Raw genomic sequence first — 115,343 nt, 5'->3', positions numbered from 1 at the left:
TGCTCCGTATCAATCGCATATTTGTATGTTGTAGCAATTCTTGACGAACTAGAATATTCCTCAAATTGTCCTGAAATATTTTTAAAATGATCAATGGAATCTAGCATCTTTTCATGAATCTTTTCTTTATCTGGATAATTTACATTCAATTTTATTTCTTCTTCATTTTCATAATCAGAAAACGCCTTTTTCTTTACATATTCAAATACTCCACCATTTTGAGCAAAAATTTGATCAGAAAACTCCGACATAGACACAATTGAAAGTGTTAGAACCGCAGCGCTTATAGCCATCATATAAACTCTATAACCTTTCTTTTTTACCGGAAGATTATGAAGTGTACTATTAATCTTTTCATTTAACTCTGGCGGTACTATAACATTCTCGTCTTTTATTCTCTTTTTTAATTTCTCATCAAATAATTTTTCATCATCCACCTTATACACCCCCTATTCCATCTTTAATCGTTTTTGCAGTTGTTCCCTCGCACGTGACAATCTCGATTTCACTGTTCCTTTTGGTATTTCTAAAAGCTTGGCAATACTCTCTTGATTCATATCTTCATAATAATAAAGCACCGTAACAGCTCTTAACTCTTCATGTAATGATTGAATCGCATTACATAAATCTATATCTTCATACTGATCATAAGCACTCATATTGTAATCATTTTCTTCTATTACCATTATCTTTTTGTATGATCTAATAATATTGTTACACTCATTTATCAAAATTCGAATTAACCAAGTTTGAAAAAACTCTTCTTTCTTTAATTTTTTTATATTTTCATATGCTTTTAAAATTGTTGCCTGTATCGCATCCTCTATATTTGTCTCATCACGTAACATTGCCTTTGCAATGCGATACATCTTCACTTTTTCTGTATGTATAAGCGCCATAAATGCTTCATGATCACCTTTTTTCGCTAAAGAAACATCAGTTTCTTCTTTTATAATCATTTTATATAAAGGGATTACTTTCACAATTGCTCCTCCTGTTTCATCCTCACTTCAAATTTAACTTTACATGTATTAGACGGATGAGCCTAGAAAAAGGTTCATTTTTTTGAATATTTCCATAAAAAAAGGTAAACATTTTTCATGTTTACCTTTACTCAGATGTAATTCTAAGGAAATATCCATCTGGATCCACAACTTTAAATCCCCTCATCTCCCATGGATAAGTTTGAATTTCTTCTTGTATTGTGCATCTCTTCTCTTTACAAAGTTCATATACTTCTTCAATTCGATTGACAACAATAATTAGTTCAAAGCCATTCCCCTTTATTTCTTTTCGATTGTAAAAATAGTGATTTTCATTCAATGTTAAATTACTAGCTAGTAATAGAGAAAACTGGTCGTGATTAAAACGTGCTGCATGCATACTTCTTTTATACAACTTTAAACCAATTACTTCTTCATAGAACAATAATGACTTTTCGATATCATTTACATATGGCTTCACCCGGAACAAATGATTCATTCGTTTCCTCCTCATCAAAAAAAAGCCCACTTTCTCAGTGGACTTCCTACTTTACAACGGTAAATCCCTCTTTCTAAACACTACAATTGCTACTATGAAAATACAAAGTGCTCCAGTAGTTAAACCTATACTCACTGGCCATATATTATACGTTCCCTCAGCAATTTCTTTCGGACGAAATAGCGTAAATAATGATATATTTCTCATCCACTCTAACTTATCGCTTAATTTACCTACCATGTCCGTTACGAAAAATAAAATAGTTAAACTTGCTGAGTAGCTAAGTGCCTTTCTTTCGTCATTACATATACAAGAAAAGAAAAATGAATACGCACTAACGACTAAAAATATTAACCCACCGACTATATTTATCTTCAGGAATAATTCTTTATTTAAGTTATTATCTTGTAGAAACCACTCTGCACCTACTATACCCGCTACATACGTAACAGTTACTATGATTAGTAGCCCTAATACGAGAATAGCCGCTTGCGTGATTGCAATTTGCACTCTAGATACAGGTGTTGCTAGCAAGTATGCCATCGCTCCTTTATCTACATGACGAGCAATTAAATGCGTTGCAACTGTTACACAAAAAATTGTTAATATGATAATAAACAATAGACTATAATATTCGCCAGCTAAAAAATCCATTACGTTTTGAATCGGACTTTCCATTCCAACAATTTTTTTCAAACTATCAGGCATAGCACTTATTAATTCATTTAACCCTTTCGCTGATACCATTGAAGGGAAGATCCAAATTAATAACCATAAATATAGAGCTGCACCAGTTGCATAACTCAAAATACTTTTTTGTGTTTCTTTCAAACTAGCTAAAAACAATTGCTTATTCATGCTTTACCCCTTCTTTCTTATCGTAATAATGCATAAATAAATGTTCTAAATCCATTGCTCTCGTTTGAAGCGCCGTTACATTATAGTTTGAAAGTGTTTGTAAAACAGTTTGATAGTTTCCTTGCACAATAATCGATGCTTCTCTACCTTTCACCGCTTCAAATTGCAAATTACATTGTGTAAGAGATTCAATCTCTTCTTGCGATGATACGGTTACATCTATTACCTGTCGTCTCAAGCTTTGTAAATCATGAATATTTTCAACCGTTACAAGGCGACCATCTTTAATTATAGCCACTCTGTCACAAGTTCTCTCAATCTCAGTAAAAATGTGCGATGACATAAGGATTGTTTTCCCTCTTTGCTTTTCTTCTAATATTAAATCGATAAACACTTGCTGCATAAGTGGATCAAGTCCTGATGTCGGTTCATCTAAAATTAACACTTCCGGATCATGCATAAAAGCAGCAACAATTCCTACTTTTTGCTTCATTCCTTTAGACATTTTTCGAATCGGTGTTTTCACATCAAATTGTAGACGTTCTATTAATTCATCTCGTCTTTTCGTATCCTTTAACCCACGCATTCCTTGCATTAACTTTAAAAACTCTAATCCGTTCATTCCTTCAATAAAAGAAATTTCTCCTGGTAAATAACCAACTTCTCTTTGAATTTTCGCTGCTTCATCCCAGCAATCTAATCCAAAAATTGTCGCTTTACCAGCTGTCGGTTTTATAAATCCCATTAAATTACGAATTGTTGTGGATTTCCCAGCACCATTTGGTCCTAAGTAACCAAATACTTCCCCTTCTTTTACATCAAATGTAATATGAAACAAACCTTTTCCATTTGAAAACTGTTTTGTGACATTTTGAACTGAAATCATAATTCCACCTCATTTTTTGAAATATTTAATATGTGATATTTCAAAATTATTGTACTCCTCATCTTTCATATTCGCAACAACTTTTTGAAATATTTATATGTCCATATTTCAAAAATATTGTTTTCCATTATTTTTTCTTGTATATTTTAATTGAGGTGATTGCATTGAACGGCTTTGAAAAAGTGAAAGAAAAGAAAAAACGTGCTATTAAAGAAGCTGCTTTCGTATTATTTTCAGAACGTGGATTTAATGAAGTGAAAATAGAGCACATTGCAAAAGAAGCAAACGTTTCTCAAGTTACCATTTATAATCATTTCGGAAGTAAAGAAGCATTATTTAGAGAGCTTATACAAGAATATATCATATCTGAATTTCAATATTATAAAGATCTTGCAGCGGAAAAATTACCTTTTCATGATATGATGCAAAAAATGATTGTAAGAAAAATGAATACTGGTGGGTTATTTCAGCCAGATATGTTACTACAAATGATGCAAAGAGATGAAGAGCTTCGCAAGTTTATTTATAGTTATCAAAACGAAAAAATCCTGCCTTGGTATTTAGAAATATTAGAACAAGCACAGCAAAAAAATGAAATTAACCCTCACCTTACTAAAGAAATGATGTTGCTATACATTCAAATGTTCACTAAATTAGGTGATGATTTCGGAGCACAGCTTCTTGAAGGAAATCGCGAAAAACATATACAAGATATCGTTACGATGTTCTTTTATGGACTGTCCGTCCCAAAAAAATAATGTTTCTAAAGAACAACTAACATCACAAAAAAAAGCCCTTTGGATATTTAAATCTCAAGGGCTTCTTGGTGTTAAAAAAATTATTAATACTAACTTTATCTTAAAGAAGTTAAATGCTGCTTTATAGATAATACCTTATTATAAATTAACTCTTTTAGCATAACTGGCTGAATTGAGATAATCGTTTCTCCGAAATTCAGAAAATAGTTCGAGATAAAATCAACTTCTTGTTTGTTAAAATAGCCTGTTATACTATAATTTTCATTTTCTTTTTGTATCCTCATGGAAGGATAATTCTCTTTATCGAAAATGTCTTTTCCTTTTTGATTAACAATGACAATAAAATCAGTTGCATCAGGATTTCTGTGAAAAGTAGTAAGATAACTTAATAATTCTTCAAGACTTTTTGGATTCATATTGCTTGTTTCCTCAATAGAAAGAATTTTATCGCATCTAATTATTTGAACATGATTTGCCTCAAAGTTAAAGATTTTAGCATACCACTGGCCAAATTTAGATTCGATTCGAATAAATTGGGCGACCAATACTTTCTCCGCGTCTTTTTTTAAATATGTTAACTGGTAAACTCGCTCAGCAAAAATCCCCTGTAAAATTTCTTTTAAGAGCGGACTAAAATTACTATGATTTGTTACTTCAAAAGAAAGGGTTCGTTCCATAATTGAAATATTTTTACTCACATTATCAGGTAATACATGTTTAAATTTATTTTCAAGCGCAATACTTTCTATATTAAATGGTTTTGTCTTGTATCCATTTAATGTAAGAATCGAAAAATATAACGCATACATTTCATCCACACTAAAATAAATTGGCGATAACACACTATTTTCTATAATTTTATAGCTTCCATTTCTACCTAGCTCAGAATATATTGGCACACCTATTTCTTCCAATGATTGAATATCTCGCAACGCGGTACTTTTAGAAATATCATATCTAGCCATTAAATCTTTTAAATTAAAATATCTTTTATTATTTAAGAAAATAAGCATATCATTTATTCGTTCCGTTTTTTTCATATTTCCCTCCCAAAAAGGTGTCATGTATTGAAACCTTTTTAGTCTATATTATAATTATTAACTAATAAAGGAGTTATACATTTATGACATTAGAAATAGCTATTTTTCTTTCAATGAATGGGCAAGCAAAGGAGGCAATTAATTTTTACACACGTAATTTTGAAGCCAAGAATTTAATGATTGTGACGTATGAAGAACTGGCCAAAAGAGATAGTTCTTTTAAAATTACAAGTGAAAATAAAGATCATATTGCTCACTCCGTTTTACAAATTGGGAATACAAAGCTAATGATAGCAGAAGATACAATGAAGCCTAATGAACGTTATAACGTTGGAAATAACATGTCACTTTGCATTCAAAGCGCTAATTTAGAAGAAATACAAAGGTTTTATAATAATTTAATTTCTGATAAGCATGTGAAGATAATCTCTCCGCTAGAAAAAAATATATTTAGTGAAGCATATGGTATTATTGAAGATCCTTACGGCATACAAATCCAGTTAATGTATGACAAACGATTAAACTAAATAATTATCCATATTCACATATTCCTAATAAAAAAGACACGAAATTCGTGTCTTTTTTACTTTACAGTGATGACTCTACCGGTTTCACTACTTTCAATCGCTAATTGAATAAGTTGAATAACTTCTAAGCCTGCTTGTGCTGTTACAGGTGGTTTCTCACCATTTACTATACTATCTCTTACACCTTTATAATACATGTCATAACAGCCAACTTCTGTTGAAATACGCTCTAGATTTTCTTCCGTATGTAAAGTAGCAAAATTCTCTTCAGCATCTACTCCATAACCGTTATCGCCTGGCTTCATTCCATTTTTTAATTGTTCTTCCTGTGAATCCATACCGTATTTCACGATAGAACCTTTATCTCCATGTAATGTAAAGTGTGGACCTGCTTGCTTTACGTAACTGCTACTATGTAAAGTGACACGTTTAACACCGTAGTGAAGTATAACATGGAAGTAATCATCAATCTCTGCGCCTGGTCGTTGTTTGATTACATCTGCACTTATCGCATCTGGTTTCCCAAATAATGATAATGCTTGGTCAATTAAATGCGATCCTAAATCATATAGTATACCTGATCCTGGTAAATTCTTTTCTCTCCAGCGATCACGTACATTCGGGCGAAAACGATCGAAATGCGCTTCATATGCGTATAGATTCCCTATTCTGTTTTCTTCTAACAATTTCTTTATCGTTAAGAAATCATTATCAAAACGGCGATTATGATATACGCTTAACACCACATTATGCTGTTTTGCTAATGAAATTAGTTCTTCGCCTTCTTCAATTGAAACAACGAATGGCTTCTCCACAACTACATGCTTACCATGTAAAATTGCTTCTTTTACATATGGAAAATGAGTTGTATTCGGTGAAGTAATGACCACTAAGTCAATATCAGCACGATTTACTAATTCCTCAATTGTGCCAACAACTTCAGCATTTGGTAATGCTTGTTTCACGAGTTCTTCGTTTGATGATAAAATAGCACGAATATCATATTCTTCTATCGTTTGTAATAATGGAATGTGAAATGTTGTACTAGAAAATCCAAATCCTACAATCCCTACACCTATTTTTTTCATGTTGCCCCTCCATTTATCACGCTTTAACGGACAGTAAGACCTCTACCTCAAAATTCAGCGAAAGTAAAGAAGTTAGTTGAGGAATCAACTGCTCGTAAAAGTCCGATTGATTAAAGTTTCACTTTATGAGAACGATTTCATTCAGTTATTATAACAAGATTATTATTATTTACATAATAATTTGCCTAGAAAAAAGCATCTTACCATTATTCATAGCAAGATGCTTTTCTTTACTCCGGTCGTTTTTTCGTCCACGTTTCAATAACTTCACCTGTATCATTAACATCTAGCACTAAACTACCGTTACTATACCGGTCTTTATTTCGATACGCTTTCGGATCAATTTCTTCTACGATGTGTTTCTCTGTCTTCATGTAAACTAGTTCATCGTCTCTAACAATTTCAATACCGACAATACGGTATGGATTACGTTTTAACTCTTTGAAAATAACAAGACCTCGCTTCGCCCTCGTTGATTTCTCAATTTCTGATGCTTTTAGACGTTTTACAGCACCTCGCTGCGTTACGAGAATAAGTTGATCTTTGTCACCATTTAACGGTTTACCAGAAGCGACATAATCATCTTCTTTTAAGTTAATTGCTTTCACACCAGCGGCCCTTACACCGACTGGACTTACTTCATCTTCATGGAAAATAAGTGCATATGCACCATAGGTTGCAAGAACAATATCACTCGTTCCATCTGTTGCAAATATATCTACAACATAATCATCTTTTTTCAAATTCACAGCGACGAACGCTCTTGAATAACGCTGAACTTTATATTGGTTTAATTCTGTTTTCTTAATCATACCATTTCGTGTAACAAATACGATAAATCGTTTTTCTTCTTCAAAATTCGGTACGACGGTCGCCCAAATAATCATTTCATCCCGCTCGAGTGAAACGAGATTCGCAACGTGTTGACCCAAATCTTTCCAACGAATTTCTGGCATTTCATATACTGGCAGATATATATAGTTTCCTTTACTCGTAAATAAGAGGACTGTCTCTGTCGTATTCGTATCGAATCGCTCCAGTAAGATGTCACCCTCTTTCATACCGAAGTCTTTCCCGTTCGATGCATTATGTGAACGCCAACCTGTTCGTTTCACATATCCTTCTTTCGTTACAGTAACGATGACATCTTCCTGCGGAATCATAACTTCCACATCGATTTTAATTTCCTCAATTTGTTCTTCAATAATAGCACGGCGATCATCACTATATGTTTTCTTTACTCTCTTCAAATCTGTTTTAATAACTTGAAGAAGTCTTTTTTCACTTTGTAAAATTGACTGTAACTCTATAATCTTCTTATTAAGCTCGTCTGCTTCTTGTTCTAGCGCCGTAATATCTGTATTCGTTAAACGATATAGTTGCAGCGAAACAATTGCTTCCGATTGCGCTTCTGTAAATCCAAATTTCGTACTTAAATTATCTTTTGCATTACGTTTATCTTTAGAAGCACGGATTGTTTCAATCACTTCATCTAAAATCGATAATGCTTTCTTTAAACCTTCTACAATATGTTGACGATTTTCCGCTTTTCGTAATTCATATTGCGAGCGTCTCGTAACAACTTCTTTCTGATGCCCAATATATGCATCCAAAATCTTAGGTAATGTCATAAGTGTCGGACGACGATTATTTATCGCTACCATATTAAAGTTATATGGAATTTGTAAATCTGTATTCTTATATAAATAATTTAAAATACCTTCAGCATTTACTTCCTTTTTTAACTCTACAACGATGCGAAGACCTGTACGATCTGTCTCATCACGTACTTCAGCAATTCCATCTAGTTTTTTATCTAGACGTAATTCATCCATTTTTTTAACAAGGTTCGCTTTATTTACTTCATACGGAATTTCTGTAATAACGATTTGTTGCTTACCACCGCGGATCGTTTCAACTTCTGCTTTTCCGCGAATAATAATTTTACCTTTTCCTGTTTCATACGCTTTTTTGATACCATCAATCCCTTGAATAATACCACCTGTCGGGAAATCTGGTCCTTTCATAACTGTTAATAAATCATCAACAGTACTATTCGGCTTATCAATACGCATCATCGTTGCATCAATTACTTCCCCAAGGTGATGCGGAGGAATTTCTGTTGCATAACCAGCTGAAATTCCTGTCGATCCATTCACTAGTAAGTTCGGGAACATCGCTGGAAGTACAACAGGTTCTTCACTCGTATCATCGAAGTTTGACACGAATTCTACTGTTTCTTTATCGAGATCACGCAATAACTCAGATGCGATTGGTGATAATCGTGCTTCCGTATAACGCATTGCTGCTGCTGGATCGCCATCAACACTACCATTATTACCATGCATTTCAACTAAAACATTACGTACTTTCCAAGTTTGACTTAAACGTACCATCGCCTCATATACAGAGGAATCACCATGTGGATGGTAGTTACCGATAACATTACCGACTGTCTTAGCTGATTTACGAAACGCTTTATCATGTACATTTCCTTCTACATACATAGAATATAAAATACGTCTCTGTACAGGTTTTAAACCGTCACGCGCATCTGGAAGCGCGCGATCTTGAATAATATATTTACTATAACGTGCAAAGCGGTCACCTAACACGTCTTCAAGCGGGAGGTCATGAAACTTCTCTGCCTGCATGTTATTCCACCTCCGTCTCCATAATCATTTCATTTTCTAAAATATTTCCTTCTTCTTGCATACCAAATTGTACATTTCGTTCGATCCATTTACGGCGAGGTTCTACTTTATCACCCATCAATGTCGTAACTCGGCGCTCCGCTCTTGATGCATCGTCAATTTTCACACGAATCAATGTACGTGTTTCAGGATTCATAGTTGTTTCCCATAATTGATCGGCATTCATTTCGCCAAGTCCTTTATAGCGCTGCAGCATGTAGCCTTTACCGACTTTTTTTGTTACACCATCTAATTCTTCATCAGACCATGCATACTCAATCACTTCACTCTTACCTTTTCCTTTACTTACTTTGTATAAAGGAGGAAGTGCAATAAATACTTTGCCAGCTTCGATAAGTGGTTTCATATATCTGTAGAAGAACGTTAGTAACAATACTTGAATGTGCGCACCATCTGTATCAGCATCGGTCATAATTACAACTTTATCGTAGTTAATATCTTCAACAGCGAATTCATTCCCTACACCACCGCCAATAGCGTAAATGATTGTATTAATCTCTTCATTTTTAAAGATATCAGCAAGTTTTGCTTTTTCTGTATTGATTACTTTACCACGTAACGGTAATACCGCTTGGAAACGTCGATCTCGACCTTGTTTCGCGGAACCGCCGGCAGAGTCACCCTCTACTAGGTACAGTTCATTTTTTTGCGGGTTACGTGATTGTGCTGGTGTTAACTTACCACTTAATGTACCTTCTGATTTCTTTTTCTTTTTACCAGTACGTGCTTCTTCTCTCGCTTTACGAGCAGCTTCACGTGCCTGCGCTGCTTTAACTGCCTTTCTCACAAGAAGTGTAGCAACATCCGGATTTTCTTCTAAAAAGTAAGCTAAATGCTCAGATACAATTGCATCAATTGAAGAACGAGCTTCACTTGTACCAAGTTTCCCTTTCGTTTGCCCTTCAAACTGAAGTACTTCTTCTGGTACACGTACAGAAACGATAGCCGCTACACCTTCACGAATATCTGTACCTTCTAAGTTTTTATCTTTTTCTTTTAATAACGATACTTTACGAGCATACTCATTGAACACACGCGTCATTGCTGTTTTAAATCCAGCTTCGTGTGTCCCCCCATCTTTTGTACGTACGTTATTTACAAACGAAAGAATGTTTTCTGAATAGCCATCGTTAAACTGGAATGCTAACTCTGCTTCAATTCCGTTTTGTTCACCAGTGAAGTATACAACCGGATGAATCGAATCTTTCTCTTCGTTTAAGTATGAAACGAAGGCTTCAATTCCTGTTTCATAATGAAAGACATCCTCTAAATCATTACGTTCATCTTTTATCGAGATTTTCATTCCTTTTAATAAGAATGCAGATTCACGTAATCTCTCACATAATGTTTCATAATTGTAATTTGTTGTACTGAAAATCGTTGTATCTGGTTTAAAATGTATTGTCGTACCAGACTCTTTCGTCTTCCCGATCTTCTCCAGTGTCGTTGCAGGAATACCACCATTTTCAAAGCGTTGTTCATAAATATTTCCGTCACGTTTAATCGTTACTACTAACCATTCTGACAAGGCATTTACAACTGATGCCCCAACACCGTGTAAACCACCACTCGTTTTGTAACCACCTTGACCAAACTTACCACCGGCATGAAGTACAGTTAAAATGACTTCAGGTGTAGGTTTCCCAAGTTTATGCATTCCCGTAGGCATCCCTCGCCCTTTATCTATAACGCTAATACTATTATCTTTATGTATTACGACAGAAATTTCGTCGCCAAATCCCGCTAACGCTTCATCAACGGAGTTATCTACTATTTCATATACTAAATGATGCAATCCACGGCTATCCGTACTCCCGATATACATACCCGGGCGTTTTCGAACGGCTTCAAGTCCTTCTAGCACTTGAATTGCATCTTCATTATATTGGAACTGATGCTTCGCCAAACTCCTTGCCCCTTTCCTAATCAAATCAGAACATATGTTTCTATTATAGAATAACGCCTCGACTATAGTTTTGGCAAGTTATCTTATCTCTTTTATATACCATTTTCAATAGAAAAATCCTTGTTTTTTCACAAGGATTCCTCTAGGCTACTATTTCAGAAAAATAATCGTTTGTCAACGAGAAATGGATATGTATGCCAAGATTATACATTCCAAACCTTTATCATGATCCAAATGATCAATATCCAAAATGGGATAACAAGTAACAATCCCCAAAAACAGCCTTTAAAAAATCTCATGATGAACACCTCGTTCATCGGCCCTACTTATTTATAACGAGGGCTGAATCAATCTTTCTCTCTTTAAAACCTATACTATTTTGTCATCGCATGTTCTACTTTAATGCAACGATCCATTATTACAGTATAGCCTGTTTCTTGCAAAAGTTTATATGTATCTTCATCTTGTACTCCTAATTGTGCCCAAAAAACATCTGCATCAATCTCTACAAACTCTTTCGCAACATCCATTAAAAATTCTGAACGGCGGAATACATTTACAATGTCCACATGTTCCTTAATATCCTTTAGTGAAGAAACTGCTTTTTCTCCAAGCACCTCATTTACTGTTGGGTTTACTGGAATAATGCGATACCCAGCATCTTGCATTGCTTTTGAAACCATATACGATGTACGTTCTGGCTTATCCGATAATCCAACAACTGCAATCGTTTTGCTTTTCTTTAATACTTCACCAATTTCCGTACGAGTTGGGTTTTCAATTGTCATAATTTATCCCTCCTATTCCTTTAGTATAGCCGATAAAGAAAGTCTCTTTCAATATGAAAGAGACTTTCTTTTATTTCAATTATTGATTCTTTGTAGCTGAATTATCTGCTAAAGTAGCTGTTTTCGTCATTTTTTGACCGTTACGATAGAATGTAACTTCTACTTTCTCGCCTACTTTTTTCTTTTCATATAAATATTTACGGAATTGAAGTGAATTTTCTACTTTTTGATCATCTAATGATACTACAATATCATATTGCTCTAAACCAGCTTTTTCTGCAGGTGATATTGGGTAAATTTTACCTAATACAACGCCGTTTGTTACTTCTTTCGGTACTTTCAATTGATTTACTGCATAAGCTTGCACATCTTCTAATGAAACGACACCTACTCCAAGAGCTGGACGTTTCACCACTCCGTCTTTTTCAAGTGATTCAATGACTGGCTTTGCAATATTAATTGGAATAGCAAATCCAATTCCTTCAACTTCTTGTTGTGCAATTTTACTTGAATTAATCCCAATTATTTCACCATTTTGGTTAAACAACGCACCACCACTATTACCTGGGTTAATTGCTGCATCTGTTTGAATAACTTGAGCATTCCAATCTGCACGCTTATCGCCATCAATATCTACTGGAATTTCACGTTCTTTGCTACTAATAATACCTTCCGTTACACTTCCATCAAACCCTAGTGGGTTACCAATTGCAATCGCTTTTTCACCCGCACGAAGTTTACTTGAATCACCTAAAGTGGCAACTTTATTTACATTAGATCCTTCAATTTCTACAACCGCTAAATCTAACCAAGGGTCTTTCCCTACAAGTTTTGCATCTACCTTTTTACCATCACTTAGTTTTACAGCAAGTTTATTCGCTCCATCTACTACATGATTGTTCGTTACAATATACGCTTTATTTCCTGCTTTTTTATAAATAACACCTGATCCTGAGCCAGCTTGTTGTTCTTGGCCTGTCGGTTGCATTGCAAATGGATCAACACTTTGTTGCATATTAATCACACCTACAACAACATCTTTCGCGCCTTCAATCATACCAGGTAAATCAGTTTCATTTTTTGCTTTATTGACCACAGGAACTACAGTACCTTCAACTTTTGAATCCGAACTGAATGATGATACAACCGCTCCATTATTTTGAGCCCATGGCATATATGGTGCCGCAAAACTAATTGTGACAGCCCCGACTACTGCTCCAACTAAACCTGTGAAAAAATATCCTTTTTTACTACCTGTTTTTTTCATTTCTCTCGTTTCACTATGCTCTTCATTCAAATTCGGTCCGTCGTAATATCCCATGTTTTATTTCCCCTCTCTGGTGAATTCGTACTTTCAGTATAGTCACAGTTTGTGTCCTTCTTGTGAACTCATCGTGAAATCCAATTAAAAAAATACGCTTATCTATCATTGTAGACAAGAAAAGTATTTTTTGTACATTCCACCTACAAAAGAGAGTATAAATTTGCTATACCCCAAAGCCAAAGCGCATAGTAAATTAAAGGTTATTCTTCAAATTTATAACCAACTCGAATAACAGTACCGATATGCTTCGCTTTATCTCCTAGCTTATTTCGTAGTTTTTTAATATGAGTATCAACCGTTCGGTCATCACCGTAGTAATCATATCCCCATAACTGATCTAATAAATGTTGACGTGACAACACAATTCCTTTGTTCTCCATTAAATAAACAAGAAGTTCAAATTCCTTATGTGTCAATATAATTTCTTCTCCATCGACTAAAACGGTTCTAGATAGACGATTCACTTCTATTCCAGCTAAAGACATAGCATTTTCTTCCGCTACTCCTACCACACCATCCGCACGTTTCAATAACGTCTTCGCACGAGCTACTAACACTTTCGGGCTGAAAGGTTTCGTTACATACTCATCTGCACCTAATTCGAACCCTAGTAATGTATCATCCTCATCCGAACGTGCTGTCAACATAATGATTGGTACTGCTGATTCTTTTCTAATTCGTCTACAAACAGACCATCCATCTATTTCTGGTAACATTATATCTAACATAATTAAATCAATTTCATGCTCTGCAAATAATTCTAACGCTATTTTTCCGTCTTCTGCTTCGATTACTTCAAAGCCTTCATTACGAAAATAATCACTAACGATTTCACGTAATCTTCTTTCATCTTCAACAAGTAATACTGTTTTATTCATATCATCTATCCCGCCTTTTTACTCTTTCAATCGAATAATACGTTGATTGGAGCTTCCGCGAAATGGAAGTGTTAAATCTTTTTTCTCGATTTCAAATCTTCCATCGACTAAAACATCCCCATAATGTAACAACTCTATCATATCATTATTTTGAGAACTCTGTATCTCTTCTAACGTATAACCTGTATACATCCAAAGATTTTTTTTCAAGTCTTTCACAGCTTTTGCTACTTTTTTCACTTCAGCTGCTTGAAAAAATGGATCTCCACCTGAAAATGTTACATCAGTTAATGTATTACTTGCAATCTCTTTCACAATTTCTTCTACTGTCATTTCAGTTCCATTACAAATATTCCACGATTTCGGATTATGGCAACCGAAACAACGATGCGGACAGCCCGCAAAAAACACGACTGTCCGCAATCCTTCCCCATCTACTACACTATCATGAATGATGTTCATCACTTTCATTTATGCTTCACCCGATCCATCTCTTCACTACGTTTCGCACTATTCCACTTCGACATATCTCCTACAAGATAACCTGTTATACGGCGAATTCTTTCTATATTAGCCTCGTCTCCATTTCCGCAGCTGGGGCATTCATTACCAATAACTCCGTGATAACTGCAGCATTTACAACGATCAACAGGATGATTAATTGAACCGTATCCAACGCCATGATCTGCCATCGCTCGTACAATTTGTTTTAATGCCTGTTTGTTATGCATAGCTGCTCCGTCTAGCTCAATATACGTAATATGTCCCCCGTTACATAGAGCATGGAAAGGTCCTTCTAAACGAATTTTATTTATCGCTTGAATGCTATAGTAAACTGGAATATGGAATGAATTCGTATAATAATTATGGTTCGTTATACCGCTAATCACACCAAATTCTTCTCTATCTTTTTTCACAAACTTCCCTGATAACCCTTCTGCAGGAGTTGCAATTACTGAGAAATTCAGTTCCTGTTCTTCCGTCGCTCTATCCATTCTAGCCCTCATAAAGGAAATGATTTCATACCCGAGTTTCCATGATTCTTCATCTTCTCCATGATGCTTTCCTGTTAAAGCTACTAAGCACTCCGCAAGACCGATAAAACCAAGACTTAACGTCCCTTGCTTTAAAATGGATGCTACAGAATCTTCAGGCTGTAACTTCTCTCCACCGCGCCATACACCTTGTGAATATAAAAATCGAAAATCTCTTGCTCGCTTCGTACATTGATACTCAAATCTCTCTAATAATTGCTTAATTCCTAAATCTAAGTAATAATTTAACGCTTCAAAAAATGCTTCTTTTGAACCACTAATTAACGCTAATTTCACTAAGTTAATAGACGTAAATGATAAATTGCCTCTTCCAATCGCTGTTTCTTCTCCATGTATGTTAGACATAACACGGGTACGACATCCCATATAACATACTTCACTTTCCGGTCGTCCGTCATAATGCACTGCATTAAATGGCGCATCTAAAAATGAAAAGTTAGGGAATAATCGTTCAGCCGTTGTCTCTAACGCTAATTCAAATAAATCATAGTTCGGATCACATTCTTCAAAGTTCACACCTTTTTTCATTTTAAAAATTTGAATCGGAAAAATTGGTGTTTCTCCTTTACCAAGACCAGCTTGTGTCGCTTTTAAAAGTTGTCTAACTAATAACCGTCCCTCTTTTGATGTGTCTGTTCCATAATTAATAGAAATAAACGGTACTTGTCCCCCGCCCCTACTGTGCATACTATTTGAATTATGAACGAAAGCTTCACACGCCTGATACGTATCATTTTCTGTTTCTTTCCATGCAAATTCTTCTATTTGTTCTTTCGTAAGCGGATATGACTCTAATCGTTTCTTATGTCTCGCTACTGTTTTTCTCACATATGGAGCTAAATCAATATCAAAGAGTGCAAATGATTGACCACCGTGCTGCATATTTTGATTCGCCTGAAAAATAATAGACGAAAGAGCCAATGCACTTTTAATGTCTTGCGGTTGTCTCATATGCCCATGTCCGGTATGAAAACCGTTCGCAAGCATTTGCGCTAACGGAATTTGCGAACAAGTCGTCGTTCCTGTCGCATAAAAATCTAAGTCATGTGGATATAATATATTTTGATCTATCGCTTTTTTCACTTGATCTGACAATAAATTTTCAACTGCATAATATTTCGCACTCTCTGATGCGAACGTTCCCATTACTCCCATCGGAGAGCGACCATCTACATTTGCATTTTCTTGCATTAAATCTTGCTCACTACCGTGGACAATCGTCTCAAACACTCTCATTAATTCTTCTCCACGTACATTTCGTTGTAACATTTATAACCCTCCACCAATATGTTGTTGTCTTTTGATTAAAATGTTACTACATATAGTCTTGGTGTTTCTGTGAGAAATGTAACATTCCTGTGAAATTTTTTTCACGAAATAATGAATTTTTCATTTACAAAAAAGAAATGTGCTCTTTACAAATGTATGGTACAATATACGGGAAAAACTCTTTTTACCCTTTATCAACACATTTGAATAAAGGAGACTGAACTTATGGTTACTACATATCTTTTATTTATCGTTGCCTACTTACTTGGCTCGATTCCATTCGCACTAGTCGTTGGAAAAATCGGCTACGGGATCGATATTCGTGAGCATGGAAGCGGTAATCTAGGCGGAACAAATACATTCCGCACACTAGGGAAAAAAGCAGGTTTTATCGTTACAATTGCTGACATTTTAAAAGGTACATTAGCAACAAGTCTACCGATTATTTTCGGATTAGATGTTCACCCACTATGGTTCGGATTAGCAGCTGTTCTTGGACATGTGTATCCGATTTTCGCGAAATTCCGTGGTGGTAAAGCTGTTGCAACTTCTGCTGGCGTGCTATTATGCTACTCTCCAATTGTTTTTGCAATATTAGCTGTTGTCTTTTTCAGCCTTTTATTTACATCAAGATACGTATCACTTTCTTCTATGGTAACAGCCGTCGTTGCTGTTATTGCATCCATTGTTAGCGGGGATAAAATCTTCATTATTGCGATGTGTTTATTAGCAGGTATGGTTATTTATAAACACCGTGCAAATATCGGACGAATTATAAATAAAACTGAACCGAAAGCAAACTTTTCAAAAAAGCAAAAATAAGATCGTAACCCACATAACGCAAAAAGAAAACGTGAAGCATATTAATAGCGTCTTTTTGCGTTATTTTTTATACTAAAGAAAAAGCAACATAATTTGGAGGAACTATACATGAATCTTTCCGTAACAAAAGAAGCAGCACAATGGTATAAAAACGAATTAAACTTACAATCGGGTGAAACACTACGCCTTTTCGTACAATACGGCGGTTGCAGTACTGTGCAAAAAGGACTTTCTTTAGGTATTCGTAAAGACGATCCTGCACATCCTGCTGTTCAAACACAAGAAGAAGGTATTAACTTCTTTATTGAAGGCGACGATGAGTGGTTCTTCGATGGACATAATTTAGCTGTTACATTTAACGACGGTGATGATTTCCCGCAATTTAATTATGAAAAATAAAAAAGCGTGGCTTCTGCCATGCTTTTTTATTTTTTCTTAATTTCCTCATATTTCGCATACCACTCTGGATATAACTTTTTAAATGATACGGGCCTGAACCCTTCTTTTTTCGCGCAAATATTCGTCGTACTTGCAGTAATACAAAGTTCACCTTCACCGTTATATATTTCATAACCATATACAACGCGAAGCGGACTAACAGTATCAATCCACGTTTTCACAATTGCTTTTTCTCCGTAACGCATCGCTTTACGATATGAAATTTGCAAATCTAATACAGGAGAAATAATTCCCTCTTTCTCCATTTCAACATATGAAAATCCTAAATCTTGTATAAGTTTCGTGCGACCTAGTTCAAGCCACACCAAATAGTTTGAATGGTAAACAACACCCATTTGATCTGTTTCCGCATAACGGATTTCAACTTCATGTTCTGCTACAAACATATGTATTCGCCTTCTTTCACTTCTGCTACCTTGCATACATTTAATCATAATACAGTGACATCAAAAATAAAATAAAAACAGTGAATCTTTTACTGAAAGGAGCAAGCATATGATTCAAATTGTAACTGTTCGTAGCGGTGATAGCGTATATAGCTTGGCATCAAAGTATGGATCAACACCTGACGAAATAGTAAAGGACAATGGACTAAATCCAGCTGAAACACTCGTTGTAGGTCAGGCACTGATCGTTAATACGAAAGGGAATAATTATTATGTACAGCCTGGCGATAGCCTATATCGAATCTCTCAAACATATAACGTACCTCTCGCTAGTTTAGCTAAAGTTAATAACTTATCTTTAAAATCCATTCTCCATGTTGGACAGCAATTATATATACCAAAAGGGACAAAACGCGCAGTAGAATCCATCGCTTATTTACAACCTTCAACAATACCAATAAAAGAAAGTTTGGTTAATGCTACGCGTGCCATTAATCCATTTTTAACATATTTGGCTTACTTCAGTTTCGAGGCAAAAAGAGATGGTACGTTAAAAGAACCAACTGAAACAGCTAAAATCGCTACTATTGCAACGCAAGGTAATACCATCCCGATGCTCGTTATTACAAATATTGAAAATGGAAATTTCAGTGCCGATCTAACATCGGTTATTTTACGCGATGCAACGATTCAAAACAAATTTATTACTAATATTTTGCAAACAGCTGAAAAATATGGCATGCGAGACATTCATTTTGATTTCGAGAGTGTGGCACCTGAAGATCGTGAAGCGTATAATCGTTTTTTACGAACTGTAAAAACACGCTTACCTAGCGGGTACACATTGAGTACAACGCTTGTACCGAAAACAAGTTCAAATCAAAAGGGCAAATTTTTCGAAGCTCACGATTATAAGGCACAAGGACAAATTGTTGATTTCGTCGTCATTATGACATACGACTGGGGTTGGCAAGGTGGGCCACCGATGGCTATTTCTCCTATCGGCCCTGTAAAAGAAGTACTTCAATACGCAAAATCTCAAATGCCTCCCAAAAAAATTATGATGGGGCAAAACTTATACGGATTCGATTGGAAACTTCCGTTCAAACAAGGCAATCCGCCTGCAAAAGCAATTAGCTCTGTCGCAGCTGTTGCACTAGCTCGTAAATACAATGTTCCTATCCGCTATGATTTCACAGCCCAAGCTCCTCATTTTAATTACTTTGACGAAAACGGCGTACAACACGAAGTTTGGTTTGAAGATTCACGGTCTGTTCAAAGCAAATTCAATTTAATGAAAGAACAAGGTATAGGCGGTATTAGTTACTGGAAGATTGGCTTACCATTTCCGCAAAATTGGCGTTTACTCGTTGAAAATTTTACGATTACGAAAAAGGGCTGACTTATGTCAGCCCTTTTTGACTATTAAAAATCCGTCACAAAAAGAAGAATGACAACATTCTTCCTTTTTAACCGTTATCAACAATCGGTTGTTTGCCTGTTTGGTCTTGCATTTGCTTTCCCTTATTGCCACCAGCTTTTTTTGATTGTGTTCCAATATGATTCGGTGCAAAGTCTTTTGAATTCTTTTTCGGATTACCCATTACTATCGCCTCCTTAACACTAGTATCGTACTAGTGTTAAGAATTATTCAGCTTGCTTAAAAAGTTGCATTTCATAACGTTTTTCAATACGCTCTTCAATGCGATCGATTGCATCACGATCACTTAATAATTGTTGTTTATTTTCTTTCACAAGTTCGTCAAATGATTTACGACGACTTCTTCTCATGCTGTTCACCCTCTCTCCTTCGCATTCTTACTATACATAGTATGAGCAAATGAAAAACTCTTTAATCAGATTTGCAAGAAAATTTTATGTTTTAGTACTCCTAAAAAAACTCCGTGTACAACTTCTTGTACACGGAGTTTTTTATACCATTATATTTAAATATTCTTTTAGCTTTTCATCTGCATTCATTTCACTTTGTTTATACTCACTTAGAGCTTGTAGTACGAAATCATACTGTCCTAAAATATAACTTTCTAATTTCAGGACATCCTCTAAGCTATTAAGCATAATTCTCGTATTACCAACTTCACTTTTTAACGCCGGTTCACAATTTAAACTCGTACATATTTCTTTCACATCATCTTCTAATATCTCTGTTAATACGTATTTCTTTCGCCCTTTTACTTTTATTCTCATAACTGGATAAAAAGCTTTTATATCTAAATAACTTCCTACATTCATGCAACGAACCCATTCGATATCACGTTTATTGCGTACAAGTATCTTTTTTACTGCCTCATATACTGCTGTTTCATCAAGTACTTCCGTATTCGATTTTCTTTTTTCTCCTTCTTCAATAGATGAACATTTTTGATAAACAGCTGCACAAGTAATACAATCATCAAACGCATTATGAGAACTTAAACGAATTCCAAGCATTCGCTTTAACGTTTCAAGTTTATGATTAGGCGCGTGCTTCATATATTTCTTTGCTAAAAAAACAGTATCAATCACTTTATTTTTAGGTTCAGGCAGCCCAAGCATATTTACATTACTTTTTAAAAAACGCATATCAAAAGATGCATTATGAGCGACAATAACATTTGTATGTAAAAATGCTAAAAATAAAGGTAATACTTCTTCAATCGTCGGTGCATCTGAAACACGATAATTTGTAATACCTGTTAAACTCGTTATTCGGTCCGGAATTGAACGCTCTGGATTCACATAGGAAACAAATTGATCTACTAGTTCATGATTACGATATTTCACTGCTGCAACTTGAATAATTTTATCATTATAAGGGTTAAATCCTGTTGTTTCAAAATCAATTACAACATAATCTAACGGTAAGGATATATTCCCCACTCCAAACACTCCTTTACCTCTAAACGTTTATATTTCTTTTATCATAACATGCTGCTATCACTACGTGAAAAAGAAAAGGCAGAAATGGTAACTTTCCACCTCTACCTTTTCACCGTTATTTTAATTTAGCAATCCGTTTCTCCATCTCTTTTTGCGTCATCGGTCCAATGAACTTATCTTGAATGACACCTTTCGTATCTATAAAATACGAAGTTGGGATCGTAATTACTTTATACGCTGTTGTCACATCAATGTTCTTGTCCAATAAAATCGGAAAAGTAATTCCTTTTTCCTTAGCAAAATTGCTTACCTTTTCTACTCCCCCGCCCTTTTCTGAAGGCGTATAATTTATTGCTAAAATTTCTACATTTTCTTTATGTTCTTTATAGAAAGCCTCCATATCCGGCATTTCTTGCTGGCAAGGTCCACACCACGTTGCCCAAAAGTTTAAAATCACTTTCTTTCCTTTTAAATCCGATAACTTTACATTCGTTCCATCTAACTTCGTTAATTCAAAGTTTGGCGCACTCTTCCCTATTTCGATACCATTACTTGCAATCATCTCTTTCATAGCAGCTTCACTTTTTTCTTGCTCCCCTTGTACCGCCTGATCTTTTTTACCAAATTGTTCATAAGCTGCATATCCCGCTAAACAAAGTAACACTACAATAATCGTAAGCTTCCGCCACATTTTATATCACCCTAACGTATTTATCTTCTTATTAACCTAATTACCCAAATACTATATACCTTATTTTAGCTTATACGGACGAGCTTGGAAATATTCACAGTCGAAATAATTAGAATGTTCTTATTTTAAGTGAAATTTTTTCCTTTTTATCATATAATTAGAAAAACAAATGAAGTGTTGCTTATCTTCTTATGGACCCATTCACCTTTTTACTCTCGTAGTTATAAACCTACAACAAAAGGGGGATTTTTTATGAATTCATTCGAAAAAACAACATTATATATTCTTAGTTTTCTTTTATACCCAGTCGGTATTATTACATGGATCATTTCACTCTTTAGTAAAGACCTTGAAAAAAAGAAAGTAGGGCGTATTTGTCTCTACGTCTCTCTAGTCTCATTCGTCCTTTTCTTAATTCTTGGAATTGCCACTTTCCTTACGACCACTACCTTTAACGTTGATCTGAATCATTCAGAATCTATCGAGTATCAAATAAATGATGCTGAATAAAGATAAGAGCAGTACTCTTATCTTTATTCACATCACTTGCAAAACGAATGACTATTTATTAATTTTTTAGGACTTCCACATGCAACAATACGTCCTTCTTTCATTATGACAACACGATCTGCTAGTATCGCTTTCTCTACATCATGTGTTGCCACAATTCTCGTGACCTCTCTTCCTAATCCTTCTATCATATTCCAAATAGTTTCTTGGTTGCTCGGATCTAATCCCGCAGTTGGTTCATCTAAAATAATAAGATTCGGATTTGAAACAATGGCACGTAATAATGCAAGACGTTTTCTTTCCCCTCCCGAAAACTCTTCACCGCTTTTATGTAGTACAGTTTGAACCCCTTCCGATAAACCTCTAATTATCGGCTTCACATTTACAAGCTCAATATTTTTTTCTAACTGGTTTTCTAAACACTTTTCCTCGAAATACATATTCTCTTTTACTGTCGTCCGAAAGAAACGAGGTTCTTGCCACACTGTAGTCATACGAGCCTCATCACCATAATAAACAATGTTACCATTAGATGGTTTATACAACCCTGTCATTAATTTTAAAAGCGTTGTTTTTCCTGCGCCACTTTCTCCTACAATAATAACGAATTCACCTGGATTAATTTGCAAATCAATATTATGAATTCTGCATTTCTCTTCATCATTCTCCTGAAATGAAACATTTGTTACTGTCATCCCCATCCCTCTTTCTACCTTACTATCTGCCACTCGTTTATCTAAAAAGGAAAAAATTCTATTTGCCGAAGCGACTGCAACTTGTGTCATCATTAATAAATCGCCAACGTAACGGACTGGAAAAAAGAGCATTTCAATTGTGGCTAACACTGCAACAAGTGAACCAACTTCCATTTCTCCCTTCATTATTTTCTGCGCGCCCATAATGAGAACAACGATATATGCTCCTGTTTCAATCACTGTTCCAACTACTCCAATGCAGTGTTGCATCATCGTCTTCTTTACTTCCGATTTATAAGACTGTGCCGTTACTCCTTTAAATAATCGAATGGCCCATTTTTCTTTTTGTAAACTCCGTAAATCTTGTGCTCCTTTTACAAACTGTGACACCATCACTACAACACTTGATTGATTTTTTTGAGCAATGCTTGCAATATTTCTTACCTTTTTCCCCATCAACATTGGAACCGTTGCACTTAAAAATAAAAACGGAGTTACCCACAATATGAACTTTATATCTATATGTTTTAGTGCTATAAACGCACCTATAAATTGCGCAATGGCGTGTATATATTCTATTAATATAGAACCATATAATCTGACCCAGTTTGGAATATCAGACACAACTAACGTCTCTAACTCTCCTCCCTTAATCTGCTCACTCTCTTCAAACGGTAATACGAGAAAATGACGCATTACATCTATACGCTTCCTTCGCAATATTCGTTGACTTGCTTTGGAGCTTATATAATCAAATGAAAGATTGTTCACCCACATCAACAAGCGGCTAGCTGCAAACAAAGTAATGTAAGGATACACTCCCTTTAGCTCTCATTGAATAAGGTTATCTACAATTAGCCCCATGAATAGTGGACGGGATAAATTTAAAATAGCTGCAAAAATCCCACTACATATAGCAGCTATTACTAATAATTTTTCTTTCTGTAACGGTAACAATATTCTTTTATATTCTTTCATGATGTTCCCTCCATTTTTATAGTAAAAAGAAAGGGATGAAACCAATTGGTTTCATCCCTTTTCATAAAATAAGGAAGCTAACAGTTGTTAGCTTCCTTATCGTTCATTTCAATTATTTAGTTCGACACTTTTGACTCTTCAATTTTCTCACGAAGAACCATTTGTAGAATACCACCGTGACGGTAGTAGTCAATTTCTACTTCACTATCGAAACGAGCTACTACTTCAAATTGTTTTTCGTTGCCATCTGCATCAGTTGCAACTACTTTTACAAGATCGCGTGGTCTAACTGTTTTGTCAATTTGAATTTCAAATGACTCGTTACCAACAAGGCCTAATGTTTCAGCGCTTTCGCCATCTTTAAATTGAAGTGGTAATACGCCCATTAATACTAGGTTACTACGGTGAATACGCTCGAAGCTTTCTGCGATTACTGCTTTAATACCTAATAAGTTTGTACCTTTCGCAGCCCAGTCACGAGAACTTCCCATACCGTAATCTTTACCAGCAACAACTAGAAGACCTGTGCCATCTTCTTTATATTTCATAGCAGCTTCATAGATTGATGTTACTTCACCAGTTGGCCAATATGTTGTGTATCCGCCTTCTGTTCCTGGTGCGATTTGGTTTTTAATACGGATGTTCGCGAATGTACCACGCATCATAACTTCGTGGTTACCACGACGAGAACCGTAAGAGTTAAAGTCAACTGGTTGTACGCCGTTTTCTAATAAGTAGCGTCCAGCTGGTGTATGCTTACCAATTGAACCTGCTGGTGAAATATGGTCTGTCGTTACAGAATCTCCAAATTTACCAACTATGCGTAAATCTGATAATGTTTCAACTTCACCTGGTTCTTTAGATAATCCTTCAAAGAACGGTGGGTTTTGAATATAAGTTGAATCATTATCCCAAGTATATAAAGCTTCGTTTGAAGTTTGGATTTCATTCCAACGCTCATTGCTGTTAAATACTTGTGCATATTCTTTCTTGAACAGTTCAGATGTAACAACGCTTTGAACTACATCTTCAATTTCTTTAGCTGATGGCCAAATGTCGTTGAAGTAAACAGCATTGCCATTTGCATCTTTACCGATTGCATCATTTTTCAGGTCAATATCAACAGTACCTGCAAGTGCATATGCCACAACAAGTGGTGGTGATGCTAAGTAGTTTGCTTTTACAAGTGGATGAATACGACCTTCAAAGTTACGGTTACCAGATAAAACAGATGTTACTAATAAATCGTTTGCTGCGATTGCTTCTTCTAATTCCTCTGCTAACGGACCAGAGTTACCGATACAAGTCGTACAACCGTAACCAACTGTTTGGAAACCTAATTGATCTAAATATGTTGTTAAACCTGATTTATCTAAGTACTCAGTAACAACTTTAGATCCTGGTGCTAATGATGTTTTTACGTACTCAGGTACTACAAGCCCTTTTTCAATTGCTTTCTTCGCAACTAGACCTGCCCCAATTAATACGTATGGGTTTGATGTATTTGTACAGCTTGTAATTGCAGCGATTGCAATTGCACCTGTCTTCATCGTTACTTCTTTATCTTCTAATGTAACCTTCACTTCTTTATCGAACTCTTGCTCATTAAATCCAAGTCCTTGTGTTCCAACTGGTGCTAAAACAGCTTTATGGAACGCATCTTTCATATCTGAAAGTGGAATTAAATCTTGTGGGCGTTTCGGTCCAGAAAGGTTAGATTCGATTGTATTTAAATCAATTTCAACAAGATCAGTGTAAATTGGATCTTTGCTGTCTGCTGTATAGAATAAACCATTTGCTTTACAGTATTCTTCAACAATGCGAATTTGCTCTTCATCTCTACCTGTTAAACGTAAGTATTCTAATGAAATATCGTCAATTGGGAAGAATCCACAAGTTGCACCGTATTCTGGTGCCATGTTTGAAATTGTTGCACGGTCAGCTAAAGGCATGCTCTTTAGTCCATTACCGAAGAACTCAACGAATTTACCAACTACACCTTTTTGACGTAATACTTGTGTTACTTTTAATGCAACATCAGTTGCTGTAGTACCACTTGGAAGTGTACCAGTTAATTTCACACCAATTACTTCAGGTACTGGGAAGTATGAAGGCTGTCCAAGCATTCCTGCTTCTGCTTCAATACCACCAACGCCCCATCCAAGAACGCCGATACCGTTAATCATTGTTGTATGTGAGTCTGTTCCAACTAATGAATCTGGGTATGCAACTAAATCACCTTCAGCATTTTTCACAGCATGAACAACTGGTGCTAAATATTCAAGGTTTACTTGGTGTACAATACCTGTAGCTGGTGGCACTGCGCGATAGTTATCAAATGATTTTTGTGCCCAGCTTAAAAATTTATAACGTTCTTCATTGCGTTTAAACTCTAAGTCCATGTTGAATGCAAGCGCGTCTGCCGTACCCGCTCTATCAACCTGTACAGAGTGGTCAATTACAAGGTCTACAGTAATTTCTGGATTAATTTTATCAGGATCCCCGCCCATATCTGCCATTGCTTTACGAAGCGAAGCCAAATCTACAACGGCTGGAACACCAGTGAAATCTTGTAAAATTACACGAGATGGTTTAAATGGAACATCGATATCTTGCACATCTTTCGTTCCCCATTTCGCTAAATTTGTAACATGTTCTTCTGTAATTACACGTCCGTCTACTTGACGAAGTACGGATTCAAGTAAAACTTTCACGGAATATGGTAATTGAGATACGTTGCCAACCCCTGCGTTTTCAAGCGCTTTCAAATCATAATAATGATACGTTTTTTCATCTACTTCAAAAGTTGCACGTGATTGAAATGGATTATGTTTGACCATTATGTTTCCCCCCTGTTAAACGTGACTAAGTTGTCTGAATATAAAATGTAGACAAACTTTTCAATACCTTACGATAATATCTTATTACAACTTTCTAAATAAGTAAATAATAAGAAACTTATAGATTATCATAAGTTTTCTTTATGTTTCTAAATTTGAATAGTGTTCACGCTCCTTATGAATACTATTACCATAAAGTAAAGTGCTCTATTAGTGCTTTACTTACAGTTCATACATACTATGAACTGCTCATCATTCAACATACAAAAAAGTTATAGAGGTGAAATAAAATGGGTAAAAGAAAAGCAAATCATACTATTTCAGGAATGAATGCTGCATCTGCACAAGGACAAGCAACTGGTTACAATGAAGAATTTGCAAACGAGCCTTTAACTCCAGCAGAGCGACAAAATAATAAAAAACGTAAAAAGAACCAGTAACGAAAAATCCCAAAAGGTCCATTTTCCTTTTGGGATTCTTTCTAATGTTTATAACGTAGTAATTCCGAAACCGTTACAAATCGATAGCCTTGCTTTTTCAGCTCAGGTAAAATTTTTGCTAATGCTGCTACTGTTTGACTACGATCATTTCCTCCATCATGTAACAATACGATATCTCCACTTTTAGCATGTTTCACTACATGATTTACAATGGATTCAACCCCTGGATTTGCCCAATCACGCGGGTCTTGATGCCACGACCATAGAACCGTTTGATAACCCGCTTCTTTCGCGGTTTTAAATACAGCATCGTTAATATATCCGCCAGGAGGACGGAATAGTAAAGGTTCTTTCACCCATTTTTTAAAATATTTCTTTCCATCTAAAATATCATTTTCTAATTTTTCATCTGATGAATTACTCGCATACAAATGGTTCATCGTATGATTTCCAATTTCATGTCCCTCTTTTAACACTTGTTTCACTAAATATGGATTACGCTGCACTCGAAATCCAATCATAAAAAAAGTCGCTTCTGCTTTATATTGACGTAATAAATGTAAAACTTGTGTTGTATAAGTCGGATCTGGTCCATCATCAAATGTAATGGCAATAACCTTTTCATTATTAGGTACTTCCCATGTCACATAGCCAGTTGGTTCCAGCTCTTTTCTGAGCAACATTTTCGCTTCCACTTTTTCAACTTGAAATATATGTACTGCGCATAATAAAGAAAAAACGAATAGAAAAATTTTCTGTTTTCGCATAATGTTCATTGAAGTAATAAGGTTGTCGAATACACAACAACCTCATTTACTTTTCTAATTGATCTACATTTCGAATAATGTTTTGGAGATTATTTTCGTATTGCTCAAGTTGTGGGCGTTGTGTTTCCGAAGCTACTTCTAACGCATTTTGAATCTGTTCATACGCCTCCTGAACTTCTTGGCGTAACTCTTTTAAATCATGACCGTAGTTTGGATCATTTTTTACAATGTTGTTAAATGCATGTTCTGCTTGTGTAACCCCTTGCTGCGCTGCTTGAAAAGCTTGTTGTTTATCTTTATGATATGGCATTATATAATCCCCTTTCCATAATAGTTAGTCCCATTTATCTTTACCTTTTTTTCTAAAAACATTCTCGTATAAATTTGCAAACTTCTCTCATTCTAAAGAGAAAGAGGAGGTGTCACATACAATGGGAAAAAACAATCGTGAAGCGAAAGAAAAAAAAGGACAACCTGAACCATTAAGCGGATCTCATAAAGTAAAAAACCGTAACCATTCACGCCAAAAAAATCATGCACATCATGATATGTAAAACAAAAGGCTCACACTAGCTACCTTTATCACATACAATGTTTATATTTTTACATTTATTCTTCACCCCTACTTCATTCATGCATAACATAGTATGAATTGAGATTTTACGGAGGGTGTCTTACATGGGCAAGAAAAAGAAGGATTGTCTTTTTCATGTTGATGGTTTCGAAGAATGGATGGATCAATTTTGTTCTGATTCTTGTAGTAACTTTAGTTTCCCAAATCAAATTCATATTGACCTTTGCGAAACTGAACAAGAATACATTTTGGAAACAGATGTACTAAATGTATCCGAACAAAATGTAGTCATTAAAAAGATGGAGACAGGCCTAAACATTTGCATACTTCATAATAATAGTTCTTTACAGCGGATCATTCCTTTACCCGCTACTATTATTTATAAGAAGATGCTAGCCTGCTTAGAGAATGGATATTTAGCCATTCATATTTCCAAAAACGAAGTTGCTAATAAACATGAAGAAAAAGTTCTTTTTCAAATTGAGAATTAAAATAAAGTAAAACTTTAACCAATGGGAGTTTTACTGCCCGTTAATAGCGGGATAAATACAAAAATAAGCCCCAGTCATCTGCTGGGGCTTATTTTATTTCGCATGTAATTCTAAATTACAATTTCTATCATGCTTTTTTTTCAATAAACCTTTTGTAACTAAAAGTACAGGAAATGCTACAGTTGAAAATATAGCTAATGCTGAAAATACTACAAACCCATTTTGATATCCGTAATAATCGAGAAGTACGCCCCCAAGCCATGGACCAATTACTGCTCCAATTCCTGAGAATCCCATCGCTCCAAAATATGTTCCTTTTAAATGCGAAACAGCTATATCATCTATAAACACATCCGTCATTGAAAACATGAGAACTTCTCCAATTGTAAAAATAATTGTGCAGACGGCAGCACCTAGCGTAGATTCTACTATTCCAAACCCAAACAATCCTCCGCTCACAAATAAGGTTCCCACCATAATAGATACTAACGGTGTATACTTTTTACATATTTGAATAACAGGGTATTGAATTACGACTACAACAATCGCATTTAAAGCTAACATATACGAAAACAATGTCACTCCATCCTGAAATATATGCGCATTTGCAAAATATTGAGATACTGTTGTCGTTAAGTGAGAAAAACCACAATTACTCAAAATAATACCAACTAATGCAACTAAAAATACGACATCCTTTCGCAATATACGAACTGCATTCAACATTGTGACAGGCTTTTTTGTATTTACTTTCTTTTTTTCAATTGGATACTTCTTAAATTGGAACGCTAATATAGCTGTATATAGAATATATACTCCAGCTGCTACTAAAAAAGGAATTGTTGATTTTGCGCTTCCAATCTGTAATCCGACAAGAGGACCAATCGCCACTCCAACATTGATTGCACCGTAACGCAAATTATATACGAGTAAACGATACTCTGGTTTCGTTAAATCTGATAATAATGCTCTTGAAGTCGGTTCAAAAAAAGACCGACATAATCCATTCAGAGCATTTAATAAAAAGAAACTTAAAACATGATTTGCAAACGAAAAGCCTATAAATACAAACACCCAAACAATCATGGACCATATTATAATCATGTTTCGACCGAATCGATCCGATAAATTCCCTCCAATAAAACTAGCAAACACTCCAACAAGTGCACTCGTTCCGATAATAGCACCCGTCATTCCAGCTGATACACCTTTAACAGTCGTTAAATAAATTGCTAAAAAAGGAATGCTCATTGACGTGGCGAACCTCGCAAATAAAGTCCCTATTATAATTGTCATTCCTAACGGATGAATATTTTGTAACTTCCCCTTCATCACTAAACCTACTCTCCCCGTTCTTACATAAAAAAAGAAAGCAAAGGATCTGCTTTCTCTTCCCTTTTTATACTTGAGCTGTTGATACTCGAGCTGTTCTCGTTATATCCATATCTATGCCATATGTAAACTGTAATTCTTTACAAACATCTTTAATTAAAATTGTGACATTATACTTCTCATTAAATTGTAAAACGATATTTTCTACTTCTTCATATGTATACTTATATTCCCCTGTAATGACACTTTTTAAATCAAAGCATTCATTTATACAAAGTTGCACAAGTAGCTGGTCATATTTCTCTATTACATCTTCTTTCTTCCACAGTAACTCTTTTACATATAACCGATCAAACTTCACACTTTCTCGATTACAATCCGTTAAAATCCGGGTCATTTCATTTAATTCTCGATACAATTCAGAAATATTTTTGCTTAAACTAAGAAGTTTATCTACGCCGTTTTCATATAACATATTCATTCCACCCCCGCATTTTCTTTTTCTTATTATAGCAAGAAAATTCTAAAAATAGTTTCTTTCTTCTGAAATATTAGGAAACTAATTTCAATTGCTTTACAATGAAACTAGTGAACGCGAAAGGGGAAAGAAAATTGGAGCAAAAATTATATTACACTGACGCTTATAAGCAAGACTTTACTACAAAAATTATAAAGCAAGATTATGATAAAGACGGTAACTTATACGTCGTTTTAAACGAGACCGCATTTTATCCGACAGATGGCGGACAACCGCATGATACTGGCACATTAAATGATATCGATGTAATCAATGTAGAAGAGATACATGGGGAAATTCGTCACTTCATTGTAGAAAAATTACATACAGAAGAAGTAGAAGGTAAAATCAATTGGGAGCGCCGTTTTGATCATATGCAGCAACATGCGGCTCAGCACATTTTATCTGCTGCTTTTTGGGACCATTTTAACATACCTACGATTGGATTCCACCTTGGTAAAGAAACGGTAACAATTGATTTAGAAATAGAAAATCTTCATACAGAAACGGTTGAAAAAGCAATAAACATTGCCAACAAAATTGTTTTCGAAAACCATCAAATCCATATCGAGTGGATGAACTTAGAAAAAGCGAAAACATTCCCCCTTCGTAAAGAACCGACTATAACAGAAAATATACGTGTTGTTATAATTGAGAACTTCGACTACAACGGCTGTGGCGGAACGCATCCGAAACGTACAGGTGAAGTAGGTCCTATTCAAGTACTAGGGTGGGAGCGCAATAAAGGTGGCATACGATTAACATTTATCGCTGGTTGGCGCACACTAAATTTAATGGGCAAACAACAACAAATTATGAAAGATGTTTCTAAACAATTAAACAGTAGCGAGAGTGATATCCCAGCAAAAGTAGCACAACTTCTTACTTCTCAAAAAGAAAATGAAAAAGCAATACAAACAATGAATGAAAAATTATTATTTGCAGAGGCAAATGAACTACTTCAACAGCCTTTAAAAATACACGCTGGCATACTTATTTCTAAAGTATTTACAAATCGTTCTATGCAAGAAATCGCAAAGCTTTCTGCTAGTATTACAGAACAACAAGAGCATGCCATTACATATTTCGTTATCGAAAATGATGACAAACTACAATGCATTCTCGCTTGCGGAAAAACAGTCACACTTGATATGAACGCACTTTTAAAAGATTCTCTTCCTGCAATTGAGGGAAAAGGTGGCGGAAATAAAAAGAGTGCGCGCGGCGGCGGGAAAGCGCTTATGACTGGGGACGAGTTTTTAAATCAACTTATTTCTTCTATACAGTCAGCAGTGTAAAACATGTTTATGAAGGATAGCTAACTGCTATCCTTCAACTATATTTACAGGCCTATATTTTGTTTCAAGCCTTGATAACTCCCTGCACTTGCAAAACCTTCACTTATAAGAGTGATAAAAGTTTCCGAAAAACCATATTGACTTAAATCTTTAATCGGTACCATTTGCACATCATGAATCGGATTATGATCAAACTCGTTAGAAGGTAGCGTAATTTCACCTTCAATCTTTTCAAGCAGAAACGTAATATGCAATAAAGATGGGCTAGCATCCGGTTTATCACAAACATAGAGTAGCTTCTTAATTTTAACTTCTAACCCTGTTTCTTCTCTCATTTCTCGACTCATCGCTTCTTCTAACGTTTCACCATTCTCTACCCTTCCCCCAGGTAAAGACCAATTGCGACTAGCAACTTTTTGCTTTACTAGCAATACTTTTTCATCTTCAATTAAAATTCCCGTAACACGAACTTGCATTACATTTTCCATATGTAATCCCCTCTTCCCATTATATTTACAAATTAATCCTTCCACAAAAAGAACATACGTTTTATAATTAAAGAAAATTTTGGAAGAAAGAAGTTGTTACATCTATGCGTCCACCCTTAACAAAACCTATATCACTTGAAGATTTCCAAAACTATTATTGGTTAAAAGCAGAACTCCAAACATTTTGCCGTGAGCATGGTTTGCCAGCTAGTGGCTCTAAGATTGAAATAACTGAGCGTATCTCACATTATTTAACTACTGGTAAAATATTAAAAAACAGCTCTGGTCAAAAGGTGAGTAAAGCTTCTCTCTCTTATAAAGAACTTTCTCTTCAAACGATTATTACTAACAAGCACCGCTGTAGCGAAGATGTTCGTGTTTTTTTCAAAGAAAAAATCGGAGCAAACTTCCGCTTTACAGTAGCTCTCCAAAAATTTTTTAAAGAGAATGTCGGAAAAACATATGAAGACGCGATAACGTTTTGGTATGAAGAAAACGAACGAAAAAAAGATCCTATTAATAAAACAACTATCAGCGCACAGTTTGAATACAATCGCTTTACTCGCGACTTTTTCGAAGATCCAAATAACAAAGGGAAATCAAAAACTGATGCTATCGCTGCTTGGAATGAAATAAAAGCAAAACCTGGTAGCAATGCTTATGTTCCTCAAAAGTAGAAAACTAGTTCTTTTCTAGTCTTCTACTTTTTCAAATAATAGCGCTAACCCTATTCCACCACCAATTCCTAACGTCGCAATTCCATATTTCATATACTCCCTTTGTGCCTGATAAAACAATCGTGTTACGAGCATAGCACCAGATGCACCGTACGGATGACCGAGCGCAATTGCTCCACCATTGACATTTAATTTTTCATACGGAATTTGTAACGTCTTTGCACAAGCAACAACTTTTGAAGCGAACGCTTCATTTATTTCAAAATAATCGATGTCCTCTACTTTTACATTCATTTCGTTTAATAATTTGTTTACCGCAAATATCGGACCAGTCCCCGGAAGATTTGGATTTACTCCCACTACAGCACTATGAACGAAACGAAGAACAGGCTTGTATCCTAATTTTCGTGCTTGCCCCTCTTTCATTACAAGAACGGCACATGCTCCATCATTTACACCGCACGAATTACCTGCCGTTACTGTACCATTTTGTAAAAATGCGGGCTTTGTTCTTTTAATCATTCTTTCATAATTCATTTCTCGTTTTATAGCTTCGTCAAAAGATCCATTAAACGAAAGTATCTCATCTTGTAAATATCCATTCTCTAATGCTTGCAGTGCCCGTTTATAACTAAGGCAAGCATACTCGTCTTGCATTTCTCGCGTTATATTATAACGCTCTGCAACATATTCAGCCGCCACTCCCATATTAGGATCACCAATTGTTTCTGGTGAAAATCGCGCTCTATTTTGAAAAGGTGATGTACTTGTACTCTCTACTCCTCCTGCAATATAACAATTACCTGCGCCGCCTTGAATGAAATGACATGCAGTACGAATCGCTTCCAATCCGGCACCACAATATTCCCTAATATGACATCGTCTATTTCTCTCTCAATTCCTTTACTTAAAAACGTAAGAAGCGGCGTTACTAATTGCTGAACTTCATAATCTTTCAACATCCCATTCTTCTTACCAATAGGTGTCCTTTTTGCTTCTACAATAACCGCTCTATTCATATATTTTCTCCAGGTTTTCAATCATATTTTTTGCTGCAATACGAGCGATTTTCCCGCTATTTGTATACGGTATTTCATCTACAAAATGCCATTCTTTCGGTATTTTAAACGAGGATAATCGTTGTAAGCAAAAACTTTTTAATTGTTGCTTCGTAGCACTTCCTTTTACGATAGCGACAGGTTTTTCACCCCAATAACTATCTTTCACGCCAACTACAACTATTTCATCCACAGCTGTATGTTCATGTAATACACTTTCTATTTCTTCTGGGAAAATATTAATTCCTCCAAATAAAATCATATTCTTCTCTCTACCTACTATATATATAAAGCCTTCTTCATCTTCATAACCTACATCTCGCACTGTCATCCAGCCATCCGCAGTCAACTCTGGAACTAAAACCTTATCCAATATGTAGCCCATAAAAAACTGATCACTTTTCACATAAACAGTTCCTATCTCGCCTTTCTGTACTTCTTCTCCTGCTTCGTTACATATTCGAACTTGCACATTGTGACAAGGTTTTCCTACTGAATTTGGCCTTCTATCACTCTCTTCATCAACTAGTGCTGTTACAAAACTTAGTTCCGATGCACCGTAAAATTCATATTTTTGCGCATAAGGAAATATACTCTTTATTTTTTCTTTCGCTTCAGCTTCCCATTTCGCTCCTGACGAAATAATTTTCATTCCATTTTCTATTACTCTATTTTCTTTATATAAAGATTCTAGCATTGTCGGAACTGTATACATGACCGAAACGTGTTCCGTTTCTAACTTATCCAGCACTTGATCTGGAATAAACTTTTTCATAATATGCACCGTTTGCCCTACATATAATGCACTTATTGCACCGTATAAAAAAAGAGAATGAACGAGCGTCCCAGCTATTAAAATAGAATCTTCTTTTTTCATATGGAAGTCATGTATATTGCAATCAAAACTATGAACCCACGATTGTTGTGCACGTAAAAATGCTTTTGCCTTTCCAGTCGATCCTGATGTAAATCCCATATAAAACGGAGCATTTTGTACACTTTCTACAGGATTATATGTAGGAAGATAGTTCTCTATCATTCTTTTCCACTCATCAATTTCAATTACTCTTCCTTCTTCATCCGGTAGATCATTTACCTTATATCGCTCTGTCACAATTATAGCCGGGTTACTGATCGCAATTCTTTCTTTGAGCTCATACTCTTTCCACTTTATATCTAACGGCACACAAACCCATCCGGCCATAGCAGCACCAGCAAATAGTTGTAAAAACTCCATACTATTTTCTAATACAATTGCTATCGTTTTATTCTGCGATTCTTTTTCATTCAACCAGTTTGCTACTTTACATACTGACTCAAACCATTCTTTAAATGTTAATACTCGATCATTTTCCTTTATTGCTATTTTATTTGTTTGTAAAGAGGCATACTTTTTATATTCTTTTGTAATCCCCATTTGAGACGTCCTTTCTTTACAAAATAATAAAAAGAAACACGCAATGAACGTGTTTCTTCTCTTTCTTATCCCGCATTTGTATATTTCCCACTCTTGAGAGCAGGCGTAATAATATGTTTCAATGAACGATGTAATTTCGTTACAAGAATTGCTGCTATAATCGCTTTTATGCAATCACCTGGTAAAAATACGGCACTTACTTTCATCGTCTGCCATATAGAAACATCCATAAAGAAAGCTTGTACAATGATACCAAATACATAAACTACGAAAATACCACCAATTATATTAATACATAATACCTTTATTATAGAGACTTCACGTAAACGCTCAATTAAATAACCAATGACAAACGCTCCAACGATATAACCAAGTAAATATCCTGCACTTGGCCCAACAAATACGCCTGGACCACCGCGTCCACCAGCAAGTAATGGTGCTCCAACTCCAACTATAAGTAAGAAAATAAGCTGACTTAACGCACCAAGACGTGATCCTAACAATCCACCAGCAAGCATAACACCGAGTGATTGTAATGTAATCGGAACTGGTGTAATAGCAAGAGCAATTGGAGGTATTAACCCTAACACTCCCATAATAGAACTAAATAAAGCGACGAAAACTAGGTTTTTTGTATTCATATTTGCTTCTCCTATTTGTAAACTTAAAACGATTTTTAGATAACATATTATAGGAGTTATATTATCTTTCTATTTAGTCTTTGTCAACTTATTTTAAATATAGGTTTACAAATATTTTTTCAATTATTTCTCTTTATGCAAATGCTCAAGTTCTTTCCGAAGCGCCTGTTTTAAAAACTTCCCAACAGATGTTTTCGGTATTTCTTCCATAAATACAATATCGTCTGGTAACCACCACTTCGCAAACTGTGGTTTTAAAAACTCATATATTTCTTCTTTTGTTACTGTACTATTTTTCTTTTGAACGACGCAGGCAATTGGTCGCTCTTGCCACTGCGGATGAGGAACGGCAACGACAGCTGCTTCAAATATAGCATCATGTGCCATTAATGCATTTTCAAGGTCAACTGAAGAAATCCACTCACCTCCGCTTTTAATAACATCTTTCGTACGGTCAACAATTTTCACGCAGCCTTCCTCGTCAACCGTAACGACATCTCCTGTATATAACCAACCATCACGAAAACCTTCGACAGTACGTTCATCGTTATAATAACTTTCAGCGATCCAAGGTGCTCGTAAACATAACTCTCCCATCTCAGTACCATCCCACTTCACTTCACCGTTTGTACCGACTACTTTCATCTCTACACCAGGGACAAGATATCCTTGTTTTGAGCGGATTTCTAATTGCTCTTCATATGATAATTCTGTTTCATAACTTTTTAAACGTGCAAGTGTTACGAGTGGGCTTGTTTCAGTCATACCATATGCATGTACGAAAGGAACATTATATTTTTGTTCAAATGCTTTAATAACGCTTTTCGGTGCAGCAGCACCACCGCATAATATTCTCGTTATACTAGATAAATCGTAACTATTATTTTCTAATTCTTGTAATACGCCGAGCCAAATTGTCGGCACACCTGCTGCTATCGTTACTTTTTCAGCTTGAATCATCTCTAATAAAATTTTTGGAGTAAACATTGGTCCGGGCAGAACTTGTTTAGTTCCAAACCAAGTAGCTGCAAAAGGAAGCCCCCAAGCGTTCACATGGAACATCGGTACAATTGCCATCGCCGCATCACTTTCCGATAAAGCAGCTGTATCCGCTAAACCGAGTGCCATACAATGCAGTACAGTACTACGATGCGTATATACAACACCTTTTGGATTTCCTGTAGTCGCTGACGTATAACACATACCAGCAGGTGTATTTTCATCAATATCTTTTACAAATTGGAAATTCGGATCGCCTTCTTCTAATAGTTTTTCATAATGATATACAGGTTCTAGCGTAGTATTGGGAAGTTCATCTTTATCAGTCATAATAATGTAGGCTTGTACAGTTGATAATTGTGATTGAATATTTTCAACGAGTGGTACGAGATCTTCATCTATAAGTAGAATTCGATCTTCTGCGTGCTGAATAATGTATGAAATATGTTGAGGAGATAAACGAATATTAATTGTGTGTAAAACGGAAGCAATACCAGGAATAGCAAAATATGCTTCCACATGTCGATGATGATTCCACGCTAACGTTCCTATACGCTCGCCTTCTTTAATTCCTAATTTTTTTAACGCACTTGAAAGTCTTCTCGTCCTTTCACCTAACTGCTTATACGTTAACGTCGTAACTGTATCATGTGTCCGTGAAACAATTTCTTTCTTCGAAAACAGTTTCTCTGCTCTTTCCATCATAGAACTAATTGTTAGCGGTACATTCATCATCATATTGGTTACATCCCCCTTTAAAGCGTTTTCATTTTTCGTTTATTATAACAGACTTTTACGAATAATTACGACATTTTTCTGTATTTTCTGAATTATTTCTTTGGAAATAATTCAGAAAATACTAAGAGAAAATATATTAAAATTCTTTCTTACGATATATAAATATCGAAATGAAATAAGAAAAGATATATATGATAACGCCAAATGTTGTATATAGAATTGAAACGTATACAGATGAATTTAAATTTGATATTGGAAATTGTTCTATTAGATATCCAATTACACTTTGTAATCCAAAATAAGTAACAAGTCCCCCACATGCGCCTCCAATTGTAATAGCATCAGATTTTTCTGCTCCAAAAACATAGAGAAGCGGATAAGCTATTGCTCCGGCATTAAGAATGATGAACGTCCCTAAAGAAACACTCTTAAATATACCATCATCAATTGGTGTATCTGAAACTAAACCATGTACATAAAATATGCCATACGATAATAAAGTACCAATAATTACAACTAAAAAATAGAAAAGGTAGTGACTTTGCACAATGTCATTTCTAGTAACCGGTAAAGTAAGTACATATTTTTCATCCCCCGACTTACTCTCATATTTAATAACTTCAAGTGCAGGAATCGCAGCAAATAAGATAATGAATGTAGCAATTAAACGGTACATTGAAGCATTACCAAAATAAAAAACCAATCCCGCTCCTAATATCGCTATTCCCATGAACGTAAAGAAAGTTCGATACACTAGATAATAGTTTGTCAATAATAAACCTTTCATTTATTTTTCACTCCTCGTTAATAAAATACTTATTTCTTCTATCGAAATGGTTCTATGAGCAATCCCATTTGGTAGTTTATGCACATCTGATACAAGTACATTGAAATAAGAACCATTATTCCTTTTCACCACAACTATATCTTTGTTGATTAAAGTTAGTTGTTCCTCATCAACATCTACAATGGCATAATTGTCCAAAACCTTATCCTTTTCTTCATTCAATAAAATTTCTCCATCTTTTATCACAATAAGGTGACTAGCTATTTTTTCTACATCACTCATAATATGTGAAGAAAGTAATATACCACCATTACTTTTATTCACAAAACTTTTTAATTCCTCTAACACCTCCTCCCTAGATGAAGGATCAAGACCTCCTGTCGCTTCATCTAGAATTAATAATTTTGCATTATGCGACAATGCAACAGCTATAGTTAGTTTCATTGACATTCCACGCGAGAATTTACCTACTTTCTCATTAGTAGGTAAAGAAAAAGTATTAACTAATCGATAAAAATTATCTTGATCCCAAGATTCAAACATCTTTTTAAAAACTTTGTTTAATTGCTTTATCGTAAGATGAGCCGGTAGATTCATAGCATCAAATACGACTCCAATCTTCCCCTTATTCTTGGCATCTTTATTTATATTCTCTTCACCAAATATTTTTACTGTACCGCTATCTTTAGAAATTAATTCTAGTACTGTTTTAAATGTTGTTGATTTACCTGCCCCATTGTCACCAATGAATCCAATAATTGCCCCTGATGGCACATTGAATGTAACATCTTTTAAAACAACGTTGCTTCCAAATGATTTACTTAAATTTTTAATTTCTAGAATGTTTGACATCATTTCACTCCTATCTTAGCTTTTAATAAAATAGATTTTCTCCTATTAAAAATTATCCACTTTATCTCTCACTTTCTTTTTTAGTTTAAAAATAATACGATTGCTATATTCTTTATTCTCTACTAAAATCCGATACATCTCCCACACTCCTACAACACGAACAAAAAGATAGACTCCAATCGCAATAAGTACAACACAGTACGGATAATACTGCACTAATTCTCCTGAAGTGATATGCTTTTTCTCAAATAAAAATGGTATCGCTCCTGCTGCTATAAAACAAAATCCAACGATCATTACTGCAGCATACTTTTTCTTAATTACTTCATATCTTTTTGTCAATTCTTTTAGAAAGTTTTGATCAAATAGTAGTTCTTCTTTTTTCAATACATTGTATCTACTCTCTTCTATCGTTACAGGTACCATCATTGCTCCAATTCCAAGGACAGCAATGATAATAACAAGGAATGTCGAAATTGTTGCATTTTCTTTAAATAATAAATACGGTATTGTAGATAAAATGAGCAAACTAAATCCTAGCGCAATATATTTAGAAATTTTTTGCCCATACACTATATACCCTTCTGCCATTTCCTGACTTACGTAATAGCCCTCCACATTTTCATTACTTTGCTCAGCAGTTTCTTTTAATAAATAGTCGAGTGATACTTCAAATACATTTCCAATCATTATTAACTTTTCAGTTTCAGGAAATCCTTGACCGTTTTCCCACTTACTAACTGCTTGCCTTGTTGTGTTTAATTTTTCAGCTAACGCTTCTTGAGAAAGACCCTTTTCCTTTCTTAATTTAAAAAGCTTTTCACCAAATCCCATATGTGTGTCCCCCTTTGTTTTCTTACCTAAATTGTATGTAAACATTGCCCTTATCTCTATCTTCCTGCGGTTGCACTTTGTCAACTTACGGTTGCGATTGTGTTATTTAGCGGTTTTGTATACGATTTAGCTATTTTCCCCCATGATTATGGGGCGTTAATTATATAACCCATCTCAATAACAAATTATAACAATTAAAGGTAATTATTGTTATACAAAATCAAAAAACTCCCTTGTTCATTTAAAGGAGTTTTCGATATAAAATATTTCAAGAGGACTAATATTGATTCACAATTTCTTCTATACATTTTTGTACGTTGTGCAACGATTAATAAGCATCCCACACAGTATATGTTGTCATCTCTTTATATAAGGCATACTCACATATATGTAAAATATTACTCCTATTAATTTCCCTAATAAAAACACTTCTCAATAATCATAACGGCTTCTGCTTAAACTTTTCATAATTTCGTACTTTTAATAAAAGGATATTCCCGCAATCTGTACAAATATAAGCATCTACTGGTGAAGATGTAAACATCGTCTCATTTTTCCGTATTTGTGCATATCCGACAAACTCACCTTCTCCTATATTTTGAGAACCACAATTAGAGCATGTCTGCACGCCTTTCTGTTTCATGAGAGCACCACCTTTAATCTGTTTCCACTCCCTTCGACAGTTCACTTCCATTTTCCTTCCAAAAAACCTCTTATTCTCTTACATTTCAACAGGAATCTCATAACATACATCGTATATGTACTATGAAATATATTTATTAACGGAGGAATTTTATGAGTACTATTATGACGCTCAATACAGCACAAGAAATTGAAAGCGCAGAAATACATATGCTTTCTTCTAGATTAAAGGCACTACAAGCAATAAACGGAAATCCAATGCAAGTACAAATGAAAAAGTTCGGGAGTGCCACTGCCTTTTCATCAAAAATAATTGCTGGTCCTGCTTTTAATACGGTAAAAGGGATTACATTTACAAATACAGATGAGATAGATGAAATCGTCTCTTATTATCAATCGCTACAAATCCCTTGTCGTTTTGAAATTACACCCGCTCAAGGTACAGCCAAATTATTTCAATACTTATCTCAAAGAGGATTTTACCAATCCAGCTTCCATACCGCTTTATATAGTATACCGAGAGAAGACCCTTCCCTTCTTCCTTCTAACATTTCAGTACGCGAACTAAAAGAAAATGAATTTCATATTTTTGCAGACATATACGTACGCGGATTTAACATGCCATCCTTTACAAAAGATGGCGTCCATCAAAATAACGAAATTCTCTACAATAAACCTGGCTGGCATTTTTTCATAGCCGAAGTTCAAAACACTCCTGCGGGTATTGGTGTCCTGTATATAAATAATGGGATTGCATCATTAGCTGCTTCTGCTACTTTGCCAGAATTTCAGCGTAAAGGCTGTCATACTGCATTAATTCAAAAACGAATAGAGACGGCTATTGAATCCAACTGTAACTTAATAGTTGGACAAACAAGGTTCGGTAGCAGCAGTCAAAATAATATGGAACGTGCCCATATGAAAATTGCTTATACGAAATCAATATGGACTGCAAAAGACATGTAATTTATATTCTTTCTCTTCTCATTACAATTTTATACATTTTATGACACTTTCTTTTCTATCCTATTAATCATTTGAATATTCAAACTATATTTGTTACGCTATTACTAGATACATCATTCAACTTGCAATATGAAAAGAGAATTCTAATCAAACTACAAGGAGGAGAAATGTATGACTAAGAATGATCATGGTTTAAAGGAAAAAGTAGAAGGTGCCATTGATAAAGTAAAAGGTGAAGTAAAAGAAGTTGTCGGGAAAGTAACTGACAATAAGAAATTACAAGCTGAAGGAAAATGGGATAAAGTGAAAGGCACTGCTAAAGATACGGTTGGTAATGTAAAAGAGAAAGTACATGAATATAAAGAACATAAAGAGAATAAATAAAAAAGAACAAAGATGTATGGTGGTGCAAGTAGGGAGTTACTAGATCCGAGAAAAAAGAATTTGTATTTTATATTTACCTGTAAAATCATTTTAAAACGACAAATAGATGCCTTCAGGCATCTATTTGTCTATAAACAGCTATTTTTCTTCTACTATATAACTTCCTAATCACTGAGGCTTCTCCTTACCAACATTCCCCAACATAATACCTTTGCTAGAGTAAAAGATCACTTTGTGAAATTTGGTTTTAGGTCGCCTGTATACGGTTCGTGCTCAACAAAGATTTTTATATCTTTTCCATTCGCATCTTTCCCGATTCTTGTATACGTAAATTTCTCTTTATTTAACTCTGTAAGTTCAAGGACCGCACCATATTTATTATTTCCTAACGAAGCGTGAGCTCTTATTTTATTACCATGTACAACATCGAAGAAACCATAATCCCCACGACTTACCCCTGTGTTCACATTAAAAAACTCATATTTATTTGTATTTTTATCATATTTTGCTAGACTGATTAAGTTTGAGTTGTATTTTGTTACATTATTACCCTGTTCGTCTAATACCACCGTTCCGTTCCATAGTGTACTAGATAAAATTTCATCTCCATCAACGTCTGTAACTATTTTCCCTGTCGAGCTTTCTAAATTTTTATCAGGTTGCGTGAAAGAAAGTTCTTTTTCATGGTAAGGAACATGTTCAACAAATACTTCTACATCGTTCCCTTTTGCATCTTTCCCCATTCTTTTATATGTAAATTTCTCCTTGTCTAATTGCGTTAATTCAACAACTGCCTGATAATTTTTCGTTTCAGAAATTAACACTCTTTTCTTTCCATCATTCGTTATAAAAAAGGTACCGCTATCATTACGACTTTCTCCTGTACTTGCATTAAAAAATTCATACCTTGCAGTTTTAGCATCATATTTTGCAAGCCCGATGAAATTTTGATTTTCTTTCGTTACATCATTATGATCTTTGTCATAGACTTTTGTCCCTTTCCAATTTGTTTCACCAAGTATGCTAGCTAGTAGTTGCCCTTTCGTTTGTTGAGTTTGTTTAGTTTCTTGTATTGCATTGTATAAAAATTGTGCGTACTGTTCACGCGTCACATCCATACTTGGAGCAAATTTCCCTCCTCCTACTCCTTTTGCAATATTATTTGTTTGAACAGCACTAATTGCATTTCTTGCCCATGAGTTCGTTGAAACATCATTAAAAGTATGATCACTCTTTGCCTTTAAATGAAAAGCATTTGTAAGAACTTGTGCCATTTCTGCACGTGTTAAGGATGCCTTCGGTCTAAAGTTCCCATGCTCGTCACCCGTAAAAACGCCCATTTCTGTTAAAGATAAAATTTCCTTTATATAGCTTGTCGAATCTTCGCTTACGTCCCCATATGGGTTCTCATAATTTTTGTTTTCTGCCATATTAAAATAACGATACATTAATGCTGCAACTTGTTCGCGTGTTACGTTATCTCCAAAACCAAATCTTCCATCATCATAGCCAAAAATAATTTTCTCACCTGTTAATTGATGAATCGCCTCATATGCCCAGTGCCCCTTTGGAACATCTTTGAATACATCAGTATGACTCGTTTGTGGTGGAACCTCTTCTGCTTTTACCTCTCCATTTTTTTCACTCAATAGGCTTCCACCTAAAACTGCTGATATGATACATGTTTTTAAAATCGTTTTATTCATAGCTTCCCAATCCCTTCATTTAACAAAGAATTACACCACTTATCTTCCAAAAGAAGATTCTATGTGAGCAATTCATGTTTTACATTTTGATTACAGCTAATTGGTTACACCTCCAAAGTTCTTTTTCGTAGTATCCATAGCTGTTATATATAGGAATTATAAATAGCAACTATAAATTGCCCATAAATAAATTATTAAAAAAAGATAAAATTAAGATAATATATTTTTAATCTCAATCTAAAAAAACGTTATTCTTTCTCATCTAGCCTGTTAAGAAAGAATAACGTTTTTAGTTCTAGGGTTCTTTTTGACAAAAAAAAGAGAAACTTTATTTTATATGCCAAAAAACAACTTCACGGCCTTTTCCAAACAGAACATCGGAAAAAGCCGTGGCATAATACTTATTTTATAATTGATGGAATACGGCCAAAACGGCTCTTTTTACTTCCCTTCACTCTTCTCTAACACATACAAATCTTCTTCAATATTAGATAGTTTCTCTGTTACAAGCTTTCTAGCATCTCCAATTGCTTGATTGTATGCAAATGGTCCTACTAATTTAATCATTTCTTCTATTAATCGCTCTGCTTGGAAACGTCCAATTTCATCTAAATCTTCTTCAACGAAAAATTGCTGGATTTGTGCCACAAGCTCTTCTTTTTTATCATTTGGTATTTTTATATTCATCATCATTTATGACTCCTCTATATTTAAGATAGTACGTTTCTTAACTCTACCATAGAAAAACGCTTTCCAGGACAACTTTTTGTAACGCCTTCTAGCTCCCTATGACCGAGTATATTTTCTTTCTTTATAGCAAACTGCTTCATAAACATTTTACATAAAAAATATAATGCATTTATTTGTGCGGTAGTTGGATCATATTTGTCAAAATTACCCGTCATACATATTCCAATTGTATCCCTATTATTATCTTTCGCATGTGCTCCAATATGTAAACCTCGCCCTTCGACTACAGTTCCATCTTCTTCAATAAAATAATTGTAACCGATCCCGCTCCACCCTCTTACTTTTTGATGAAATTCATGTGTTTTATACACATCCCATCCATCTTCGGATGTATGGTGGATAATCAGTTTATTAACTTTCTCTAAAGGAACTAATTCATCTTGAAATGTTAAATTAACACATTTAATTTCCATTCGAACATCCTCCCCTTAAAAATCAATGATCATAATTGTTTTATCGTCTGGCCTTATTCTCTTTTCCTCTTCTAGCTCTTCAATAATTGCTACATATTCATTTATACTATTCTTTCTTATATATGCAACAGTTTGTTCAAGTGGCCAATCTGGGTGGAATAATCCGTCTGAACAAAGAAAAATCCCGCTCACTTCATCTATATGTAGTTCACCATGTTGTAAATAATGTATCGCTTCTTTCATTCCATTCGCAACGGAGTACCCGCCCTGCATATTTGCAAGATAACGATTATATTTTAACTGTTCTCGCACATCTTGAAAAACATGTTCTTCTGGTACAGTTAACCCTTTATTACGGTCTTCTTCCCTCTTCTTTTTTGCTCGTTTACTAATTCCTTCAACCGTGTCTTGCGTTAATACTTGCATCGTCCCATTTTGAAGTATTGCGACAATCATACAGTCCCCTAACTGTGCGTATTCAATTTTCTCACCATCTATTTGAACTGCCGCAATACATGTACACCACAAATGCTCTTTCTTTCTCGTATCTACTTCATACTCTAACATTTTCCTTTGCAATGCTTCATTTGCTTTTGCAACAGCAACTTGCAAACTATGATTTTCACGTAATGAAGCAAAATAACTTGCAAATAAATGCGAAGCGATGTATGCTCCATTATGTCCCTTTTCATCACGAAACGGGACGAGCGGTGTTGCACCATCACATACACCATACATCTTTTTTTCTTCATTACAAAAATAAGAATCCTCACATTCTTGCTTCAACGGGCTTTTCTGTTGATACGTTTTTACCTTCATATCTGTATCCCCTTCCAAATGATAAAATACTCGAATTCTTTTGATTAATCTAATTTTCCGAAATAAACTGTTTTTACCCAAAACTTTCAATATCATATATAATCTTGAAATAATATGAATTTTTTAGTGAAGGACGGGAAAGAGATGGTCAGATTTCTTGGTGTTATTATCGGTTCTATTATTATTGCGATTGCATTTAATCTTTTCCTTATCCCCCACAAAATTTTAAGTAGTGGAATTGGCGGAATTGCTATTATTTTAGGGATTGTAACGCCTGTAAACACAGGTATTATTAACTTTGTATTAAACTTACCTATCCTTATTCTAGGATACATAGGTCTTGGAAAAAAAGTGATTTTTAACACGATTATCTCTGTTATTGTATTATCTGTTGCATTATACTATGTTCCAGTGAAAGTCGTAGCAACAGATCCACTTTTATCATCTATCTTTGGTGGTGTCATTGCTGGGGCTGGTATCGGTCTTGTTTTTAACTGTAATGGCTCAACTGGTGGATTTGATATTATCGGTATGCTATTGTCTCGTAAAAGAGATATTAAACTTGGTGGATTCCTTATTATTTTAAATGCAGTCGTTGTAATAATTGCAGGATTCTTCTTCACTTGGGATGTTGCTCTTACAAGCTTACTTTCAATTTATGTAACTGGTAAAGTGATCGATGCTATTCATACGAAACATCGAAAGGTTACACTTATGATTGTAACAAATGAAGCAGAAAAAATGAAAAAACAACTTCTTTCAACTGTTGTACGTGGAATTACATTACTTGATGGCGAAGGTGCTTATTCCAGCGAAAAAAAACGTGTACTTATGACAGTCGTTTCTCGTGAAGAATTAGCAAGTATGAAATTAACAATTTCCGAAATTGACCCTCATGCATTCGTTAACATTACCGAAACTGTTGAAGTATTAGGTTTGTTTAGAAAAAGTTAAAAAACTAGGTGGATTTCCACCTAGTTTTTATTTTCCATAAATTCAATTCGATTTCCGAACGGATCTGACACATAAAATCTAATTACATCTGGCCGTGCATGATCATCTATTACTTCAATACCTTGCTTTATTAACTCTTGTTTAAATTCATCAATTTTTAAAACATAAAAAGCTGGATGCGCCTTTTTAGCTGGGTTGAAGTTTTGCTCAACTCCGATATGAATCTCTTGATTTCCACACTTAAACCAGCACCCACCACGCTTCTTTAATTCCTCTGGCTTCGGTATTTCCTCCATACCAATTTTATTACCGTAAAACTCTCGTGCTGCTTCTTCACACCCTACAGGCGCAGCTACTTGCACATGATCGATACCTTGAATATAATTTCTCATTTTCTCTCCCTCTCTTCTACCCTAATGTTATAAAGAAAACCTACTCCTGTAACTTACAAAAGATTTATAAAACAATATAAGCTCCCCTTATTACGACCTTACACTCACTTTTCCAAAATAAAGAAAACAAAATTTATTATATAACTTCCATTTTTTATAGAAATACACATTACATCTATATTATAGTTATGGATAGACAAATCTTTTTAGATGCTATTTGTACGGAGGAACTATTATGAGTCGTAAAAAATATTCATCAACTCAAAGAAAACGTCATCCGAACATTTCTAGACGTTTGCGAAACCATATACAAGATCGTTCATTAACAGAAATGTACGCATCTCTGTTCAAACACAATCCTGATAGTATTATTTCATTAAATTTAGAGGGAGTTATTCTACATATAAATCCTTCTGCCGAAAAAATATTAGGTTACAATTCTTTAGAATTAGAACAGAAAAATATTACCTCTATTTTAGAAGCTCATATTTCTGAGCAAGTATTACAAAATATAAAGAATACTGGAGCAGATAATCAACAAGAGTATATTTTATCTATTTATCATAAAAATGGATTCTTATTAGACGTCGTGACAAAACTAGTTCCTATTTTTGTCCAAAATCGTCTAACTGGCGTATATGCCATTATGAAACCTCTTGAGAAATCAGAAAGAATTGAGAATATGCTAAAAGAAAGTGAGAAGAGGTTACGTACATTAGTGAACTCCATGCCTGCGTTTGTTATATTTAAGGATCATGAGGGGCGCTGGCTTGAGGCAAATGACTACGCACTTTCTTGCTTTAATTTCCATCATGTACCTTACCACGGAAAAAAAGATAGTGAACTCATTCAATATAATGAAGCGTACCGAGAAGCTTTTTTACATTGTGAAGAAGTCGACGAACTAGCATGGCAACAAAGACAAATTCTTCATGGTGAGGAATTTATTATACATAGAGATGATTTCGACCTAATCTTAAGTATATCGAAAGTTCCACTTTATCATCCTGACGGCTCGCGAAAAGGTCTTATCGTCATGGGAAGAGACGTTACCGAGCTAAAAGAAACGGAAAAGTTATTACGAAAATCAGAAAAGCTCGCAGTAGTCGGACAACTGACAGCTGGAATCGCCCATGAAATTCGAAATCCACTCACTTCTCTAAAAGGTTTTCTAACATTGCTACTCCCTGAAATAAATGAAGAGCAGAAATGGTATATCGATGTTATGTTAAGTGAAATTTCACAAATGGAATCTATCACAAGTCAATTTATGGCGATGTCTAAACCACAAGTATTATCTATCCAAACTTGTAACATACAAACTTTAATTGAAGAGGTAGTTACATTTATTTTACCAACTGCTATTATGCATAGTGTTCACATCATTATGGATCATTTTGATTACAAACATGATATTCAATGTGATGGTAACCAGTTAAAACAAGTTTTTATAAATATATTAAAAAATGCGATAGAAGCAATGCCAAATGGCGGAAATATTTACATCCAAACAAAGCCATTTGAGGATACCTTCATCTTAATACGTATTATCGATGAAGGTTGTGGTATCCCAGAAGATCGTATCTCTCGTTTAGGCGAACCATTTTATAGTTTAAAAGAAAAGGGAACTGGACTAGGATTAATGATGTGTTACAAAATAATTGAAGAACATCATGGTAAATTACACATTTCAAGCGAATTAAATAAAGGTACAATTGTTGATATTCAACTACCGCTTTCTTCATCTCACCTTGCAATCCAGTCGTAAATAATAAAAGAAGCATCTGCTAGTTGTTAGCAGATACTTCTTTTTTAAAATGCTTTGTCATACCATTCTTTTGCTTTTTCTACTTCGCCCATTGTTAATTGATGTCCTCTATTTTCCCAATGCATTGTTACAGTAGCGTTTGCATTTTCTAATATTACCTTCAATTCCTCAGACTCTGCTGATGAACAAATTGGGTCATTTGTCCCAGCAGCAATAAATACGGATTTCCCTGCTAAATTAGGCAATTGTGTTCCTCTTCTAGGCACCATTGGGTGATGGAGCACAGCGCCTTTTAATGCATTAACGTAATGGAATAATAAGCTTGCAGCAATGTTTGCTCCATTTGAATAACCGATAGCTACAATGTTATTTCTATCAAATTCATATGTTTTTGCAGCTTCATCTAAAAACTCGTTTAATTCCTTCGTACGGAAAATCAAGTCCTCTTCATCAAAAATACCTTCTGCCAATCTACGGAAGAAACGTGGCATGCCATTTTCTAATACATTTCCTCTAACACTTAATACAGATGCTTCCGGATCAATTATTTCTGCAAGTGGTAATAAATCTAATTCATTACCACCTGTACCATGAAGTAATAACAACACTGGTTTTGACGTATCTTTTCCTTTTTGAAACACATGTTTCATCATAATCCTCTTCCCCTTTCAATCACTTTTCGTCTAAATTTCTCACTTCAAATGGTAAAAGTGTTTGTTCAATTTGTTTTCTATGTGGTTCATATTGCTCCGGTAACTTTAATTCCTCACCCATCGTCTCTAACGATTCGTCATGAGCGAAACCAGGAGGGTCTGTTGCAATTTCAAATAAAATTTCGCCGTGTTCTCTAAAATAAATTGCGTTAAAATAATTTCGATCTTGTACAGGAGTTACGTGATATCCAAAACGAGACGCATGCTCTTTCCAGTCTAGTTGATCATCATCATCACTCGCTCTCCAAGCAATATGATGGACTGTACCAATACCCATTTGGCCACGCCCGATTGTCGATAGCCTCAAGTCGATAATATTCCCAATATCAGCAGAAGAACGGAATCGAACGAATTCACCTTCTTCTCCCATTTTCTCAAGACCCATAACATGCTCTAACAATTCAGCTGTGTTTTGAGGTTGTGCAGATAAAAGAACAGCACCGCCAAATCCTTTAATTGCTACTTCTGGCGTAACTTCTCCAAAAGTCCAATTATTTAATACGCCTTCTTCTCTTTCTACTAATTCTATATGCAAACCATGTGGATCATCAAATTCTAAATACTGCTCTCCAAATCGAGTCATTTTTGTATACGAAATATCGAATTTTTCTAATCTATTTTCCCAAAACTCCATTGCACCTTTTGGTACGACATAAGACGTAATGCCAACTTGACCGTCCCCAATAATACCTTGACGAGCACCTGCCCATGGGAAAAACGTAATGATTGTTCCAGGCTTTCCTCCTTCATTACCAAAATAAAGATGGTACGTGCCTGGATCATCAAAATTCACTGTTTGTTTCACTAAACGTAACCCTAATATACCAGCATAAAAGTCTACATTTTCTTGTGGGTGTCCTACGATTGCTGTAATGTGATGAATTCCCATTGTTTTCTTTTCCATTTTCTCCGCCCCTTTTTATTTCATTTTAAAAACTTTTATACATTAAAATTCATTATTCATTTTGTCCATACTGCAAAGTAAAATCCATCGTTATGATTTTATCTTGAATTCGAGATAAAATACACGAAATTACATATCATTCTCTATCTTTTTAAAATTATCTCGAATTCGAGATAATTACCCAAAAAATTTTTCCATCTAACATCATTAAGAAATCATTACTTAAAATTTAAATTATCTTGAATTCGAGATTTATTATAAGTTACTTATTTTTTATTGTCAATAATTCCTTATTTTCATTTGAAATGAAAATAGAGTAAACGTCAGTTATCGTTTACTCTATTCGCTAATTATTTCGTTTCTTCTTCCAGCACTGCTTCCATCTCATTAAATTCACGATGAATTGCTTTCACTGGTTCTTTCGTTAATAAACTTACAACAATTACAGCTAATAAACTACAGAAGAATCCAGGTACCATTTCATACATAGTCGCTTTTAAACTTGGAATTTGCACCCAAGTAATAACAACTGCTGCACCTACAATCATACCGGCAAGAACGCCCCATTTGTTCGTTCTCTTCCAATATAAACTTAATAAAATAGCGGGTCCGAATGCTGAACCAAAGCCTGCCCAAGCATAACCGACAAGTGTTAAAATTGTATCACTTGGATGATACGCTAAAACAACTGCAATCATAGCTTCTACTAACACTGACAGTCTACCGATAAATACAAGTTCTTTGTCACTTGCGTTACGACGGAAGAATGTTTTATAGAAATCTTCCGTTACAGCACTTGAAATAACGAGTAATTGCGAGGAAATACTACTCATAATCGAAGCCAAAATAGCTGATAATAAAAACCCAGTAATGTACGGATGGAATAAAATGTTTGAGAATGTTACAAAGACCATTTCTGGGTCTTGTAACGTCGCATTATTTTTAGCATAATAAGCAATACCAATTAGACCAGTAAGCATTGCACCTATAATTGAAATCGTCATCCAACCGATACCGATTCTACGAGAAGTTTTTAAATCTTTAACAGAGGTAATTGCCATAAAGCGAACAATAATATGCGGTTGACCAAAATACCCAAGACCCCATGCTAAAAATGAAATAATACCAAGAATTGTAGTACCTTTAAACATATCTAAATGCGATGCATCAACTTGGTTAATCGTATTGAATGTTTCTGTTACACCACCGACATCTGTAAAAGCTACAATTGGCACTAATACAAGAGCAATAAACATAATACAACCTTGCACAAAGTCGGTCCAACTTACTGCTAAAAAGCCACCGAATAGTGTATAAGCAACAACGACAACGACAGTTACAAATAAACCAATTTTATAATCAAGGTTGAAAGAATTTTCAAACAAACGTCCACCTGAAACTAAACCAGCCGACGCATAAAATGTGAAAAATATTAAAATGACGATAGCGGAGACAAAACGAAGTATTTTCGTACGATCTTTAAACCGATTTTCTAAAAAATCCGGAATCGTAATTGAATCATTTGCCACTTCTGTATACGTTCGCAAACGCGGGGCAAGAATTAAATAGTTTGCATAAGCACCTATTAATAAACCTATCGCAATCCATACACTTGATAATCCTGTTGCATACATCGCACCAGGTAATCCCATTAGCATCCAGCCACTCATGTCAGAAGCACCAGCTGATAAAGCTGTAACTGCTGGACCGAGTCCCCTTCCGCCTAACATATAATCTGATAAATCGGACGTCTTCTTATAAGACCAATAACCGATATACAACATACCTGCCATATAAATAGCAAGCGAAACCATAATCTCAATCTTCACCAAATCTCTCCCTTAGTTACATAAGCCATTCAAAATTTCGAAAAATGACTTTTTCTATTTTCTTGTTTTCGCTTATGGTTCCCTACCTTAACAAACATTTTTTGTTCTTTCAAGTGAACAAACCCTTTTCACTACATGTGAAAACCTTTATAAACGCCTTTATCCCAGTGGATTACCTGGCTTTCAAAATAAATTAAAGTAATAATATTCAAAAAAATAAAATACCGTTTTTTTCACACTTTATTCTCATTCACTTATCAGACAAATTTTAAAAGAAAAAAGCCATACGAATGTATGACTTTTAACTTATTGGCATTGCAATTTTCTCTTTCTCTACATATACTTTACGAAATTTCATATAGCAACCAATGCGCCAAGGTACTATATAACAAACTGCAAGAGTATAAAAAAGAATGCCGATTGACTTTGGATCTAAACCTTGCAAATGTCTTCTAAAATAAGCACGTAAAAGAACGATAACTAAAAATGTAGCAATAAAAGCGATACTTTTTTTTGCATAAATATGACCATCTTCTCTGATTTCATATCCACTTAAAATAATAAGTGGAATTGATAATAACAGTCCAATTCCAGCAGCTATACCAATTTGCCAAACAGCAAGTTGTATCGGTGTAGCATATAAAGAAAAACCTGGTAATAAAAAGAATAATGGCAATAGTAGTCGTCTTCCTTTATTTTTAATTGGGCGATTCATAGAACGCATGCGCCTAAATATAACGAGCCCTATGACGAGTAAAAAAATTGTAATACTGTATGAACCTTGCTGCAAGTGAATCTCTCCCTAAAAATAGTCATTTTTAAAAATACTCCCCTATTATACTCCTAATTTTTCCAAACGATATGATTATTCCTCTGAAAAATCTTACATATTAAATATACTTTTAGGTTTGATTTACTATAGGAAACAATTCCGAAAGAGGAACTACTCTTCCCATCTCATCTTTAAACACAATATGCTCTCTCGTTAAATGACGCGGACTCTTTACTCCCGCTGCTGCCGCAAGTGAAAACAAACTATATCTCATACTTATTATATAGTTCATGACCCGCCACTTCTTCTCATACGGATCTAACGCTTTTTGATAATGAGGATTCGTCGTCGCCACACCAGACGGACATTGCCCAGAATTACATTGAAGCGCCATTATGCAGCCACTTGCCATCATAAAACCGCGGGCTGAATTTACAGCATCTGCGCCAATAGCTAAAGCAATTGCCACTTTATCTGGTGTAATTAATTTCCCCGAGGCAAAAACTTTGAATTTGTCCCGAACATCATAATGATTCGCTGTATCAATACATGTCAGTAACGCTGGAATAAGCGGCATCCCCATACTATCTGCCATCGATTTATACGTTGCACCTGATCCACCTTCTGAACCATCAACTGTAATGAAATCTGGATAGATGTTTAACTCTTTCATCGATTTGAATAAATCTTCCAACGGCTCTTGCTGTCCAATTACAATCTTCATCCCAACTGGTTTACCGCCGTTTTCTTGCAAACGTTGAATAAAATAAAGTGTATCTACTGCATTCTTTAAAAATGGAAATCGATTCGGTGAATTAATCGTTTCTCCTTCTCGCACATTCCGAACAGAAGCAATTTTCTCATTTACTTTTTGTCCCTCTAGATGACCACCACGTATTTTCGCACCTTGCCCAAATTTCAATTCGAATGCTTTAATATTGCTTTCTTTTGCTTTCTCCATAAATTTCTCCATTGAAAAATTACCATCCTCGTCACGATATCCAAATAATCCTGGACCAATTTGCGCAACGATATTTGCACCTGTATGTAAATGTTCTGGAATAACGCCACCTTCGCCAGTATTAATCCACGATCCGCCAGCCATCTTCGCACCAAACCCGCTCGCTAAAATATAATTTTCGCCAATCGCACCGTAAGAAGTTGCTGATGCGCCAAACATGCCATACAGTTTCCACGGATATTTGCGGTTGTCACCGACGATAATTGCATCGTCTTCTTCGTATAACCAAAGATTCGTTGTATCCGCTGTCAATTTTTCTCTTCGTGAAAATAACCCTTCTTTATGAATCACATACTTTTTCCCTTCACGTTCTTTCGTTACATTCATACTTAATTCATCTGTTAATTTCGGAAATAATGTATTAGCGATATAATATCCAGATGCATCAAAATCTCGTTTTGATCCAAAACCGAGTATTTCTGAACGGTATTTTGCTAGAAACATTACACTTTGAAAATCATAACGTGAAAAGGGCTTTCCATCCGTATCATGATCAAACCAATATTGCCTAAATTCCGGCCCTATCTTTTCAAGTAAATAACGCATCCTTCCTAAGTATGGATGTAACTTTAATATAGAATGATGCGTCCGTTTTTTAATAAAAAATGTAATAATAAAAAAAATGATTAATAGTAACATCAATAAGAGCAATACACTAATAATAACGAGTAGCGTTTCACTCATCCCGCTTCCTCCTATGAAAATCCATAATAAAAGGAGAACACCTGATGTGTTCTCCTTTTATCTTTATTCAAATTAAAGTAGCAAGATGCTCTTTCGCATCATATTCAACTAAACTTTCAGCATTTTTAATTCGATGAACAAAATCTGGATTAGCTATTAAAGGTCTTCCGAATGCCACTACATCAATTGTTCCTTCTTGCAACGCTTCTTCAGCCTCTTTCGGATTTAAATTCCCTACTCCTACGATCGTACCATCCCAATATTTTCTTACTAATTGATGAAAGTTTTTTCCGTCAGCAATAACTGCCGTATAATTCATCGTTGAAGGGTGAATCATCGTTAATCCAACTTCTTTGAACATAGTTACAAACGTTTCAATTGCAAGCTCAGGGTTTTCCCACATATAAGTAGGATTATCACCTTTGAAAGCAGAGAAGCGAAGAAGTGTTTTATTAGCTCCAACAGCTTCTATTACAGCCTCCGTTACTTCTTTCATAAACGTTAACCTTTCCTTTAAGTCTCCGCCGTATTTATCAGTACGCTTATTCGCAAACTCATAAGTAAATTGATCGATTAAATATCCGTGTGCACCGTGTATTTCTACTCCATCAAATCCAGCTTCGATCGCGTTTTTCGCGGCTTGTGCGTATTGACCGATCACTTCTTGTATTTCTTCTAACGTCATTGCTTCTGGCGTATCAAACGGTTTACGAAAACGTGGAACATTTCCCTCTGCAGCGATAGCAGACGGTGCTTGTGGCATTTGCCCACCAATTATTTCGTGATGACTCATACGTCCAACATGCCATATTTGAGCAATAATCGTTCCGCCTTCTTTATGTACTGCCTCTGTAACAGGCTTCCACGAATCGATTTGTTCTTGCGTATAAATTCCTGGCACTCCCGGATTCCCTTTTGCTCTTGGGCTAATGACGATTCCCTCTGTAATAATTAATCCAACTTCATCAGCTGCACGCTTTCTATAGTACTCGACTACATCAGTACCAACGACTCCCGTTTCATGATTCGCGAAACATCTCGTCATCGGTGCCATTGCTATGCGATTACGAAGAGACCAAGATCCAATTTGAATCGGGTCAAATAACTTCGTTTCTTCAATATTTTCAAAAGATCCCCAAGCGTTTATATTTGTTCCTTCATAAATACTTGCTGCTTTATTATTTGAACTTGTCATTTTTCTTCCCCCTAAAAAATTCTTACTATAATCGCATCATACTTACTTTTAGATAGTAACGTCAATTTATACGCTCTTATGTAGAAATATTCGCATAATAAAACTAACTGTTTTTTAACTTTAAGGGTTCTGGTATTCAAGACTCTTACTGTCTATTTTTATATTCAGTAAGTGGATGAGAAAAATACTTGTTAAGTGGATGTTTTCTTTTCTTCTAGTTTTATTACTATAGAATATATTGGTAATTGTTTTTCAAACTATTTACTAAAAAAAACGATTTCCACTGTACTATATTCAAACTTACAGTTACGAGGTTTCAATCATTCATTTGTTTTTTATTATACAAACAAAAATTTTAGGAACGAATAAAAGACTCCTACATAGTTGAAAGTATTTTTTCTATTTATCCGTTCCTAATCCCCATGAAAAAAGGAGCTGTCATATAGTCGATAATTCGACTATATGACACTCCTTTTTAGTTGACCGTATATGGCTAACAATTCATTTATCTCTTTAATATAAAGAATATAAACAATTATTATCTCTTCACATATAAAAAATTCCTTAGCAGTAGAAGTGAGAGTGGTTCAGTATTCTTCTAAAAATAATAACTTATAAACCTAAAACAATGAAAGCCCTACCTCTCTTTCATCCTTACGGCTCCTCGTCCGTGCCAGTGTGAATCAGGATTGCAAAAATCAAGTAACTATTCTATCGAAGTGTTTAATTAAACTTCGAATATTCGTAAAGAATTTAAAAAATAAAAATGGATTTGATTGTAGTAATAACAAAAGAGGTTAATGCTCTAAAAGTGGTTTGAAAGAATTGAATGTCTTTGAAATGATTAATTCTCTATAATTATGTTCCCAAAAAATTCAAAACCTTTTTTGGGATCTAATACATTATTTGTAATGAATCTTAACAAAAGCTTTTTATTTGACTTTCCGTGATACCTTCAATTAATCCCAGTTCACTAATCAAAAATTCGTGTGCGTTATCTAACATTTTCTTTTCGCTTGCATTAAGTGCTTTTTCTTTCTGCATACGTAATAAATCACGTACAACTTCAGCACCTTCTTGTATTTTACCCGTCTTTATTTTATCAGTGTTCAATTTATACCTTTGTTTCCACGTAAGTAATCTATCAGATTCTCCATGTTGAAAAATATCCAATATGTGTGCTATTGCCGTTATATCCGTGACTGGTCGTATATTTGAGCTCAATATTCTCCCTGCCGGAATCATTACTTCCATATTACTACCCGACATTTTTATAACATAATATTGTTGTTTTTCTCCTGTGATTTCCTTCTCTTCTATGGCTTTAATTATACCTGCTCCCTGCATTGGATAAACAATGTTATCGCCAATTTGAAACAAATAATCCACCTCCATATATGGTAACCTTCTCAATCTTAACACACAATCAATTTTTTAGCAAAATTTTTATTTTATCATAAAATTATTTTTAATGTCAATCCTTTCGAACTAAGAAAATAAATTCGTAAAATATCACTAACAACCCACAATCTTATTACCTTTTTCCACACATATATACATTCTAATTTCACCTTCTCTTTTTACATAAAAACACATTACTACATATAAGTAGTAATGTGTTTTTTATACGGAACCGTTAAACATTCCCTATTGATTTCACGCCTATATACTAACCTGCTTACGGACTGTCTCTCTCGCTAAAAGAAAACTCATAATCACTTGCGCAGCTACTCGACTCGTCATATCTCTGAAATCAAGGGTTGGATCAATTTCTACTATATCCATCCCTTGAACAAGCGGTTCTTTACCAAGAAATTCAATCGCATCAAGTAAAGTCGTACTATCCATACCGCCAGGACCAATTGCTGGACAACCTGGTGCAAATGCTTGATCTAGTACATCCATATCAAGAGAAATGTAAATAGAAGTCACGCCTTGCTTTCTTAATACTTCAATACTTTCTGTGATGATATCTTTGATTTGTCGCTCTCGTACATCTTTCATTGTATACACTGTCACGCCATGTTTTTTTGCATATTCATGGTACGCTCGTGCATTTGAAAAATTACGAATTCCGATTTGAACGAGTTGTTTTCCTTTAATGACATCATTTTCTAGCAAACTACGGAACGGTGTACCATTTGATGGGCCACCATCATCTAAATTACGTAAATCATGATGGGCATCAAATTGAATAACACCGACCTTCCCTTTACTATTTGCAAACCCTGTTATACTTGGAAAACTAATCGAATGGTCACCACCAAGAACGATTGGTATCATGTTCGGATTTACTTTCGTTACATGACCAACTGTTTTCGCAATGCGCTTATGACTTTCTTTTATATCAGTCACATGCATCGTAATATCGCCGCAATCATATAAGACACTTTCTTTCATATCATGTTCTTCTGTAATTGCGTACGTGCTATATGCATCTAACATTGCACGAATTGTTTTTGGCGCAAAACTTGCTCCTGAATGACTAATAGATGGTTTAGAAAGGGGTGCTCCAATTAAGGCAGCACCGAATATTTCCAAGCCTTCCTCCCAATCTTTAATCATCTCACTCCATTTCGTCACTTCACGATCGATAAACTTTGCATTTTTCTTTAAATAGTGGCCGTGCTCCACGATTGTTCACCTCTTGTATATGCGATATTACCATTCTTCCATACTGTATTTACATGACTCACGCCGTAATGATACGGTACGTAAGCATAATTGTAAGCATCCCATAAAACTAAATCTGCCTTACGACCAACTCTAATCTTTCCAGCTACATCACCTCGATTAATTGCGTAAGAAGAATTAACTGTTACGGCATTCCAAACTTCTTCTGGTGTCATTTTCAGCTTGAGCATTGCAATGCTCATAATAAGCTGAATGTTCTCAGTTGGACAACTACCTGGGTTAAAGTCTGTAGCCAAAGCAACTGCAACACCTTCATCGATCATTTTACGTCCACGAGCAAAGCTTTCTTTATTTAAATAGAAAGTTGTTCCTGGTAATAAAGTAGCTACTGTATTAGAGTTTGCAAGCATTTCAATTCCTTTATCAGAAGCGCCCACTAAATGGTCCGCTGATGCTGCACCAATTTCAGCCGCTGCTTCTGCACCACCAAGAGGGTCAATTTCATCTGCATGAATTTTCACATCAAAGCCAAGCTCTTTCGCTTTTAATAAAAACTCTTTTGATTCTTCGACAGAGAACACACCTGTTTCGCAGAAAATATCAACGAATTCAGCTAATTGCTTCTCTTTCATTTCTGGTAGTAGGTCTAACATCCATTGTAAAAATTCTTTCGATCTACCTTTATACTCTTTCGGAACTGCATGAGCACCTAAAAATGTGGAAACTAAATCGATTGGATGCTCTTTTTGTAATTGTGCAGTTGCCTCTAATTGTTTCCATTCCGTCTCATCATCTAATCCATAACCACTCTTCGCTTCTACAGTTGTAACTCCGAAAGATAACATACGGTCTAAATGGAATTTCGCTTTTTGAACAAGTTCTTCTCTCGATGCCTGTTTCGTTGCATTTACAGTTGAAAGAATACCTCCGCCTTGTTCTAAAATTTCTAAGTACGGAACTCCTTGTAATTTTAGTGCGATTTCATTTTCACGAGATCCACCAAATACAAGGTGAGTATGCGGATCAACAAGACCAGGAGAAACCATTTTCCCTCCGCAATCAATAACTTCTTTCGCTTGTAATCCTTTCGCTTCTTCCGCTGTTCCAACGAAAGTAATTACGCCATTTTCAATTCCAACCGCACCGTTTTCGATAACAGGAAGCGTGTTCATCGCTTCCCGTCTTAACAAGCCATCTTCTTGATCCATTGTTAGTAATTGACCGATATTTATTAGTAAAGTGTCCAGCATGTTTTCTCCTCCTTATTTCATCATCGGAATGTTAACGCCTTTTTCTTTCGCAGTTTCCACAGCTAAGTCATATCCTGCATCAACGTGACGAACAACACCCATACCAGGATCAGAAGTTAATACGCGCTCAATACGTTTTGCTGCTGCTTCTGTTCCATCTGCAACGATAACCATTCCAGCATGAAGTGAATAACCCATACCAACGCCACCGCCGTGGTGAACAGACACCCAGCTCGCACCGTTTACACTGTTAATTAATGCATTTAAAATTGGCCAATCGGCTACTGCATCACTACCGTCTTTCATCGCTTCTGTTTCACGGTTTGGAGATGCTACTGATCCGCAATCTAAATGATCACGACCGATAACGATTGGTGCTGATAATTCACCATTTGCCACCATTTCATTAATAATGCGACCAAATTTCGCGCGCTCACCGTAACCTAACCAACAAATACGAGATGGAAGACCTTGGAACTCAACTTGCTGACGAGCCATACGAATCCAGTTACATAAATGCTCATTATCCGCAAACTCACGTAATATTACTTCGTCTGTTTTATAAATATCTTCTGGATCACCAGAAAGTGCTACCCAGCGGAATGGTCCTTTACCTTCGCAGAATAATGGACGGATAAATGCTGGAACGAATCCTGGGAAATCGAATGCATTTTTCAAACCTTCATCGAAAGCAACTTGGCGAATGTTATTTCCGTAATCAAATGTAATTGCGCCTTTTTCTTGCATAGCAAGCATTGCTTCTACATGTTTTGTCATACTTTCTTTTGATAATTGTACGTAACGTTCTGGATCTTCTTCACGAAGTTTCGCTGCTTCTTCTAATGTGTAACCTACTGGAATATAACCGTTTAATGGATCATGAGCAGATGTTTGATCCGTAACTAAATCTGGCGTAATATTGCGCTTCACTAGTTCTGGTAAAATCTCTGCCGCATTTCCTAATAAACCAATTGAAATTGGTTCTTTCTTCTCTTTATACTCGTTCGCAACCGTTAATGCTTCTTCTAATGATTCTGTATACATATCACAATATCTCTTTTCAATACGACGATCGATGCTGCGCTTATCAACATCAATAGCAATGACAACACCGCCGTTCATCGTTACAGCAAGAGGTTGTGCACCACCCATACCACCTAAGCCAGCAGTAAGTGTTAATGTACCTTTTAATGAACCATCGAAATGTTGACGTGCCGCTTCGCCAAACGTTTCATATGTTCCTTGTAAAATACCTTGTGTTCCAATGTAAATCCAGCTACCTGCTGTCATTTGTCCGTACATCATAAGACCTTTTTTCTCTAGTTCACGGAAATGATCCCAGTTCGCCCACTTCGGTACTAAGTTTGAGTTCGCTAAAAGAACGCGAGGTGCATCTTCATGCGATTTAAAAATTGCAACTGGTTTTCCTGATTGAACAAGTAATGTTTCATCGCTTTCTAACGTTTTTAATGAATCTACAATCGCATGGTAGCTTTCCCAGTTACGAGCTGCACGGCCAATTCCGCCATATACAACTAATTCTTCTGGTTTTTCAGCAACTTCAGGATCTAAATTGTTCATTAACATACGAAGTGCAGCTTCTTGAACCCACCCTTTCGTTTGTAGCTCTGTACCTCTTGGCGCGCGAATTGTTTGTTTAACTTTTTCCATTTCAATCTCTCCCTTTTCTCATTTTATAGTGCTGCGTTTACATCTAATCTTTCTTTTATCGAATAATTCGTTTTTAACCAGTGCGTAATATTTTCAATATCCGTTGAGAATATGCGATCATTTGTAATAGAAGGTACTTGTTGACGACCTTGATGGTAGAAGCTCTTCGTCACTGTACTCATGTTTTCAATACCGCGATATTCTGCTGCTTGCATCGCGCAAATCATCTCAATTGAAAGAACACGTCTTACATTTTGAATAATTTGATGTGCATGGCGTGAAGCGATTGTTCCCATACTTACGTGATCCTCTTGGTTAGCTGACGACGGGATTGAATCAACACTCGCTGGATGTGCTAACGTTTTATTTTCAGAAACAAGTGACGCTGCAGCGTATTGCATAATCATTGCACCAGACTGAAGTCCTGGTTCTGGACTTAAAAATGGAGGTAAATCATTTAATTGCGGATTTACTAAACGCTCAATACGACGCTCTGAAATATTTGCAAGTTCCGCCATTCCTACCTTTAAGAAGTCCATCGCAAACGCAATCGGTTGACCATGGAAATTCCCACCCGAAATTACTTTTTCCCCACCATCAAAGATTAGTGGATTGTCCGTTGCTGCATTCATTTCAATTTCTAATTTTTCTTTCACATAATTTAAAACTTGCCAAGAAGCACCGTGTACTTGCGGGATACAACGAAGTGAATATGCATCCTGTACACGTAGTTCTCCTTGTTTTGTTGTTAATTTACTATCATGAAGGATGTCACGAATTCTGCTCGCTACTTCCACTTGCTCTTTATAACCACGTGCTTTATGAACATTTTCATCAAATGCATCAATAATGCCTTGTAATCCTTCAATTGTCATCGAAGCAATGAATTCAGCTTGATACGCCATTGCTTCTGCTTCTATATAAGAAAGAACTCCTTGCGCTGTCATCGCCTGCGTACCATTGATTAATGCCAGCCCTTCTTTCGCTTCAAGTTCAATCGGTTCAAGACCTTCTTCTGTAAGAGCAACCATCGCATGAACTCGTTTCCCCTTATAGAACACTTCACCTTCGCCTAATAATACAAGCGCAAGATGAGATAAAGGTGCTAAATCGCCACTCGCACCAAGTGACCCTTGTTGCGGAACGACTGGATGAATTTTACGATTTACAAACTCAAGAAGCATATTTACAACAAGCGGTCTAACACCAGATACTCCTTTAAGCATCGTGTTCGCTCTTAAAATTAACATACCGCGTGATACTTCTTCAGGGAATGGATCACCTATACCGCATGCATGTGACTGAATTAAATTGTGTTGAAGTGCCTTTACATCATCTTTTTGAATAAGCACATCACTGAACTTTCCAAATCCAGTTGTAATACCGTAAACGACTTTTCCGTCCTCTACAATTTTCTCAACAACTTCGCGGCACTCCGCCACCTTTTGCATACTATTTGGACAAGCTGTTACACCTTCCCCTTCAAGTAACAACCTCTTCATTTCTTCAATTGTCAATGTGTGTCCTGTTAACGTAATCATTCTTTTTTCCTCCTTAAAAAGGCAAAAGGGGACCTTATCTTTTTAAGACAGACTTCTGTCCTAAAAAAGTAAGGCCCCCTTCTAACTAATAGACTATGGGCAAATCATATGTGATTAATTCCTAAACCAATCGCCTCATGCTCAGATCCTTTTACAGGTGCACCAATCGTTCCATATAATGCAACAGCAACCCATTCGCCTTCTTTTTTTCCGTCGTATGGTGTACCGCGCACAATCGCAAAGCGAAGTCCTACTGTACGAAGAACGTCTGCTAACTGAATTTGACCTCTCGTCACTCCGTACAAAGCTTCCATAATTGCATGATAAAGTGCATGTGTTTCTCTGTAAACATCTGTTTCAATAACTTGGGTGCTCTTAGCCGCTGTTTCCATTGCTGCTACAACTTTTTGCGAATTCATCGAACCCACTTTCCCCGTACAATACTTCCAACCTTTTGGAATAGATAATACAGGGCTTTCATTCTCATCCGCAAGTGCCAACAACATGGCCATACGACCAATTCGATGTGTTCCTTGAAGAAGCATGTGACTCTCTCATTTCTTTTAATTATTTGAATATTTCTTAATTTAAGAATATATGAAAACGGTTAAATCGTCAATAGTTTAAACTCACATTCGAACAATTTTTTCATCCCCTCCATTTGTGTACACAAATTATTTACACGAATTTTTCAGGCGTGCTATAGTCTCACTAACAGATACAAGGGGGCGATATTTCAATGACGAAGCGAAAAGATATTCATTTTCGAATTGAAGAAAAATTACTTGAAAGGTTTGAATCTGCACTCCATTACGAAGGTTTAAAGAAAACCGACGTATTAACACACGCGATTCAGCAATTTTGCACGAAGGTGGAATGTGAAAAAATGAATGATGTAAAACGCCAATATAACGTAAGCAACCATTTACAAACACGTATCGATACGCATAAACATTACGAAGAAAAACAAGCAAATTTAGATGAACTCGTCATGGAACATTTACAACTTCAAGGAGAAGAAAAAATATTAGAGGTTGGGTGTGCTAATGGAAATTTTCTTTCCCTTTTACAAACTAACGGTCATAAAGGCCAACTAACCGGTTTTGATCAATCAAAAACGATGCTTTCTGAAGCTGCAATAAAGAATAGCATAATTGAATGGAAACTAGGTGATGCTGGTAAACTTCCTTTTGAAGCTAATCGCTATGACTGGGTCATCGCAAGACATATGTTATATCACATGAAAGATGTCGAAAAAACAGTTCAAGGATTCCATAAAGTAATTCGTCCCGGAGGCTCACTTTTAGCTACAACAAATTCTGACGTTACATTACCTCGTATAGTTGAAATGTGTAACCGCATGTTAGACGCATTTGATTTACCGAAAACAACATCTTCAGTCACTCCATTTTGTTTAGAAAATGGTAAAGAAATATTACAATCTGTTTTTCCAACTGTTGAAGAAGCAGTTATTCATAATGCTCTCGTTTTTCATCATGCTACTCCGATTGTAAACTATATTTCTAGCATGTTTCCATCGCTAAATATACCTGATAATACATATCTTCACGCCGAAATGAAGGAATGGCTAAAAAAAGAAGTAGAAAATGAATTGTCACTTCATAACGGTATATGGCGCGATCCGAAAACGTTAGCCATTTATCGATGTCAAAAAGAAAAAAGCTAGCAAATGCTAGCTTTTACACATTCTCATGTAAAAGTTTCTCCATCATCATATTGCCCTTACCACCGTAAAAATTTATATTATGTTCGTTCGCTACTCCAAAATAAGAGGCAACTGCTATTCCGAATGGTACAAATGCATGCCCCTGTGCTGTAATAATATTTGAGTGTCGCACAACTTCTTCATACACAAAATTTTCTACTGGAAAACAATCTAACTTTTGATAATCTATAGTCGCTGTATAAGAAATCCCTTTAAATAAACCTGCTCTTGCTAACGCATACGGTCCAGCACAAATCGCAGCTACTAATTTTTCTTTTTCAGAAAATTGGCGAATGACTGAAAAGAGAATATCTGCGTCTTTCATATGTACTGCGTCTCCCCCTGGAATGATAATCCCCTCATATTCATCTACACCCACTTCACTTAATTCTATATGCGGTTGTACTTGCAAGCCTGTTTCACTTATAATCAACTCTTTTGTTAAGCCCGCAGTAATGATTTCATATTTCTTTTTCAGCAATGCTGTTGCTACTGTTATTTCAAACTCCGCAAATGTTGGGTATACGAATAATAATATTTTTTTCATAGTCCTTTCTCCTTTAACCAGCCCATAAAATATGCTTCTAACTCATCCACTGTTAATGTATTCGTGTCCACATAAGTTACAGGAAATTGTTTATACCATTCTTTTTCAGTTTCTACTAATTTAAATTGTTCTTCGAATGTACTTCGATTTCTTGCCCCGTCATTATTTTTTCTATCATATAAATTTTCTTTCGAAACATCTAAATAAAAAATTGCATCCGAACAGCATTCTCTTAATTTATACAATTCATCTTTTAATTCTGTTTCTATATCCCACTCTTTCCCTATCACTTTCGGATAAAAGAGTGTATAAAATTCAATATCTTCTGGTCCGCGATCAAAAATCACGACTGAATCTTTCACATTTTGAAACTCCTTTATTTTTGCTTCCATAAACATTTTTTGATTTATTATAAATCCTTCTTTTGAATTCATATCCAAATTTAATTGTTTTCGCTTTTCTACAATTGGATATGGATTTTCATATATAACTGAAAGCCCACATCTCTCTAACCTTTTAGCCAATGTTGTTTTTCCGCCTGCCATCGGTCCTTGGAGTGAAATTACATATGCCATTCCTCTCATTCCCTTGCATTTTATTATATCTATAATATACAGAATTTTAAAAACTATCAACGGAATATATATCATCTTGTTTCTTATTCTTATCTAACTTATAATAAAAATAGAGATTATGACGGACGCATCAATAATGTAAGCTTGGAAATCCAAGCTTACATTATTTTTTGCTTTCCCTTTTCTAATAAAAAGAGTATACTAGCTTAGAACGTATGTTCTTAATGATTACATACAGTAAGGAGATAGAACAATGGTATACGATACAAAAGCAATTTCTTGGAATGAGTCTTTAAAACAACTTCAACGCCGCTATACAAACAAACAAGTTGATCGAAAAGAATTTGAAGATATTGAACTGATGGAATTCTTCCGCGATAACGACTACATTTCTTTACCTACACATATAAGCGGCCTATCAACAGCACGTTTTACTTCTTACTCTATTTTCACAACTGAAGATAAAGATCGTAAAGTTGGCACATTAATCATTGAATATGTAGAAGATGATAATAATAATTTATGTGTTGAACAACTATACTTTGTTTAAATGATAACGCTTGGTCAAAATGACCAAGCGTTCTTGCTTTCTATGAATATCACTGTTTATAATATGAATAAAAGAAAACCGCAATCATTAAGGGGGGGATAAGCTTGCTCGAAGGATGGTTCAGTTGGTTCATAGTGCTATGGACTGTTATTTTATTAGGACTTATGTCTATCGGTGGATACTTTATGTTCAGAAAATTCCTAAAACGATTACCTAAAGAAGATGGTATGTCCATTTTAGATTGGGAAGAGCACTATATTAATAAAACTAGACATTTATGGGATGAAGAACAAAAACAATTGTTAGAAGAGCTCGTAAGTCCTGTTCCAGAACTATTTCGCGATGTTGCTAAATCAAAAATTGCTGGCAAAATCGGAGAACTGGCATTACAAGAAAAAGCCTCTCAAATTACACAAGATTTAATTATTAAAGGATATATTATTGCTACACCGAAACGTGATCATAAATTTTTAGTAAAAAAACTACAAGAAAAAGAGATTGATTATTCTAACTATAAATCTTTACTCGCAAAGTAACTTCACATTATTTTCAATAAAAAGGACAGCGCCTTTGACGCTGTCCTTTTTATTTTATACATATAACGTTTTCAAGTTAGCTTCATATCTTTTTCATTATAAAAACCATCTTCTTTTTCCATTTCCTTCTGTAATTTCGTAAAGGAACGGTACATAGCAATTCTCCATGACACAATCATCGCGAACGCCAGTAAGAAGAACATGCCACTAAGTTGTCCTAAATCAAGAGACTGACTTAAGTATGTTTTAAATACAATTCGCACGACAAGTAATCCAATTAATATAAAAACAAATGCTTTTGAACGCTTCAAATAAATCTCTTGTCCTCTAATTTCAAATTTAGATGTTTTAATAAGAAAAATAGAGAAAAACAAACCGACGCCAATTGCTTCTAACATTTCTGCTGGAGTTAATCGAAATTCAGGAAAAACAAACATCAACGCTCCCGTGCTCATAAAAAATGGTGGAAGTATAATTTTTTTCAATGTTGCCGGTTTCTTAGCTGCTTTTAAACGAATAAACATCGCACCAACAGCCATACAAACAGCAACGATACTGGATAAAACAACTATGTTCATATTTTCTCATCCTTTTTTGTGGCTATATGCAAAATATACTTTCATTATATGCTTTTCCGTTAGTATTTCCAACATTTTCACAGAATAATACTAAAAACCGGTAAAACCACCAAATAAACTTGAGAAATATACGATAATTTTCGTCATCCAGTTAAAATATAGGAAGATACCCATGACAATCATAACGTATCCCCCGATTTTCATGAATTTCATACTATTTCTTTTAATCCAAGACATTTTCGTAATAAAGAATGATAGCACGAAAAATGGGATAGCAAACCCAAGTATGTATGCTATCATATAAATCATTGCTGATTCTGGATTTGTTGCTGCTAATCCAATGACAGACACTAAAATAGGTCCAGTACAAGGCGTCCACCCGGCAGCAAAGGCCAATCCAATTAGAACGGATCCAAAATAGCCACTCGGACGATTTTTAAACGTAAATTTACGGTCTTGCATTAAAAACTTCGGCTTAAACACACCGACAATAATAAGACCGAACACGATGATAAATATACCACCTAACTGTCTAATTAAATCTTTATAATTTGTAAAGATGCCTCCAATAAAACTTGTACCAAACCCAATTGCAATAAATATAATTGAAAATCCAAGTAAGAAAAACGCTGTATGTATCATACTTCTTTTACGAAGCATTGCATTTTCTTCTTTCAACTCAGAAACCGACATACCTGTTATGTACGATAAAAATGCCGGATAAAGCGGTAAGCAACATGGGGAAATAAATGATAAAAATCCAGCGCCAAACGCTAAAAAAATACTAATATCTTGCATGATTCCACTCCTCTCCTTACATATTGTAGCAAAAACACATAAAAATACTATGAACAATTCGTGAACTCACTTTAACAACGTGATAATAAGAAAAACTCCCCTTACAAACAGTTTCTAATAAAACGTTTTCATTTCCTTCTATTATATAGAACAATCTCAATTGGACTACGAAACTTCTCTAATTGTTATTAACATAACAAAGGTAACATAGTTTCTCAAATGATTAGCACACTATAATGGACTACCCTTCTATCTCCCTAAAAAATATTTTTTTCAAATGCTGTCTTTATACAATACGAAGCTGATTTTACAATACTTTTATTATTACTAATTTCAAGATTATGCATAAATATCATACTTTTATTATTATTCTATAAAATGTCATACTTTTCTTTTATTTGACCCTTCATTTTTAATTTTGTATACTTCCCTCTAGTTATATATGTCCGTTAGGAACAATTTCATATAGATGGGAGGAATTTTTCATGCTTCGTTATTCTCTTTTAGTTTTATTAGGAGCGTGTAGTTATGGGATTTTAGCTATTTTCGTTAAACTTGCCTATGCAGACGGATTTTCACTTGGAGAGGTAATTGGCAGCCAATATTTGTTCGGTTGGATTATTTTGCTTGCTATTACTCTTCTATTTTCTAGACATCGTGTTCCATTAAAACAAGCGTTAATTTTATTCGTTGCAGGTACATCTGCAAGTTTTACTGGAATTTTTTATTATGCTTCATTAAAAACTGTACCAGCATCTATTGCAATTATACTTTTATTCCAATTCGTTTGGGTCGGAATTATTATTGAAGCAGTCGTAACAAAAACATTACCTTCAAGAGAAAAGGTTATTTCCGTTATTTTCTTACTTGCAGGTACATTTTTATCAAGTGGTTTACTAGAGAAATCAGCAGGTGATTTCGATATGACTGGAATCATACTAGGTTTATTATCTGCTGTTACATTCGCAACATACATTTTCGTGAGCGGAAAAGTTGCTGTTGAAGTACCTTCATTACCGCGCGGTGTTCTCTTAATGACTGGCGCTTTAACTTTAGTAATGATCGTATTCCCGCCAACATTTATTTTTAGCGGTGCAATTTCTGAAGGACTTTGGAAATACGGTTTAGGATTAGGAACATTTAGTATCGTTATTCCTTCTATCGCCTTTACAATCGGTATTCCAAAGATCGGTTCTGGCTTAGCGACTATTCTTGGTGCAGCAGAACTACCAGTTACAACAATTATGTCTGTATTCGTTTTAAAAGAAGCGGTGCTATCTTCACAATGGATCGGTGTATCACTTATTTTAATCGGTATTGCAATCCCGCAAATTGCCTATGCAATGCGTGGACGTTATCGTAAACATCATACACACAAAAAATTGGCAGCATAAAACGAGAGAGGATTTTCATTTGAGAATCCTCTCTTTTCTTATTGTATACTTAATGTAAATACTTTATTTAAGAAAGAAGGCATTATACGTGGCAGCAAATCTAGAGCAATTAACTGAGATGCTAATTTCTATTCGTCGAAATTTACATGAGCATCCAGAATTATCATACGAAGAATTTGAAACGACGAAGACTATAAAAAATTGGTTAGAAGAGAAAAACATTACGATTATAAATTCTAGTTTAGAAACAGGCGTTATTGCTGAAATTTCAGGGAATAATAGCGGACCAATTATAGCAATCCGTGCTGATATTGATGCCCTTCCTATTCAAGAAGAAACAAATTTACCGTACGCTTCAAAAATTCCCGGTAAAATGCATGCTTGTGGGCATGATTTTCATACAGCTGCTATTATAGGTGCCGCTTATTTATTAAAAGAAAAAGAATCTTCTCTTAGCGGAACTGTACGCTTTATATTCCAACCAGCTGAAGAAAGTAGCAATGGTGCTTGCAAAGTAATTGAAGCCGGGCATTTACATGGCGTGCAAGCTATTTTCGGTATGCATAATAAACCTGATTTACCAGTAGGTACAATCGGTATTAAAGATGGTCCACTGATGGCCGGGGTCGATCGATTTGAAATTGAAATTCACGGAGTTGGTACACATGCAGCTGTACCAGATGCTGGGGTAGACCCTATTGTCGCGTCCTCTCAAATCGTGATGGCACTCCAAACAATTGTAAGCCGAAATATAAGCTCTTCACATAATGCCGTCGTCAGTGTCACAAACATCCATTCAGGAAATACGTGGAACGTAATTCCTGAAAAAGCAACGCTGGAAGGAACTGTACGTACATTCCAAACTGAAACACGTGAAAAGATTCCAGCTCTCATGAAACGTATTATTCAAGGGGTTTCTGATGCATTAGGTGTAAAAACAGAATTTCGTTTTTATGCAGGTCCTCCTGCTGTTCAGAACGATACATCTTTAACAAACTTATCCTCTCAAGTTGCTGAAAAAATGAATTTAAATATTATCTCTCCTACCCCGTCGATGGCCGGAGAAGATTTTTCTTTTTATCAACAAGAAATACCTGGTTCATTCGTTTTTATGGGAACGAGTGGTACACATGAATGGCATCATCCAGCTTTTACAATAGATGAGCAAGCATTACCTATAAGTGCAGAATACTTCGCTTTGTTAGCTGAAAAAGCACTTAAACAATTTGCATAAAAAAGAGCCGTTAAGAAATACTTAACGGCTCCTTTTTTTAAGTTAAATCGCGTTTTAAAAATACTGTATAGGAAATGCTTAAAAATACAAATAAATATAGTAATAACATACATGAAGCAAATGGGAATGTTACTCCATCAATAAAACTTCCATTCTTTGAAATACTGTATAAATCTGTGTTTGCTGGCAATAAATATTTCGCCCAATCATATCTAGTTGCTGCTAATAATGCAATATTTCCTGATAAAGCAAGAAATAGTGAAATACCAATCGCGCCTCCACTAGATCTTGTTAATACAGAAATCATAAATGCAAACGCTGCGTACACAATGGTCGGCAACCACGATAAAATATAATACTTACTAGCTTCCACAAAAATATTTTGTTTTATAATATTTCCATCTTGGAAAATAAGCTCGCTCCATGCAGGCTGTTGGAATTTATAAATAACAAGTCCACATAAAGTGGAGAAAATCATATTAAATATAAACAATAACGCTGCAAATATCACAATTGCTAAAAATTTAGCTGTCAAAATTTTAAATCGACTCGCTGGTCGTATCGTTAAAAATTTATATGTTCCCCAGCTATATTCATTCGCAAAAATTGTACTTGCATACACGAGGATAAATGGGAGCAATATTGGAAATACGATAAAACCTGTATCTCTCATGAAAGAAAGCGGAGAACTGCTTGCCGGTGCTGTATCTGTATCTAAATGCTTCATCTTAAGCTGATATTCCTTTACAAGCTCGTCCCCAGATCGTTCCGCTAAAATAGCTTCTTTTTTCATGCCTAGCTTTTTCTCAATTTCTACAGTTCGTTCTGTATAATCGGCTTTCCATCCTTTTGTTTCCGGTTCTAAATACTTTACCGTAACCCATCCTAATCCAATTATTAATACTGCAATAACTGCAAAGGGAATAATCGTTCGCTTTCGCTTAAATATTTTATACAGTTCGTTATACACTAAATTAAACAATATCTTTTCCCCCTGTTAATTCTAAAAATTGCTCTTCTAACGTTTTTCTTTCTTCATATACACGATACACTTGAATATTTTTCTCAAGCAATGTACGAATAACATTTGGGATTTCTTCATCTTTTACAGTAATAAGTAGATCATTACCTTTTATTAAAACATCTTGGTCTAACATTTCTGCTGCTTTATTCGCATCATCCACACGTATACGGATTGTCTCCATCTCTTCGCTTTGATTATGCTGAATATTTTGCGTCGCCACATATTCTCCGTGCTGAATAATGATAACTCTGTCACACATTAATTCAACTTCTGAAAGTAAGTGACTAGATACAAGTACCGCTTTTCCTTGTTCATGTGCAATTTTCTTTATGTACATTCTCATTTCATGTATTCCACTAGGGTCTAATCCATTCGTTGGTTCATCTAATATCAATACATCTGGATCGTGAATAAGCGCTTGAGCAATTCCTAAACGTTGTCTCATGCCGAGTGAATATGCTTTTACTTTACGGTCAATTACTTGTCCCATTCCTAACAATTTCACTACTTCATCGATACGTTCTTCTGTCACATTGCCATTCATCCGTCCAAAATATGTTAAATTTTCATAGCCGCTCAAAAATGGATAAAATTCCGGTGCCTCAATTACTGCTCCAATTTTCGAAGCCGTACTTTCAAATTGCTGTTTTACAGATTGGCCGTCAATCCAAACTTCTCCCTCTGTCATACGAATCATGCCGACCATCATTCTCATTAAAGTCGTTTTTCCAGCACCATTTGGTCCGAGCAAACCAACTACTTCACCCTTTTTAACTTCGAAACTAATATTTTCTACAAGTGTCTTTGAACCGATTCGCTTCGTTAACCGCTCAACCTTTACAATTGATTGTTCATTTGTCATACTATACAACCTTTCCTTCCCATTCTTTGTCAGGTCTTTACACTGTAACATGATTATTTTTATGTGTAAAATAGGAAAAGGCATGATTTCTCATGCCTTTCCCTTGAATTAAAATGAATTTTCATCTTGTAAACTTTGAACAAATCGAAAACATTGCATCATCGATAATAGGACGATAACGATCATAATTATACTAACAACTACTATTGCATATATTGTAATCGGTGCACTATTTATCCCTTGTATTCCTGCTATTTTCATAAAAATAATCGTAAATAATTTCAAAAATAACATCCCATTAACTAATCCAAAAACAAACGCTGCTCCATAAATGAATAATTGCTCCTGACATAATAAACATAGTACGTTCCTATTCTCTACTACATAAGATTTAATTTCCTCTTTCCTCACTTGCAGAAGAGAAAACATTATTTTATATGTAGTAAAAATACATATAAAAATGAATATAAGAAACAGTGTGTAAAAACACATTTGAAATAAAAGTGTAGTCCCTAATTCCCCAACAATTACTTCATTAAATTGGAGCGATATCATAAAAAATAAAATCATAGTACTCATAGCAATCCACATAAATTGCTTCATCCTTTTGGCAGCAAATGTTCTTATATTTTTTCTCACTAACTGACATAAAGACATATGTTCTTCCCCTACCTCACTTCATACCATACTCATTCTATACTACTAGTGTATAAAAATATGACATTTTAAACATCGCACTACAATCTGAATTTGTTCTAAGTCTTTAGTCCTAGAAAATAAAATGGTAAAAAAAGAATATTCAGAATATAATTGTAAAAAAGAGAGGATTGCATGCGTATAAATTTACTATCAATCTTGTTTTTATTATTTTTCACAAGTTGTAGCCCACTGAATGATAATGAAGTAGCCTCTGTTAAACCATATAAGTTAACAAAAGAGCAATCTGAAATTCTACAAATGACTCCTATAGGAGCAGGAAATAGAATGTTTTATAATGTTGCACTCAAAAATAATAATGATGAGTTGCATGCTACAATTGAATATTATCAAAATGGTAAAAAAGTGAAAGAAATTACCAATATAGCTTCATCACATTTTTTAGAAAAGAAAATAAGACTTTCTTTCATAGCACCATATTTCCATTTCGATAAAGATGTACAAGAAAAAGGTCAATGGTATATTAATATCGACGGTGGTTCAACGCTTGTCCCTCAAGACGCTCTCCTAGGCATAAATAGTTCTGCAACTACTACAATCCAATCTACTAAAAACTTAAAATACAATCAAAAAACAATTTTAGCAGCGGTCATCCAAACAAGTAAAGAAACTGTAAGCGTCCCTACAATTGATGAAGATTCAGGTATTGATATACTCTTGAAAGAAAACGAACATGTTTATCTCTTTAGTATAGAGCTAAAAAAAGAACACTAAAGCGGAAATGCAATACTATTGCATTTCCGCTTTAGTGTTTAATGAGGTGTACTTTTGAATAACTTAATTAATCTCATCCTCAACTTCTATTCTTTTCTTCTCTCTTGCAATTTTTAAAAACTCTAAAAGCTCTGGATTGCTATTCATTTTTTTATAAGCTACTGACATTTCTGCAACAAAATTAGAATCACATAACTCTTTATATACGACTTCTGTTTTATATAATTTATTTGCCGATACAGGTATGACCGTAATTCCGATTCCTGCTGCTACAAGTCCCATAACTGTTTGATATTCCGTTGCTTCTTGTACAATGTGTGGACTAAACCCTACGTCGCGGCAAAGTGATAAAATTGTATCGTATAACGCTGGCCAGACCGGTCTCGTAATAAATACGAACGGTTCGTCTCTTAAATCTTCAATATGTATTTCATCCTTTTCAGCAAGTGGATGTGCCTTCGGTAAACATAGCGTACAAGAAAGCTTTTGAATTGGTTCTAACTCTAGTAATTGCGTTGGAATTGGCGGACGCAAAAAGCCAATATCAATACGGTTATCGTGAAGTGCATGCACCTGATCCGGTGTTGACAGTTCATGTAATGCAACAGACACTCTCGGAAATTTCTTTCTATACTCCCTTACGATAGATGGTAAAATATCATATATCGCCGCACCTACAAAACCAATTGAAAGTGAGCCCACTTCTCCCCTTTGGGCACTTTGTGCAACTTCTACTGCTTTATCAATTTGTTCGAACGCTTTTTTTACTTCTTTTAAAAACATTTCTCCAGCTTCTGTTAATTCAACTTTTCTCTTCGTTCTTGAAAATAACATAACTCCCATTTCTTTTTCTAATTGCTGAATTTGTTGACTAAGCGGTGGTTGTGTCATTTGTAAACGAGCAGCTGCTCGTCCAAAGTGTAACTCCTCTGCCACTACAACAAAATATTGCAAATGCCGTAATTCCATTTTGGACACCCTTTTCACTTTCAATTAATACATCTAATATATTAATAACATATAATTTATATATTAGACAAATTTTTCGAATGAACGTATAGTAGAAATTGTTAATTCTTTTTTACAATTTTTATGTAAAAAAAGAAAGAGGTGGGTACTGTATGAAATGGTGGAAATTAAGCGGACAAATTTTATTATTATTTTGTTTCGCTTGGACAGGTGAATGGATTGCAAAACAGGCACACCTCCCAGTTCCAGGAAGTATAATCGGTATTTTTTTATTGTTAATTTCATTAAAATTTAACCTAGTGAAAAAAGAGTGGATACAGGACGGAGCAGACTTTTTATTAAAAGAACTTATTTTATTTTTCATTCCTTCTGCAGTCGCTGTCATACGCTACAAAGATACACTATCACAATATGGAATCGATCTCATTTTAATTATTATGATTAGTACACTTTGTGTCACTCTCGCTACAGGACTCCTAACAGAATTGCTACTAAAGCGGAAAGGATCAACACAATGATCGGCTTTCTTTGTTTACTATTAACACTATTCACATATTGGATATCGAAGAAAATGTATCAACGCTGGAACTGGAGCTTACTTTCTCCTCTTCTCGTCTGCCCTATTATTTTAATTGCTTTATTACTCGGACTAGACACACCTTATGAAACATATGAAACAGGTGGTCAATGGTTAACAGAATTATTAAAGCCTGCAACAGTCGCTTTTGCATGGCCAATCTATAAATACTTTGATTTACTCAAGAAACACGGAATAGCTATCTTACTTAATGTCATTGTCGGCTCGTTTTTATCAGTTATTACTTCAGCCCTACTAGCAAATTATTTTCAAATTGATTCATCGCTAGAACATAGTTTAGCACCTCATATTGTAACGACACCAATTGCAATGGCCATTTCAGAAATGATCGGTGGTATGTCAGAATTAACGGCTGTATTTGTTGTTTTAACTGCGTTAACAGGAGCATTACTTGGACCTTCTCTCATACGTATATGCCGTATTAAAACAGCGCTCGCAAAAGGCATTATGTTAGGCACGAGCGCAAATGGAACCGGTACATCAAAAGCATTCGAAATCGGCCCTGTAGAAGGAACTATTGCAAGTTTATCTATGCTTTTAACAGCAGGAGCTAGTTTAGTTATCGTTCCACTTTTCTTATCATGGATACATTAAAAAGCAAGTGTTTAAACACTTGCTTTTTTTATTATATATTTATTTAAAATCTCATAATCCTCCGGGAAAGATAGCATTAATTCCTTCACTTCATCTATCCTTTTCCAAGCAATTTCATGTATTAACTCATCAGGATCTTGAATCTTCATACTACCGCCTATTTTTTTAACGACATAATAATGAACGTATACAGGAACTCCGTATGTAATACCTTCTTTTTCGTATATTTTATTTACAACTTCCACATTGTAACCTGTTTCTTCCCAAACTTCTCGAATACAACATTCTTCTAATGTCTCTCCCTTTTCAAGCCCTCCACTTGGAACAGACCACCTTTTTTCTTCTCCCTCTTTTCCTTGCAACACCATTAAAACTTCATTTCTTTCATTTACACATACTGCTGCACAACCTATCCATCTTTCCATATACATCCCTCCCCTACTACTATTCGTCTTCTTCTTTATTTTCCCCTTGAAAAAAGAGGAAAAAAGGAAAACGATGACGAAAACTTACATCAACTTCATAGACAATCCCTTCTTAGAAATTAAAAACGGAAGGATGAAAATATGATTTCTAAATATGTTGTGGAATGTGTCTTTTGTGAAGAAAATCGAAAACCACGCCAAGCTATCGTAACAGTTCCCGCCACTACTCAGCTACTAGCCATTGAAAAAGTGCGTGCGGAATGTAAACGTCGTTTCGGAAAAGCTTTATTATTGCAAACAGAAATTAAAGAAGAAATAGTTTTTGAACAAAAAGAAAGCTAACCATAAATTGGTCAGCTTTCTTATCCGATCATATTTTCACATGAAGATTAGGGGCATCCTCTTTAAGGATCGGGATTTCCCCATTATGTACGTTCCATAATGGTCATCGAACAATATATTTCTATGCAATTAATTATTGAATAGAATAGGGCAAAACTTGTTCGCATTTTTAGAAAAGGGATAGGGATATAATTCAAGTAGTACCTCGAATACTCGAACTTTACACTCATTATATTAAAGCAAATCCTTTTATATGGGAAATATGAATTACTTACATAATTCATTCGTAAAACATATTAGTTTGCTATATTATTTTTATTCCATCAATAACATACATCCAGCTACAACTGGTGTCATAATCATTGAAAACTTCAAAAGCATACGTGGTGCATAATTTGTAAACTTCGCTCCGATATACGCTCCTAACATCGTCCCAATTAATACTTGCAATAACAATATATAATCTAGATACCCTTCTGAACTATATCCTATCCCACCTCCAATCGCAATCGGCAATATAACAAGCATTGTTGTTCCTACAGATTGCTGGATTGTTAAACCTAGTAGAACCATTAATCCAAGTTGAATAAATGGTGCAGAACCAATCCCGAATGAACCAGCCATCATTCCAGTGACTAATCCAAGACATATACATTTCATTATATTTTCTTTCGAAAAATCTTTAATTTCTGCTAAAAGTAATTCTTCCCTATTTTGAAACTTAATTAATTTAATAAACATAAAAATTGCAGATAAAAATAACATCCCAGCTGTAAACCAATGGAGAAAATGCGGGGGGATAAGTGAACCAAGCTTTGAACCAATATAAGAACCAAGTGCTCCACATCCACCAACAATCCCGCCTGTAGTAAATACAACATTTCCTTCACGATAATGACTTATAACCCCAGATAACGTCGTAAAAGCCATAGCTGTTAAAGATGTCGCAAGCGCAACATGGATAGGAATATGAAATATTAAAGTAAGTATTGCGATAATAAAACCTGCTCCACCCGCTCCAACAAACCCCAATAAAATCCCCATTACTAACATCGTTGTAATAATTGCCACATACTCTCCCTCCAGTACCCCCATTATCTACTAAACACTCTCTTTCACACAAATAAAAAGCACCCTAAACGGATGCTTTTCTAAATGGATACTATGTACTTAATCTTGATTAATCAAAATAACCGCAGGGCCAGCGACTACTACTCCAGCTACTTCTATCTTTTCAAATTCTTTTACTGTAATAGATATAACGCCTTCTCTTTCCATCAATTCTTTACTCAGGACATCAGTCGGTATAGCTTTCACCGTCTTACCTCCTTTTCATTTATACAATATGATAAAGTAAAAGTTTAATCAGTAGCGGTTTAGTCCACTCCACACTGATTATAATCGGGCTGCCGTTCATACGCGATAAAAACAACCCAACGCATCTATATATATGCATCACCTCCGCTTTCATTCCTTATTCCACTCAATATCCTCCCCTCCCTTCCATAACATATTGAAAAATAAAAAAGCACTCGCAATCGCGAATGCTTTTTCATTATTTACTTTCTATTACTTTTAACATTCTATTAATAAATGCTGCCGATTCTCCACGCGTTGCAGAACCTTTCGGCATAAATTCATTATTTTCATTTCCTTTTACAATACCTAATCCATAAACACGTTGTACAGCTTGTTTATCATATGCTAAATCTTGATCCGAGAATGGTAACGGAACTAAGTTACCTTTAATTTTTTTATATTGCAGTGCACGGTCAATCATGATAACGGCTTCATCTCGTTTAATCGTATCATTTGGAGCAAATGTCCCATTTCCTCTACCACTTATTATCCCAGCACTTGCTGCACGATTAATACCATCTATTAGCGATGAATGTGCTGTATTTAAATCATTAAAATTCGATGATCCTTCAGGTAACTGTAATGATCTTGAAATTAAATTCGCAAATTCGCCACGTGTGACAAGACGCTCTGGCCAATAAGAACCTTTCCCATCCCCAATCATAATGCCTCGTTTATCTAATTCACGAATGTCTGCTTCGTACCAACCACCTGTTATATCATCTTTATGGTTCGCATCATAATAAACCTTTGTTCCTTGTAAGAATGGTTCCCACGCATTATTTTTAATCATAATAGCCGGACAATTCTTTCCACTCCAGAATTGATGTTTCTTCACATTTTCTAAAGGAATATGTAATTCTCCCATTAAATAAGCTGTTAATTTACGAGCATTTTCAACAGCTTTATTATAATCACCATCTTCGTTTACAGCAATTTCAATCGCAATGGATTCTCGATTTCCAGTTCCTTCTGCTCCATCTCCTGCATGCCAAGCATTTTCGTTTAATGGAAGATGTTGATAAATCTCTTTATCGTCTACCGTAAAGTGCCATGACGCTGAACGATCTTCCGTTCCCGTTGCTTGGTTATATAAATATATTGCATGGTTTTTAGCATTTGCCCCAACACTGTAATTATCTGTCTCATGAATCGTAATATACTTCGGCTTCATCGCATAACCAGGACGGATATTTTCATTTCCTTTCGGTACAATCATTTCTTTTAAAGTTACACCATAAATATCCGTTGTTTTCTCTTCTATTGGTGCAGCATACATAACTGCTGCACGTTTTGTACGTGCTGGTGTTGCCTCTTGAATAAGCGAAGCCTTTGTTCCTTCAAATTTTGCTGAAGGTGAATAAATCCATTTCATTTCATTATTTATTTTTACTTGGAACCATTCTCCCGCCTGTCCCATTACTTGAATGGTTTGTGGTTCCAATACATTTTCTTCTTTGTATGAAGTAAATGGTTCAGAGTATGTAGAGATTTCTTCATTAATAACTAACTTTTCACTTGATAACGTATGAACTTCTTTAACCTCTACATTCCCCTCACTATTTTGTATCCATCCAGTTCCAGATGAAGCCCGAACATAGTAAGCGTTTCCTTTTCTCTTCTCAGCTTTTACGACTTGATTCGAAAGGTGAACCCCTGTCTCTTTTTGAAAATTACTAGAATCATATAAAGGTACTTCTTTCACTATATGTACAAGAAATTCACCTTGCACTTCATTTTGTACTCCTTTATCTTCTCCTCGACCATCTTCATCTTTCATATGGTTTTCAATACTTTTTAAAGCTTGTTCATCAGGTGAAACCGCTACAGTTTTTTCCAACTCATTAGCATAGGAATAATTTGGAATCGTTACCAAGCTAAATACAATCGATGCAGCTAAAACATTATAAAATCTTTTTTTCATCATAATACTTAACACGCCATAATTAAATTCGTGTTATTTTCCCCTCCTCAACCAAAATATAGGATATCTAGTAAACTATTAAACTACATAACCATTTACAATATAACAGACTCATTCCGATTCGTATAGATAGGAATGACTACTATTTGCCTACATTTACTATATTGGAATATAAAAAAGAAGCTATAATATATAGCTTCTCTCTCCGTTTCTTTAATCTCTTTGCACCTTATATTCCACAACTCTACCATCTCTATCAAATTGTAAAACAAGCTGTTCACTATCTATTGGAATAAAGCCACGTTCAGTTCCAAGATAGTACGAAGTGATAACACCGTCTTTTCCATTGCTCGTTCCAGTAGATGCTCCTAATAATTTTGTGATTTCTTCATTTGATTTCCCTATTAATTTATATTTTTGTAATAGATCATCTACCATATGTACCCGTTTCTCTTCAGCATGTAACCACCGATCTTGATTAAACTTTGAAGTGTATGTATTCATACTTAATTGTCCTGTGCACACTAACAATAGAATACAACCTACTATTATTACACCTAGCATTTGTTTCTTTTCTGTATTACGATTTACAGAAGTACGTAAGACGAATTTTTGAATCACGACTAATAAAACAAATGGCATGACTACTACAAACATACTTTTTACACTTACTGACATATGAACCGCATCAATTACAAAAATAAACGCAAGATACATTAGTATATACAAACAAACATAAACATACATAATCCCCCTCAATATAGCACTCAAAAAGCCCACCCCTTCTTAATTCATTATATAATTCATCCGGCTAATGATTTCTCGAAGTTTTTCTAACTCTTGATCTGTATATATTACTTTGCCTGTTAAGATCTCATTTCTGAAGAACGTTACAATTTGCTCTCTATCTTTTAATCTCGGCGTTTTTTCTTCAGAAAGATCTAGCACTTCTTTCCCACTCGCATTATAAAAATATACAATCGGTTTTACGTTTTCCTTTACAATATCAACTTGCATTTCTTTCAAACAATTGTATAGAATATGAGATAGTTTCTTCGCTCTATATACTGGATTCCCTTCATTTTTCACTTGTATCGTTAATGAATCTTCACCTGTAATGCATTCAAATGTCTCTTCTTTCTCTACCTCTTGTTGATACTTGCCCATTTCATCAATCATAAATGAATATATACTAGCATTTTCTTTCGTTAATCCATGAATTAATTTCCCTGTCCATTCTTTCGTCTCAAGTAGATACATACCCGTTTTACTTAAGACAAGATGATGAATGCGACAATCATTTCCTCCGTGCTGATTTTTAATAAAAACATTCGGCATAATATGAAATTCATTGTCTAGTATTATGCCTTGTTCTACGAATCCACGCTTCATATAATGTAATGCTTCGTGTGTATTCACTTCAGCTCCATTTTTCGTATACTCTCGCAAATTTGCAATTAACTTTTGAAACATATGTATTTCGTTACTATGTTTGTCTTGCATTTCACTGCGTTCTTTACTATGTTGCACAGCTAATTGATTTTTCATCATACGCATATTTTCAAGTTCTCTAGCTGCACTTATTTGTAAATCATTGTATTTCTTCTGTTCCATATTTTTCAATGTATTTTGTTGTTCTTTATGCTCTGTAACCGTAGCTGCAATTTCAGTTTCATACGTTTCAATTGCTTGCTTCTTTTCAAATTCTACTTGCTGGCTCTCTGATTCTAACTGTTTATTTTTATAGAACAGCACAAATACTGCAGCTAATAATAATAAAATTACACCTATTAGCACATAATCCATATCTTTTCTCCTTTATTTCGTTTCCTACTATTCTCCATACACATTTCTACTACATTATACTATGTTATTCGTATATTTTTTGTAAAAATTTCACGTGCAGTCAAAAGACCTTGTAATTTTACAAGGCCTTTTGTAAATTCCCTTTATTTTGTAGTAAATACATATTATAATACAACCCTTGCTCACTCAGTAATTCTTGATGTGTTCCTCTTTCTACTATTTCTCCATCATGCATAACAAAAATTTGATCTGCATCTTGAATTGTAGATAATCTGTGTGCAATTGCTATAGTCGTTCTCCCTTTTCGCATTTGCTGTAATGCTGTTTGGATCGCATCTTCTGTTTCTGTATCAATATTAGCTGTGGCTTCATCTAATACTAATACTTTCGGATTCGTTGCTATCGTTCTAGCAAAAGCAATTAATTGTCGTTGACCACTAGAAAATGCAGCTCCTCTTTCTACTACTTCCGTTTCATACTGTTCTGGTAATTTTTCAATAAACGTATTCGCTTGCACAAATTGTGCCGCTTCTTTTACTTCTTCATCCGTAATTTCTTCATTGTACATACGAATATTTTGTTTTACATTTCCCGCAAATAAAAATGCATCTTGCAATACGAGCCCTATTTTCTTTCTAATTTCTCTTTCTTCAAATCTCTCTAAATCTACACCATCTATTACAATATTTCCGGACTTAATATTATAAAATCGCATTAACAAATTCATAATAGTACTTTTTCCGCTACCAGTGTGCCCAACGAAAGCCACTGTTTGCCCCTGTTTCACGTGAAAAGATACATTTTTTAAAACATCACGTTTTCCATCATACGAAAAAGTAACATTTTTAAATTCAATTTCTCCATTAACGACTTGAGGATTTCCATCTCCTTTTTGAACTGGCGCTAAATCTTTCTCGTCCATTAAATGAAATACACGTGATGATGAAACAAGTGCCTGTTGGAAAAATGATAATTTCATCATCATCTCATTTACAGGCTGGAAGAAACGATGTATATAGTTAACAAACGCATATAAGACACCTACTTCAACAGGACTCTTCAAAGCATCAATTCCAAATAAACCAAGTACTAACGCAATAGCGACAATATGAACTAAATCAGTTGCTGGACGTAAAAGTAACGCGTCTAATTTTAACGTCCGCCGCCCTGCACTATAATGTTTATTATTCACTTCTTCAAACTCTTTTCTCATACGCTTTTCTTGTCTGAACACTTGGACAATATTCATTCCTTGAATGGACTCATTTAACTTTGCATTTAACACGCTTAATTGATTACGTACTTCTAAATAAAAGGCTGCACTCTTCCGGCGATATAGCACCATAATTGCAAACATTATTGGAATTAATACGAGAGAAAATAGAGCTAGTTTTACATTTAATAAAAACATTGCTACTAAAATACCTATTAAAAAGACTACATTTTTGACAAATGTGGATAATACACTGACATAAAAATCTTTAATTGCTTCCGTATCATTCGTTATGCGCGATACAAGCGTACCAATCGGCGTACGATCAAAGAAACTTAATGATAACTTTTGAACATGATCATATACTTCAACACGCATATCTTGAACAATTTTAAAAGCGATATTTTGAAAATACAATAAGTCTAAATAAGTAAATAATACTTTTAATAAGTGAGCAATAAGATACACTACAAATAGAGTAACAAGTGCTGATTGATCAAAGTTACGTGGTACTAAATGTTCATCAAGAAATTGTTTAATTAAAAAAGGACCCATCATTTCAGTTACAGTTGCACCAACTAAAAAGATAAATGCTAAAGATAGCAACCTTTTATATGGCTTCATATAAGAAAGTAATCTACTTAAATCACTCCGCTTCTTCCCTGTCATCATACGCCTCCTTTCTCGACTAATGCTTCTAACTGCTGGCTCTCGTACATTTCTTTATACCAACCGTTTTCTTCCATTAATTGTTCATGTGTACCTCGTTGCACAATTCTGCCTTCATCCACAACAAGTATAAGATTGGCATGTTGAATTGCACTTAAACGATGAGCAGTAATAATCGTTGTTTTTCCTGCTCTTTCCCTCTTTAATGCATTTAAAATCGTTTCTTCTGTTTTTGCATCTACCGCTGATAAACAATCATCTAAAATTAAAATTTCCGCATTCGTTAATAAAGCACGTGCAATAGAGATTCTCTGTTTTTGGCCTCCAGATAACGAAACGCCTCTTTCTCCTACTACCGTTTCATACCCTTCTGAAAATTGGAGGATGTCATTATGAATACAAGCAATCTCTGCAGCGCGAATTATTTCATTATATGTAGCATCCGCCTTTCCGAAGGCAATATTCTCCCCAATACTCGCTGAAAATAAAAAATGATCTTGCGGCACGTATGAAATGGCAGAACGGACACCGTAAAGTGTTACATCGCGAATATCCCGCTCCCCAACTTTTAATTCACCACTAAAATGATCATACTCACGGATTAAACATTTTAATAAAGTCGTTTTCCCTGCTCCTGTACGTCCAACAACTCCTAGTGTTTCACCCTTCTTCAAATCAAAGTGAACATCTATTAGCTGTAACAGTTCATTTTTCTTATATGAAAATGAATTGACCGCAAATGTAACATCACCGCTTGCTACTTTATGTACAGCATCTTCTCTATTTACTACATCTGATTTTTGCGAGAGAATTTTTTCTACACGGTCATACGAAGCACGCCCACGCTCCATAATGTTGAACAACCATCCAAAGGCTAACATTGGCCAAACGAGGGTACCTAAATACGTTGTAAATGTAACGAGATCACCTACAGTTAATTCACCCCTCACAACTAATACTGACCCGTAACACACTGCAATTAAAAAAGAAAATCCAACGATAAGAGAGATTGTCGGATCAAACAACGAATCAATACGTGCGACTAACATATTTTTATGTACAACATCTTCTGATTTTTTTCGAAATGCTTGTAAATCTTCTTTCTCTTGTCCAAGTGATCGAATTACCTTCATCCCACTCATACTCTCTTGCACTTTATCATTGATTTCTGAAAACGATTGCTGCGCTTTATGAAACCTTTTATGTAATAACGTTCCATAATAATTTGTCGAAATCGCTACAATCGGCATTGGAATTAAGCTTAACAATGTTAACTTCCAACTAATTGTAAAACCCATCGCTACGAGTACACATCCCCCAACCGCTAATGAGTCAACAAGTGTTAAAACGCCCGATCCAGCAGTTTGTTGAATCGCCTGAATATCATTAGTCGCATGCGCCATCAAATCACCCGTACGACGTGATTGATAGAAAGATGGGCTCATCTTTGTAAAATGTTCATATAGATTCTTTCGTAATTGACGGGCTAGTTTTAACGAAGATCCAAAAATCATAATACGCCATAAATAACGTAATATGTACATAGTAATCCCTACAACTACTAACAGAATAACCCACTTCAACAATTTTTCAGATGTTAATGTTCCATTATTAATTTCATCTACTACAATACCTAGTACTTTCGGAGCTACAAGTTCAAGAAGCGCGACACCAAATAACATAATAATTCCAATTATGTACGCTCGTTTTTCTTGTTTAAAAAACCACGCTAAATTAATAAATACCTTCATTTTTATCCTCCTCTCTTAAAATGAGCGATGTTTTCAGTTTACCAAAAATACTGAATTTTTAAAAGTTTTAAACACTTCAAAAAACCCAATAGGAAAGGGCACTCTTATCGAGTGCCCTTTAGCGCTTATTTTGTTTGTTGCTTGCTCATCGCGCTCATCATTTGATTGATTTTCTTTTGGGAAGGTTTTTGTCCCATTTGCATCATCATCATTTTTAACATTTGTTCATTAATTGGTGGATTTTTTTCTAAGTAGTTCATCATGTATTTGCGGGCAATGAAAAATCCTAACGCCACACCTGCTACTAGTGCCACTACGCCCACTAGAATACCTAACCAAATCGGCATATATTTTCCTCCTTCATGTTGTCTACCTTACAGTGTACTAAAACCTTTTCAATAAGACAAGATACAATTCGACATTTTTTACACATATGTTCGTACTTGTTTTAGAGGATTCAGCCATCCGTACTTTGTATTTTCATAATCCATAGCTAAAAATGTTAATTCACACTTTCTTAACACCTCAAAGAAGGTCGTTTCCATAGAAACGTTTCCAGAGGTATTCATGCGAATATAGTGTGGTTTCACCATTATTTCACCGTATTCCGCTCCTGTATAAAGTGTATGTGTATGATGTGTTCGATCATATTTACCAAGAACCCGTAAAGCTTGTTCTAATTTATGATGAATTTTCATTACTTGTAATGGTCTCGTTATATACATCATTTGTTTATATAACACTTTTTTCTCTGAAAGGGACCCAGATTCTGAAAATCGAGCAAATAAATCAAAAAACAAATATTCACGACCAAAGTAAGCTTTCGCAATATCCTCTTGAATTAAATACAATTCATACGTTTTCATCTTTTGCCTCCCAATCTGGACAACCTTTTCTCTTCATTATATAGAAGAAATTTTGCAATGATTGTCTGACTGCGGAGAGATAAAAAACTTTTTCTGTCGAAAAAACTCATTTACATAGAAAAACCTCTCCATGCCGGAGAGATTTTTCTAAAATCATTAAAGCATTTCTTTTACTTTACGAACAACGTTCTCTACAGTAAATCCATACTCTTCCATAATCTTCTCACCAGGAGCAGAAGCACCGAATGTATCGATACCTAACACATCTCCTTCAAGACCTACGTAACGGTGCCATCCGAATGTAGCACCCATTTCGATTGCGAAACGTTTTGTTACTGCTTTTGGTAATACAGATTCTTTGTACTCAGCAGTTTGAGCTTCAAAGCGATCCATAGATGGCATGCTGACAACAGCTGCGTCAACGCCGTCTACTGATAGAACTTTTTGTGCTTCAATAGCTAGACTTACTTCAGATCCAGTTGCAAGTAAGATTACATCAGCCGTTTCTTTCTTGCTTGCAGAAACTACATATGCACCTTTTGCTACTTTTTCATACGTATCGTCTTTTGCACCTTCTAATGTTGGAAGGTCTTGACGAGTTAATACTAAAGCGGTTGGTTTGTTTGTAGATTCTAGAGCTAGTCTCCAAGCTGCAACAGATTCGTTACCATCAGCTGGACGAATAACAGATACATTTGGCATTGCACGAAGCGCTGCTAATTGCTCGACTGGTTCATGTGTTGGGCCGTCTTCACCAACAGCGATACTGTCGTGTGTGAATACATACGTTACTGGCAATTGCATTAATGCTGCAAGACGAATTGCTGGACGTAAGTAATCAGAGAATACGAAGAACGTACCACCGTAAGTTTTTAAACCGCCATGTAGTGCAATACCGTTCATTGCTGCACCCATTGCAAACTCACGTACACCGTACCAAATGTTTTTACCGCTGTAATCATCTCTTGTAAAGTCTTTTTCGTTATTCATGTATGTTTTGTTAGAACCAGCAAGGTCAGCAGATCCACCGAAGAATGATGGTACAGACTCTGCAATTGCATTAATTACAGCACCTGAAGAATTACGAGTTGCTGCTTTTGATCCTAATTCATAAGTTGGTAAGTTTTGCTCCCAACCTTCTGGAAGAAGACCATTCATTGCTGTTTGCAGTTCGTTTGCTAATTCTGGATATGCTTGTGCATATTCACCTAGCATAGTGTTCCACTCTGCTTGCGCAGTTTCACCCACATCTTGTACTGTTTTACGGAAGTTGTCATATACTTCTTCTGCTACATGGAAGTCTTGCTCAGCAGTCCAAGCATATGCTTCTTTCGTTAATTTTGTTTCGTCTACACCAAGTGGAGAACCATGTGAAGCTGATTTTCCTGATTTGTTTGGAGAACCGAAACCAATTGTCGTTCTTACTTCAATTAGCGTTGGGCGTTTTTCGTCAGCTTTCGCTTCTTCAATTGCTTTCGCGATAGCTTCAATATCGTTTCCATCCTCAACACGGATTACTTGCCATCCGTATGCTTTGTAACGATCTTCTACACTTTCAGAGAATGAACGATTTAAATCGCCATCTAATGAAATATCATTTGAATCGTAAAGCACAACTAGACGACCTAATTGTAAATGAGCAGCTAATGAAGATGCTTCAGCAGAAACGCCTTCCATTAAATCTCCATCACCACAAATAGCGTATGTATGATGATCTACTACATTATACGCATCACGGTTATATTTAGCCGCTAAATGTCTTTCAGCCATTGCCATACCTACAGCAGTTGCAATACCTTGTCCAAGTGGACCAGTAGTTGCGTCTACACCTGCTGTATGACCGTACTCAGGATGTCCTGGAGTTTTGCTTCCCCATTGACGGAAGTTCTTTAAATCATCCATTGTTAGATCATAACCAGATAGGTGAAGTAGGCTGTATAGTAACATTGAACCATGACCTGCAGATAATACGAAACGATCACGGTTAAACCACGTTGGGTTATTTGGATTGTGTTTCATAAATTGAGTCCATAATGTATAAGCCATTGGTGCTGCACCCATTGGCATTCCTGGGTGACCAGAGTTTGCTTTTTCAATCGCATCGATGGATAATGTGCGAATCGTGTTGATAGAAAGTTGTTCGATTGAATGTGACATGCTATTCTTCCCTTCGCTTATATTAGTAAACGTTTTATACATTTATATGATAGCTTCCCACGCAAGATTATACAACATGTATCGACAAATATGTTGATATTTTTTTGGTTTTTCATAAAAAAATCAATGATTTCGGGAATGTATGGGTATTCAATATGACATACTTTTTCATTGTTTTTATTTTAAAAAGAAAAGGAATTATCTGTATATTTATTCATCATTTTCAAATTCCATAATGCAAAATATATCCTTCCCCATTTTCCACTCTGCAAAGCAAACGAATAAAAGAATTTAAATCTTGGCATAATTTATCTCGATCAAATACGTATCTTTCATATTCTCCATCAGTATTATTATCATTTCCCCATCGAAACTGACCTGTCAGTTCGATTGTTTCTGGCGCTAGAGAAAACATGTTAACTAGCGAACAAAATAACTGTTCTGCTATCACTGCTCCTTGCTGTTCTATTTTCGTAATACCATAATAGTGAATTCCAAATCCTTCTGCTCTTTTCGCTGGATAATAGGTCGGAATCCAATGGGTAAAATCTAATAGATATACGATTAGCTCATCACTTAATACGACACACTCATCTATCGTTGCCTCTTCTTTATATAGAAAACAAAGTTCAATCCAATCTATACCTATAAAATCCAACCCTTTTTTTTCATTTGAAACAAATACAAACTCGTGCTGTAAAGCCAAATTATCCCCCCTATTGCTCACATTTATTATTCTTATTATATAAAAAAGCACCTTTTATAGGTGCTTAAAATAAATTATACAATTTTCTTCCGTATCGAACTTGAAATAAAGTCAATGATAATTACCATTAAAATGATACCCAATAAAATAATACCCACACGAGACCAATTGCGTGAACTCAGTGCAAAAATTAACGGTGTCCCAATCCCACCTGCTCCAATAACACCTAAAATGGCAGCGGATCGTACATTAATTTCGAACCTGTATAACGTATATGATAGAAAATCCGGTAATACTTGTGGCAATACTGCATACCAAAGTATTTGAAACCGATTTGCGCCTGTAGCTATTAATGCTTCCGTCGGTCCCTTATCTATATTTTCAATTCCTTCTGAATATAATTTCCCTAACATTCCAATAGAGTGTAACCCTAAAGCTAGAACTCCGGCAAAAGAGCCTGGTCCAACAGCTTTTATAAATAAAATGGCCATAACTAATTCAGGAAATGTACGAACAAAACTAAGTACAAATTTCCCAGTTCCTGACGTTAATTTTCCACTGCTCATATTCGTTGCCGCCCAAAAAGCGAATGGAATAGATAAAAAGGCAGAAATAAATGTACCTAATATCGCAATTGCCAACGTATCAATTAAACCATGTAATAAATCTTCACCATCTGGCAAAGATACATACGACCAATCTGGACTCAATACACCTGTCATAATTGCTTTTGTAATTTCTCCTGCCGTATCCTTTATTCCCTCTAGCGGGACTCCTGAAAAAGCCCATACATAAACAAATGCAAGTGCTATAAAAACAAACCAGCGATACACACTCGGTTTCTTCGGTTTTGGTACAATTATCGTCGTTTTACTCATTATAATTTCTCCCGCAACAATGTACTTACATAATCAATTAACAATACAACAACAAGGGTATAAATAATAATAGATGCAGTTTGTTGATATTGTAAAAATCCAAGTGTACGGTCATAATATAACCCAATACCACCTGCTCCTACTAAACCTAAAACAGCTGCTGCACGTACGTTCACCTCAAATGTATAAAGAACATAGGAGACAAAATGTGCTTTCACTTGCGGAATTACCCCATACACGATCCATTGCACTTTATTTGCTCCTACTGCCGTCATCGCTTCTAATGGACCTGGATCAATTGATTCCATTGACTCATACAACAATTTTGCCACGAGCCCAATTGAGAAAAAAGTAAGAGCCAAAATACCTGGAAGTGGTCCTATTCCAAAAATAGCTACGAAAATTGCCGCTAATAATAAATCTGGTATCGTTCGGATAAAGTTTAAAACCAATCGAGCTGGACCGTACAAAAATGCACTAGTAAACACATTACTTGCCGCAAATAGTGCCAGTGGAATAGCTAAAATCGCTCCTAAAGTCGTTCCAATAATCGCCATACGTATTGTATCTAACATCGCTGTTGTAATAACTTGAAAATAACTCCAATCTGGCGGCACCATCTCTTTTAATAAGTCCATCATATTAGGAAAACCAACTACTAGTTTTGAAAATGATGCGTCGACCTGTATACTACTTCCCCACAACAGTAAAATAACTAGAATAACCGTTAACATATGTTTCAACTTACTTGGCGGCTTCGGTATCGATTTTGAATATATCGTCACATCATTCATTTAACTGCCACCTTTAATAATTCACTTTTCTGCGCTACGTCTCCATAAATTTCAGCAAATTTTTCATCCGTTGCCTCGTCTACAGAACCATCAAAAACAATTTCGCCTGCATGTAATCCAATAACGCGTGTCGCATATTGCCTAGCTAAATCAATAGAATGTAAGTTTACAATTGTTGTAATCCCAAAATCTTCATTAATTTTTTTCAAATCATCTAATACTTGCTTCGTTGTTAGCGGATCTAACGACGCAACAGGTTCATCTGCCAATATGATTTTTGCTTCTTGCGCCAACGCTCTAGCAATCGATACGCGTTGCTGTTGTCCTCCTGATAATTCATCAGCTCGCGCATATGCTTTTTCTAAAATATTCACCCTTTTTAACGATTGAAAGGCAAGCTCCAAATCTTCTTTTGGAAATAGACCTAACGTTGTACGCAGTGTCGAATGATATCCAACACGCCCAGCCAATACATTCTTCAATACCGTGGATCGCTTTACAAGGTTAAAACTTTGAAAAATCATGCCAATATCCCGGCGCATGCGTCGTAATCCTTTTCCTTTCGCAGCAGTAATAGACTCACCTTCAATTATAATTTCGCCTTCTGTAATCTCATGAAGGCGATTTACCGATCTGAGAAGTGTAGATTTTCCAGCTCCGGACAGCCCTACCATTACAACAAACTCACCTTTTTGAATGTTCAAGTTTATATTATTCAATCCTTTTGTACCATTCGGATACATTTTGGAAACATTTCGAAATTCTATCACACATCTTACCTACCTTCTATGTATTCAAAACGGCAAACTAACTGGAAACATACACCTTCCAGTTAGCTGCCATTTCCATATGTATTATTGCGTTTTTACTTTCTTTCCATATTCACGAACGATATCAAATTTACTATCATCAGATTTAACATATCCTTCATGTGAATATACTTCTTTAATGATTTTGTGACCTTCCTCATTCTTTCCTATTTCAATGAAAGCATCCTGTAATTTCTTACTCCACTCTGCATCTAAATCAGAACGTACCGAAATCGTATCGTTTGGAATTTTTTCCGTAAATTTCACTATTTTCGTTTGATCGAATATATTCGGATAATCTTTTTTCACAATATTACGAGCATCTTGGAATACAACAGCTGCATCTACATCACCATTTAAAAGAGCAATAAGCGACTGATCGTGACCTTTTAGTGTAACAGGTTTCACATCCTTTAGCGGATCAATTCCCTCTTTTAACAATACAGCCGCAGGCCATACATACCCTGCTGATGACGTTACATCTTGATAGCCAATTTTTTTACCTTTTAAATCTTTTACACTGTTAATATTTGAATCTTTCTTAACTACAAACTCAGATTTATAAAAGTCTACTAAATCCTTTGTAGGGGCTCCTGTTCCATCATCTACTCCAAAACGTTGTGCTTGTAAAATTACGTTTGCAGCCTTTTTCTCATGCGCTAGCACATACGCTGTTGGAGGTAAAAAACCTACATCTACTTGCTTAGACGCCATCGCTTCTACAATTGTATTGTAATTCGTTGAAATACTAACTTTTACCGGAATATTTAATTTATCACTTAGTAGCTTTTCCAATGGTTTTGCCTTTGCCTCTAATGTATCTGCATTTTGAGAAGGAACAAATTGAACATTTAAAGTCTTCGGTACATAACCTTTTTTCGTATCTTCAGTTTTACTTGCACTTGATTCTTTCGTTCCACAACCACTTAATAATCCCGCCGCTAGTACAACTGTCGTACTCATTGCAAAAACTTTTTTCAACATATTAATGCCTCCATTTTTGTTGTTATAAAATTGTCTTCCGTAAACATGAAGAAATATATCACACATTTTTACGGATAATTCCTTATTTACAGAATCTTTACACATTCTATACATTCTCATTAAAATTCTCTTCATATATTTGATATGCTTAATTAGTAGATAACAATAGAAAAGGTGAATGATATTGAATCCAAATCAAATTGTAACTTTAAACATTTTTTTAACAAGTGATATACATGGCACTGTTTATCCAATTCACTACCAAGATAACTCCCAAGCTGAAATTGGTTTAGCCAAAATTTCTACTCTTATAAAAAAAGAACGTTCCCAAAATAGAAACGTTCTTTTAATTGATAACGGTGACTTCATACAAGGAACACCCTTTACTTATCATTACGCTACATATGAAGAAGATAAGAAAAATCCAATGTCTTTATTAGCGAACTATTTACGCTATGATGCTGCAGTTATTGGGAATCATGAATTTAATTATGGAATGGACATATTAAATAATGCTATTTCTACTGCAAACTTCCCGTATCTATCAGCAAATATTTTAGATAAAAACAGAAAAGAACCTTATTTCGGGAAACCATATATAATAAAACATATTGAATCAAATATAAAAATTGCTATTTTAGGGGTGACAACGCATTACATTCCCAATTGGGAACAACCCCATCACATTCAAGATTTACAATTTGAAGATGCATTAGAGACAACAAAAAGATGGGTTTCTTACATTCGCGAACACGAGAAACCAGATTTATTGATCGTAGCCTACCATGGGGGATTTGAACGCGACTTACAAACTGGGGTACCGACTGAAGTTTTAACAGGTGAAAACCAAGGATATGCAATGTACCATGAAATTCAAGGCATAGACATTTTACTAACAGGCCACCAACACCGGGAAATCGCTCACACCGTAATGAATGGTGTAACAATTTTACAGACTGGATGCAATGGACACTCCGTTGGAAAAGTAACAGTAACATTCGAAAAAACAGAAAAAAAATGGGTAAAAAAAGAGAGTTACTCACAATTATTGCCCGTACAAGGAATTGAGGCTGACCAAGATATTCTTTCCTTGGTTGCCGATTATGAAGAAAAAACACAAAATTGGCTCGATCAACCTATTGGAGTAATCTATGGGGACATGCAAATTTCAGATGCTATGCAAACTCGTTTGCAAGACCATCCTTTTATTGAATTCATAAATAAAATACAGATGGATATAGCTAATGTTTCCATTTCTTGTACAAGCTTATTCCATAATACATCTCCAGGTTTCCCGAATCGCGTAACAATGCGTGACATCGTTTCTAATTATATTTATCCAAATACATTAAAAGTAATTAGAATAACTGGAGCGGATATAAAAGATGCCCTTGAACTCTCTGCTTCTTATTTCATATTAAAAGCAGATGGAACTATCATCGTAAACCCTACCTACATAGAACCAAAGCCGCAACACTATAATTACGATATGTGGGAAGGAATTTCGTACGTATTAAACATTTCCAAACCAATTGGCGAGAGAGTAGAATCCTTACAGTATAAAGGCGCTCCACTTCATATGAATGAAGAATATGACGTCGTTATGAATAATTATCGTGCAAGCGGCGGAGGGAACTTCTTTATGTTTCAAAATAAGCCCGTAATAAAAGACATACCAACAGATATGTCTGAACTTATCGCTAACTATATATTGAAGCACAAAAAGATAGAAGCAACAGTCAATAACAACTGGAAAGTTATTAAATAGCGGATATAATAAATAAAAAAGATGGGCTTCGCCCATCTTTTAGTTTAATTTTGCATTATCTTGCTTTTTTAAAGCTTTTAATTTCGCCGGTGTAACATCAGTACCTTCTTCGTTAACAACTTTAATTCCTTTAAGTTCGTTTAACATATTTTGACGAAATCCTTTTAAATATTGTTCACGTAGCGATTGGCGCTCACGTTGTTCTTCTTCAGTTAAACCTTCAGCTTTTGCTTTTTTCGCTAAGAAGTTAATGCGTTCAATGAGTTCGTGACTTTGCATCTCGAATCCCCCTTTTACTCAAAACTGATTATTATCATACAATAGTTAGTCCTCTTTATCAAGCAATTGCTTTGTATATTCTACATATCTTCGATGTACAGTTGCTTTTGAAACATCATGACCAAAACCACGAAGTGTTGCTGCAATTTCTTCAAAAGTTAATTCATTCCGGCGTAAACGTACAATTTCCTCAATTGGCACTTCTTTTTTCTCACGTCCTATACTTAAATGACGATTTTTCAAATTATTCTCTGGACGAAATCCTTTCTCTACCGCTCTTTGCATGCCACGTTTAATTTTTAAATTGTGGATTTTTCTTTGATACTCTTCAACAATCCCAATTATATCTAGCACCATCGAATCAGAGTCAGAAAGTTCTAATTCTCCATTATGCGTATGCGTATATACTTTTATTCCCTCTTTATGTAAACAGTGCATTAATGCAATCTTTGCATTCCCTCTACCAAGGCGCGTTTCATCTTGTATGAGAAGTACATCAACTTGTTCATCGCGAATTGTATCTAGCACTTCTAATATGCCATCACGTTCAATTGTATAACCACTAGCCTGCTCCTCAATCACCTTTACAACATTCATTTGATAGCGCTCAGCTAAATGCAATAATTCATCTTTTTGACGCAATAATGATGTTTCCTGTTCTTCTTTTGTTGTGCTCACACGTGCATAAATAATTGCATTCATTTTGAACCCTTCTTTCTCACTATATTTTCCTTATAGTGTATCATAAATTCGTCTTTCGTTCGAACTTATGTTTGTAGAATGTTTTTTCGCATGTTATACTTATTAATAAGAAAAATGAAAGAAAACGAGGTGTTAGAAAACATGGAAAAGTTAACGAAACGCCAGCAAGACATTCTCGACTTTATTAAGCTAAAAGTACAAGAAAAAGGATATCCACCTTCCGTACGTGAAATCGGTCAAGCAGTCGGCCTCGCTTCTAGTTCTACAGTGCACGGACATTTATCACGACTAGAAGAAAAAGGATATATTCGACGTGATCCAACAAAACCACGAGCAATTGAAATTTTAGGTGACAACCGAATGGATACAGAAACACAATCTGTTATTCAAGTTCCAATTGTCGGAAAAGTTACTGCTGGATTACCGATTACAGCAGTTGAAAGTGTAGAAGATCACTTCCCACTTCCAGCTAGCATTGTTGCTGGAGCAGACCAAGTATTTATGTTACGCATTTCCGGAGATAGTATGATTGAAGCTGGTATTTTCGATGGGGATTTAGTTGTTGTTCGCCAACAACAGTCTGCATACAACGGTGAAATTGTAGTCGCTTTAACAGAAGATAACGAAGCAACTGTTAAACGTTTCTATAAAGAAAAAGACCATTTCCGTCTACAACCAGAAAACTCTTCATTAGAACCTATCATTTTAAAACAAGTGTCAGTTATCGGAAAAGTAATTGGCGTATATCGTGATCTACATTAAGAATAAAAAAAGAAGATAATTACCTTATTTATATACGGTAATTATCTTCTTTTTTATATTTTGATAGATTTTCATACATTTTATTTCTTATGAACGAGTTTCAATCGTCACATCGCCAGCAGCTGTTTTACCGCTAATCTTTTTACTACCATTTCCAATTGTTATATTTTTATTTTCTTCATTAAAAATCATCACTTCGCCAGCAGTGCTTTGCCCAGTTATAACTGCATCTTGTGGTTTTTCTAATAAAGTAATATCTACATCCCCAGCAGTTGAACTTGCCTCTACATCATACTTCGGATCATGATCCACAACATATACATCCCCGCTAGCCGTTTTCGCTGTCACTTTCCCTATTACCTTTTTTAAATTCACCTCTCCAGCTTTTGTAGATCCCTCCACACTCCGAGCTGTGATATGCTTCAAATCTACCTCTCCAGCGAGCGTCCCAGCACTTACACGATCACTTTTCACATCACTCATTTCGATTTGTCCTGCAGATGAATTTACTTTTATATCTTGGTAAAGACGTTCAGGCACAAGTATAGTCAATGTAGACGTTTGAATTTTGAAATTGTAAAAGGAAAAATCAAATGAAGCACCTTTTTCTCTTTCCCCAATAATTTTTAATGTGTCACCATCTTCGGTAATAAGAACCTCTTGTTTACGTACATCTCCTGATTGCTTTACATAAAAAGAAGAGTCGGGAGATTTTTGGACAACAATATCCCCAGCATCTAACTTAACTTCTATATTTATTAGTGTTTCGTTTTTAATTACGTCTTCTTTATTTCCTTCTTCTGCAGTTTGCACTGCTTTTTCATATGTTTGTGAAATCCCTATTACTCCAATAATGATACAAGCGATAGCTACTAACAATATTTTCTTCATCATCTACTCCCCTTTTATCATTTTGAAGTTCCATATTACATAACGTACGCATAACTTTTTAAACCACTTCGTACTATAATAAGCGATAAGACATAACAACAAACCTACTCCAACAAACGTTATACTAACGAATACATCCAGCCATATAAAGGTACCCATAAATACTTTTGCAATAACGAAAAATGGTGTCACTACACTCGCAATCCCACCGACCCAAAAAGAAAATATAAAAGCGATAATTGCAACTAACGGGCCTAACACAATAATAAAATTAAACAAACTAAGTCCAATCACTGCCATAACAGCCCTTGTTATATTGGTAGTTGATGGGTCCTTTTTCATTTCGTCAAAGCGATACAAAGCCAGTAAGTCTTTCGCAATTACTTTCGGAGAACCAAGGCCCTTTATTATTTCCGATTCAGTTTTTCCTTCTTCTACCCCAAACTGAAAATGCTCTTCATAATCAAATAAAATATCTTTCCTCTCTTCTTCCGGTAACTTTCTAAGATGACTTGATAATTCTTTAAGAAACTGCTCTTTACTCATCCCATTCCACCCCTTCAATAATTTCTTGTACGCCTTTTGCAAAATCACGCCACTCTGTTACTAACAAATTCAGTTGCGTTTCCCCTTGCTCCGTTAGTTGATAATATTTACGAGGCGGTCCTTCCGTAGATTCTTTTAAATACGTTTGAAAATATCCTTCTTTCGTTAAACGACGTAATAAAGGATACACTGACCCTTCCGATATTAAAAATTTATTTGAGATTTGCTGAACAAGTTCATAGCCGTAACAATCTTTACGTTTCACAAGTACTAAAACACACAGTTCTAATACGCCTTTTTTAAACTGAACGTTCAAGGTCAATCCCCCTTTCTCATTTCAGTACTATTCAATACACGGTACCTGTTATACCCATAATATACCACTTAGTATTATTCATTGCAAGGTACTATATTTTTCAATACTTAATTTTCGAATTAAATACCCCTTAATACAGTAATACGAATTTTCTATATTTACATTTTTTCTTCTTGCCTCATAATTTTAATCGGGAGCGTGAGGAAGAAAATGGTTCAAATAAAAATTACACCTGAAGAATTAGAACAAGTTGCAAAACGGGCTAATGATACTAAGCATGCATTAGAATCCATACATAATAATTTATGCAATCAAATTGATTACATGTGTTTTCAATGGACAGGTGCATCGAATCAAAACTTCGTTCAAATGTTTAACAATGCCAGACCATCCGTATTCACAGCTATCAATGCACTTGTGCATGTCGAAGAAGAATTAAAGAGAATTGCTGAAAAATTCCGCGTTGCAGATAGCGAAGATGTAACGACTCCAAAAGAAACTACACCTAGTAAATCACCTGAAAAATCTTTCTTAGGAAAAGTTTGGGATGGTATAGTAGACGGTACAGGAGCTGCTGTTGGAGATACAATCGACGGTATAAAAGCATTAGGTGACTGGGAAACTTGGAAAGGCATGGGCTACACTGTCACCCATTTAGATAAAGCTCTACCTGCTATGTGGGATGCGTTATCCGACTCTTATAATAAAGATGTGATAAATGGGGATGCAGAAACACGTGCAAGATGGGGATCGTATGCTTTAACACAAATTGGATTAGGTCTTCTTGGAGATAAAGGGGTCAGTAAGGCTGCAAATCTAGCACAAGGTGCTAAATTCTCTCAAGGCATCTCAAAAGCTGGACAATTATTTAATAAAGGCGATAATTTGGCTTTCACAGGCGGTAATGGTGTTACATCTGCATTTGATAGTGCTACTTTTAGACAAGCCGAAGAAAAACTTTCAACCTACCAGTTTGCTCAAGGTGAAAATACTACTACTGTGAAACCTGGTGATAGTAGTTCACTTGCCCCTGGAGGGGGCCTAGCTGCACACGAGGCTAGAGGTGGACATTTAATAGAAAGACATGTAGGAAAAACAGATGAAGAACTATTGCAAAGATTAGAAAGTAATTCTACAATAACAGGTGCGTCCACCTTTGCCGATAGAGCTACGGCTGAAAAAATAGCAAATGAAGTTTTAAGCAACCCGCAAAATACGGAAAAAATAAACAGATGGTTAAATAACCCTGACAGCAAGCCAACCTTACCCTTAAGATACCAAGGTACAGATATTACTGGTAGGCATGTTCCTAGAGGATCAGAAATTATCTCAGAAGTAAAAAATGCAAGAATTGTTTTAAAAAAAGAAAGAGATGGTAGTTTTATTATTACAGGATATCCAGAAAGATAGAGGAGAGTTTATATGAAAGATAAATACATACAATATGAAGAATTAAGTGATTTTTTAGCAGGAACTTTCCATCAAGATATTGAATCAATCGAATTCGCCATAAACGAATTTATCACTGAAGTTACTAATATATGTTTAGAGAATACTATTGAAGACATTACATCATTCCTACAAAGTGGTTTAACTGTTCATGAAAAAGAAGAATTCATTAAATATAATGCCGAAATTTATTTTCCTGCTTTAAACCTTACCCCTATAGAATGGCTAGAGCAAATAGTCGAACTCTTAAAAAGAGCATTAAAAAATAAATAGTAAGAACGGTTTTCGACCACCCTTTACAGGTGGTCTTTTACTTTTTTCTACGTGACACCTGAAATGCTAGAAGATGTTGCAAATCGTGCAAGTAATACCAGGATCGCATTAGAATCTATACATAATAATTTATGTAATGAAATTGATCATTTGTGTTTTCAATGGATTGGTGCCTCTAATCAACAGTTCGTTCAAATGTTCAATGATGCAAGACCAAAAGCTTTTACATCTATCAATTCAATTATACAAGTGGAAGAAGATTTGAAACGAATTGCTGAAAAATTCCGTAATGCAGATAATCAAGATGTTACATTGGAAGAAGGCGCAATGTGTGGTAGACCTTCTTCAGAGGACACAGGATTTGATGGTAAAAAATTAGCCAGAGATATAGCTGGTGAACTAAGTGGGGAATATGATATTCGGCGCGCTTGGAACGGTATTGATCCATCAACTGAAGAAAAACTTTCCACTTGGGAAAGAATTTTCGCTGGAGGAATGGCTGTAGCTGGTCTTACACCAGTTGGAAAAATTGCCAAAGTTGGAAAAGGAGTAAAAATGACTGCAAATGCAGTTGAAGCTGCTAACACTGCTAAAAAAGCTGAAAAGCTAAGAAATGCTACACAATACTCCACTCTTATTGAGGATAAAGTAATAGCGGTTGAAAAGCAAAACCTACCTGGAACTCTTGGTGCAACATTTAAAGATGGTAATTATAGAACAGTAAAAACAACAGAAGATATCAATTTTTACCGAGCATATGGTGGACAAGCTAAACCAAACGGAACATTTGTTACTACAGTTCCTGCGCCAAACAAAATTCAAGCAAAAAGAGATTTAGCGTTATTACCTGAATGGAAAAACACTCGACAATATGAAGCGGTAATACAAGCCCCAGAAGGTACAATATTACAAATAGGACGAGCTGAAAAACAAACAACTAGGTCTGGAACAATATTTAAAGGTGATGAAGACCAAGTATTATTACCATTCGGATATCCATCAGAATGGATCAAAGAAGTTAGAGAAATTCCAGGTAAATAGGAGGAGAATATATATGTTTAAAAATACAAATGTACTATTATGTCAAATCGAGATAGTAATTGAAATTACAAAAAATAAACAAAAAGAAAAAGAAGATCCATTCTATGAAGATTTACTAAAACGATTAAATCGTTTAGCTAATTATCTACAAAGTAACGATTATACTAATGACGGATTAGAATCTCGTCGAATTAAAGGCGCAGTGAGAGCCTATACTGATACCGGTCTCGTAAAAAGTTTTGACGACCCTCTACTTATTGAATTAGATAAATTAGAGACTATGCTAAATGAAAATTAACAATTCCTTTCAAATTATATTAATTGTAAATAAATAACAATAGACCACCTATTACAGGTGGTCTATTTTCTATTTCACATACACATAGGCTTCATTTGCTGTTAAATAATATATTTTCCCTTTGCAGTTGTGTACTTTATATAGTGATGATCCATTTACATTTACTTTAACATCAATAGTGAATCCTAACCCTACATCCACAGTACCAGCAACATCTTTATCCTGCCAAGATGCGGATTCATAGAAACGTAAATTGTTCACTTTAGAAATAACCCTCTTACCAGTTATAGTAGAAGCATCCGTCCCATTGTAACGGATGTATGAGGATTCATAATAAATCCATTGGTTACCACCAAGATTTAAGTTTCCTAATTTGCCCCATACTTTATAAGCCTGTCCTTTTTGTAGTTTATGAATAACACTATTATCTGTTGATGGTCTAGAACGAAGATTTACATTGTATCCCTCAATATACGCAACACCATTCACCTCTACTGTGCCAGTTATTTCATTTGGTTTCTGTGGTTTTGCATCCACTGTAACAGAATTCCCGTTATAAGCCTTTAACACGTCTGCTCGGAATTTCGCCTCTGATACACCATGACTACGAAGATAATCAAGTGGGTCTTCATGGTCTGTACCACCTAATTTATAAGTAATATCCTTATGTGTCCACAACCCTTTTGAAGGATGAATATTTCGTTCACGTAAGATTTCTCCTATTAACTCTACATATCGTTCGTAAGAACGTTTGAATTTCATCGGATCACTTGTTTCACACAATTCAACGTGAACAAATCTAGCATTAGCTGCCGGACCTGCACCCCATGCACGATATTTAGTAGATGCAATTTGAATCTTTTCATCCCAATCAACTGCGTAGTGAACAAACGCCGAACGCCATGTACGAGACTCATATTTTTGAATATTAATAGCTGGAGCTTCTGGGGTAGCTGTAGAATGAGCTACAACACCTTCATAAGCACCAACACCGTTACGGTATGGTTGTTTTCGTAAATCAGGAATAATTAAAACTCTATCAGCAAATACGTTTGTTCCAATTGATAATACTAAAATCATAGCAACAACTATAGACGAAATATGTTTCCACTTCTTTTTCATTTTACATCGGCATCCTTTTTTATAATTTTTGTGTGGTCAAATAATCCACTTGCTGACAGTCCAATAATGATTCCTTGAAATATATTTGTTTTGATATCTTGAGACAAAAAGAAAACGCCTAGCGTTATGCCAAGCGTTAAATTTAGTAACGGAACATATTTTGTTTGCATCCCAACTGTTTTTGCAATTTGTGATAGTCCTACGACAACACCAATCATTACCGTAATTTCAATCATTACATACCACCTCCTTTCAAGAAGAAGGTAAGAGCCGCTCCAATAAGCCCCCCAACAATAAGGCGTAAAATCCAAGTTGTATTAGCACTAATCTTATCTAATTGTTTATTGATATTGATAATGTCTTTCTCGTTACCTGTTGTCCGCATTTCTAAACTTTTAATCTCTAAGCGAATGTCCTTAATATCTTGCTTTATTTCTTGAACATCACTTCTCACCTCTTGCAAACCATCCATACCGTCCACCTCTTTCCAACCTCATAAATTATTTAAAATAAAAAAGCCTACTTTTCGTACGCTTTACTTTAAATCTATTTATTTAGTTCCTCCGTGTTTATCTGATGCCTCTATATGTTCCTTGATAGAAACCCCACTACCTACTTCTGTAGAAATCTCTGCTGCCGGATCCCCCGCTTTTATAATAGAAACTGTAATCGGACTACCTCTGAATAACTCAACATTAACGTTAAAATTGCTCGCAGTAATAATTCCGGCATTTACTAAGTTATCCACAACATCATCGATTTCCATAAATTTATTATCGTTCCCTGGCATCACATCTTCATTTGGAGCTGGGTTTTGAACTAATTGCATAACTAATTTCTCTAGTATTGGCATGATTTGATTGATAATTTGACTTTGTAATTGATTTTCCTCTGGACTTGTACTTTGGATTTGATTCGTCATTTTGTTATCTCCCCTTTTAGACAATAAAAAAGACCAACTTATGGCTGCTCTGGTTTCCTATTTATTCATTTTTATAGTCATACTCCTTTCAGTTGCGATTTGCTACTTCTCTATTCAGTAGGTACATTTTGTTTTTCCTGTGAAGCTTGTGTAATTCTGTCTAAGCAATCTTTGCAAATTTCCTGATTACCGATTCTTGTTGTATTTGTATTCACACCACAAATATCACAAAACCTTTCTTCAGTTCTAACGAACAGATTAGAAGTATCAGAGAATAATTCCACTTTTGTATTTGGTTTAATACCTGCTGTTTGCAACATATCCAATGGGATTTTGATTGTCCCATCTTCACCAACTGTTCCTAAAATACCTAAAAATTGACTCATTTCATTTTCTCCTTTCATCATTGTGAGCTACTTATAAAGTTCCATGCTTTTCCATCGTGGTAGTAAGCTCCAAACCCTCTATAACCATTCCTCATCCATAGAACCCCTTGTTGAGACAAAGAAATCTTTCCAAATGAGTTGAATAATATACCCGATGTTGAAATTGGTGACGTGAAGTTAACTCTCTTGGCTGTAAACCAAATTCCCTCTTGAGCTGTTATACCGATATTACCTGCATTCGTTAGACGAATATTACTCTCAGCGCCATTGTAATCTACATAGCGATAGTAAACGCCATTTCCATCTTTGTAGATACTTCCAAGGTTCCTACCAGTCCCATCACCTTCACCAAGAATTATATATGGGTTACGTGTTGTACTTTTTCTCTCATCTTCAAATCCCATCACAACTTTGGCAGATCCTTGGTTTACAAAACGAAGAACCTGATTTTCCATATGGAGGTATTCTTTTGTAGCACTTGTTTTGATAGTCATACCTTGGAGTAATCCAGCTTTTAACCAAGATGCTTCCACCCTACCCACCAAATCTATTAGATCAGCTGAAATATTAATCTTTTCTGCCGTTTGATTGATAGATGAAATGATTTCACCTTTTTTTACTGTACTTAGAATATTTTTCTCAGTAACTTGAATACGTCCTTCCATATTCCTTACAAAAGCATTCGTAGCAAATTTATCATTAGATTAAGTTTGTGTATAAACCTCTGTCTTTTTTGCTGCTAAATCAATACCTTTCTCATTAACACTAAAACGGTTATCGATTTGAGTCATCTTGTGATTGTATTGCTCAGTTGCTACTCTATTAGCTATATCTTCTAGCATTTTGTCAGCATCAGTTTGGTCTTTCGGATGTAACCAAAATTCTGTAGCTACTTTCCCACGCTGTAACATAGGCATGCAAAACCAAGCTCTACCATTTCTTTTTATGTATGGTCGAAATCTTACAAACCCAGTTCCTGCTGGAGCTTTAGCTGTACAAGTAGATCTAATCCAAGTATTGTTAATGATTTGAACCCTTTCTCTAGCAGTTGAAATTCTGGTTGCTTTATTTGATTACCAAAACTCCATCTCGATATACACACCATTATCAATAGGCACTTTCCCATCAGTGTTAAAGTAAGCCGAAATAACAATGTCTTCTGAAGGAGAACAATCTATAAACTGTCCAAAAGCACCCCACCATCTATCCTGATCTTGTCCCGTAGTGTGCATAGAAAACGAGTTGTATCCTTTATACTTTAGGTTTGGGTCTATAGCGTGCCCATTCGACCACCCCCAGTACTTGTTCCCTTGAGTAAAACCTGCATCGCGAATCTCATTGATGGCTCCAAGACCAACACCAAGCACTGAATTATCATAGAAATCTTGTATGATATTGTCGGGCATTGTAAATGTAGCGGACACCTTAACCCACTGACCTGTTATTGTTTTAGGAGTACGCATAATTCGTTTTGCTACAACATCATTGTCATTTGTTCCTGTAGCAGTAGTAACACCAAAGTTGTTAATATCAATTGCCGTCGGAATAACTTCGTTAGTGTAAATTTCATAGCTGATTGTTTATGTTCTGCCCACAAGTAACATGACATTTTTATTAGTATATAGAATGCCTTTCCAACTACCACTTGCCCCAGCAGGGATCGTTATTTACTACCATTTATTACCATCACCATGCTTTATGGTTGCTCCACCAGTTGCACCAAAGGATTTTTGTTTATAAAAGTTTTGACCACCAATTTTCATGCCGTCATACTTCTACTCAACACTTGTTAACTTTTCACTGATTTTACCCGCTTGCTCTTTAATTTCAGTTGTTGTTTTCCTTAAATCATTCGTCGTTTGCTGCACATCGGAAATTGTCTTTTTTGTACCTTCTACATTTGATTCAACCGTATTTAATTTATTACTAATATCAGTATCTTTTTTAGTTAACGATTCTATGGATTGTTTAAAACTGTTAGCCATTTGCTCAGATTTCGTTACACGTTCTGTAAGCTTTCCCTGTTCGTTTTGTACATTTGATACAGAAGTATTTATTCCTTTAATAGTAGTCTCGATTTCTACTGTTGTTTTAGTGAAATCAGTTGTGGATACTTGGTCTTCTGGTGCTGGTGTCCATGCAGTTGATATTGTGCCAATTTCTAATTTAAGCTTTTCAATTAACACTTCCCCCGTAAAATCACGTGCTAAAGCGTAAACTGAAATCTCCTTAATAGGCTACTGCACTTGCTGTGAACCTTTCCTGGTTATATTGTTTACCTAGGGTTAAATGGTTTTCTACGCGGCAACTTGGATAATGAAATGTATTGTCTGTAAAAGTAATCTTCACTTCGAAACCAGCCCATTTATTCGTTGTACCCCATGCAGTAACTCTACCTGTAAATAGGAAACTCATAGCAAGATTCTTACCCTGCATTAAGGATTCTATTTCGGGGTTTGAAGCTTATATGAATAATGTATTGGGGTAACTTTGATTTTTTTGTGGGTGTTTTGTGGGTGAATTACTCTTCTTTCAAATAAAAGTGTTTTACCCACAAAATAAAAAAACCCTCAACACGTTATGTGTCAAGGGTTTGAGCCTCTTAGTATAGAGACATATATTGATCGCGTTCCCATTGGTGAACTTGTGTGCGGAAGATGTCCCACTCAATCTCTTTCGCTTCGATGAAGTGCTCAAGTAAATGGTCACCTAGTGCACCACATACTACTTCATTCGATTGCAATGTAATTAATGCTTGCGCTAATGTTGCTGGTAAGTCAACGATGCCTGCTTCTTCGCGCTCTTCTTTTGTCATTACATAGATGTTACGGTCTACTGCAGCTGGTGGAGTTAATTTGTTTTTAATTCCATCAAGACCTGCTGCTAATAATGTAGCCATTACTAAATATGGGTTTGCAGCTGGGTCAACACTACGTACTTCTACGCGTGTGCTAATTCCACGAGATGCAGGGATACGTACTAACGGGCTACGATTTTGTGCAGACCATGCTACGTAACAAGGAGCTTCGTATCCAGGTACTAAACGCTTGTAAGAGTTTACAGTTGGGTTTGCTACCGCTGTAAATGCTGGTGCGTGTTTTAAAATACCTGCGATGAAGTGACGAGCATCATCACTTAATTGTAAGTCACCGTTTTGATCGAAGAATACGTTCTCACCATTTTTGAATAGTGATAAGTTACAGTGCATACCTGAACCGTTCACACCATATAATGGTTTTGGCATAAATGTTGCGTGTAAACCGTGTTTACGAGCAATTGTTTTTACAACAAGTTTGAATGTTTGAATGTCATCACATGAACGAATTGCATTTGCATATTTAAAGTCAATTTCGTGTTGTCCTGGAGCAACCTCATGGTGAGACGCTTCAATTTCAAAGCCCATTTCTTCAAGTTCAAGAACGATATCACGACGACAGTTTTCCCCTAGATCCATCGGCGCAAGGTCGAAGTATCCACCGTTATCGTTTAATTCTAATGTTGGATTTCCTTTTTCATCTACTTTAAATAGGAAGAATTCTGGCTCTGGTCCAAGATTGAAATCTGAGAATCCTAATGCTTCCATTTCTTTTAATACACGCTTTAAGTTGTTACGTGGATCGCCATCAAATGGAGTGCCATCTGCATTGTAAATATCACAGATTAATCGAGCTACTTTGCCTTTTTCAGCTGTCCAAGGGAAAATTACCCAAGTATCTAAATCCGGGAATAAGTACATATCAGATTCTTCAATACGTACGAAACCTTCAATAGAAGATCCATCAAACATCATTTTGTTATCAAGAGCTTTTGTTAATTGGCTCACTGGAATTTCTACGTTTTTAATTACTCCTAAAAGGTCCGTAAATTGTAAGCGGATATACTTTACATTCTCTTCTTTCGCCAAACGGAAAATATCTTCTCTTGTGTACCTAGCCATTATAAATTCCTCCTTAGTCCCTCTAAACACCTTCAGAATCAGTTATCTTTAGTGAAAAAACCTTGAAATGTCACCTTGTCGCAATGAAGTCCGATTAAACCTACCTGTATGTTGTAGTTCATCTCGAAGTATTTTGCGAAGCTCAGTTTTTGAAATTTCTTTCGTTTCTTCTTTTACTTTCACTGTTTCTGTTTGATTTACTTTCATTAGTAACACTTGTTTAATACCAGCCATATTCAAGCCTTGATCTAATAAATCTTTAATCTCTAACAACTTATCTACATCGTTAAATGAAAATAATCTACGATTCCCCTTTGTACGGGTTGGAGAAACAAGATTATGCTCTTCATAGTAGCGAATTTGACGTGCAGATAATTGTGTTAAATCCATAACAATACCAATAGGAAACAGCGGGGCAGAACGTCTATCTTCTTTCATTGTTTCAGTTCCTCCTTCGCCTTAACTGCTTCTCATTTTACACCATGTTATGTTTAGTGTCAATAGATGTTAGCTTTTCTTACATGATTTTTTATAAATTTTTTCATTCTTTTTTCTAATGAAATAAATTATTACTTTCACACGAAAAAAGCTGTCGAAATCGACAGCTTCTCCTTAAGAAATTGTTAATAATTCTTTTTCAATTAACGCATCAATTGCAGAACAAATCGCAATCTTTACATGTGAATAAGTTAACCCACCTTGCACGTAAGCAACATAAGGCGGACGAATTGGACCATCAGCTGACAATTCAATACTTGCACCTTGAATAAACGTTCCCGCAGCCATAATTACATCATCTTCATAACCGGGCATATAGTTGGCATATGGAGTGAAGTGAGAATTAATCGGAGATGCATATTGAATTGCTTGGCAGAATGCAATCATACGATCTTTATCATCAAATTGAACAGACTGAATTAAATCTGTTCTTGGTGCATTCCATGCTGGTGATGTATTCATTCCTAACTTCTCTAAAAATGCAGCTGTAAAAATCGCACCTTTTAGCGCTTGTCCCGCTACATGCGGCGCTAAGAAGAAACCTTGATACATTTCTTGTAGACTGTATAAAGATGCCCCTGCTTCCGCACCGATTCCTGGAGATGTTAAACGATATGCACATGCTTCAACATACTGTTCTTTACCAACAATGTAACCACCAGTTTTAACAATTCCACCACCAGGGTTTTTAATAAGCGAACCTGCCATTAAATCTGCACCAACATGACATGGCTCTTGCTCTTCAATAAACTCACCATAACAGTTATCTACAAACACAACAACATCAGGTTTAATTTCTTTAACGAATGCTATCATCTCTTTAATTTGAGAAATAGTAAATGATGGACGAGTAGCATAACCTTTTGAGCGCTGAATCCCAATCATCTTCGTATTACTATGAATTGCAGTCGCAACAGCTCCAAAATCAACAAGCCCCTCTTCAGTAAGCGGAACTGCATTATAACCAATATTATATTCTTTAAATGAACCTACACCTTTTCCGCGTACACCAACGATTTCTTCTAACGTATCGTACGGTTTGCCAGTGATGTACAATAGCTCATCTCCCGGACGTAAAATACCGAATAACGCTGTAGAAATAGCATGAGTACCTGAAATAATTTGCGGACGAACAAGACCAGCTTCCGCTCCAAATACATCCGCATACACTTTTTCTAACGTATCACGGCCAATATCATCATAACCGTAACCTGTCGTCGGAATAAAATGCGAATCACTAATTTTATGTTTACGAAAACTTTCTAATACACGAAACTGATTACTTTCAATTACTTCATCCGCGCGTTTATGTACTTCTGTAACCTGGATCTCTACTTCTTTTACGATTGGAGCAATTTTTTCTCCATTTTTCAAACGATCAAACATTTTTATTTTCTCCTTCTTCCACTAAAAATCTCTTTAATTGCACATTAAGCGATGAATGAGCAAAAATATACCCTACGCAATCATATACAAATTTATCTTCCAGAAACTCCATCTTTGTTAATAGCGTTTCTGTCTTTAATAGCGTTAACAACTTACCTTCACTCGGTGGAATTTCCACTTGATAACGATTCATTTCTTCCTTCATTTTCGTTTCTATCGCTTCTTTTATATGCAATAAATCACTTTGTTCAAAGGCACTAGTCATTAAGAAGTCACTTTTCGGAAACGGAATAAAGTTTTGATGTAATTCATCTTTTTTATTATATAACGTAATAATAGGAATATGATTAATTTCAAGTTCTGACAATAATCGTTTTACTGTTTTCTCATGCCCTACATAATTAGGATCTGCTGAATCAACTACATGTAAAATAACATCCGCTTCACCAGCTTCTTCTAATGTCGAACGAAAAGCAGCAATTAATGACGTAGGTAAATCTTGTATAAAACCCACCGTATCAGTTAGTAATACTGTATAACCTGAAGGTAACGGCATCTTCCTTGTCGTCGGGTCTAGCGTTGCAAACAACAAGTTTTCTTCAAACGTATCTGCTTCCGTCAATCTATTAAACAGTGTAGATTTTCCCGCATTCGTATACCCTATTAATGAAACTTGAAATACTTTATTATTTTTTCTTCTCTCACGATATCTTTTTCGATGCTCCACAACAACCGCAAGTTGTTTCTTTATTTCATCAACGCGTGATCGAATATGGCGACGATCCGTCTCAAGTTTCGTCTCACCCGGCCCTCTCGTTCCAATACCACCACCAAGACGTGATAACGACAATCCTTGCCCCATAAGACGCGGCATTGTATATTGCAACTGAGCTAATTCTACTTGAAGCTTACCTTCCCTCGACTTCGCACGTTGCGCAAAAATATCTAATATTAGTTGCGTTCGATCAATTACCCTCGCATCTAATACTGAGGATAAATTCCGAATTTGACTCGGCGTTAATTCGTTATTAAATACGATAACATCCGGTTCTAATTCTTCCGTTAACATTGTAAGCTCTTCTAATTTACCTTTACCTATATAAGTCGCCGGATGAAACTTCGGTCGTTTTTGCGTTGTAGACACTAATAATTCTGCTCGTGCAGTCTTCGCTAGCGATGCAAGCTCTTTCATGGAATGCATAAACTTTTCATCATCATCTTGTGGCAATTGACAGCCTACTAATATGACTTTTTCTTTTTCTTCCATCAAATATGTTCACTCATCCTTTTCGAAATTTAAACCTTCTAATATAATAGCAGAGGAAGCACATTTCATCTAGTTAGCGGGGGAGAAAATTCATGGCATGGGAGATTTTTAGCATCATAGGCACAATCGCTTTCGCACTAAGCGGAGCCATTGTTGCAATGGAAGAAGATTATGATATTTTCGGAGTTTATATTTTAGGAATGGCAACCGCATTTGGGGGAGGTGCCCTTCGTAATTTATTAATCGGTTATCCGATTGTCGCGCTTTGGCAACAAGACATGTTATTCCAAATCGCACTACTATCAATGACGATTATTTTTCTTTTTCCTAATAAATTAATTAGACACTGGAAAAAGTGGGAAAATATCACTGATGCTATCGGCTTATCAGCATTCGCCGTACAAGGAGCATTATATGCTCAAAAATTAAATTTACCAATTAGCGCTACAATCGTAGCAGCTGTTTTAACTGGTATTGGCGGTGGTATCATCCGCGATCTTTTAGCCCGCAGAAAACCTCTCGTCCTTCGAGCTGAAGTATATGCCTTTTGGACGATTCTAGCAGGTTTCTTAATCGGTGCTCAAATTATTGTTAGCGATTGGGCTCTATATACCTTATTCATTTTAATTGTTTGCTTCCGCATGGTTTCTATTCATTACAAATGGCATTTACCGCATAGACGCATCGATACAAAGGAACGTTCAATGCATAAATAGTAATCTAACCTCTTTACATATCGTAAAGAGGTTTTTCTTTTCTAATGAGTTTTTCTTTACAAAATGTTTATACTAATCCTCAAAGCGAGGTGAATACAAATGACAAACCATGTTAATAAAAGTGCTCAAAAAAGCTCAGTAGGTCAAATTGGACACGATCCTAATTCTGCACACGAAAAAAGCGCTAAAATGGAACACTTCCATAAACCTTATCAAGAAAAAGCAAAAAAAGAGTAAAAGCACTTATACAAAAAAACAGACGCACAGTTTACGTACTGTGCGTCTCCTCTTCAAGCATCAAATCACAACTTGATATCCCAATTAAATCATATTTATCATACGTATCCTCTTGCAACAACCGCATAGCCTGTGTACGAATCGATTTTTCAACAATATTACGTACATATCGTCCATTACTAAATGATGTAATTTGCGACGAGTACTTTACAGCATGTAAATGATCTCTAAATTTCCATTCAGCCTCTTTCGATAACTGGTATTCACGTTCTTCATACATCCTCTTCCCTATTTCTAACAGCTGATTTACTGAGTAATCCGCAAATTCAATTATAAACGGAAAACGTGATTGCAGACCTGGATTTAATGAAAGAAAGTGATTCATTTCTCTTGAATATCCGGCTAAAATCAATACAAAACCGTGTTGTTTATCTTCCATATGCTTTACGAGCGTATCAATTGCTTCTTTCCCAAAATCTTTTTCTCCCCCTCGGGCTAATGAATACGCCTCATCAATAAACAAAATACCTCCCATTGCTTTTTTTATTAAATCTCTTGTTTTTTGAGCTGTATGACCGATGTACTCTCCTACAAGATCCGCACGTTCAGCTTCAACTAAGTGCCCTTTTGACAGAATATTCATCTCAAACAACAATTTCCCTATCATTCTAGCAACAGTTGTCTTCCCTGTACCTGGATTCCCTTTAAACAACATATGAAGTACTTGCTTCTCAGACTTCAACCCTATTTCTTGTCTTTTTTTATTTACATAAATCCAAGCATATATTTCTTTTATTATCTTTTTTATATCATCCATCCCAATAAGCTTTCCCATTTCTTCTTCAATTCTTTGCAACATCTCATGTTTCGTAGTAGTTTCACTTGAAATCACTGTTTTATTTTCTGCGGCTGGTAAAGAAATTTTCTTTCGATGATTTAAAACAATGTTAATTTGATTATTATTTTTCTTTCGCATCGATTGTTCCATACAATCACCTCATTTTATCCACTCACCAAATATTATTATTCCTGTCTCCCTTGCAAATGACTATTTTCAGAAAAGTTTGCTATAATATAAGAAATAATGAAGGTGGTGGGACTATGGAAACATCGGAATTCCATGATACAATACAAGCCTTTTCTATTTTTTTATTGAATAAAGGCCGAAAAGCTTCAACCATTAAACGTTATGTTTATGACATTGAAGATTTCGGACATTGGTTAGAAAAAAACAATAAGCTCCCTTCCAGTAATATATGGGCTACACTTTGTACAAAAGACTACGAAGATTACTTTTCCGACCTAAAAAAGAATCGACATTACTCAGAGAAAACGATGCACCGTGTATTTATTGTATTAAATAGAATGCATCATTTTCTAAACATCCCTAACCCATTAAAGAACATGGAAATTTCTATTCAACCAGACCGCACACTTCGTAACGAAGATTTCATTTCATCTGATGAAGAAAAAAGATTAAAACATATAATCACTTCATTAGAAGGACTTTCAGAAAAACAACGTCCTGTGCGCCCTTTATTAATGGATCGTAATGTTGCTATTTTAAACTTATTAATCGACTATGGATTATCCTTACAGGAACTTACAGCGTTAACTATGCATCACGTTCACTTTGAAACTAACACATTCTCTATCCCAGCAACCGCAGGGGTAGAAAGAACAATTACATTAACTAACGAAGACAAAAAACAACTATATACTTATTACAAAAGCATCCCTGAACCCGTTCGTCCAAAATACCATAGTCATGACCCATTATTTATCGCATTTGATTTTAATCGCGGAACATACAGATGGGTATACGAAAATGATGCACCGAAGGGATTAACAGAAATCGCTATCCAAAAAATGATTCGCCTTGAAGTATCTAGAGCTAATTTACGCAAAGGAATCTCAGGACAACACTTTCGTAACACCTATATTTTAAACTTAATAAAAAAAGAAACTCCGGAGTCAGAAATTATAAAACTAGCTGGATTCAAATCAAAAGTTTCACTAAAACGATATTATCAATACGCAGAAAATAGAAAAAACGCCTTATCATGAGGCGTTTTTTCTATTTTTTCTTTAAACAAACGATTTTACTATGACCATTTAACTAATTTTTGCATCTACTATGATGAGTTTCATTCACATTCTCATTAGAAAGGAGAGATTTAATGTCTCGTTATGACGACAGTCAAAACAAATTCTCCAAACCATGCTTTCCAAGTAGCGCTGGACGAATCCCAAATACCCCATCCATCCCAATTACTAAAGCACAACTTAGAACATTTCGCGCAATCATTATCGATTTAACAAAAATAATCCCAAAACTTTTTGCAAATCCATCTCCCCAAAATATTGAAGATCTAATTGATACATTGGACCTACTAAGTAAATTTATTTGTTCACTAGAAGCTACTTCCTCCCTGAAAGCGCAAGGATTAGCAATTATTAAAAACTTAATAACTATATTAAAAAATCCAACTTTCGTAGCAAGTGCTGTATTTGTTGAACTCCAAATTTTAATTAATTATTTACTTTACATCACAAAGTTATTCCGAATCGATCATTGTACACTCCAAGAACTCCTTAAATTAATTGCAGAGTTACAAACTACTCTAGTTAATTCAGCTTCGTTCGGCAGAGGTCCTACCGGGCCTACTGGGCCTCGAGGTAACACAGGCGCTACT

General features: G+C 35.3%; 123 protein-coding genes and 4 pseudogenes (1 of these 127 running past the window's edge). 34 read left to right on the top strand and 93 right to left on the bottom strand.

Annotated features, from left to right (window positions below; all coding sequences use genetic code 11):
- The 5 genes from ILT06_RS13530 to ILT06_RS13510 form a co-directional block, all read right to left on the bottom strand.
- Positions 1-437: the 5' portion of a hypothetical protein gene (locus ILT06_RS13530; protein WP_064476966.1), read on the bottom strand. 562 nt of this gene lie to the left of the window's left edge; 437 of the gene's 999 nt are visible here — the first part of the coding sequence; its start codon is at positions 435-437; the stop codon falls past the left edge of the window.
- 12 nt (positions 438-449) lie between these two features.
- Entirely contained in the window at positions 450-983 is a 534-nt protein-coding gene (locus ILT06_RS13525; RefSeq protein ID WP_064476967.1) for an RNA polymerase sigma factor, read from the bottom strand.
- 127 nt (positions 984-1,110) lie between these two features.
- Positions 1,111-1,482: a VOC family protein gene (locus ILT06_RS13520; RefSeq protein ID WP_064476968.1), complete on the bottom strand. Its 372-nt coding sequence runs from the start codon at positions 1,480-1,482 to the stop codon at positions 1,111-1,113.
- Positions 1,483-1,533: 51 nt separating this feature from the next.
- Positions 1,534-2,340, bottom strand: coding sequence for an ABC transporter permease subunit (locus ILT06_RS13515; protein WP_064476969.1), 807 nt, complete (start codon positions 2,338-2,340; stop codon positions 1,534-1,536).
- Positions 2,333-3,226: an ABC transporter ATP-binding protein gene (locus ILT06_RS13510; protein ID WP_064476970.1), complete on the bottom strand. Its 894-nt coding sequence runs from the start codon at positions 3,224-3,226 to the stop codon at positions 2,333-2,335. The genes ILT06_RS13515 and ILT06_RS13510 overlap by 8 nt, the downstream gene beginning before the upstream one ends.
- A 155-nt stretch (positions 3,227-3,381) precedes the next feature.
- Between ILT06_RS13510 and ILT06_RS13505 the strand changes: the two genes are divergently transcribed.
- Positions 3,382-3,984, top strand: a complete 603-nt coding sequence (locus tag ILT06_RS13505) for a TetR/AcrR family transcriptional regulator (protein ID WP_240368830.1) — start codon at positions 3,382-3,384, stop codon at positions 3,982-3,984.
- Between the two features lie 95 nt (positions 3,985-4,079).
- On the opposite strand, the gene ILT06_RS13500 is transcribed toward ILT06_RS13505, so the two are convergent.
- The gene (locus ILT06_RS13500; protein WP_064476972.1) at positions 4,080-5,048 is read right to left on the bottom strand and encodes a helix-turn-helix transcriptional regulator; all 969 of its coding nucleotides are present in this window, start codon (positions 5,046-5,048) and stop codon (positions 4,080-4,082) included.
- A gap of 59 nt (positions 5,049-5,107) precedes the next feature.
- Here ILT06_RS13500 and ILT06_RS13495 point away from each other — a divergent pair, with 59 nt between their 5' ends.
- The gene (locus ILT06_RS13495) at positions 5,108-5,551 is read left to right on the top strand and encodes a VOC family protein (protein ID WP_064476973.1); all 444 of its coding nucleotides are present in this window, start codon (positions 5,108-5,110) and stop codon (positions 5,549-5,551) included.
- Between the two features lie 56 nt (positions 5,552-5,607).
- On the opposite strand, the gene ILT06_RS13490 is transcribed toward ILT06_RS13495, so the two are convergent.
- From ILT06_RS13490 to ILT06_RS13455, 8 genes are all read right to left on the bottom strand, one after another.
- Positions 5,608-6,639, bottom strand: coding sequence for an oxidoreductase (locus ILT06_RS13490; protein ID WP_222655180.1), 1,032 nt, complete (start codon positions 6,637-6,639; stop codon positions 5,608-5,610).
- A gap of 230 nt (positions 6,640-6,869) precedes the next feature.
- Complete coding sequence (gene parC, locus ILT06_RS13485) at positions 6,870-9,293, bottom strand: DNA topoisomerase IV subunit A (protein WP_064476975.1); 2,424 nt, start codon at positions 9,291-9,293, stop codon at positions 6,870-6,872.
- Between the two features lies 1 nt (position 9,294).
- Positions 9,295-11,259, bottom strand: coding sequence for a DNA topoisomerase IV subunit B (gene parE / locus ILT06_RS13480; RefSeq protein ID WP_001062190.1), 1,965 nt, complete (start codon positions 11,257-11,259; stop codon positions 9,295-9,297).
- Positions 11,260-11,633: 374 nt separating this feature from the next.
- A complete protein-coding gene (locus ILT06_RS13475; protein ID WP_000151395.1) occupies positions 11,634-12,047 on the bottom strand; it encodes a CoA-binding protein in 414 nt (137 codons plus the stop codon).
- 79 nt (positions 12,048-12,126) lie between these two features.
- A complete protein-coding gene (locus tag ILT06_RS13470; RefSeq protein WP_064476977.1) occupies positions 12,127-13,368 on the bottom strand; it encodes a S1C family serine protease in 1,242 nt (413 codons plus the stop codon).
- 203 nt (positions 13,369-13,571) lie between these two features.
- On the bottom strand, positions 13,572-14,249 hold the full coding sequence (locus ILT06_RS13465) for a response regulator transcription factor (protein WP_001044675.1): 678 nt from the start codon (positions 14,247-14,249) through the stop codon (positions 13,572-13,574).
- Positions 14,250-14,267: 18 nt separating this feature from the next.
- Complete coding sequence (nrdG, locus tag ILT06_RS13460) at positions 14,268-14,720, bottom strand: anaerobic ribonucleoside-triphosphate reductase activating protein (protein WP_000867065.1); 453 nt, start codon at positions 14,718-14,720, stop codon at positions 14,268-14,270.
- Complete coding sequence (locus ILT06_RS13455; protein ID WP_064476978.1) at positions 14,717-16,573, bottom strand: anaerobic ribonucleoside triphosphate reductase; 1,857 nt, start codon at positions 16,571-16,573, stop codon at positions 14,717-14,719. Before ILT06_RS13455 ends, nrdG begins: the two co-directional genes overlap by 4 nt.
- A 225-nt stretch (positions 16,574-16,798) precedes the next feature.
- On the opposite strand from ILT06_RS13455, the gene plsY reads away from it, so the two are divergent.
- Together plsY and ILT06_RS13445 are read left to right on the top strand one after the other, a co-directional pair.
- Positions 16,799-17,395, top strand: a complete 597-nt coding sequence (plsY, locus tag ILT06_RS13450) for a glycerol-3-phosphate 1-O-acyltransferase PlsY (RefSeq protein WP_088047033.1) — start codon at positions 16,799-16,801, stop codon at positions 17,393-17,395.
- A gap of 108 nt (positions 17,396-17,503) precedes the next feature.
- Entirely contained in the window at positions 17,504-17,794 is a 291-nt protein-coding gene (locus ILT06_RS13445; protein WP_001054448.1) for a HesB/YadR/YfhF family protein, read from the top strand.
- A 26-nt stretch (positions 17,795-17,820) separates the two neighbouring features.
- On the opposite strand, the gene ILT06_RS13440 is transcribed toward ILT06_RS13445, so the two are convergent.
- A complete protein-coding gene (locus tag ILT06_RS13440; protein WP_000495804.1) occupies positions 17,821-18,240 on the bottom strand; it encodes an acyl-CoA thioesterase in 420 nt (139 codons plus the stop codon).
- A 109-nt stretch (positions 18,241-18,349) separates the two neighbouring features.
- Here ILT06_RS13440 and ILT06_RS13435 point away from each other — a divergent pair, with 109 nt between their 5' ends.
- A complete protein-coding gene (locus tag ILT06_RS13435) occupies positions 18,350-19,642 on the top strand; it encodes a glycoside hydrolase family 18 protein (RefSeq protein ID WP_088047032.1) in 1,293 nt (430 codons plus the stop codon).
- 67 nt (positions 19,643-19,709) lie between these two features.
- On the opposite strand, the gene sspN is transcribed toward ILT06_RS13435, so the two are convergent.
- The 4 genes from sspN to ILT06_RS13415 all read right to left on the bottom strand — a co-directional run bounded on the left by sspN (position 19,710) and on the right by ILT06_RS13415 (position 21,811).
- A complete protein-coding gene (sspN, locus tag ILT06_RS13430) occupies positions 19,710-19,844 on the bottom strand; it encodes an acid-soluble spore protein SspN (RefSeq protein ID WP_000527987.1) in 135 nt (44 codons plus the stop codon).
- A gap of 43 nt (positions 19,845-19,887) precedes the next feature.
- A complete protein-coding gene (locus ILT06_RS13425; protein WP_001254698.1) occupies positions 19,888-20,031 on the bottom strand; it encodes an FbpB family small basic protein in 144 nt (47 codons plus the stop codon).
- A gap of 141 nt (positions 20,032-20,172) precedes the next feature.
- Positions 20,173-21,120 (bottom strand): 3'-5' exonuclease, encoded by a 948-nt coding sequence (locus ILT06_RS13420; protein WP_088047031.1) that lies wholly within the window; start codon positions 21,118-21,120, stop codon positions 20,173-20,175.
- Positions 21,121-21,235: 115 nt separating this feature from the next.
- A complete protein-coding gene (locus ILT06_RS13415) occupies positions 21,236-21,811 on the bottom strand; it encodes a TlpA family protein disulfide reductase (RefSeq protein WP_000269060.1) in 576 nt (191 codons plus the stop codon).
- A 252-nt stretch (positions 21,812-22,063) separates the two neighbouring features.
- Here ILT06_RS13415 and ILT06_RS13410 point away from each other — a divergent pair, with 252 nt between their 5' ends.
- Complete coding sequence (locus ILT06_RS13410; RefSeq protein WP_064476981.1) at positions 22,064-22,321, top strand: hypothetical protein; 258 nt, start codon at positions 22,064-22,066, stop codon at positions 22,319-22,321.
- Between the two features lie 32 nt (positions 22,322-22,353).
- On the opposite strand, the pseudogene ILT06_RS13405 reads toward ILT06_RS13410, so the two are convergent.
- Positions 22,354-23,994: pseudogene (locus tag ILT06_RS13405) on the bottom strand (ABC transporter ATP-binding protein).
- Between the two features lie 116 nt (positions 23,995-24,110).
- Positions 24,111-26,834: an aconitate hydratase AcnA gene (gene acnA, locus ILT06_RS13400; protein WP_064476982.1), complete on the bottom strand. Its 2,724-nt coding sequence runs from the start codon at positions 26,832-26,834 to the stop codon at positions 24,111-24,113.
- A gap of 290 nt (positions 26,835-27,124) precedes the next feature.
- Between acnA and sspO the strand changes: the two genes are divergently transcribed.
- Complete coding sequence (sspO, locus tag ILT06_RS13395) at positions 27,125-27,274, top strand: small acid-soluble spore protein O (protein WP_000518050.1); 150 nt, start codon at positions 27,125-27,127, stop codon at positions 27,272-27,274.
- 41 nt (positions 27,275-27,315) lie between these two features.
- Here the strand turns inward: sspO and pdaB are convergent, their stop codons facing one another.
- Together pdaB and ILT06_RS13385 are read right to left on the bottom strand one after the other, a co-directional pair.
- Entirely contained in the window at positions 27,316-28,041 is a 726-nt protein-coding gene (pdaB, locus tag ILT06_RS13390; RefSeq protein WP_098102376.1) for a polysaccharide deacetylase family sporulation protein PdaB, read from the bottom strand.
- Between the two features lie 46 nt (positions 28,042-28,087).
- Positions 28,088-28,351 (bottom strand): hypothetical protein, encoded by a 264-nt coding sequence (locus tag ILT06_RS13385; protein WP_064476983.1) that lies wholly within the window; start codon positions 28,349-28,351, stop codon positions 28,088-28,090.
- A 121-nt stretch (positions 28,352-28,472) separates the two neighbouring features.
- Between ILT06_RS13385 and ILT06_RS13380 the strand changes: the two genes are divergently transcribed.
- Entirely contained in the window at positions 28,473-28,595 is a 123-nt protein-coding gene (locus ILT06_RS13380) for a small acid-soluble spore protein P (protein ID WP_000517650.1), read from the top strand.
- 124 nt (positions 28,596-28,719) lie between these two features.
- Positions 28,720-29,106 (top strand): Hsp20/alpha crystallin family protein, encoded by a 387-nt coding sequence (locus tag ILT06_RS13375; RefSeq protein WP_064476984.1) that lies wholly within the window; start codon positions 28,720-28,722, stop codon positions 29,104-29,106.
- 93 nt (positions 29,107-29,199) lie between these two features.
- Here ILT06_RS13375 and ILT06_RS13370 read toward each other — a convergent pair whose 3' ends face one another.
- Both ILT06_RS13370 and ILT06_RS13365 read right to left on the bottom strand, forming a co-directional pair.
- On the bottom strand, positions 29,200-30,438 hold the full coding sequence (locus ILT06_RS13370; protein ID WP_064477046.1) for an MDR family MFS transporter: 1,239 nt from the start codon (positions 30,436-30,438) through the stop codon (positions 29,200-29,202).
- A 67-nt stretch (positions 30,439-30,505) separates the two neighbouring features.
- Entirely contained in the window at positions 30,506-30,913 is a 408-nt protein-coding gene (locus ILT06_RS13365; RefSeq protein WP_064476985.1) for a hypothetical protein, read from the bottom strand.
- A gap of 137 nt (positions 30,914-31,050) precedes the next feature.
- Here ILT06_RS13365 and ILT06_RS13360 point away from each other — a divergent pair, with 137 nt between their 5' ends.
- On the top strand, positions 31,051-32,253 hold the full coding sequence (locus ILT06_RS13360) for an alanyl-tRNA editing protein (RefSeq protein ID WP_179866069.1): 1,203 nt from the start codon (positions 31,051-31,053) through the stop codon (positions 32,251-32,253).
- Positions 32,254-32,297: 44 nt separating this feature from the next.
- Here the strand turns inward: ILT06_RS13360 and ILT06_RS13355 are convergent, their stop codons facing one another.
- Complete coding sequence (locus tag ILT06_RS13355; protein WP_064476987.1) at positions 32,298-32,741, bottom strand: NUDIX hydrolase; 444 nt, start codon at positions 32,739-32,741, stop codon at positions 32,298-32,300.
- A gap of 104 nt (positions 32,742-32,845) precedes the next feature.
- Here ILT06_RS13355 and ILT06_RS13350 point away from each other — a divergent pair, with 104 nt between their 5' ends.
- Complete coding sequence (locus ILT06_RS13350; RefSeq protein WP_064476988.1) at positions 32,846-33,418, top strand: DUF6434 domain-containing protein; 573 nt, start codon at positions 32,846-32,848, stop codon at positions 33,416-33,418.
- A 15-nt stretch (positions 33,419-33,433) separates the two neighbouring features.
- Here the strand turns inward: ILT06_RS13350 and ILT06_RS13345 are convergent.
- From ILT06_RS13345 to ILT06_RS13310, 9 genes and pseudogenes are all read right to left on the bottom strand, one after another.
- A pseudogene (locus ILT06_RS13345) lies at positions 33,434-34,437 on the bottom strand (acetyl-CoA C-acyltransferase).
- The gene (locus ILT06_RS13340; protein ID WP_088047029.1) at positions 34,430-35,893 is read right to left on the bottom strand and encodes an acyl-CoA synthetase; all 1,464 of its coding nucleotides are present in this window, start codon (positions 35,891-35,893) and stop codon (positions 34,430-34,432) included. Before ILT06_RS13340 ends, ILT06_RS13345 begins: the two are co-directional and overlap by 8 nt.
- 65 nt (positions 35,894-35,958) lie before the next feature.
- The gene (locus ILT06_RS13335) at positions 35,959-36,534 is read right to left on the bottom strand and encodes a biotin transporter BioY (protein ID WP_001093321.1); all 576 of its coding nucleotides are present in this window, start codon (positions 36,532-36,534) and stop codon (positions 35,959-35,961) included.
- Positions 36,535-36,657: 123 nt separating this feature from the next.
- Positions 36,658-38,271 carry a long-chain fatty acid--CoA ligase gene (locus tag ILT06_RS13330; protein WP_064476991.1) on the bottom strand — a complete coding sequence of 538 codons (1,614 nt, stop codon included), beginning with the start codon at positions 38,269-38,271 and terminating at the stop codon, positions 36,658-36,660.
- Between the two features lie 136 nt (positions 38,272-38,407).
- Positions 38,408-39,058, bottom strand: a complete 651-nt coding sequence (locus ILT06_RS13325; RefSeq protein ID WP_222655179.1) for an ABC-2 transporter permease — start codon at positions 39,056-39,058, stop codon at positions 38,408-38,410.
- Positions 39,059-39,910 carry an ABC transporter ATP-binding protein gene (locus ILT06_RS13320; RefSeq protein ID WP_088047028.1) on the bottom strand — a complete coding sequence of 284 codons (852 nt, stop codon included), beginning with the start codon at positions 39,908-39,910 and terminating at the stop codon, positions 39,059-39,061.
- A gap of 45 nt (positions 39,911-39,955) precedes the next feature.
- Positions 39,956-40,744 (bottom strand): helix-turn-helix domain-containing protein, encoded by a 789-nt coding sequence (locus ILT06_RS13315; RefSeq protein ID WP_064476994.1) that lies wholly within the window; start codon positions 40,742-40,744, stop codon positions 39,956-39,958.
- Positions 40,745-41,075: 331 nt separating this feature from the next.
- Positions 41,076-41,180, bottom strand: a pseudogene (locus tag ILT06_RS33055) (GNAT family N-acetyltransferase); the annotation flags it as partial.
- A gap of 3 nt (positions 41,181-41,183) precedes the next feature.
- On the bottom strand, positions 41,184-41,387 hold the full coding sequence (locus ILT06_RS13310) for a hypothetical protein (RefSeq protein WP_222655178.1): 204 nt from the start codon (positions 41,385-41,387) through the stop codon (positions 41,184-41,186).
- A gap of 152 nt (positions 41,388-41,539) precedes the next feature.
- Between ILT06_RS13310 and ILT06_RS13305 the strand changes: the two genes are divergently transcribed.
- A complete protein-coding gene (locus tag ILT06_RS13305; protein ID WP_064476996.1) occupies positions 41,540-42,352 on the top strand; it encodes a GNAT family N-acetyltransferase in 813 nt (270 codons plus the stop codon).
- A 171-nt stretch (positions 42,353-42,523) separates the two neighbouring features.
- Positions 42,524-42,736: a CsbD family protein gene (locus tag ILT06_RS13300; RefSeq protein WP_016077378.1), complete on the top strand. Its 213-nt coding sequence runs from the start codon at positions 42,524-42,526 to the stop codon at positions 42,734-42,736.
- Between the two features lie 227 nt (positions 42,737-42,963).
- On the opposite strand, the gene ILT06_RS13295 is transcribed toward ILT06_RS13300, so the two are convergent.
- The 4 genes from ILT06_RS13295 to ILT06_RS13280 form a co-directional block, all read right to left on the bottom strand.
- Positions 42,964-44,442 carry a DUF4822 domain-containing protein gene (locus ILT06_RS13295; protein WP_064476997.1) on the bottom strand — a complete coding sequence of 493 codons (1,479 nt, stop codon included), beginning with the start codon at positions 44,440-44,442 and terminating at the stop codon, positions 42,964-42,966.
- A 441-nt stretch (positions 44,443-44,883) separates the two neighbouring features.
- On the bottom strand, positions 44,884-45,135 hold the full coding sequence (locus tag ILT06_RS13290; RefSeq protein ID WP_001983516.1) for a DUF2164 domain-containing protein: 252 nt from the start codon (positions 45,133-45,135) through the stop codon (positions 44,884-44,886).
- A 17-nt stretch (positions 45,136-45,152) separates the two neighbouring features.
- Positions 45,153-45,605: a peptidoglycan recognition protein family protein gene (locus tag ILT06_RS13285; protein WP_064476998.1), complete on the bottom strand. Its 453-nt coding sequence runs from the start codon at positions 45,603-45,605 to the stop codon at positions 45,153-45,155.
- A 15-nt stretch (positions 45,606-45,620) separates the two neighbouring features.
- The gene (locus tag ILT06_RS13280) at positions 45,621-46,424 is read right to left on the bottom strand and encodes a protein phosphatase 2C domain-containing protein (RefSeq protein WP_088047026.1); all 804 of its coding nucleotides are present in this window, start codon (positions 46,422-46,424) and stop codon (positions 45,621-45,623) included.
- Between the two features lie 114 nt (positions 46,425-46,538).
- Here ILT06_RS13280 and ILT06_RS13275 point away from each other — a divergent pair, with 114 nt between their 5' ends.
- Positions 46,539-47,378: a YitT family protein gene (locus tag ILT06_RS13275; RefSeq protein ID WP_141669153.1), complete on the top strand. Its 840-nt coding sequence runs from the start codon at positions 46,539-46,541 to the stop codon at positions 47,376-47,378.
- Between the two features lie 20 nt (positions 47,379-47,398).
- Here ILT06_RS13275 and ILT06_RS13270 read toward each other — a convergent pair whose 3' ends face one another.
- Positions 47,399-47,770: a VOC family protein gene (locus ILT06_RS13270; protein WP_001246933.1), complete on the bottom strand. Its 372-nt coding sequence runs from the start codon at positions 47,768-47,770 to the stop codon at positions 47,399-47,401.
- Between the two features lie 235 nt (positions 47,771-48,005).
- On the opposite strand from ILT06_RS13270, the gene ILT06_RS13265 reads away from it, so the two are divergent.
- Positions 48,006-49,538, top strand: coding sequence for a BA3702 family sensor histidine kinase (locus tag ILT06_RS13265; protein ID WP_064477001.1), 1,533 nt, complete (start codon positions 48,006-48,008; stop codon positions 49,536-49,538).
- Positions 49,539-49,582: 44 nt separating this feature from the next.
- Here the strand turns inward: ILT06_RS13265 and ILT06_RS13260 are convergent, their stop codons facing one another.
- From ILT06_RS13260 to hutP, 12 genes are all read right to left on the bottom strand, one after another.
- Positions 49,583-50,191 (bottom strand): alpha/beta hydrolase, encoded by a 609-nt coding sequence (locus ILT06_RS13260; RefSeq protein ID WP_064477002.1) that lies wholly within the window; start codon positions 50,189-50,191, stop codon positions 49,583-49,585.
- A 19-nt stretch (positions 50,192-50,210) separates the two neighbouring features.
- On the bottom strand, positions 50,211-51,155 hold the full coding sequence (locus tag ILT06_RS13255; protein WP_064477003.1) for a ring-cleaving dioxygenase: 945 nt from the start codon (positions 51,153-51,155) through the stop codon (positions 50,211-50,213).
- 350 nt (positions 51,156-51,505) lie between these two features.
- Positions 51,506-52,984: a sodium/proline symporter PutP gene (gene putP / locus ILT06_RS13250; protein ID WP_142289322.1), complete on the bottom strand. Its 1,479-nt coding sequence runs from the start codon at positions 52,982-52,984 to the stop codon at positions 51,506-51,508.
- Between the two features lie 301 nt (positions 52,985-53,285).
- Positions 53,286-53,774: a CcdC protein domain-containing protein gene (locus ILT06_RS13245; protein WP_064477005.1), complete on the bottom strand. Its 489-nt coding sequence runs from the start codon at positions 53,772-53,774 to the stop codon at positions 53,286-53,288.
- A gap of 112 nt (positions 53,775-53,886) precedes the next feature.
- Entirely contained in the window at positions 53,887-55,461 is a 1,575-nt protein-coding gene (locus ILT06_RS13240) for an FMN-binding glutamate synthase family protein (protein WP_064477006.1), read from the bottom strand.
- 67 nt (positions 55,462-55,528) lie between these two features.
- A complete protein-coding gene (locus ILT06_RS13235; RefSeq protein ID WP_088047022.1) occupies positions 55,529-56,656 on the bottom strand; it encodes an alkene reductase in 1,128 nt (375 codons plus the stop codon).
- Between the two features lie 918 nt (positions 56,657-57,574).
- Positions 57,575-58,036, bottom strand: a complete 462-nt coding sequence (locus tag ILT06_RS13230; protein ID WP_170771247.1) for a CarD family transcriptional regulator — start codon at positions 58,034-58,036, stop codon at positions 57,575-57,577.
- A gap of 282 nt (positions 58,037-58,318) precedes the next feature.
- Complete coding sequence (hutG, locus tag ILT06_RS13225) at positions 58,319-59,290, bottom strand: formimidoylglutamase (protein ID WP_064477008.1); 972 nt, start codon at positions 59,288-59,290, stop codon at positions 58,319-58,321.
- Complete coding sequence (hutI, locus tag ILT06_RS13220) at positions 59,269-60,540, bottom strand: imidazolonepropionase (RefSeq protein ID WP_000887534.1); 1,272 nt, start codon at positions 60,538-60,540, stop codon at positions 59,269-59,271. The genes hutG and hutI overlap by 22 nt, the downstream gene beginning before the upstream one ends.
- Before the next feature lie 12 nt (positions 60,541-60,552).
- Positions 60,553-62,211 carry a urocanate hydratase gene (hutU, locus tag ILT06_RS13215; protein WP_000416701.1) on the bottom strand — a complete coding sequence of 553 codons (1,659 nt, stop codon included), beginning with the start codon at positions 62,209-62,211 and terminating at the stop codon, positions 60,553-60,555.
- A gap of 23 nt (positions 62,212-62,234) precedes the next feature.
- Positions 62,235-63,752 (bottom strand): histidine ammonia-lyase, encoded by a 1,518-nt coding sequence (gene hutH / locus ILT06_RS13210; RefSeq protein ID WP_000631835.1) that lies wholly within the window; start codon positions 63,750-63,752, stop codon positions 62,235-62,237.
- Between the two features lie 104 nt (positions 63,753-63,856).
- Positions 63,857-64,297: a histidine utilization transcription antiterminator HutP gene (hutP, locus tag ILT06_RS13205; RefSeq protein WP_000926521.1), complete on the bottom strand. Its 441-nt coding sequence runs from the start codon at positions 64,295-64,297 to the stop codon at positions 63,857-63,859.
- Positions 64,298-64,491: 194 nt separating this feature from the next.
- Here hutP and ILT06_RS13200 point away from each other — a divergent pair, with 194 nt between their 5' ends.
- Complete coding sequence (locus ILT06_RS13200) at positions 64,492-65,439, top strand: class I SAM-dependent methyltransferase (protein WP_064477009.1); 948 nt, start codon at positions 64,492-64,494, stop codon at positions 65,437-65,439.
- A gap of 13 nt (positions 65,440-65,452) precedes the next feature.
- Here ILT06_RS13200 and ILT06_RS13195 read toward each other — a convergent pair whose 3' ends face one another.
- A complete protein-coding gene (locus ILT06_RS13195; RefSeq protein ID WP_064477010.1) occupies positions 65,453-66,025 on the bottom strand; it encodes a DJ-1/PfpI family protein in 573 nt (190 codons plus the stop codon).
- Positions 66,022-66,609 carry an AAA family ATPase gene (locus tag ILT06_RS13190; protein WP_064477011.1) on the bottom strand — a complete coding sequence of 196 codons (588 nt, stop codon included), beginning with the start codon at positions 66,607-66,609 and terminating at the stop codon, positions 66,022-66,024. The genes ILT06_RS13195 and ILT06_RS13190 overlap by 4 nt, the downstream gene beginning before the upstream one ends.
- A 244-nt stretch (positions 66,610-66,853) precedes the next feature.
- Here ILT06_RS13190 and ILT06_RS13185 point away from each other — a divergent pair, with 244 nt between their 5' ends.
- Positions 66,854-67,150 (top strand): hypothetical protein, encoded by a 297-nt coding sequence (locus tag ILT06_RS13185; protein ID WP_000262403.1) that lies wholly within the window; start codon positions 66,854-66,856, stop codon positions 67,148-67,150.
- A 104-nt stretch (positions 67,151-67,254) separates the two neighbouring features.
- A complete protein-coding gene (locus ILT06_RS13180; RefSeq protein ID WP_000889390.1) occupies positions 67,255-67,686 on the top strand; it encodes a DUF2621 domain-containing protein in 432 nt (143 codons plus the stop codon).
- A 71-nt stretch (positions 67,687-67,757) separates the two neighbouring features.
- Here ILT06_RS13180 and ILT06_RS13175 read toward each other — a convergent pair whose 3' ends face one another.
- From ILT06_RS13175 to ILT06_RS32885, 3 genes are all read right to left on the bottom strand, one after another.
- Positions 67,758-68,264 (bottom strand): CcdC family protein, encoded by a 507-nt coding sequence (locus tag ILT06_RS13175; protein ID WP_001028637.1) that lies wholly within the window; start codon positions 68,262-68,264, stop codon positions 67,758-67,760.
- A gap of 90 nt (positions 68,265-68,354) precedes the next feature.
- Entirely contained in the window at positions 68,355-69,062 is a 708-nt protein-coding gene (ccdA, locus tag ILT06_RS13170) for a cytochrome c-type biogenesis protein CcdA (RefSeq protein ID WP_001152684.1), read from the bottom strand.
- 16 nt (positions 69,063-69,078) lie between these two features.
- Positions 69,079-69,222, bottom strand: coding sequence for a peptidase T (locus ILT06_RS32885; RefSeq protein WP_087944407.1), 144 nt, complete (start codon positions 69,220-69,222; stop codon positions 69,079-69,081).
- 325 nt (positions 69,223-69,547) lie between these two features.
- Here ILT06_RS32885 and ILT06_RS13165 point away from each other — a divergent pair, with 325 nt between their 5' ends.
- Complete coding sequence (locus tag ILT06_RS13165; RefSeq protein ID WP_000947017.1) at positions 69,548-70,456, top strand: EamA family transporter; 909 nt, start codon at positions 69,548-69,550, stop codon at positions 70,454-70,456.
- Positions 70,457-70,544: 88 nt separating this feature from the next.
- Positions 70,545-71,690: a M20 peptidase aminoacylase family protein gene (locus tag ILT06_RS13160; RefSeq protein ID WP_088047021.1), complete on the top strand. Its 1,146-nt coding sequence runs from the start codon at positions 70,545-70,547 to the stop codon at positions 71,688-71,690.
- 37 nt (positions 71,691-71,727) lie between these two features.
- Here ILT06_RS13160 and ILT06_RS13155 read toward each other — a convergent pair whose 3' ends face one another.
- The 3 genes from ILT06_RS13155 to ILT06_RS13145 form a co-directional block, all read right to left on the bottom strand.
- Positions 71,728-72,672, bottom strand: a complete 945-nt coding sequence (locus tag ILT06_RS13155) for an ABC transporter permease (protein WP_000482782.1) — start codon at positions 72,670-72,672, stop codon at positions 71,728-71,730.
- Entirely contained in the window at positions 72,665-73,576 is a 912-nt protein-coding gene (locus tag ILT06_RS13150) for an ABC transporter ATP-binding protein (RefSeq protein WP_142289321.1), read from the bottom strand. Before ILT06_RS13150 ends, ILT06_RS13155 begins: the two co-directional genes overlap by 8 nt.
- A gap of 108 nt (positions 73,577-73,684) precedes the next feature.
- Positions 73,685-74,233, bottom strand: coding sequence for an ABC transporter permease (locus ILT06_RS13145; RefSeq protein WP_088047019.1), 549 nt, complete (start codon positions 74,231-74,233; stop codon positions 73,685-73,687).
- Positions 74,234-74,407: 174 nt separating this feature from the next.
- Here ILT06_RS13145 and ILT06_RS13140 point away from each other — a divergent pair, with 174 nt between their 5' ends.
- Entirely contained in the window at positions 74,408-75,007 is a 600-nt protein-coding gene (locus tag ILT06_RS13140; RefSeq protein WP_088047018.1) for a histidine kinase, read from the top strand.
- Between the two features lie 63 nt (positions 75,008-75,070).
- On the opposite strand, the gene alsR is transcribed toward ILT06_RS13140, so the two are convergent.
- On the bottom strand, positions 75,071-75,976 hold the full coding sequence (gene alsR, locus ILT06_RS13135; protein WP_098103267.1) for an acetoin biosynthesis transcriptional regulator AlsR: 906 nt from the start codon (positions 75,974-75,976) through the stop codon (positions 75,071-75,073).
- 152 nt (positions 75,977-76,128) lie between these two features.
- Here alsR and ILT06_RS13130 point away from each other — a divergent pair, with 152 nt between their 5' ends.
- Together ILT06_RS13130 and ILT06_RS13125 are read left to right on the top strand one after the other, a co-directional pair.
- Entirely contained in the window at positions 76,129-76,494 is a 366-nt protein-coding gene (locus ILT06_RS13130) for a CidA/LrgA family holin-like protein (protein WP_000872362.1), read from the top strand.
- Entirely contained in the window at positions 76,491-77,168 is a 678-nt protein-coding gene (locus ILT06_RS13125) for an LrgB family protein (protein ID WP_048565873.1), read from the top strand. Before ILT06_RS13130 ends, ILT06_RS13125 begins: the two co-directional genes overlap by 4 nt.
- A gap of 11 nt (positions 77,169-77,179) precedes the next feature.
- On the opposite strand, the gene ILT06_RS13120 is transcribed toward ILT06_RS13125, so the two are convergent.
- Positions 77,180-77,593 carry an NUDIX hydrolase gene (locus ILT06_RS13120; protein ID WP_088047016.1) on the bottom strand — a complete coding sequence of 138 codons (414 nt, stop codon included), beginning with the start codon at positions 77,591-77,593 and terminating at the stop codon, positions 77,180-77,182.
- A gap of 141 nt (positions 77,594-77,734) precedes the next feature.
- On the opposite strand from ILT06_RS13120, the gene ILT06_RS13115 reads away from it, so the two are divergent.
- The gene (locus ILT06_RS13115) at positions 77,735-77,935 is read left to right on the top strand and encodes a DUF3903 domain-containing protein (protein ID WP_000624205.1); all 201 of its coding nucleotides are present in this window, start codon (positions 77,735-77,737) and stop codon (positions 77,933-77,935) included.
- A gap of 315 nt (positions 77,936-78,250) precedes the next feature.
- Here the strand turns inward: ILT06_RS13115 and ILT06_RS13110 are convergent, their stop codons facing one another.
- From ILT06_RS13110 to ILT06_RS13040, 15 genes are all read right to left on the bottom strand, one after another.
- Positions 78,251-79,006 (bottom strand): sulfite exporter TauE/SafE family protein, encoded by a 756-nt coding sequence (locus tag ILT06_RS13110; RefSeq protein ID WP_088047015.1) that lies wholly within the window; start codon positions 79,004-79,006, stop codon positions 78,251-78,253.
- A gap of 99 nt (positions 79,007-79,105) precedes the next feature.
- Positions 79,106-79,252, bottom strand: a complete 147-nt coding sequence (locus ILT06_RS13105; protein ID WP_000644411.1) for a BC1881 family protein — start codon at positions 79,250-79,252, stop codon at positions 79,106-79,108.
- Positions 79,253-79,490: 238 nt separating this feature from the next.
- Entirely contained in the window at positions 79,491-81,218 is a 1,728-nt protein-coding gene (locus ILT06_RS13100; RefSeq protein WP_088047071.1) for an S-layer homology domain-containing protein, read from the bottom strand.
- A gap of 213 nt (positions 81,219-81,431) precedes the next feature.
- Entirely contained in the window at positions 81,432-81,998 is a 567-nt protein-coding gene (locus ILT06_RS13095) for a hypothetical protein (protein WP_088047014.1), read from the bottom strand.
- Positions 81,999-82,004: 6 nt separating this feature from the next.
- The gene (locus tag ILT06_RS13090; RefSeq protein ID WP_088047013.1) at positions 82,005-83,024 is read right to left on the bottom strand and encodes a nuclease-related domain-containing protein; all 1,020 of its coding nucleotides are present in this window, start codon (positions 83,022-83,024) and stop codon (positions 82,005-82,007) included.
- Between the two features lie 118 nt (positions 83,025-83,142).
- Positions 83,143-84,906 (bottom strand): ABC transporter ATP-binding protein, encoded by a 1,764-nt coding sequence (locus ILT06_RS13085; protein WP_064477022.1) that lies wholly within the window; start codon positions 84,904-84,906, stop codon positions 83,143-83,145.
- Positions 84,906-86,657, bottom strand: a complete 1,752-nt coding sequence (locus ILT06_RS13080; protein WP_064477023.1) for an ABC transporter ATP-binding protein — start codon at positions 86,655-86,657, stop codon at positions 84,906-84,908. The genes ILT06_RS13085 and ILT06_RS13080 overlap by 1 nt, the downstream gene beginning before the upstream one ends.
- Positions 86,658-86,782: 125 nt before the next feature.
- Positions 86,783-87,004: a YneF family protein gene (locus ILT06_RS13075; protein ID WP_001123316.1), complete on the bottom strand. Its 222-nt coding sequence runs from the start codon at positions 87,002-87,004 to the stop codon at positions 86,783-86,785.
- Between the two features lie 78 nt (positions 87,005-87,082).
- The gene (gene sirA / locus ILT06_RS13070) at positions 87,083-87,523 is read right to left on the bottom strand and encodes a sporulation inhibitor of replication protein SirA (protein WP_048562540.1); all 441 of its coding nucleotides are present in this window, start codon (positions 87,521-87,523) and stop codon (positions 87,083-87,085) included.
- 156 nt (positions 87,524-87,679) lie between these two features.
- Positions 87,680-89,680 (bottom strand): transketolase, encoded by a 2,001-nt coding sequence (gene tkt / locus ILT06_RS13065; RefSeq protein ID WP_064477024.1) that lies wholly within the window; start codon positions 89,678-89,680, stop codon positions 87,680-87,682.
- A 223-nt stretch (positions 89,681-89,903) separates the two neighbouring features.
- A complete protein-coding gene (locus ILT06_RS13060) occupies positions 89,904-90,386 on the bottom strand; it encodes a coproporphyrinogen III oxidase (RefSeq protein WP_088047011.1) in 483 nt (160 codons plus the stop codon).
- A gap of 74 nt (positions 90,387-90,460) precedes the next feature.
- Positions 90,461-91,264 (bottom strand): phosphonate ABC transporter, permease protein PhnE, encoded by an 804-nt coding sequence (gene phnE, locus ILT06_RS13055; RefSeq protein WP_064477026.1) that lies wholly within the window; start codon positions 91,262-91,264, stop codon positions 90,461-90,463.
- Positions 91,264-92,058: a phosphonate ABC transporter, permease protein PhnE gene (gene phnE, locus ILT06_RS13050; RefSeq protein ID WP_064477027.1), complete on the bottom strand. Its 795-nt coding sequence runs from the start codon at positions 92,056-92,058 to the stop codon at positions 91,264-91,266. The genes phnE (ILT06_RS13055) and phnE (ILT06_RS13050) overlap by 1 nt, the downstream gene beginning before the upstream one ends.
- Positions 92,055-92,828, bottom strand: a complete 774-nt coding sequence (phnC, locus tag ILT06_RS13045) for a phosphonate ABC transporter ATP-binding protein (RefSeq protein ID WP_088047009.1) — start codon at positions 92,826-92,828, stop codon at positions 92,055-92,057. Before phnC ends, phnE (ILT06_RS13050) begins: the two co-directional genes overlap by 4 nt.
- A gap of 84 nt (positions 92,829-92,912) precedes the next feature.
- Positions 92,913-93,851: a phosphate/phosphite/phosphonate ABC transporter substrate-binding protein gene (locus ILT06_RS13040; protein WP_064477029.1), complete on the bottom strand. Its 939-nt coding sequence runs from the start codon at positions 93,849-93,851 to the stop codon at positions 92,913-92,915.
- Between the two features lie 184 nt (positions 93,852-94,035).
- Between ILT06_RS13040 and ILT06_RS13035 the strand changes: the two genes are divergently transcribed.
- Positions 94,036-95,619 (top strand): bifunctional metallophosphatase/5'-nucleotidase, encoded by a 1,584-nt coding sequence (locus ILT06_RS13035; protein ID WP_081257429.1) that lies wholly within the window; start codon positions 94,036-94,038, stop codon positions 95,617-95,619.
- A gap of 39 nt (positions 95,620-95,658) precedes the next feature.
- Here the strand turns inward: ILT06_RS13035 and ILT06_RS13030 are convergent, their stop codons facing one another.
- Together ILT06_RS13030 and ILT06_RS13025 are read right to left on the bottom strand one after the other, a co-directional pair.
- A complete protein-coding gene (locus ILT06_RS13030; RefSeq protein ID WP_001190582.1) occupies positions 95,659-95,898 on the bottom strand; it encodes a DUF896 domain-containing protein in 240 nt (79 codons plus the stop codon).
- 45 nt (positions 95,899-95,943) lie between these two features.
- Entirely contained in the window at positions 95,944-96,600 is a 657-nt protein-coding gene (locus ILT06_RS13025) for a YneB family resolvase-like protein (protein WP_046956545.1), read from the bottom strand.
- A gap of 141 nt (positions 96,601-96,741) precedes the next feature.
- On the opposite strand from ILT06_RS13025, the gene lexA reads away from it, so the two are divergent.
- Positions 96,742-97,362: a transcriptional repressor LexA gene (lexA, locus tag ILT06_RS13020; RefSeq protein ID WP_000413737.1), complete on the top strand. Its 621-nt coding sequence runs from the start codon at positions 96,742-96,744 to the stop codon at positions 97,360-97,362.
- 87 nt (positions 97,363-97,449) lie between these two features.
- On the opposite strand, the gene ILT06_RS13015 is transcribed toward lexA, so the two are convergent.
- Genes ILT06_RS13015 through ILT06_RS13005 form a run of 3 tightly spaced genes read right to left on the bottom strand, consistent with a single transcriptional unit; the run spans position 97,450 to position 99,115 of the window.
- On the bottom strand, positions 97,450-98,256 hold the full coding sequence (locus ILT06_RS13015; protein WP_064477031.1) for a DUF4097 family beta strand repeat-containing protein: 807 nt from the start codon (positions 98,254-98,256) through the stop codon (positions 97,450-97,452).
- Entirely contained in the window at positions 98,257-98,799 is a 543-nt protein-coding gene (locus ILT06_RS13010; protein ID WP_064477032.1) for a DUF1700 domain-containing protein, read from the bottom strand.
- Complete coding sequence (locus ILT06_RS13005; protein ID WP_064477033.1) at positions 98,792-99,115, bottom strand: PadR family transcriptional regulator; 324 nt, start codon at positions 99,113-99,115, stop codon at positions 98,792-98,794. Before ILT06_RS13005 ends, ILT06_RS13010 begins: the two co-directional genes overlap by 8 nt.
- A gap of 210 nt (positions 99,116-99,325) precedes the next feature.
- Between ILT06_RS13005 and ILT06_RS13000 the strand changes: the two genes are divergently transcribed.
- From ILT06_RS13000 to ILT06_RS12985, 4 genes are all read left to right on the top strand, one after another.
- A complete protein-coding gene (locus ILT06_RS13000; RefSeq protein WP_064477034.1) occupies positions 99,326-100,525 on the top strand; it encodes a WXG100 family type VII secretion target in 1,200 nt (399 codons plus the stop codon).
- A gap of 12 nt (positions 100,526-100,537) precedes the next feature.
- Positions 100,538-100,837 carry a contact-dependent growth inhibition system immunity protein gene (locus ILT06_RS12995; protein ID WP_064477035.1) on the top strand — a complete coding sequence of 100 codons (300 nt, stop codon included), beginning with the start codon at positions 100,538-100,540 and terminating at the stop codon, positions 100,835-100,837.
- A gap of 63 nt (positions 100,838-100,900) precedes the next feature.
- Positions 100,901-101,878, top strand: coding sequence for a WXG100 family type VII secretion target (locus ILT06_RS12990; RefSeq protein ID WP_222655315.1), 978 nt, complete (start codon positions 100,901-100,903; stop codon positions 101,876-101,878).
- A 13-nt stretch (positions 101,879-101,891) separates the two neighbouring features.
- Positions 101,892-102,176 carry a hypothetical protein gene (locus ILT06_RS12985; protein ID WP_064477036.1) on the top strand — a complete coding sequence of 95 codons (285 nt, stop codon included), beginning with the start codon at positions 101,892-101,894 and terminating at the stop codon, positions 102,174-102,176.
- A 69-nt stretch (positions 102,177-102,245) separates the two neighbouring features.
- On the opposite strand, the gene ILT06_RS12980 is transcribed toward ILT06_RS12985, so the two are convergent.
- The 10 genes and pseudogenes from ILT06_RS12980 to hflX all read right to left on the bottom strand — a co-directional run bounded on the left by ILT06_RS12980 (position 102,246) and on the right by hflX (position 111,694).
- A complete protein-coding gene (locus ILT06_RS12980) occupies positions 102,246-103,298 on the bottom strand; it encodes an N-acetylmuramoyl-L-alanine amidase (RefSeq protein ID WP_222655177.1) in 1,053 nt (350 codons plus the stop codon).
- Positions 103,295-103,534 carry a hypothetical protein gene (locus ILT06_RS12975; RefSeq protein WP_064477038.1) on the bottom strand — a complete coding sequence of 80 codons (240 nt, stop codon included), beginning with the start codon at positions 103,532-103,534 and terminating at the stop codon, positions 103,295-103,297. Before ILT06_RS12975 ends, ILT06_RS12980 begins: the two co-directional genes overlap by 4 nt.
- A complete protein-coding gene (locus ILT06_RS12970; RefSeq protein WP_000348876.1) occupies positions 103,534-103,770 on the bottom strand; it encodes a hemolysin XhlA family protein in 237 nt (78 codons plus the stop codon). The genes ILT06_RS12975 and ILT06_RS12970 overlap by 1 nt, the downstream gene beginning before the upstream one ends.
- Positions 103,771-103,848: 78 nt before the next feature.
- A complete protein-coding gene (locus ILT06_RS12965) occupies positions 103,849-104,220 on the bottom strand; it encodes a hypothetical protein (protein WP_000184446.1) in 372 nt (123 codons plus the stop codon).
- A 110-nt stretch (positions 104,221-104,330) separates the two neighbouring features.
- On the bottom strand, positions 104,331-104,606 hold the full coding sequence (locus ILT06_RS12960; RefSeq protein WP_064477049.1) for an AbrB/MazE/SpoVT family DNA-binding domain-containing protein: 276 nt from the start codon (positions 104,604-104,606) through the stop codon (positions 104,331-104,333).
- 17 nt (positions 104,607-104,623) lie between these two features.
- A pseudogene (locus ILT06_RS32480) lies at positions 104,624-107,057 on the bottom strand (phage tail spike protein); the annotation flags it as partial.
- A 151-nt stretch (positions 107,058-107,208) separates the two neighbouring features.
- Complete coding sequence (gene glnA, locus ILT06_RS12945) at positions 107,209-108,543, bottom strand: type I glutamate--ammonia ligase (RefSeq protein ID WP_000135336.1); 1,335 nt, start codon at positions 108,541-108,543, stop codon at positions 107,209-107,211.
- A gap of 48 nt (positions 108,544-108,591) precedes the next feature.
- A complete protein-coding gene (gene glnR, locus ILT06_RS12940; RefSeq protein ID WP_000656785.1) occupies positions 108,592-108,981 on the bottom strand; it encodes a transcriptional repressor GlnR in 390 nt (129 codons plus the stop codon).
- A 174-nt stretch (positions 108,982-109,155) separates the two neighbouring features.
- Positions 109,156-110,427, bottom strand: coding sequence for a methionine gamma-lyase family protein (locus ILT06_RS12935; RefSeq protein ID WP_222655176.1), 1,272 nt, complete (start codon positions 110,425-110,427; stop codon positions 109,156-109,158).
- Entirely contained in the window at positions 110,420-111,694 is a 1,275-nt protein-coding gene (gene hflX / locus ILT06_RS12930; protein ID WP_064477041.1) for a GTPase HflX, read from the bottom strand. The genes ILT06_RS12935 and hflX overlap by 8 nt, the downstream gene beginning before the upstream one ends.
- Positions 111,695-111,786: 92 nt before the next feature.
- Between hflX and ILT06_RS12925 the strand changes: the two genes are divergently transcribed.
- Together ILT06_RS12925 and ILT06_RS12920 are read left to right on the top strand one after the other, a co-directional pair.
- Entirely contained in the window at positions 111,787-112,410 is a 624-nt protein-coding gene (locus ILT06_RS12925) for a trimeric intracellular cation channel family protein (protein ID WP_064477042.1), read from the top strand.
- 99 nt (positions 112,411-112,509) lie between these two features.
- Positions 112,510-112,647 carry a hypothetical protein gene (locus tag ILT06_RS12920; RefSeq protein ID WP_064477043.1) on the top strand — a complete coding sequence of 46 codons (138 nt, stop codon included), beginning with the start codon at positions 112,510-112,512 and terminating at the stop codon, positions 112,645-112,647.
- A gap of 31 nt (positions 112,648-112,678) precedes the next feature.
- Here ILT06_RS12920 and spoVK read toward each other — a convergent pair whose 3' ends face one another.
- A complete protein-coding gene (gene spoVK, locus ILT06_RS12915) occupies positions 112,679-113,635 on the bottom strand; it encodes a stage V sporulation protein K (RefSeq protein WP_048562529.1) in 957 nt (318 codons plus the stop codon).
- A gap of 113 nt (positions 113,636-113,748) precedes the next feature.
- Here spoVK and ILT06_RS12910 point away from each other — a divergent pair, with 113 nt between their 5' ends.
- Entirely contained in the window at positions 113,749-114,714 is a 966-nt protein-coding gene (locus ILT06_RS12910; protein WP_064477044.1) for a tyrosine-type recombinase/integrase, read from the top strand.
- Positions 114,715-114,827: 113 nt separating this feature from the next.
- A partial coding sequence (locus ILT06_RS12905) for a collagen-like repeat preface domain-containing protein (protein WP_222655175.1) occupies positions 114,828-115,343 on the top strand: 516 nt, incomplete at its 3' end.

The organism is Bacillus sp. 17RED48, assembly GCF_019837545.1.
GTDB lineage: Bacteria > Bacillota > Bacilli > Bacillales > Bacillaceae_G > Bacillus_A > Bacillus_A wiedmannii.
Note: the sequence above shows the minus strand (reverse complement) of the source record. Positions and strands in the feature narration are given on the sequence as shown.

What these genes read in the sequence shown, in the direction of transcription:
- ILT06_RS13470 (WP_064476977.1), bottom strand. Translation starts at nt 13,368, where the DNA reads ATGGGATATTACGACGGACCGAATTTGAATGAAGAGCATAGTGAAACG.
- glnR (WP_000656785.1), bottom strand. Translation starts at nt 108,981, where the DNA reads ATGAAAGAAGATAGACGTTCTGCCCCGCTGTTTCCTATTGGTATTGTT.
- sirA (WP_048562540.1), bottom strand. Translation starts at nt 87,523, where the DNA reads ATGAAAACGTATGAATTGTATTTAATTCAAGAGGATATTGCGAAAGCT.
- ILT06_RS13100 (WP_088047071.1), bottom strand. Translation starts at nt 81,218, where the DNA reads ATGAAAAAAAGATTTTATAATGTTTTAGCTGCATCGATTGTATTTAGC.
- nrdG (WP_000867065.1), bottom strand. Translation starts at nt 14,720, where the DNA reads ATGAAAGTGATGAACATCATTCATGATAGTGTAGTAGATGGGGAAGGA.
- ILT06_RS13150 (WP_142289321.1), bottom strand. Translation starts at nt 73,576, where the DNA reads ATGACAAATGAACAATCAATTGTAAAGGTTGAGCGGTTAACGAAGCGA.
- ILT06_RS13175 (WP_001028637.1), bottom strand. Translation starts at nt 68,264, where the DNA reads ATGAACATAGTTGTTTTATCCAGTATCGTTGCTGTTTGTATGGCTGTT.
- ILT06_RS13000 (WP_064477034.1), top strand. Translation starts at nt 99,326, where the DNA reads ATGGTTCAAATAAAAATTACACCTGAAGAATTAGAACAAGTTGCAAAA.
- hflX (WP_064477041.1), bottom strand. Translation starts at nt 111,694, where the DNA reads ATGGAAGAAAAAGAAAAAGTCATATTAGTAGGCTGTCAATTGCCACAA.
- ILT06_RS13120 (WP_088047016.1), bottom strand. Translation starts at nt 77,593, where the DNA reads ATGGAAAGATGGATAGGTTGTGCAGCAGTATGTGTAAATGAAAGAAAT.
- acnA (WP_064476982.1), bottom strand. Translation starts at nt 26,834, where the DNA reads ATGGTCAAACATAATCCATTTCAATCACGTGCAACTTTTGAAGTAGAT.
- ILT06_RS13240 (WP_064477006.1), bottom strand. Translation starts at nt 55,461, where the DNA reads ATGAGTGAAACGCTACTCGTTATTATTAGTGTATTGCTCTTATTGATG.
- ILT06_RS13375 (WP_064476984.1), top strand. Translation starts at nt 28,720, where the DNA reads ATGGGCAAGAAAAAGAAGGATTGTCTTTTTCATGTTGATGGTTTCGAA.
- ILT06_RS12935 (WP_222655176.1), bottom strand. Translation starts at nt 110,427, where the DNA reads ATGTTTGATCGTTTGAAAAATGGAGAAAAAATTGCTCCAATCGTAAAA.
- ILT06_RS13285 (WP_064476998.1), bottom strand. Translation starts at nt 45,605, where the DNA reads ATGGAAATTAAATGTGTTAATTTAACATTTCAAGATGAATTAGTTCCT.
- ILT06_RS13260 (WP_064477002.1), bottom strand. Translation starts at nt 50,191, where the DNA reads ATGATGAAACATGTGTTTCAAAAAGGAAAAGATACGTCAAAACCAGTG.
- ILT06_RS13320 (WP_088047028.1), bottom strand. Translation starts at nt 39,910, where the DNA reads ATGTCAAACATTCTAGAAATTAAAAATTTAAGTAAATCATTTGGAAGC.
- ILT06_RS13500 (WP_064476972.1), bottom strand. Translation starts at nt 5,048, where the DNA reads ATGACACCTTTTTGGGAGGGAAATATGAAAAAAACGGAACGAATAAAT.
- ILT06_RS13305 (WP_064476996.1), top strand. Translation starts at nt 41,540, where the DNA reads ATGAGTACTATTATGACGCTCAATACAGCACAAGAAATTGAAAGCGCA.
- ILT06_RS13355 (WP_064476987.1), bottom strand. Translation starts at nt 32,741, where the DNA reads ATGGAAAATGTAATGCAAGTTCGTGTTACGGGAATTTTAATTGAAGAT.
- phnE (WP_064477027.1), bottom strand. Translation starts at nt 92,058, where the DNA reads ATGAATGATGTGACGATATATTCAAAATCGATACCGAAGCCGCCAAGT.
- ILT06_RS13075 (WP_001123316.1), bottom strand. Translation starts at nt 87,004, where the DNA reads ATGCCGATTTGGTTAGGTATTCTAGTGGGCGTAGTGGCACTAGTAGCA.
- ILT06_RS13370 (WP_064477046.1), bottom strand. Translation starts at nt 30,438, where the DNA reads ATGAAGGGGAAGTTACAAAATATTCATCCGTTAGGAATGACAATTATA.
- ILT06_RS13265 (WP_064477001.1), top strand. Translation starts at nt 48,006, where the DNA reads ATGAGTCGTAAAAAATATTCATCAACTCAAAGAAAACGTCATCCGAAC.
- ILT06_RS12965 (WP_000184446.1), bottom strand. Translation starts at nt 104,220, where the DNA reads ATGACGAATCAAATCCAAAGTACAAGTCCAGAGGAAAATCAATTACAA.
- ILT06_RS13270 (WP_001246933.1), bottom strand. Translation starts at nt 47,770, where the DNA reads ATGAGAAATTATATTCAAGGTATCGATCATGTGCAAGTAGCTGCGCCT.
- sspO (WP_000518050.1), top strand. Translation starts at nt 27,125, where the DNA reads ATGGGTAAAAGAAAAGCAAATCATACTATTTCAGGAATGAATGCTGCA.
- ILT06_RS13335 (WP_001093321.1), bottom strand. Translation starts at nt 36,534, where the DNA reads ATGAATACAAAAAACCTAGTTTTCGTCGCTTTATTTAGTTCTATTATG.
- ILT06_RS13325 (WP_222655179.1), bottom strand. Translation starts at nt 39,058, where the DNA reads ATGAAAGGTTTATTATTGACAAACTATTATCTAGTGTATCGAACTTTC.
- ILT06_RS12980 (WP_222655177.1), bottom strand. Translation starts at nt 103,298, where the DNA reads ATGAAAAAGAAGTGGAAACATATTTCGTCTATAGTTGTTGCTATGATT.
- tkt (WP_064477024.1), bottom strand. Translation starts at nt 89,680, where the DNA reads ATGTCACATTCAATCGAACAACTTTCTATCAACACGATTCGCACATTA.
- ILT06_RS12920 (WP_064477043.1), top strand. Translation starts at nt 112,510, where the DNA reads ATGACAAACCATGTTAATAAAAGTGCTCAAAAAAGCTCAGTAGGTCAA.
- ILT06_RS13475 (WP_000151395.1), bottom strand. Translation starts at nt 12,047, where the DNA reads ATGACAATTGAAAACCCAACTCGTACGGAAATTGGTGAAGTATTAAAG.
- ILT06_RS13295 (WP_064476997.1), bottom strand. Translation starts at nt 44,442, where the DNA reads ATGAATAAAACGATTTTAAAAACATGTATCATATCAGCAGTTTTAGGT.
- ILT06_RS13410 (WP_064476981.1), top strand. Translation starts at nt 22,064, where the DNA reads ATGAATTCATTCGAAAAAACAACATTATATATTCTTAGTTTTCTTTTA.
- ILT06_RS13145 (WP_088047019.1), bottom strand. Translation starts at nt 74,233, where the DNA reads ATGTCTTTATGTCAGTTAGTGAGAAAAAATATAAGAACATTTGCTGCC.
- ILT06_RS13365 (WP_064476985.1), bottom strand. Translation starts at nt 30,913, where the DNA reads ATGTTATATGAAAACGGCGTAGATAAACTTCTTAGTTTAAGCAAAAAT.
- ILT06_RS13490 (WP_222655180.1), bottom strand. Translation starts at nt 6,639, where the DNA reads ATGAAAAAAATAGGTGTAGGGATTGTAGGATTTGGATTTTCTAGTACA.
- ILT06_RS12925 (WP_064477042.1), top strand. Translation starts at nt 111,787, where the DNA reads ATGGCATGGGAGATTTTTAGCATCATAGGCACAATCGCTTTCGCACTA.
- glnA (WP_000135336.1), bottom strand. Translation starts at nt 108,543, where the DNA reads ATGGCTAGGTACACAAGAGAAGATATTTTCCGTTTGGCGAAAGAAGAG.
- ILT06_RS13445 (WP_001054448.1), top strand. Translation starts at nt 17,504, where the DNA reads ATGAATCTTTCCGTAACAAAAGAAGCAGCACAATGGTATAAAAACGAA.
- hutP (WP_000926521.1), bottom strand. Translation starts at nt 64,297, where the DNA reads ATGCTTCTTCAAGGAACACATCGAATTGGTCGTATGGCCATGTTGTTG.
- alsR (WP_098103267.1), bottom strand. Translation starts at nt 75,976, where the DNA reads ATGGAATTACGGCATTTGCAATATTTTGTTGTAGTGGCAGAGGAGTTA.
- ILT06_RS13380 (WP_000517650.1), top strand. Translation starts at nt 28,473, where the DNA reads ATGGGAAAAAACAATCGTGAAGCGAAAGAAAAAAAAGGACAACCTGAA.
- ILT06_RS13255 (WP_064477003.1), bottom strand. Translation starts at nt 51,155, where the DNA reads ATGGAAAAGAAAACAATGGGAATTCATCACATTACAGCAATCGTAGGA.
- ILT06_RS13080 (WP_064477023.1), bottom strand. Translation starts at nt 86,657, where the DNA reads ATGAAGGTATTTATTAATTTAGCGTGGTTTTTTAAACAAGAAAAACGA.
- ILT06_RS13495 (WP_064476973.1), top strand. Translation starts at nt 5,108, where the DNA reads ATGACATTAGAAATAGCTATTTTTCTTTCAATGAATGGGCAAGCAAAG.
- ILT06_RS13140 (WP_088047018.1), top strand. Translation starts at nt 74,408, where the DNA reads ATGCGTATAAATTTACTATCAATCTTGTTTTTATTATTTTTCACAAGT.
- ILT06_RS13520 (WP_064476968.1), bottom strand. Translation starts at nt 1,482, where the DNA reads ATGAATCATTTGTTCCGGGTGAAGCCATATGTAAATGATATCGAAAAG.
- ILT06_RS13090 (WP_088047013.1), bottom strand. Translation starts at nt 83,024, where the DNA reads ATGGATTATGTGCTAATAGGTGTAATTTTATTATTATTAGCTGCAGTA.
- ILT06_RS13195 (WP_064477010.1), bottom strand. Translation starts at nt 66,025, where the DNA reads ATGAAAAAAATATTATTATTCGTATACCCAACATTTGCGGAGTTTGAA.
- ILT06_RS13330 (WP_064476991.1), bottom strand. Translation starts at nt 38,271, where the DNA reads ATGATGATGAATGTACCGCTAACAATTAGTTCTATGATGGAAAGAGCA.
- ILT06_RS12990 (WP_222655315.1), top strand. Translation starts at nt 100,901, where the DNA reads ATGCTAGAAGATGTTGCAAATCGTGCAAGTAATACCAGGATCGCATTA.
- ILT06_RS12975 (WP_064477038.1), bottom strand. Translation starts at nt 103,534, where the DNA reads ATGATTGAAATTACGGTAATGATTGGTGTTGTCGTAGGACTATCACAA.
- ILT06_RS13235 (WP_088047022.1), bottom strand. Translation starts at nt 56,656, where the DNA reads ATGACAAGTTCAAATAATAAAGCAGCAAGTATTTATGAAGGAACAAAT.
- hutU (WP_000416701.1), bottom strand. Translation starts at nt 62,211, where the DNA reads ATGGAAAAAGTTAAACAAACAATTCGCGCGCCAAGAGGTACAGAGCTA.
- ILT06_RS13435 (WP_088047032.1), top strand. Translation starts at nt 18,350, where the DNA reads ATGATTCAAATTGTAACTGTTCGTAGCGGTGATAGCGTATATAGCTTG.
- ILT06_RS13025 (WP_046956545.1), bottom strand. Translation starts at nt 96,600, where the DNA reads ATGAATGCAATTATTTATGCACGTGTGAGCACAACAAAAGAAGAACAG.
- spoVK (WP_048562529.1), bottom strand. Translation starts at nt 113,635, where the DNA reads ATGGAACAATCGATGCGAAAGAAAAATAATAATCAAATTAACATTGTT.
- ccdA (WP_001152684.1), bottom strand. Translation starts at nt 69,062, where the DNA reads ATGCAAGATATTAGTATTTTTTTAGCGTTTGGCGCTGGATTTTTATCA.
- ILT06_RS13385 (WP_064476983.1), bottom strand. Translation starts at nt 28,351, where the DNA reads ATGCCATATCATAAAGATAAACAACAAGCTTTTCAAGCAGCGCAGCAA.
- ILT06_RS13275 (WP_141669153.1), top strand. Translation starts at nt 46,539, where the DNA reads ATGAATTTTTTAGTGAAGGACGGGAAAGAGATGGTCAGATTTCTTGGT.
- ILT06_RS13030 (WP_001190582.1), bottom strand. Translation starts at nt 95,898, where the DNA reads ATGCAAAGTCACGAACTCATTGAACGCATTAACTTCTTAGCGAAAAAA.
- ILT06_RS13165 (WP_000947017.1), top strand. Translation starts at nt 69,548, where the DNA reads ATGCTTCGTTATTCTCTTTTAGTTTTATTAGGAGCGTGTAGTTATGGG.
- ILT06_RS12960 (WP_064477049.1), bottom strand. Translation starts at nt 104,606, where the DNA reads ATGAGTCAATTTTTAGGTATTTTAGGAACAGTTGGTGAAGATGGGACA.
- ILT06_RS13350 (WP_064476988.1), top strand. Translation starts at nt 32,846, where the DNA reads ATGCGTCCACCCTTAACAAAACCTATATCACTTGAAGATTTCCAAAAC.
- ILT06_RS13415 (WP_000269060.1), bottom strand. Translation starts at nt 21,811, where the DNA reads ATGTGGCGGAAGCTTACGATTATTGTAGTGTTACTTTGTTTAGCGGGA.
- ILT06_RS13200 (WP_064477009.1), top strand. Translation starts at nt 64,492, where the DNA reads ATGACGAAGCGAAAAGATATTCATTTTCGAATTGAAGAAAAATTACTT.
- pdaB (WP_098102376.1), bottom strand. Translation starts at nt 28,041, where the DNA reads ATGCGAAAACAGAAAATTTTTCTATTCGTTTTTTCTTTATTATGCGCA.
- ILT06_RS13185 (WP_000262403.1), top strand. Translation starts at nt 66,854, where the DNA reads ATGGTATACGATACAAAAGCAATTTCTTGGAATGAGTCTTTAAAACAA.
- ILT06_RS13190 (WP_064477011.1), bottom strand. Translation starts at nt 66,609, where the DNA reads ATGAGAGGAATGGCATATGTAATTTCACTCCAAGGACCGATGGCAGGC.
- ILT06_RS13040 (WP_064477029.1), bottom strand. Translation starts at nt 93,851, where the DNA reads ATGTTGAAAAAAGTTTTTGCAATGAGTACGACAGTTGTACTAGCGGCG.
- ILT06_RS13300 (WP_016077378.1), top strand. Translation starts at nt 42,524, where the DNA reads ATGACTAAGAATGATCATGGTTTAAAGGAAAAAGTAGAAGGTGCCATT.
- ILT06_RS13015 (WP_064477031.1), bottom strand. Translation starts at nt 98,256, where the DNA reads ATGATGAAGAAAATATTGTTAGTAGCTATCGCTTGTATCATTATTGGA.
- ILT06_RS13125 (WP_048565873.1), top strand. Translation starts at nt 76,491, where the DNA reads ATGATCGGCTTTCTTTGTTTACTATTAACACTATTCACATATTGGATA.
- plsY (WP_088047033.1), top strand. Translation starts at nt 16,799, where the DNA reads ATGGTTACTACATATCTTTTATTTATCGTTGCCTACTTACTTGGCTCG.
- ILT06_RS13290 (WP_001983516.1), bottom strand. Translation starts at nt 45,135, where the DNA reads ATGATGATGAATATAAAAATACCAAATGATAAAAAAGAAGAGCTTGTG.
- phnE (WP_064477026.1), bottom strand. Translation starts at nt 91,264, where the DNA reads ATGAGTAAAACGACGATAATTGTACCAAAACCGAAGAAACCGAGTGTG.
- hutI (WP_000887534.1), bottom strand. Translation starts at nt 60,540, where the DNA reads ATGCTGGACACTTTACTAATAAATATCGGTCAATTACTAACAATGGAT.
- ILT06_RS12910 (WP_064477044.1), top strand. Translation starts at nt 113,749, where the DNA reads ATGGAAACATCGGAATTCCATGATACAATACAAGCCTTTTCTATTTTT.
- ILT06_RS13315 (WP_064476994.1), bottom strand. Translation starts at nt 40,744, where the DNA reads ATGGGATTTGGTGAAAAGCTTTTTAAATTAAGAAAGGAAAAGGGTCTT.
- ILT06_RS13510 (WP_064476970.1), bottom strand. Translation starts at nt 3,226, where the DNA reads ATGATTTCAGTTCAAAATGTCACAAAACAGTTTTCAAATGGAAAAGGT.
- ILT06_RS12970 (WP_000348876.1), bottom strand. Translation starts at nt 103,770, where the DNA reads ATGGATGGTTTGCAAGAGGTGAGAAGTGATGTTCAAGAAATAAAGCAA.
- parC (WP_064476975.1), bottom strand. Translation starts at nt 9,293, where the DNA reads ATGCAGGCAGAGAAGTTTCATGACCTCCCGCTTGAAGACGTGTTAGGT.
- ILT06_RS13425 (WP_001254698.1), bottom strand. Translation starts at nt 20,031, where the DNA reads ATGAGAAGAAGTCGTCGTAAATCATTTGACGAACTTGTGAAAGAAAAT.
- sspN (WP_000527987.1), bottom strand. Translation starts at nt 19,844, where the DNA reads ATGGGTAATCCGAAAAAGAATTCAAAAGACTTTGCACCGAATCATATT.
- ILT06_RS13455 (WP_064476978.1), bottom strand. Translation starts at nt 16,573, where the DNA reads ATGTTACAACGAAATGTACGTGGAGAAGAATTAATGAGAGTGTTTGAG.
- ILT06_RS13085 (WP_064477022.1), bottom strand. Translation starts at nt 84,906, where the DNA reads ATGACAGGGAAGAAGCGGAGTGATTTAAGTAGATTACTTTCTTATATG.
- ILT06_RS13440 (WP_000495804.1), bottom strand. Translation starts at nt 18,240, where the DNA reads ATGTTTGTAGCAGAACATGAAGTTGAAATCCGTTATGCGGAAACAGAT.
- ILT06_RS12985 (WP_064477036.1), top strand. Translation starts at nt 101,892, where the DNA reads ATGTTTAAAAATACAAATGTACTATTATGTCAAATCGAGATAGTAATT.
- ILT06_RS12995 (WP_064477035.1), top strand. Translation starts at nt 100,538, where the DNA reads ATGAAAGATAAATACATACAATATGAAGAATTAAGTGATTTTTTAGCA.
- hutH (WP_000631835.1), bottom strand. Translation starts at nt 63,752, where the DNA reads ATGATTACGTTAACAGGACACACATTGACAATTGAAGAAATGAAGAGG.
- lexA (WP_000413737.1), top strand. Translation starts at nt 96,742, where the DNA reads ATGGAAAAGTTAACGAAACGCCAGCAAGACATTCTCGACTTTATTAAG.
- ILT06_RS13340 (WP_088047029.1), bottom strand. Translation starts at nt 35,893, where the DNA reads ATGGGGATTACAAAAGAATATAAAAAGTATGCCTCTTTACAAACAAAT.
- ILT06_RS13280 (WP_088047026.1), bottom strand. Translation starts at nt 46,424, where the DNA reads ATGAAGGTAAAAACGTATCAACAGAAAAGCCCGTTGAAGCAAGAATGT.
- ILT06_RS13115 (WP_000624205.1), top strand. Translation starts at nt 77,735, where the DNA reads ATGATTTCTAAATATGTTGTGGAATGTGTCTTTTGTGAAGAAAATCGA.
- ILT06_RS13515 (WP_064476969.1), bottom strand. Translation starts at nt 2,340, where the DNA reads ATGAATAAGCAATTGTTTTTAGCTAGTTTGAAAGAAACACAAAAAAGT.
- ILT06_RS13130 (WP_000872362.1), top strand. Translation starts at nt 76,129, where the DNA reads ATGAAATGGTGGAAATTAAGCGGACAAATTTTATTATTATTTTGTTTC.
- ILT06_RS13310 (WP_222655178.1), bottom strand. Translation starts at nt 41,387, where the DNA reads ATGAAACAGAAAGGCGTGCAGACATGCTCTAATTGTGGTTCTCAAAAT.
- ILT06_RS13465 (WP_001044675.1), bottom strand. Translation starts at nt 14,249, where the DNA reads ATGAATAAAACAGTATTACTTGTTGAAGATGAAAGAAGATTACGTGAA.
- ILT06_RS13010 (WP_064477032.1), bottom strand. Translation starts at nt 98,799, where the DNA reads ATGAGTAAAGAGCAGTTTCTTAAAGAATTATCAAGTCATCTTAGAAAG.